This is a genomic window from Haloferax prahovense DSM 18310 (assembly GCF_000336815.1).
GTDB lineage: Archaea > Halobacteriota > Halobacteria > Halobacteriales > Haloferacaceae > Haloferax > Haloferax prahovense.
Genome location: NZ_AOLG01000054.1, coordinates 169,538 through 279,200, shown reverse-complemented (window position 1 = coordinate 279,200; position 109,663 = coordinate 169,538). Strand labels below are relative to the sequence as shown.

Here is a 109,663-nt window from a genome sequence, read left to right as displayed (position 1 = left end):
CGAACTCGTCGAGGAACGCGACACGAGCGTCCTCTACATCACCCACGACCTCGGGGTCGCCCGCGAGGTCAGCGACCGAATCAACGTGATGTACGCGGGCGAAATCGTCGAGCAAGCGCCGACCGCCGACCTGTTTGCGAACCCCCAGCACCCCTACACCCGCGGGCTGTTGGAGAGCATCCCGACGCTCTCGACCGGCATCGGCGACGGCATCGAGGGGCACCTGCCCGACTACACGAACCCGCCGGCCGGCTGTCGGTTCGCCGACCGCTGTCCGCACGCGGAGGCGGCCTGCCACGAGGCGTACCCGTACCCGCGGCAGACCGGTCCCGACCACGCGACCGCGTGTCACCTGTTCGAGGGGCTCCCGGCCCGCGAGCGTCACGAATCGCTCGCCACCGACCCGGTCAACATCGGCACTGCGCCGTGGCTGACCGGCGGCGACGCTCCCGGCGACATCTCCGCCGACGGGGGGACGGACCAATGAACGACTCAGCGTACACGACCGAACCGACGGCGGCGGCACAGCCCGACCGGGACCTCGACGACCCGATGGTCTCGGTCGAGAACCTCAAGAAACACTTCCCGCTGTTCGAGGGCATCTTCCAGAAGAAGGCGGGGGAAGTCCGCGCCGTCGACGGCGTGAGTTTCTCCATCGCGGAGGGCGAGACGTTCGGCCTCGTCGGCGAATCGGGCTCCGGCAAGACGACGACCGGCCGGTCGATGCTCCGCCTGACGGAGCCGACCAGCGGGCGGGTCGAAATCGACGGCCAGAACGTCGTCGACCTCTCCGACGGCGAGCTCAAGCGGTTCCGCCGGAACATGCAAATCGTCCACCAGGACCCGGCGTCGAGCCTCAACCCGCGACACCGCGTCAAGTCGATTATCGAGGCCCCCCTGAAGATTCACGACTACGGCGACTCCGAGGCCCGACTCGAACGGGTCGAGGAACTGCTGGACATGGTGGACCTCCCGCGGGAGTTCATGTACCGCTACCCCGGACAGCTCTCGGGCGGCCAGAAACAGCGCGTCGGCATCGCCCGCGCCGTGGCGCTCAACCCGAAGTTCGTCGTCCTCGACGAGCCGACGAGCGCCCTCGACGTGAGCGTGCAGGCCCGAATCATCAACATCCTCGAGGAGATACAGGAGGAGTTCGGCATCACCTACCTGTTCATCACCCACGACCTCTCGCTCCTGAAGAACGTCGCCGACCGCATCGGCGTCATGTACCTCGGTCGGCTCGTCGAGGTCGGCGACGTGGACTCGGTGTTCGGGTCGCCGCAACACCCCTACAGCCGGGCGCTCCTCTCCGCCATCTCGACCATCAGCGAGGAGGACGAACTGGCGAAGCCCGACCGAATCACGCTCGACGGCGAGGTGCCGGACCCGCGGGAGAAGCCGAGCGGCTGTGCCTTCCGCTCGCGCTGCGCCCACGAGTTCGACGCCTGCGCGGTCGAGGAGCCCGAACTGTACGAGCGCGGCCCGGACCAGGTCGCCCGGTGTTTCCTCCACGACGACCGGTTCGAGGAGGGCGCGGAGTGGGAATGACCGCAGAGCGCGCGGCGCGCCTCGCCGCCCTCCGGCGGGCGCGACGGAACCGCCCGTGGACCGATGAACTCCTCCGATCGTGCGCGTCGGACCCGGCGGCGTTCAAGGCCGCCCAGCCGGCGTGTTCGGCCTGCGACCGGCCGTGCCGCGACGACGAGGTCTGCGCCACGGCGGTGGCGAAGTCCGACGGGCTGTTCGAATCGATGGGTCGCGACCAGACGTATCACCTGCTCGCGGCGGGCATGAAGCGGCTCCGGGCGCGGGGGACCGCGACGCTTCGCAACGCCGACAAACAGCGGCCGAACGCCTTCCTCAGCGTGACGGCCGACGACGCAGACGCCCCCGAGGAACCCCAATGACGACAGACGACACGCGGACACAGACGGACGGAACGCAGAGCGCGCCAAGAGACGACGCACAGCCCGCGCCGACGGACGGGCCCGCGCCGACGGACGGCGAGCGGACGATAACGGCGGAATGGGTCGAAGACGTCGCGGTCGGCGGCGCGGTCCTCGGCGGCGGGGGCGGCGGCTCGCTGGCCAAAGGTATCGAGTTCGGCGAACTCGCCGTGGAGTACGGGCGGCCGACAATCGTCTCGGTCGCCGACCTCGACCCGACGGACGTGGTGTTGACCGTCAGCGGCGTGGGCGCGCCCGCCGCGACCGACAGCCACGTCGACCCCGCGGACTACGTGCGCGCGGTGGAACTGTTGGTGGACAGACTCGCGGCCGACGGGACGACCGTCGGCGCGCTGATGACGAACGAGATGGGCGGGTTCGCCACGGTGAACGGGCTGCTCCAGTCCGCCGTGACGGGCCTCCCGCTCGTCGATGCCGCCTGCAACGGGCGGGCGCATCCGACCGGGCCGATGGGCTCTATCGGGCTGTCGCAGGACTCCGAGTCGGTGCAGGCGGCGGTCGGCGGCGTGCCGGGCACCGCGGCCCGACTGGAGACGGTCGTCGAGGCCGAACTCGGCACGGCGGCGTCGCTCGTCCGGCACGCGGCCGAAGACGCCGGGGGCCTCGTTGCGGTCGCCCGCAACCCGGTTCCCGCGAGCTACGCCGAGGCGAACGCGGCGCTCGACACGTACGACCAGGCCGAAGCGGTCGGTCGCGCGGTCAGGCTCGCTGACGACGGCCGCGACGCCGCCGAACGCGTCGCCGACGCCGTCGGCGGCGAGGTCTCGCTCGTCGGTCCCGTCGAGTCGTTCGCACTCGAAACGACCGGCGGCTTCGACGTGGGCGAGGTCGAAATCGAGGGGCGCGAGCTCACCTTCTGGAACGAGTACATGACGCTCGAACTCGACGGCGAGCGCCTCGCGACGTTTCCGGACCTCATCACGACGCTCGACGCCGAGACGGGGATGCCCGTCTCGACGGCGGAACTCGCGGAGGGCCGGTCGGTTGCGGTCGTCGTCGCGCCCGCGGCGAACCTCTCTCTGGGCGCGGGGATGGCCGACCCGGCGCTCTTCGACCCGGTGGAACAGGCGGTCGGAAAAGCGGTCAAATCACACGTATTCAACTAACGCAACTCATGTTCGACAAGATTCAGCAAGCATACGACATCCTCAGCCGTCCCGACGCGGACGGCGAACTGGTACGCGACGCACTCGAAACGTACGGTCTCGACACGGAAGTGACGACCATCTCGACCGACGAGGGGTCGACCGACTTCGTCAAGACGGTCGTCCCCGGGGCCGACCGGGACGCGCCGACGCTCGGCGTCATCGGTCGCCTCGGCGGGGTCGCCGCCCGGCCGGCCGAACTCGGCCCGGTCTCCGACGCCGACGGGGCCATCGTGGCCCTCGCGGTCGCGCTCCACCTCGGCGAGATGCGCGCCCGCGGCGACGTGCTCGCCGGTGACGTTCGCATCGCCACGCACGTCTGTCCCGACGCGCCGACCTCCCCCCACGACCCGGTGCCGTTCATGGGCAGTCCGGTCGATACGAGCACCATGAACGAACACGAGGTGGACGAGGAGATGGACGCCGTCGTCTCCGTCGACGCCACGAAGGGCAACCGCGTCCACTGCGAGCGCGGCTTCGCCATCACGCCGACCGTCAAGGAGGGGTGGGTGCTGAAGGTGAGCGACAGCCTCCTCGACATCCAAGAGCGGTCGACCGGCCGCCCACCGAGCACGCTCACGCTCACGATGCAGGACATCACCCCCTACGGCAACGACGTGCACCACATCAACAGCATCCTCCAGCCGGCGACGGCGACCGACGCGCCCGTCGTGGGCGTGGCGACGACGAGCGTCTCGCCCGTCCCCGGCTGCGGGACCGGCGCGAACTACCTCACCGACCTGCTCGACGCGACCGGGTTCGTCGTCGAGACGGCCAAGGACTTCCCCCGCGGCCGCGCGTCGTTCTACGACGAGACCGAGTACGACCGACTCACGTCGCTGTACGGCTCGATGGGCCGCCTCCAGACGCTCGGCGAGGGCGTCTGAGATGTCGACGCTCGGACTCGTGACCATCGGACAGGCACCCCGGAGCGACGTGACGCCCGACATCGCGGCGGCTCTCCCGCCCGAGGTGGACATCGTCGAGGTCGGCGCGCTCGACCAATTCGACTCGGCGGCCGAGGTCGAAGCGGCGGTCGGCCCGCAAGAGGGAGAGCCGGTGTACGTCTCCCGGCTCGCCGACGGGACGCCCGTCACCGTCGACCGCGAGTCGGTCGTCGAACTCCTCCGCGAACGTATCCGCGCCCTCGAATCGGAGGTCACGGCCATCGGCGTCCTCTGTACGGGCCACTTCCCGCCGTTCGACGCCGGCGTGCCCGTCTTCGAGCCGAGCGACCTGCTTTCTGCGTGGGTCTCGACCATCCTCGACGGCGGGACCCTCGGCGTCATCATGCCCAAGGAGGAACAGGAGGCCATGACGTTCGAGAAGTGGGCCGACTACGACCTCGTCACCGCCGCGGGGTCGCCGTACGCCGACGAGGACGAGGTGTCCGCGGCCGCCGCCGAAATCGGCACCGACGCCGACCTCATCGTGATGGACTGCATGGGCTACACGCCCGAAATGAAAGCGACCGTCCGCGAGATTACGGACACGAGCGTCCTGCTCGGGCGGTCGGTGCTGGCGAAGACCGCCGAGGAGGTGCTCTGACGTGGCCGACCACCGCGCCGTGGCGAAGCGACTCCTCGCCGAGAATATGAACGCCCATCCCGGGGAGACGCTCCTCGTCGTGACCGACACCGACACGAACCACATCGGGCGGGCGCTGTTCGATGCGGGGGTCGAACTCGGGCTGGAGTCCGGCCTGTTCGAGATTCCGCCGATGGAGCGAAACGGGATGGAGCCGCCCGGGTCGGTCGCCCGCGCGATGGAGTCGGCCGACATCGTGGTCTGTCCGACCAGCGCGTCGCTGACGCACACGCGGGCGCGGGAGGCCGCGACCGAGGCCGGCGCTCGCGTCGCCACGATGCCCGGCATCACGGACCAGATGTTCGGAGAGGGCGCGATTACGGCCGACTACGAGGAGGTCGAGCGCCTGACGGCGGCGCTCACGGAGAAGCTCACCGCGGCCGACGAGGCCCGCATCGAGGCCGACGGCGCGTCGGCGACGATGTCGCTTTCGGGCCGCGACGGCATCCCGAGCGACGGCATCATCGCCGAACCCGGCGACTCCGGCAACCTCCCGTCCGGCGAGAGCTACATCGCGCCGGTCGAGGGAACGGCGACCGGCACGCTCGTCTTCGACGGCGGCCTCGCGGGCGTCGGCGTCCTCGACGAGCCGCTGACGGTCGAACTCGACGAGGGGCGCATCACGGCCGTCGAGGGCGCGGCCGCCGACGAGTTCCTCGACGCGACGAGCGGCGACGACTGCGCCCGGCGAGTGTGCGAACTCGGCCTCGGGACGAACCCGGCGGCGAGCATTATCGGGACCGTCCTCGAAGACGAGAAAGTGTACGGAACCTGCCACGTCGCCTTCGGCGACAACCTCGGCTTCGGCGGGACCATCGACTGCGACTCGCACCTCGACGGCGTCATCCTCGAACCGACGGTCTCGCTCGACGGCGAGGTCGTCGTCGCCGACGGCGAGGTGCTCGTGTGAGCGACCGCACGCCCGCAGCCGGTGACCGTGCAGGCCCGGACCACACGAATCGCACGGACCGGCCCGCGCTCGCCGCGGCGGTCGCCGAGGTGCCGGACCTCGCCCCGTGGCTCGCGCGCCGCGCGACGGTCCGCCAGTTCGACACCGAGGCCGAAATCCCCGACGACGAGGTCCGCGCGATGGTCGACGCCGGGCGGAAGGCCCCGACCAGCGGAACGACCCAGATGTACAGCTTCGTCTGGATACGCGACCCCGACCGCCGCGAGCGGATTCACGAGCTGTGTAGCCGCGGCACCGTGCAGGTCGAGGAGGCGAGCCACTTCCTCCTCGTCTGCATCGACCTCCGCCGGATTCGACTGCTGTTGGAGCACCGCGACCGCGAGTTCCGGACGGCGCCCGCGATGGGGCTGCTGGAGGGAGCGATAGACGCCTCGCTGGCCGCGATGGGCGTGATGCTGGCCGCAGAAAGCCGCGGTTACGGCGTCTGTCCCATCGGCAACATCCTGAACAACCTCACCGCGGTCGCCGCGACGACCGACCTCCCCGCGGGCGTCCTGCCGATTTTCGGGCTCTGTCTCGGCGTCCCGCGCCACGGCGAGGCGACCGAGCACGCCCCGCGGGTTCCGCTCGACGCGGTCCTCCACGAGGGCGGCTACCGCGACGCCACCGACGACCAGCTCGACGCCTGTTACGACGCGATGAACGAGATGTACGGCGACAGCGTCTACGGCGACGACCGCCGCGAGTGGCAGGAGACGCTCGAACGCTACTGGGGGCCGAACGGCTTCATGAACCGCCGCGAGGGCGAACTGCTCGACGCGCTCCGCCAGCAGGGGTTCTTCGAGGCCCGCGGTATCGACGAACCGGCGGATACAGACCCCCGCCGGGACGCCGACCGGAACACCGGAGGAACCGCCTGATGGTCGAACTCGGCGTCCTCCGCGTGCTCACGCTCGACGACCCCGAGGAAGTCGCCCTCCACGGACGGCTCATCGAACGGCACTACCCGCACGTCTCGACGCTGTCGCGGTGTATCCCCGCCCACCCCGACGGGATTCCGAACGCGGCCGCCGAGGCCGACGCCCTCCCGCACATCGAGGCGCTCGGCCGCGAGATGGCGACCGAGGTCGACGCGCTCTGCGTCAGCTGCGCGCTCGACCCCGGCGTGGAGGCGCTCGGCGACGCGCTCGACGTCCCGGTCGTCGGCGCGGGCGCGAGCGTGGCCGCCGTCGCGTCCGCCCGCGGCGAGCGCGTCGGGACGCTCGGCCTCGAAAACGGGGCCGGGTCGAGCATCCGACATCTGCTCGGCGACCGGCTCGCGGCCGAGGAGGTCGTCGAGGGCGCGGCGACGACGAACTACCTCACGACCGACGAGGGTCGGGCGGCGATTCGTGCGGCGGTCGACCGCCTCGTCGACGCCGGCTGCGACGTCGTCGCGCCGAGCTGTACCGGCATCTCCTCTTCGGGCGCGATTCCCGACGTGCGGGCCGACGTTCCGATACCCATCGTCGACCCTGTCGTGGCGATGGGCGCGGTGGCGACGACCGCGGTCGCGCCGCCGCGTCCACTACGGCAGTAGGTTGCCGGACCCGCCCCGATGGCATTCCGCGCCGCTCGCGCCGCGCTCGGGGCGACTCGCGCGAGCGTTTTTCTCGACAGTCGTCGGCCGATTGTAACGGGTCGCAGTAAGGAGTCCCAGGCTTCGAAGGCTTCTATCCCCGTGTTTCGAGTCGCCCACGGCTCCGGAGCCGTCCGCCTCAGTCGGCGGGGTCAGCGTTTTCGAGCCGCCACGTGAATATCGCACGGAGCACCGCGACGAGGCTGTTCGTCTCGCCCACACCCCAAATCGCCGTCTCCGAGCGAGGGTCGGACGGAGTCGCGTCCCTGCCGTTGACGAGCACGCTCGCGAGCGTTTGATTCCCGTCGACCATCATGAGGCGTCCCGCGGGCGTGTCCGACCACATCCAGAGCGTGTCGAACAGCTCCGCGTCGGGGATTTCGTCGCGAATCATCCCCTGAACGTCCGGCGAGATTCCCGCCACCCGAATCGAGACGCCCCGGCGTGCCGCCTCCCCCAGCGCCTCGACGATGTCCTCGGTGAGCAGTCCCTCGACGGTCATGTAGACGATTTCGTCCTCCGCGCCGCCGATAAATTCGAGGACACGGTCCGTGACGGCAGGCTGGCCTTCAACCGTCCAGACGCCACGCTGTTCCTGCTTGCGCTGGGTAGTTCCGAGTTCCTGAAGCGCCGTCGTCAGAAGGGAGGTCCGCTGTCTCATCTCCTGTTCGAACTTCTGGCACGTCGTCTCCGCGGATACCACCCAGAACTTCTTCGGTGAGGACTGTTGGATGTCGACGAGTCCCCGCTCGCGTAACTCGTCGACCGCGTCGTACACCCGAGTTCGTGGGACTTCGGAGACCTTGCTAATCTCCGTTGCCGTGCCGGTACCGAGGCTGGTGAGTGCGACGAAGGTCCGTGCGGCGTACGTGCTGAGGCCGAGTTGTTTCAATTGTTCGATTGCGACAGAACGGAAGTCGTCGCCCGAATCAGTACTCATAATGGGTGCCTCGATGTCTGCGAAACTCAGCCACGACGAGTGGCTGAGGCGGCACGTGTCAGTTGTGGTTGGGACACAGTACTCCACTGTGTGCCGCAGTCGCGATTCGTCCCGGCGCCGTATAGTTGTTTGTGATTATCTGAGTGAATTCATTACGTGTCGATTATCCGCGCGTAACGTACGAAAACTATGGAAAGTTACCCTGTCACTAAGAATATAACAACACCGTGTTCAGAACTACCGTGAAAACACGGTTTTAACCCTGAATTAACTCAGTTGGCTAACCTTGACGAAACGTATTCACTCGAAAAGTAACAATTGTTATCCGTTCGCCGATACAAGCGTTCGTGAGGAGACGGGACGCCTCGGAGTTCGGTTGAGACATATGAGCACGGGAGATTCACAAGAGGACGCTATCGACGTACTTCAGCAACTCGGACTCAAAGAGTACGAGGCAAAGTGTTTCGTCGGTCTCACTCGGGTCTCGACGGGCACGGCGAAGCAACTCAGCGAGATTACCGACGTACCGCGGACTCGCGTGTACGACGCCGTTCGCGTGCTGGAGGCACAGGGGCTCGTCGAAGTCCAGCACTCGAGTCCGCAGCGGTTCCGGGCCGTTCCGCTCGCGGAGGCGACCGAGACGCTCCGTGCGCAGTATCAAAACCGAATCGACCGGCTCACGAACGCGCTGGAGCGGACCGACAGAATCGACTCGGGCGAACAGGGCTCGGTTCAGGAAGTCTGGGCGATGTCCGGGGCCGAGGCCATCGCGAACCGGACGCACAAGCTCATCGACGACGCGGACGACGAAATCGTACTCGTCCTCGGCGACGACTCGCTTCTGACCGACCGGTTCGCCAATGACCTGAACGTCCGAGCCGAGGATGTGGACGTGATCATCGGGGCGGCGACCGAATCCCTGCGACAGCAGGTGCGGGCGGCCGTCCCGAGCGCGACGACGTTCGTTTCCGGTCTCGAATGGCTCCGCGGCGAGAGCGCCGACGAGAACCTCGCTATCGGCCGGCTCTTACTCGTCGACCGCTCGTCGATTCTCGTCAGCACCATCGTTCCAGACACCGGCGAAGAACACGCAATTTTCGGCAGTGGATTCCAGAACGGCCTCATCGTCATCTCGCGTCGGTTGCTGTCTCAGGGATTGCTCGGCCGCGACTCGGATTAATCCGCTAACGACGCTGCCGTTCGTTCGCACGCCGGGTCCCTCGACGGCGCTACAGTACGTCGCCCGGCAGTTCGTTTCGGTGGTCGTCGATGACGCGCAACAGCGGTACGATGTCGTTGAAGCGCGGACCCCTGCGGATATTGTACCAGTTTTCGTTCGGCTCGATGAGGCCCATCCGTTCGAGTTTCGGGAGGTGTACGTGATACATCTGCAGTTTCAGTTCCCGAATGTCGGTTTCGGGTGTGGCGCGGCTGTTGCCGAACGCGGCGTCGTTAGAAGTCGATTTGAGAAGCGCGAGAAGTAGTTGGCGTCGCTCGACGTGCTGTATCGCCGAAAGCTGTGAATCAAACGAGAGGCCGGGAGCTTCGTCGCTCATCGTGCACGACAGTACAACCGGCGCGGGCCTCAATGGTAGACAAATTCATGTCTACAGTCTTTTTGATTATCTGAGTGATCCTCTGGGCGCTCTTCGGTACAGGCCGGTTCGGTCCGACGTTGAACGACCCCGCTTGCGACGTATCCATGTAGTGTTAACAATGGACGTACACGGACGAGCGATACATCGCACGCCGGCCCCAGTTAGATACTCGAATTCGAAATAGAATACTCGCCTCGTGAGCGCCTCCATCGAGAATTATTCATAAAGTAAAAAGATTGCTTTGGCTATAACCAAGACTTAATTCAAAATCAGTCAATTTTATCACCCAAAAGCGGTAACCGGTTGTGTATGAATGGCTCCGACCATGACTGGTGGCCGAACCAGTTGAAACTCGAAATCCTCGACCAGAACGCACAACAGACCGACCCGGTGGGCGAGGAGTTCGACTACGCAGAGGAGTTCCAGAAGCTCGACTACGAGCAGGTGAAAGCCGACCTCGAAGAGCTGATGACCGACTCGCAGGACTGGTGGCCGGCCGACTACGGTCACTACGGGCCGCTTTTCATCCGGATGGCGTGGCACAGCGCCGGCACGTACCGCGCCCACGACGGCCGCGGCGGCGCCTCCGGCGGGCACCAGCGCCTCCCTCCTATCAGCAGTTGGCCGGACAACGTGAACCTCGACAAGGCGCGCCGACTCCTTTGGCCCGTGAAAAAGAAGTACGGGAACCAGCTCTCGTGGGGCGACCTCATCGTCCTCGCCGGAAACGTCGCCCTGGAGTCCATGGGCTTCGAGACGTTCGGCTTCGCGGGCGGCCGCGCCGACGACTACGTCGGCGACAAGGCACCCAGTTGGGGTCCCGAAGAGGAGTGGGAGACGACCTCCCCCGACCGCTTCGACGAGGAGGGTAACCTCAAAGAGCCGCTCGGAAACACCGTGATGGGCCTCATCTACGTCAACCCCGAGGGTCCCAACGGCGAACCCGACCTCGAAGGCTCCGCGAAGAACATCCGCCAGACGTTCAGCGGCATGGCGATGAACGACAAGGAGACCGTCGCGCTCATCGCCGGCGGCCACACCTTCGGGAAGGTCCACGGCGCGGACTCCGGCGACAACCTCGAAGCCGAGCCCGAGGCGGCTCCCATCGAGGAACAGGGTCTCGGCTGGGAGAACGAGTTCGGCTCCGGAAAGGGCCCCGACACCATCACCAGCGGCATCGAAGGGCCGTGGACCAGCGCGCCGACCCAGTGGGACATGGGCTACGTCGCCAACCTGCTCGACTACGAGTGGGAAGCACACAAGGGCCCCGGCGGCGCGTGGCAGTGGCGGCCGGCCGACGAGTCGCCGGCAGACAAGATTCCGGACGCGGCTCCGGACGCACACCTCCCCGACCAGTTCGTCGACCCGATGATGCTCACCACCGACATCGCGCTGAAGAAGGACCCCGACTTCCGCGCGGTGCTCGAGGAGTTCCGAGAGGACCCTGCGGAGTTCCAGGAGTCGTTCGCCAAGGCGTGGTACAAGCTCCTCCACCGCGACATGGGCCCGCCGTCCCGACTCTACGGTCCCGAGGTCCCGGACGAAGCGATGCTGTGGCAGGACCCCATCCCCGACGCCGACTACGACCTCATCGACGAGGACGACGTCGAGGAACTCAAAGCCGAGCTTCTCGACTCGGGCCTCTCTGTCTCTCAGCTGGTCAAGACGGCGTGGGCCTCGGCGTCCACGTACCGCGACAGCGACAAGCGCGGCGGCGCGAACGGCGCGCGCATCCGGCTCGAACCCCAGCGTAGCTGGGACGTCAACGAGCCCGCCCAGCTCGATGACGTGCTCGGCACCCTCGAAGGGATTCAAGAGTCGTTCAACGCCGCGCAGTCCGACGACACCCGCGTCTCGCTCGCGGACCTCATCGTGCTGGGCGGCGCTGCGGCCATCGAGCAGGCGGCGGCCGACGCCGGCTACGACGTCGAAGTACCGTTCGAGCCCGGTCGGACCGATGCGTCGCAGGAACAGACCGACGTCGAGTCGTTCGAGATGCTCAAGCCCGACGCCGACGGCTTCCGGAACTACATCGCGGACGACGTCGACGAGCGCCCCGAAGACCTGCTCGTCGACAAGGCGGACCTCCTCGACCTCTCGGCGCACGAGATGACCGTCCTCGTCGGCGGCATGCGCGCGCTGGGCGCGAACTACCAGGACTCCGACCGCGGCGTCCTCACCGACGAGCCCGAGACGCTCACGAACGACTTCTTCGTGAACCTGCTCGACATGGACTACGAGTGGGAGCCGGTCTCGGACGACCAGTACCTGTACGAAGTGCGCGACCGCGAGACGGGTGACGTCGAGTGGGAGGCCACTCGCTTCGACCTCGTCTTCGGCTCGAACTCCCGTCTGCGCGCCATCGCGGAAGTGTACGGCGGCGACGACGGCGAGGAAGAGTTCGTCGAGGACTTCGTCGAGACGTGGCACAAGATCATGAGCCACGACCGCTTCGACCTCGAATAACCGCGCTCCCCGCCGCTTTCGGTCGCGGTTGAGGCGCGCGAAGTCGGTTTCCGCGGCGGCGTCTGCGGTCGCGGTCGCCGCGGGCTGACTTTTTCGCTCGCGTTCTCTGACTCGTCCTCGAGCGACTGCAGACGCGAGTCGGCGGTCGTTCGTCGGTCTCGACTCGACCCGACTCGACCGGACGCCGTCGGGCGTGACCCGGTTCAGTCGTCGGCCGGAACCTCGCAGTCGAACGTTTCGAGCTGCTCTTGCAGGCCGCCGGTCTGGCCCCTGAGGTCATCGAGTTGCGCTCGAATCTCCGAAATCGTCGCCGCTCTGGACTCGGCTTGGCTCGCCAGCGCGTCGCTCTGTTCTGCGATGTCCCGCGAGTGGTCGGCGATGCCGATAATCGCGTCGACCACTTCTTCGGTCGTCCGCGCGCCGTCGTCGGTCGCCGTGGCGACCTCGTTGACCGACATCTCGACGCTCTCGACGATTTCCGAGACCGCCGCGAACGCCTCGGCGGCGCCGGTCGTCGTCGACCGTCCGGTTTCGAGTTGCGCCCTCGTCCGTTTCATCTCCGCCTGCACGCGCGCCACGTCCTCGACCGTCTCGGTTATCGTCCGCTCGATGGCCGCCGAGTGGTTCTGCGTCTCGTCGGCGAGGGACTTCACCTCGTTCGCGACGACGGCGAACCCCTCGCTGCCGTCCGAGGCGCGGGCGGCCTCGATGTTCGCGTTGAGCGCGAGCGTGTTCGTCTGCTCGGCGATTGACTCGATGAGGTCGGTGCTCTTGGAGACGTCGTCCATGCGGTCGTCGAGCGACTCGACGAGCGACGCGAGCTCGCCGACGCTCTGTTCGACGTTCTCTATCGCCTCGATGGCCGCCGCCGCGGTGCCCGTGCCCTCGTCGGCGGCCGTCGCCGCGTTACTGGCCTCGTCAGAGACCTGGTCGGCGTTCGCGGCGATTTCCTCGATTGTCGCCGAGAGACTGCTCAGTTCGTCGGTTGTGAATTCGAGGTTCTGCGCCTGCTCGCGCACGTCCGTGGCGAACGCCCGCACGTCGGCCGCGAGCTGTCGTTGCGTCCGTTCGAGCGTCTCCGCGTCGTCGTGGGCCGACCGCGTCGTCCGCTCGACGGTCGCCGCGAACGCCCGGAGGTCGACGATGGTCGACGAGAGGTCGCGCTTCATCGCCACGAACGCGTCGCTGATGGCTTCGATAGCCTCGATATCGGTGTTCTCGGGCGGGTTCGCGGTGAAATCCCCCTCCGAGACCGCGTCCATGGCCGCGGCGAGTTCGTCGGCCTGCACCACCAACTGCTCGTTCAGGCGCTCGACTTCGGCCTTCGCCTCCTCGCTGTCTTCGAGGCTCTGCATCTTCTGTCTGGTCTCCTCCCGAGAGCGCTCGACGGAGAACCAGTTCGTGACTAACGCCGACGCGAGCATGAGGATGAACACCGCGTGGACGAGCCCCCACCCCATCGGATTCGCGATGGCCTCCGGGTGGTTGTACACCGCCTCGGGGTGTGCCATGCCGAAGATGCCGTGCTGGATGGCGACGTACAGGATGCCCACGACGAACGGGAGCCAGTCCTCGTACACCGCGAGGACGCCCACGATGACGAAGAAGTGGAAGTGCGCTTCGGTGTAGCCGCCCGAGAAGTAGACGAGCAGGGCCGAACACGTCATCAAGCCGATCGACGCGAACCCGCTCCGAACCCGGCGCGGAAGCCACGGCAACCACGCGAACAGGCCCAATCCCACGACTGCGCCGACGCCGAGCAAGACGTGCTCGGCGGGCGCGGCGGTTAGGGTCGCACCCGTGACGTACGGTTCCGACCCGGTGAAATTCCCGAGGAGGGACAAAAGCGGCGCGTGTGCCACGAGGAAGACGAGGATGTTTCAGTGACGCGCCCGCCACGACTCGCTCGGAATCGAGTCCCCCTGTGGGATGTCCCTCAGTCCATCTCGGAGCCTTCGCCGCCACCGCCCCACACTGCGGTGACGGTTCTGCCCGCCTGCTGTCGACGTTCCCATACCCCCTCCTTCGACTTCGCTGTGAAATGAATTGCCACCCGTTTATTAGGGTCGATTCCCGAAACGGTGCATGTGGCCACTAAAACCCATGTATTGTGGCGTTTTGTGGGATTTTGCCATCCGAATATTCGATTGGCGACGGGTCTTCGTGTGGTTGACGAGTCTCGTCGTTAGATGTCCTCGGCCCGGAGGGGACAGCAAGTTAGTAACGAACGAAGTTGAGTGGGTTCGATGGGGGATTCGGTACGAGACGATGCACCGCTCGTCCAGACGAAACCGCGACAAACTGGACCCGACGGGAGTCACGTGAGCGTCAGCGAGCGTGACTACGTCGGGGGAGTGAGCGAAGCGAACGGACCCGGCGGGAATGCGTCGTAGCGTGTGACGAATCTGTTTTAATCGGGGCGCAGTCTGGCGATTTGCTGCGCAACGACCCAACTCGATAGCTGATGCTGAGCGAGTGGGAGGATTGAAAGAATACCGGGAACATTTTTAATTTTTCCCGTACTACGTGAACCATGTCGAAATCTACGGACGAACGGGGGCGAATCTATCTCCCGAAGGACGTCCGGTCACGGTTCGGCGAACGTTATCGTATCGTCGAACTCCCGAGTCACGTCGCGCTCTTCCCGGTCGACGACGACCCGTTAGAGGGACTTCGTGAGGCAGTTGGCGACGCCTTCGAGGAGACTGACGCAGACGAACTCAAAGAGGAGGCGAGGAGAGCAATCTCCGAAGAAATCGAAGCCGAGGACGAAGAGCGGTCGGGAAATCGCGAGGCCTGATTCGTGTACGTCGAGACTGACTTCTTGATTGCGCTCGTGAAGAACGAAGACTGGTTGCGCGACTCGGCACTCGAAGCGCTCCAAGAACGCGACGACATTCACACGTCGATTCTGGCCTACGCGGAAGTTCTCGTTCTCTTCTACGACCGCGAACAGTCTGAGTACGACATTGACGCCCCACGGGCGATAGCGAACCTCCTCGAACTCGTTCCAATAACGCCGAAAGAACACGAGGATGCAGTTCTCGCGGCGGCGGCGTTCCTCGAAGAGTATCATCTGACACCGTTCGATGCACTTCACGCTGGTGTGATTGCGACGAGTGGCGAGGAAGTTCTCTCCAGTGAACAGGACTACGATACGGTGGGCATCGACCGCACTCCGTTAGAACCCGATAGGGACCAGTGAGAGTTCGCTATCGAGTGTACCGACGACCTCTCGTGTGTTTGAATCCACGAAACCGATAGCTAGCGACAGCCCGTGTCACAGTGCACGACGAAATTGCCCCGGTGGAAAATATGCGGATTCGACGGTTAGAGCACTCGCTCTTTGGTTCTAAAGCGTTCCAGAACTGTACGGACCCGACGGGAGTCACGTGAGCGTCAGCGAGCGTGACTACGTCGGGGGAGTGAGCGAAGCGAACGGACCCGACGGGAATGCGTCGTAGCGTGTGACGAATCTGTTTTAATTGGAGCGTTGTCTGTTGATTTGGTCTACGCCGACCTCAAATGACTCGGACGTCGCCACCATCGTCCATGATGTCGCGGCGGCGGAGCACGAGAATCGTTTCGTCGTACCCCTGTTGTGCTACTGCCCCTTCTATCGCTGCTGCTGCAATCTTGTCGTCAGTGAGAACGACGACTCGTGGATTGCCATCTCGAAGTAACTCGATTGCTAAGCCGGCGAACACGGTGTCGGCTTTCTCGACTTCGTGTTCGTTCTTGCCGGACTTCCGGGCTATCTCTCGTCGAACGTAGTCCATCGCCGCGACCGCATCGGAATCGGTCGGCGATGGTGGATTAATTTTGGTCGCCCACCCTTCTTCGATGGCTGTTTCTACCCGGTCCGCGACGTGCATCGTGCTCAGTTCCTCGACAACACGTTGGGGAACTTGCAAGGTTATCTGATGCCGTGCTGCGAACTTCCGGAGTTTCTGGAACTTCGGATTCTCCGGGCCACCCACGGCGACGAAGAGGTTCGTGTCGGCGAGTACGAAGTCGTCCGAGTGGAGGTCACTACTCCCCATCGAACTCCAATTCGTCAGGGTCTGACGAGATGAGTTGTTCGAAGTACGGGTCGTGCTCCCGACCAGCCTCCAAGACGGGCCGAACTGCATAGATGATGGCCATTCCCTCGACTGGCTGGACGTCCATCTCCTCGGCCGCCATCCGTTGAGTGAGCTTCCCGGCATAGTACGCTGCTGCTGCTCGAACTGCTCTCACGAGGCGTCCTACGCCGTACCGATTGTGGAAGTACTCGGCATCGTCGTCGAACTCTGTGAGAGCGACTGCGTGGAGCAGTGTCGGGGTAATTGCGACTTCGCGACCGTCGACGAACGCGAACGGTTCCGCGGTAAGTTGGTGGGGGCGCGTGCTCTCGTCGCGGTCGACGACGCCGAGTCGTTCGAGTCGCTCGACGTCGTCGTAGGCCGTTGCACGAGCGATGTCCAGTTCCTCGATGAGGTCCTGGATGGTTGCTGGCCCGTAGTAGCAGAGGTAGACGTACTCGCGGGCGAGGCGTGGGTTCTGCAGCAACGTCGTGGCTGCCAACAGCCCATCGAAATCGTCGAACGACTGTGGTGGCGCGTCGTCGATTGGTGGTGCGTCGCCACGGTCAGTAAGGGTGGGCATACGTGAAGTACGAAATCTATGTATTTTAGATTTGTGCTGGTAGTACTAGTCCTCCGGAGTGTAAGTCCGTCACGGTGCGTGACGAAATCGGTTGGTGGGAAAATATGCGGATTCGACGGTTAGAGCACTCGCTCTTTGGTTCTAAAGCGTTCCAGAACTGTACGGACCCGACGGGAGTCACGTGAGCGTCAGCGAGCGTGACTACGTCGGGGGAGTGAGCGAAGCGAACGGACCCGACGGGATTTGAACCCGCGACATCTTGGTCCGGAACCAAGCACTCTGTCCACTGAGCTACGGGCCCTCAGCGGAGAGAGCTACACGGCACCGACGTAAAACCGTTGTGGAACCCACGCCGGCGGCCGATTACGTTCCGGTCGCGTCGGCGTCGACGACGCTGTGTTTCCACGTGCCGCGGGTGAACCACGCCGTGGCCGCAATCGCGCCGAGAATCTGTCCCACGGCCATCCCGAGCCAGATGCCCGTCTCGGCGAACCCGAACTGGAACGAAAGCAGGTAGACGATTGGCACGCGGCCCAACCAGAGCGCGAACAGCGAGAAGCCGAGGGCGGTCTTCGTGTTCCCCGCGCCGCGGTACGCGCCGAGGACGACTTGGAGGACGCCGATGAAACCGAATTCGAACGCCCGGATGCGGATGTACTCGACGCCGAGGTCGATGGTCTGGGCGGCCGACGCGGTCCCGGTTTGGAGGAAGAACGCGACGACGGGTTCGGCGAAGACGTAGGCGAGCACGCCGGTGACGAGCATGACGCTCGCGCCGACCTTGGCGGCGAGCCAGACGGCGCTCTCGGCGCGGTCGGGTTTCTGTGCGCCGAGGTTCTGGCCGACGATGGTGTTCGTCGCTCGTCCGAGGCCGAGCGCCGGGAGGAACACCAGCGACGTGAGGCGGTTGCCGAGGCCGAACGCGGCGACGACTTCGGGGTTGAACGTGACGACCATCGCGGTGAGTGTGATGAAGCCGAGGGCGGTGGCGGACTGCTCGATGGCGCTCGGGACGCCGATATCGACGATTTTCTTGATGTACTCGAACTGCGGGCGGAAGTCGCCGAGCTGCACGTCGGGGCCGGCGCTCGTCCCGAAGATGACGTAGATGCCGATGATGGTGGCGACGGCGCGCGAGAGAACCGTCGCGTACGCCGCGCCGGCGACTTTGAACCCATCAAAGCCCGTGGCGGTGAAGAGGCTCGCCTGAAGGCCCTCTAATCCGAGCATCGAAAACAGCGGATTGGCGTCGAAGCCGAAGATGAACACGGGGTCGATGACGATGTTGATGACGACGCTGATGAACATCACGACCATCGGGGCGCGGGTGTTGCCGTAGCCGCGCATGAGCGCGGAGAAGACGAAGAAGCCGAAGAGGAACGGCAGGCCGAGGAAGAACACGCGCATGTAGTCGCCGGCGAGGGGGATGACCTGCCCGGCGGTCGCCTCCGAGCTCGGGAGGACGCCGAGCATCGCGTCGGTGGCGAAAAAGCCGATGACGCCGACGACGACGGCGATGACGGTGATGAACGTGAGCGTCTGCCCGGCGACGGTCCCGGCGGAGCCCTCGCTTTTCGCGCCGGTGTACTGCGCGACGAGCGTGCTCCCGGCGACGGTGAAGCCGCCACCGACGGAGATGAGCAGGAAGATGAGGGGAAATGCGAGGCTGATGGCGGCGACGGCGTCTGTCGAGAGCCGACCGAGCCAGACGGTGTCGGCGAGGTTGTACGCCACCTGGAGGAGTTCGGTGACGATAATGGGCCACGCCAGTTCGAACATCGGCCGTTTGAGGTCGCCTTCGGTGAGGGAACCTCCTTCGGGGAGGGACACTGAACAGGTGAGACACGCGGAGACCGTTTGAAAGCGTCGATAGGCGTCTTCACCCCTCGAATTCACCTCGCCGACAAGCGGGAGCGACCGGGAGCGACAGCCGCGAACCGTGAACCGCGAACCGCGACCCTCGGTGCCGAACGGGACGGGCGCGGCTCACCGAAACGGGTGGCGTCGAGAGAAACGGTGGGTGGTTGCGGTTCGTCGCGTTACGGCGCTTCGCCGGTCTCGATGGCGAAGTCGGCCTTCGGGTAGGCGACGCAGGTGAGCGTGTAGCCGTTGTCCATCTCCTCGTCGGAGAGGGTCTCCTGCGTGTGGTGCGTGATGTACTCCTCTGCCGGGCCGTCGGTAATCTTCGCGGCACAGGAGACACAGGAACCCTGCCGGCACGCATAGGGGAGGTCCATTCCGGCGTCTTCACCCTGGTCGAGCACCGTCTCGTTGCTCGCCAGTTCGATGGTCTCGCCCTGCTTGACGAACTCGACTTCGAAGTACTCGACTTCGTCTTCGGGCATGTCGGCGGGGCTCGGCTCTTCTTCCGCCTCCTCGCCTTCGAGTTCGGCGCCCTCTTCGCCGCCCGCGACCGCGGCGACGCCGCCGCCCCCGCCGATGGAACGGTTCATCGGCTCGGGGAAGTCGGTCTCTGCGACGGTCGCCGCGCGGCGTTCGAGGACTTCCTGTGTGATGTCGGCGGTCGGCTCCCAGCCGGTGCCCTTCGAGTAGTGCAGGGCGACGGCGAGGAGTACCAGGACCAATCCGGCCCCGACACCCACCAGACTGATGACTGCCATACCGGCGGATATGGAGGGAGGGGTTAAGGAAATTGTGATTGTGGCGGCACCCGCGGGCGGTCGATTTCACCGCCGAGACGCGGGTCTCACGCGGATTCCCACAATATCGAGGCCGCCCCCGGTATCGCGGTCGCGCCGACGGGGGCCGGCGTCAGACCCCGTCAGTCGTCCTTCCGCGCGACCTCGTGGCGGCCGAAGCCGTACCGGAGCCGGTTGGCGAGGCGACGGGAGAAGCGGTCGTCGGCGCGGGAGCCGAACCGCTCGGCGAGCGACTGGTAGATGAGCGGGACCGGGACCTCCTGTTCGAGCGCCTCTTGGACCGTCCACGTGCCCGTCGAGCCGCCCGCGACGTGGTCGTCCACGTCGCCGAGGTCGCTTCCCTCCTCGCGGAACGCCTCCTCGCAGAGTTCGAGGAGCCACGAGCGGATGACCGCGCCGTTGTTCCACGTCTGCGCGACCGATTCGAGGTCGAGGTCGTACCGGCCCTCGGCGAGCAGTTCGAAGCCCTCGCCGTACGCCTGCATCAGCGCGTACTCGACGCCGTTGTGGACCATCTTCACGTAGTGGCCGGAGCCCGACTCGCCCATGTGGCCGTGGCCGGCGGGGCCGGTCGCCACTGCGTCGAAGACGGGAGACAACTCGTCGTAGGCCCACTGCGGGCCGCCGACCATGAGCGAAAAGCCGAGTTCGGCACCGGCGGGGCCGCCGGAGGTGCCGCAGTCGAGGTAGGCCGCCGAGCACGCCTCGGCGCGTCGCACGGACTCCTCGAAGTGGGAGTTGCCGCCGTCGACGACTACGTCGTCCCCGTCGAGATGCGGGTCGAGGTCGTCGAGGGTCGCGTCCACCGCGTCGCCCGCGGGGACCATGAGCCAGATTCGCTTGTCGTCGCCGAGCCGGTCGGCGAGGTCGGCGACGCTGTCCGCGGGTTCGGCACCCGCGTCGGCGGCCGCCGCGACGGCTTCCGCCGAGAGGTCGAAGGCCACGACCTCGTGCCCGGCATCGAGCACTCGGTCGACTACGATGCGCCCCATCCGGCCGAGGCCGATGACGCCTAGTTGCATGCGTCGGCATCGTCCGCGGGGGGTGGTAGTGGTTGTGGTTTGGCGCGTGCGCGGTCGCCGTCGAGACCGACCGCTCCGCCGTCGGTCCCGACCGCTCCGCCGTCGGTCCCGACCGCTCAGAGCCGCGCCAACAGCGCCTCGGCCAATCGGTCGCCGGCGTCGTCGTCGGTTCGGAAGAACAGTTCGGGCTCGATGAGTTCGACTTCGAGGAGGAGGAAATCGTCGCCGCGCTCCACGCCGTCGACGCGGGCGTACAGCGGCGGGTCGCCCCCGAGGTGGGCCGAGACGGCGTCGACGACGCGCCGGGCATTGTCGAGCAGCGTCTCGCTCGGCTCCTCGACGTGGACGCTCCCGCCGTGTTTCTCTTGGACGCGGTAGTCGCCGGGCTCGGGGCGCTTGACCACCGCGTGGCTGAACTCGTCGCCGAAGAAGACGAGCGACCACTCGCCGTCTTCGATGTCCGGCGCGAACTCCTGAACCAACACGTCCTTTTCGGCGACGAGGTCGTCCACCCACGGCTGGGCGTCGGCGGCCTCCGCGCGGCTCAACTGTCTCGTCTCGAACGCGCCCGCGCTCACGGCGGGCTTGACGACGAGCTCGTCCCACCCTCGCGTCTCGAAGACGGCTTCGAGGGACACGTCGCCGCCGCGCTCGACGTACTCGGTCGGCAGCGTCGAGACGCCGGCGTCGGCGAGGTCCCGCAGGTAGAACTTGTGGCTGTTCCAGTCGAGCGTCGTCGGCGGGTTCCACACCGCGCAGTCGGCGTCGGAGAGGCGGTCGACCCACGCGGCGTAGGCCCTCGGATGCCGGTAGTAGTCCCAAATCGACCGGACGACCACGGCGTCGAAGCCGTCCCAGTCGACCGACTCGTCGGACCAGACGACCGGCTCCGCCGCCACGTCACGCTCCCGGAGCGCCGCGAGGAACGAGGCGTCGTCGTCGACGAGTCCGGGGAGGTCCTCGGAGGTGGCAAGTGCGATGGAAGTCACGGGGGTGGATGGCAGACATCGGGCGATAAGCGTTCTGTAACGCTCGGTCCGTTCGCCGCAATCACCGCTTTCGGGACCGCGGTCGGGCGGCTTCGCGGCCGCAGACGCCGACGTTTTTACCGCCCCGCGCGAGGCTCGGGTATGGACGAACGCATCCACGAGCACGCCGCGGTGCTCGTCGACTGGAGCGCGCGAATCGAGGCCGGCGACGACGTGGTCGTCTCCGTCGGTGAGGGAGCTCACGACCTCGCGGTCGCCGTCGCCGACGCCCTCGGCGAGCGCGGCGCGAGCGTCGTCACGACCTACGCCTCCGAGGAGGTCCAGCGGGCGTACCTCCGCGCGCACGACGGCGACTTCGACCTCCCCGAACACGAACTCGCCCTCTACGAGACCGCCGACTCGGTGCTCTTCCTCGGCGGCACTCGCAACACGGCGGCGACCGCCGACGTGCCGACCGAGACGCGGCAGGCCTACGGCCGCGCCACGAGCGAGGTCAAAGAGGCGCGCATGGACACCGACTGGGTCTCGACGGTCCACCCCACCCGCGCGGCGGCCCAGCAGGCGGGCATGCCGTTCGAGGAGTACGCCGACTTCGTCTACGACGCGATTCTCCGCGACTGGTCGGAACTCGCCGACGAGATGGCGAACATGAAAGACGTGCTCGACGCCGGCTCGGAGGTGCGCATCGTCAAGGCGGACACCGACCTCACGATGTCAATCGAGGGCCGCACCGCGGTCAACTCCGCGGCCTCCGTCGCCTACGACTCCCACAACCTCCCGTCGGGCGAGGTGTTCACCGCACCCGTCGAGGACGCGGTCGAGGGCGAGGTGTTCTTCGACGTGCCGATGACGCTGGAGGGCCAGCGCGTCGAGAACGTCCACCTGACGTTCGAGGGCGGCGAAGTGGTCGACTTCTCCGCGGGCGCGGGCGAGGACGCGCTCGCCGGCATCCTCGACACAGACGAGGGCGCGCGCCGCCTCGGCGAACTCGGCATCGGGATGAACCGCGGTATCGACCGCTTTACCGACAGCATCCTCTTCGACGAGAAGATGGGCGACACCATCCACCTCGCGGTCGGGCGGGCGTACGGCGCGTGCCTCCCCGAGGGCGAAGACGGCAACCAGTCCGCAGTCCACGTGGACATGATAACCGACATGAGTGAGGACTCGCGCATCGAGGTCGACGGCGAGGTCGTCCAACGAAACGGCACGTTCCGCTGGGAAGACGGGTTCTGAGCCCTCACACCGACGGTTTCTGAACTCGCCGTCTGCTGGGGTTGAGACGGTTAAGATACCATGTTCAACGGTAACTTTGCGCTTACTAAAACCGTCTGAGGACGTAGCTGTCGGCTATGGCGCGATTCGGCCGAACGAGGCGGCGGTTCCTCGAACTGGTGGGGAGTGGTGCGGTAGTGGGTGTCGCTGGCTGCCTCGGTGGTGGCGGCGAACAGGAGACGGAGACGACAACGACAGCAGAGGAGACGGACGACGACCACGACGAGGAACGTCCCGAGGGCGTCTCCGCGGAGGAGTTCGAACACGGCCCGGTTCCGGAGGCCTACCGGACGGCGCTCTCGCAGGCGAACGAGCAGCGGGACCCTGAGAACCTGTTCACGAAGGAGGCGGTCAAGTTCCAGGAGGCGGACGACGCCGTCGAGGCGGGCCTCACCGAGGCCGGACGAGACTGCGGCAACTGCGCCGAGTACATCCCCGACAAGAACGGCGACGGCTTCGGTGCCTGCGCGAAAGTCGAGGGCTACGTCGACCCCGCAGACTGGTGTTCGCTCTGGGAGTCTATCGAGGAAGCCGAAGGCGAGACGGGCGGAGACGAGACCGCATCCGTCGCGTGAGGCTCACTCCTGAGCCACGCCGATGTTCTTCAGCGACCCGCCGCACCGCGGACAGACCTGCTCGTAGACGCCGTGTCCCGAGCGGTGGCCGCAGGCGGTACACTCGTACCACGAGCGCTCGACGAGCGTCGTCGGCTCCGCCTCGACTAACATCTCCGTCCGGCGTTCGACGAGCGCATCGGTCCGGCGCTCGACCAACTCCGTCGGGGGCCGTTCGACGAGGTCTGTCGGCTCGGGACCGACCAGCGCCCTGGATTTGGCTTTGACGAGGTCTGCAGGCTCACGAGTGGTGATATCGTTGCTCATGAGACGATATACGCAGTGTCGGATGTTAACTCTTGCCAGCACCTGTCGTTCCTCCCTGACGCCGCCGAATTCGGCCGTTTCGCCCCGATTCGGCGGGTACGGTCCCGAGACGCGCTTTCGACGTACTTTTTATCCGCGACCGTTTTCATCCGCGCATGGCAGAATTCATGGTCGTCGTCGCCGACCCCGACACCGGTGCGACCTACCAAGTCGACGTCGAAGGACAGGACGCAAACCGATTCCTCGGCCGCGACCTCGGTGACGAGGTCGACGGCGCGGCCGTCGGTCTCGACGGCTTCACGCTCGAACTGACGGGCGGTTCGGACAAGGCCGGCCGACCGATGCACCCCGACGTGCCCGGCGGCGCGCTCAAGGAAATCCTCGCCAAAGACGGCATCGGCTACAAGCCGTCCCGCGACGGCGAGCGCAAGCGCGTCACCGTCCGTGGCCGCGAGGTCTCCGGCGAGACCGTCCAGATCAACGCGAAGGTCGTCTCCGGTGAGGGTGACGTCGCCGCCGCCTTCGGCGAGGGCGACGACGAAGAAGCGGACGAATAACGCCGTCTCACTCCTCTCTTTCCCGTGCCAGAGCAACTGCCCTCCGACCATCCGTCGGTCCAGACGTTCCGCGCGAACATCGCCCGGAGCGGCGGTACCCGTCGCCCCTGTCTGCGCGTCCCCGACGACGTGACCGCCGAAGACGGCGATTTCGTTCGGCTCCACCTCGACGGCACCGCCTATCACGCCCGCCTCTCGGCCGACGCCTCGGGGCTCGTGATTCGCGGCGCGTACGACAACAAGCGCCTCGCGCGCACCCCGAACAACGGCGAGAATCGGCTCGTCGAGTGGTGCCGAGAACACGACCGGGCCGACGGCGACGCCGTCGAACTCGACGAACTGGACGACGGCTACCAGTACGGCCTCCGCGTGCCGGGCGTCCGGCAGGTGTACCGCGTCACCGAGCGGCCGAACGACTCGCTTTCGAGCATCGCCGAGAAGTTCGGCCTGTCCGACGAGTGACCGGTCGCACTCCGAGACACGCCGCTTTTACGCGCCGACCGCTCTAGGCGGGGTATGAGCAAGGTAACGGAGTACCTCGCAGGCGAGCGCCTCGACGACGTGGCGCTCTATCTCACCCACGAGTACCTCGACAGCCAGGGCAAGCTCCCGAACATGGGCGTCGAAGTCGAAAACGGCTACGTCCTCGTCGTCCCCGGCGACGACGGCCGCCGGGCCTTCGCGGCCGGCACGGGCATGGACGCCATGGAGTTCGCCCAGACCGCCATGGGCAACGACGGCGACATCGACGACGACCTCAGCGGCGGCACCTGCCCCGAGGCGGCCTCCGAGGAGAACCACGAGGTGAAGTTCATCTTCTCGTTCGCCGAGGCGCAAAACGAGGAGGTCGGCGGCATCTACGAGGAGGGCGACGTGGTCCACGCCTACGCCAAGTGTACCTGCGGAACGACGTACTCCGACCGCTGGGTCGTCGACGACGCGTAATCGACCTCCGTTTTTCCACGCCGCGTTTCGAGTTCGGCTTCGACGTTAGCGCTCGGTCTCGACGCCTTCGTCGTCCGCCTCGTCCGCGTCGTCGGTTTCGGCTTCCGCTTTCTCGACCGCGTCGGCGACCTGCTCGAACGCCCGGAGGATGACGCGCTTCGTCGTCGCGCCCTGCGTCGTCCAGTGGTGGGCGTAGTCGAGCATGTCGTCGTAGATGTCGGGCTTACAGCCGGCGGCCTTCGGGTGGCCGCCGCCGTTGACGAGGTCGGCGACCTCGTGACAGCGCTCGAAGTCGTCGGAGCCGCGGATGCTGGCGCTCCCGGCGGGCTTGACGACGACCGCCGCGTCCGCGCCCGCCTCGCGGAGGGCGTCGGCGACCTCGTTCTGGGAGCATCGTCCGTAGGTAACGCCGACCGTCCAGTCGCCGACGGTCTTCAGTTCGGCGCGGTCGACGGCGGCTTGGATGAGGTTCTCCTTTTCGACGCGGCGGTGGGCGATGTACTCCTCGACGACCGGCGGGAGGTCCGCGCCGTACGCGCCGACGACGGCGACGTACTCCTCTTTCGAGGTCCAGTAGGCGTAGTCCGCGAGGTCCTGACTCCGCTCGTCTTCGTTCAGCCAGAGGTCGTGGTCGCGGGTGACGGCCGCGAGTTCCGAAAAGCGCTCGTCGAACTCGTAGTCGAGTTCGCGGAGCGTCACGTCGGTCGAACACTCCTCGTCGGACTCACCGACGACGAGGTCGACGCCGGCATCGCGGACCGCCTCGGCCACCTCGGGCTTCCACTGGTGGTGGTCGTACCAGTGAATCTCGCCGGCGGTCTCGACGAGCGCGGCCAGTTCCTCCTCGACGTACTCGAACTTGTCCGGACAGAGGTCGCAGACGTACACCTCGACGCCCTCGGGGGCGTAGTCGGCGACGCGCTGGAGGTCGTCTTCGAGCGAGTACGGGCTCGACCCCATCAGCGCGACCGGCGATTTCGGTCGCTCTTCTTCCTCCTCGTCTTCCTCGGCGAGGGTGGGTTCCTCGTCGTCTTCGTCTTCGTCCTCGTCGCTGAGTTTCTCCTCGATTCGCGCTTCGAAGTCGGCCACGTCGAGGGCCGCATCGTAGGCTTCCCGGAGGAGGGCGACGCAGCCGAGTCCGTCGGCGTCGGTGTCGGTGACGACCGCGACCGACGCGTCTTCGAGTTTCTCCTTGGCGCGCTCTTCGGCGCGTTCCTCGTCGAACGAGTCGGGGTAGAAGAATCCGGCTCCGGGGAGCACGGACTTGCGGGGGAGCGAGAGCTGAGAACTGTCGATGAGCTCGTCTTCCATACGCCGAACTCGGGCGCGACGGGGAAAACTCCTCCCGATTCCGTCGGCGGCGACCACATCGAGCGTCTCGCGGCCCGCGACCGAACCGAGTCCCGCAGCCCACTCAGGCGGCCTCGTCGCTCAGTAAGGAGTCCGTCGTCCCCTCTTCCAACTGGCGGACCGTCAGCACCGGCACCGGACAGGTCCGGACGACGCGCTCGGCGACGCTCCCGATGAGAAAGCGGTTCTCGCCGTGGCGGCCGCGGGTGCCCATGGCGACCGCGTCGGCGTCCACCTCGCGGGCGTAGTTCGAAATCTCGGCGGCGGGGCGGCCCTCTCGAACCGCGAGGGTCACGTCGCGGTCGGTCGCGGCCTCGACCTCGGCGAGCGCCTCCTCGCCGCGCTCGGTGAGCGCGTCGCGCATCTCGTCGCGGAGTCGCTCCGGCGCGGTCTCCACGTCGCCGGCGTCGACGACGTACAGCGCGTGGACCGACGCGTCGAACCGCTCTGCGAGGTCGACCGCGACGCGGACCCCCCGGCGGACGCTCGCCGAGCCGTCGGTGGCGATGACGATGGTGTCGAACATGCCTACGGGTTCACAGTGGGGCGGCATAAAACCAGTCTGGGACGACCGACCGTCGGGACCGTGGGGTGAGTTTTTTGTCGTCGCCCGACGCAGGTGGGGACATGTCACCGCGCCCGCTCTCTATCGACCTCGTTCTCGTGCCGGTCGACCAAAGCGACGAGGCGACGCGCGCGGCGGAGTACGCCGCCGCCGTCGCGGCCGAGTACGACGCCGCGGTCCACGCCGTCCACGTCCTCGGCGAGGACGTCGTCCGCGCCATAGAGCAGGGCGTCGTCGACGAGGACGCCGTCGCCGAGGACAGCAAGGCCGTCACCGACACGGTCTCGGCCCTCGCCGACGAGGCCGACGTCCCGGTCACCTCGTCGGTCGCCTACGGCTTCTCGCGAACGAGCAAGCTCCGCCACCCCGGAAGCGTCGTCCTCGACACCGCAGAAGAGCTGAACGCGGACTTCATCGTCGTGCCCCGAGAGCCGGTCTCGGGCGACCCCGGCGAAGTGCTCGCCAAGGCCGCCGAGTACGTTCTCCTGTACGCCAGCCAGCCCGTCCTCTCGGTCTGAACCGCAGGTCGTTGTCGCCGTGACTCGCCGTCGCCCTCAACCTCCCTCGTCGTCCGGGGGTTCGGCGAGTCGGATGGTCATCTCCAGCTCGAAGCTCTCTGCGTCGCTCGTTTCGAAGCCGACGGTCTGGTAGAGGCCGACCGCCGCGCGGTTCCAGCGCTCGACCGTGAGCCACACCTTCTCGACGCCGGACACCCGGCCGTAGCCGAGCAGCGCCTTGATGAGCCGCGTGCCGATACCGGCGCGCTGGTACGTCTGGTGGACGAAGATGGCGAGTTCGTAGGCGTCACCGTCGGGGACGAGCGTCGCGTGACCGGCCACCTCGCCGCCGTCCCACGCGATGACGTTCAGGCAGTCCTCGTCGAGGATGTTCTCCAGCCAGTCGCGGATGCGGTCCTCGCGCCCCGGCGGGATGCCCTGCGCCCGGTCCGAGGGGTCGAACGCGTCGTACATCTCGACGAGCGCCTCCATCTCCTCGTCTGAGCCGTCGTAGGCGCGCACCTCGATGGTGCGGTCTTCCCTGTCGGTGAACGACAGTGGCGGCGCGTCGTACGGGTCGGCGACGGCGTCGGAGAACGTTCGGTCGCTCATCGTACTAGGGTGACGGTCACGTGGGAGTTCAGCAGGACGAACTCCGCGATGCTACCGATCTGTATCTTCCCCATCGGACTCGTCTCGCCGCCGCCGAGCACTAGTTGGTCGAACCCCTCGTTCTCGGCGAGGTCCACGAGGGCGCTCCCCGCGTCGCCGTCGAGCAGACGGACGGTCGCTTCGACGCCCCGTTCGTCGAGCAGTTCCGTCACCCGCGTTTCGATGTCCTCGCGCGAGCGCTCGACCGACGGGTTGTCGACGATGGCGACCGTGAGGTCGTCGTCCACGTTGGCCGTCCGTTCGACCGTCTTTTCGAGCGCTCGGATGGAATCGTCGCTGCCACCGATTCCGAGCAGTACCTTCATGATTCCCAATCTCGCGGTCGCGATAGAAAACCCTTGCCCGGAATCGGGGGGCGACACCCCCGCCGGCGGGGGGACCGCACGTCGCGGAACCCTTTTCGGCCGTGCCGCGGTAGCCCGCGGTATGACAGACGAGTCCGACGAGTTCGAGACGGGCGCGAGCGACGCCGAGGAGGGGGCTCGCCCCGATGCGGACACGCGAGCGGAGGCGGACGAAGCGGCGGCAGACGCGGCGGCGGCAACTGCGGAGTCCGCCGCCGGTACCGAGAGCGCTCCGGCCGACGATGACGCGACCGACTCCGAGGCCGACGAGGTCGCGACCGACTCCGAGGCCGACGCCGCCGGAGCGGGTTCCGACGCTGAAGGTACTGAGGACGCCGAAGACGCCGTTCCGGAGGACGTACAAAAGTACGCCCGGTTCAAGAAAGTCGACGGCGCGCAGTACGACCGCGTCAACGACTTCCTCCGCCAGCGGACCTACGTGACGGCCCGCGAGTGGGCCATCGCGCGGCTCTGCGCCGACTTCCGAACCGAGACGGGCGTCGAGATGACGAAAATCGGGAACAACCTCCCCGAGCTCGTCCCCTTCATGACCGACACCTACACCCCGCAGGCGGTCAATCAGGCTCGCTCGGCGTTCCGAGACAAGGTCCGGAAGTCGGGAGCGACGTTCCTCTACGGCGCGATGTCGGGATTCTTCACGGCCGAGGAACTCGACGAGATGATGTACGAGGTGACGGAAATCGCCAAGTTCCTGCTCGAAGTCGAGGGCGTCGACCTCTCGGTCGAAGAGGAACTCGAAGCCGAAGAGCGCATCTCCAGCGTCATGCGCGAGGTCCGCGAGGCGAGCACGGAACTGCGACAAGAAGAGCTGTCGGACGAGGAGTGAGCCCTCGCGGCCGGGGTCGGTTCGGAGCCAACTCCGCGCCGACTCGGGGTCAGGGGAAAAGCGGGTCCGGTTCCGACTGGACTAACTCGACGCGTCGGTCCGCCTCGACCGGCCGGACGTAGAGGCGCAGTTCGCCCTGTTCTCGCGCCTTCGTCGCCATCGCGTCCACTCTGTCCAGCCCGTAGTACAGCGGGACGACGACGGCCTTCGACGCCGCGGCGTCCTGGACGACTGAGACGACGAACACGGTGTCGTCCTCGCGGGCGCGGTACACGTCGTAGCGGTCGAAGGCGGCCGATTCGACCCACGTCGACAGCGACTCGAACTCGCTTCCGGGGACGAGCACGTCGAAGCCGACGCGCTCCGTCGCCTCGGGGAGGGTCGCCGGCGGCAGCACCGTCACATCGCCGGGATGGAGCACGAGCGTCTCCCAGCCCTCGTCTTCGTACTCGGCCGCGGTCGCCTCGGCGTCCTCCACGACCGTCTCCCAGAACGACAACAGTCCCGTGAGTGCGTGCGGTTCGTCCGCGTTCGGGTCACGACCTCGGGGAGGCGTCTGCTCGTCGGTCATGCGTGTCACTCCCTCGGGGTGTCGGACGGGAAAAGGATTCGCTTGCATCGGGGTCGTCCGACTCCCGGCCGACGCCCCGGCCGCGACGGAACTGCTATCTGTCTCCCCGCAGACAGTCGGCCCGATGCGATGGTCGCTCCGCGCGGTCCTCGGCTCGCTCCAACTCCCCGTCGCCGGTGTCGGGGCCGCGCTCCTCGCGTTCGTCTGGCGGACCGCCGTCACGATGCCTCCGCCGCCGCCCGGAAGCGACGGCTTCGCCCACGGGCTCGCGGGCTTTTTCCTCCTCGTGTTCGGGCTCGTCGGCTTCGTCCTCCTCGCGGGCGGCCTGCTCATCCCGCCGGGACCGGGCTACGGCGTCGAGTTCACTCGCAACCAGCGCTGGCTGTTCGCCTACGCGCTGGTCTCGCCGGCCCTCGCCGTGGGCGGCTTCCTCGCGACCGTCGTCGCGTCGTCAGCGCTCGGCGGACTCGGCGGTCTCGCCGGGTCGGCCGTCTCGCTCGTCGTCCTGACAGCGCCGCTCGCGGTGCTCGTCGGCGTCGGCTGGAAAGGCGCGCAGGTCGCGGCTGCGCGGTTCTGACGGGCCGGCCCTCGGTCGGTTTCCGCCTCCGGTCAGTCGCGGACGTTCTCGCCTGCGACTTCGCCGAACCCGTCGCCGCCCCAGACGAACTCGCCGCGGAGCATCGTCCACTCGGGGAACACGCCGGTGTGGCCCTCGAACGGGGTCCAGTCGCACTTCGAGTGGAGGTCCGCGCCGCGAATCTCGCGGGCGGCGTCGAGGTCGTACAGCGCGAGGTCGGCGTCGGCGCCCGCCTCGATGCGGCCCTTGCGCGGCAGGTCGAACACCTCGGCGGGGTTCGCGGCGACCACGTCGCGGACTCGTTCGACGGTGAGGTCGCCCTCGACGACCGCGCCCAGAAGCAGGGGCACCATCGTCTCGACGCCGGGGACGCCGCTCGGGGCGTCGAGAAGCGACTGTTCTTTCTCCTCGCGAGTGTGGGGCGCGTGGTCCGTGGCGACCATGTCGATGCGGCCGTCGGCGAGGCGCTCGAACATGGCCTCGCGGCGCTCTTCGGAGCGCAGCGGCGGATTCATCCGACCGTAGGTGCCCAGTTCGGCGAGGTCGTCGCGGGACAGAAACAGGTGGTGCGGCGTCGCCTCGCAGGTCGCGCCGCCGTCGCGGGCGGCGTCGACGCCCTCGGGCGTGCTCGTGTGGGCGACGTGAATCTGCGCGCCGGTCTCGCCGCCGACGCGGACGGCGCGCTCGACGGCGGCTTCTTCGGCCTCGGCGGTGCGGTAGGCGCTCCACGCGTCGGCGTCGGCGTCGCGGCCGACCCCGCCGAGGTCGCCCTCGATGGCGGACTCGTCGAACAGGTCGGCGTCCTCGGCGTGGACCGTGACTGGCACGCCCGCCTCGCCGGCGCGTTCTGCGGCCTCGGAAAACAGGTCGGCCTCGATGCCCATGTCGCCGGTCGAGTCGGCGAGGAACACCTCGCCGAGGGCGAAAAGCGGGCGGTCGAGGAGGCTGTCGGGGTCCCAGTCGGCGGTGACGCCGCCGTTGATGCCGTAGTCGATACACGACTTCGCGGCGCGCTCGGCCTTCGCGTCGAAGCCCGCGCCGTCGGTCGTCGTCGGGTCGGTGTTCGGTTGGTCGGCGACGGTCGTCACGCCCCCCGCGGCGGCGCTCCGCGCGCCCGTCTCCCACGTCTCTTTGTGTTCGAATCCCGGTTCGCGGAAGTGGACGTGCACGTCGATAGCGCCCGGTAGAAGCAGGTTCTCTTCGGCGTCGACGGTCTCTTCGTCGGCGACGGGGTCGAGGTCGCCGACCGCCTCGACGGTCCCGTCCTCGACGCGGACATCGACCACGCGGCCGTCGGCCAGCGTCGCGTTCTCGATTCGCATACGAGGGGGTGCGACGCGCCGGGTGCTAAGTCCGGCGGTTCGGGTAGTGACCGCGGTTCGGAGAGCGGCCGCGGCCGGCCGCGTCGGCGCGTCGTCGGTTACGCCCGGAGTCGCTCACGCGATGTCGACCGCGTCCTCGACTCGGGTCGCCGGGTCGCCGACGAAGACGGCTTCGAGGGCGTCGCAGACTGCGTCCGAACTCGCCGGGCCGCCGGCGTCGGCGACGCTGCCCACCGAACCCGGGTCGAAGGGGACCTCGATGGCCTCGTAGACGGGCGCGAGCACGTCGGCAATCTCGTCGCGGTCGGCGACGACGACCACGCCGGAGACGAGCGCGCTCTCTTTTCGGACCCGCTGGGCGATACCGCAGAGCTTCCCGCCCGCTTGGACCGAGTGGTCGCCGGGGCAGTACGAGTTCGCTGGCTCGCCCCGCCGTGCGGGCACGCCGAGCGTTCGCAGGGCGCGGACGACGGCGGTCGTTCCGGCCTCGTACCGCGCGTCGAGTCCGCTTCGGGCGTCGTCGAGCGGGAGCGCGTGAGCGAACGCGACGGTGGTTCCCGTGTAGGCCACGGCCCGGCCGCCGACGGAGCGCTCGATTGCCGGAAACCCGCGCTCCTCGGCGGCGGCGACGGCCTCGTCGTACCGCGGGGCGCGGGTGTCGCGCCTGCCGAACGCGAGCTGTCGGTGCGGCGTCCACGCCCGGAAGGCCGGTTCGCCCGTTTCGCCCGCCTCGCGGAGCATGGCCGCGGTGACCGCCCGGTCTGCGTCTCGGTCGGGCCCGCGGCCGCGGATGACGCGCATGCCCGAAGGAAGCACCCCGACGTACCTAAGCACACCCGTCCCGTCCCGACGACCATGCTGCGACTGCCGCGGTCGGTCCTCTCGCACTTCGAGCGCTTCTCGCTCTACAACTCGCCGTACCCCGCCCACGACAGCGGCTGTGCCGTCGACCTCTACGTCGCGGACGACGACCCGGTGGCCCGCTCGCCCGTCGCGGGCGTCGTCCGCGAGACGCGGACCGTCCGCGCGCCCGACAAGCCCTACGCCCACGACGACGAGTACCTCGTGCTCGTCGACGTCGACGCCGAGGCCACCGGGCTGGACTGGCTCGGCGACGCCGGTGACGACCCCCGCGACGGACTGGTGGCGCGAATCCTCCACGTCCGACCTGACGTCGCCGCGGGCGACGAGGTCGCGGTCGGCGACTCACTGGGACGACTCGTCCGCTCCGGCTTCTTCGCCCCGTGGGTCGCGAACCACGTCCACCTCGGCTTCCGCCCCGCGGACGCGAATCAGCACCGCGCCCGGGGGTCGCTCCCGGTTTCGACCGACGTGACCGTCTCGCCGCTCGACTGGGACGGGACGGGAACCGTCGTCGAGACGGCCGAGACGTTCGTCGTCCTCGACGCCCCGACGCGCGCCGATGCGGACGTCGGACCGGACGAGTTCGTCGGCCTCGCCAGCGACGAGGGCGTCGTCCTCGACGGGGGCCTCGCCCACTACGGGTTCGGTGGCACGCTCTCACCCGTCGCGGACGGGCAATCCCTGTCGCTCCTCGGCGAGCGAGTCGGTCGGACCGCCGGCCGGGACGTTCCGTGGGCCGACTTCGACGTGCTCGTCGACGGACTTCGTATGACTGGGTTGTCATTATTCGCGTCCCGAATCGACTTCGGGACCAAGGTCGTCTGTCCCGGCCACGACCTCGCCGTCGGCGACGAGGTGTCGGTCGCGATTCGCCCCAGTGACGACCCGGTGCGCCTCGATTGATTCGACAGAAATGATTTAATACTAACACGAACGCGCCGCCCGGTGCCGACCGACCGACTCCCTCCATTTTGGGGTTAGTTTTTAAATGCCTTTACTATGAAAGGCCGAGCCTCCGCAAAAAATATCCTTCGCTCGTCCGTATTTTTCTCTGTTTGTGAGACTCGATATACGAACGTGCACCGTCGTTTCGGTCTTCGACGCCGCCGTCTCCGTGCCGCGATGACCGACGACCGCGACACCGGGTACGAGGTCGAACTCGGTCACCCGCTGGCCGGCGTGTCTCCCGATGCGACGCTCGAAGACCCCGAATTCGAACTCACGTTCGTCGGCGGTATCCCGGTGTCGGGCGAGCCGGTTCCCTACTTCGTCGCCCGCGGGAGAGACCGCGAGGAGCTCGACGACTTCCTCGACGACCACGTGAACATCGAGTGTTTCGAGCCGGTCTCCGACGGCCCCGAGGGACGGCTCTACCGCTGTGAGTGGGCGACTCACGAGGGCGGCATCATCTCGGCGATTCGCGACTGCGACGGCATCGTCCGGCAGATGGTCGGCACGAGGTACGGCTGGTCGCTGTCGGTGTACTTCGCGTCGAACGAGCTGACCACCCGGTTCCACGACGCGTGTCTCTCCCGCGACATCGATATCGACGTGCGCCGGGTCGAACCGGCCCGCCTCGACGAGCGCCACCCGCCCGACAGCGACCTCTCGGAAAAGCAACTCGCGGCGCTTCGGCTCGCCTTCGAACGGGGTTACTTCGAGACGCCGAAAGAGACTGGCCTCGACGAGATCGCGAGCCGACTGGGCATCAGCGAACAGGCGCTCTCACAGCGACTCCGGCGAGCGCTCCGACACCTCGTCGGCTCGGCGATAGACGATATCGACGATATCGACGACATCGACCGCGACTCGCGGTCCGAGTGAAGAGCCGACGACGCGTCAGAACGGGACCGTGGTGGGGATGTGGCAACCGGGCGCGGATTGCCACGGTGGTGTCGAGAGTGAACCGCGACGGAGGCGACCTGCGGTCTCTCCGGCGGTGCGCCCGTGTGGGGGGGGCCACCGACGCATATCGGTACGCTGATTCTAGTAATATATCTGACCCTTGTGTGGACAATCGGTATTTAAGCGGCGTCGAAGTAATCGAGGTACTCCGAGGCGAACGCACGGACCTCGTCGTACGTCGGCGGCGACCCGTTTCGGACGAAGTGTCCCGCGACGGCGTTGCCGACGACGAGGGACTCCGCGCGGCCGAGGTCGAGGACGTGCGCGAGCGCGAGTCCGGCGTTGAAGTGGTCGCCGGAACTCGTCGTCAACACCGGGTCGTCCGTCCGGGGAACGCCGACGGTCGCGGCCCCCTCGTCGTCGATGAGGTGGGCCGCTTCGATGCCGTGGCCCGCGAAGCGGCTGACGCCGAGGTGGTCGAACGCCGCCTGCGACTCGCGGCCGAAGTCGTCGCTCTCGACGCCCGCCAACCGCGCGAGATAGCGCGTCTCGTAGCGGTTCGCCGACGCGACGACGCGCACCGCGTCGTCCAGCGCGGACACCTGTTCGACGCCCGCGGCGACCACCTCGGGCTCCCGCTTTCTGAGGTCGCCGGGGTCCAAAAGCAGCGTCTCCGGCGGGTCCGACAGCGTCGGCCACAACTCCTCGCGGAGGCCGCGGGCCACGTCCGGTAGCTCGGGCATCTCCGACCAGTAGCCCATCCCGACGAGTTCGGTCCCGTCGACCAACTCGGCCAGTCGGTCGAGGCCGACCCGCGACTCGATTCCGGCCCAGTCGAGCGTCATCAGCGCGCCGATTTCGGTGAGCATCAGCTTCCCGTCGTCGAACTCGACGGCGTCGGTGTAGCCGGGCGACCCGAGCGTCTCCAGCGGGAGGTGGCCGAACTCCTCGACGAACGGCTCTTCGACCGGGTCGCCGAGACAGCCGACGACCCCGGGCTCGAACTCCAGTCGGTCGAACGCGCGGGCGAGGTGACTCACGTGCCCGCCGGTTCGGACGTTCGACTGAATCCACTCGAAAGAGAGCGAACTCTCGGCTTCGACCGAGTCGTTCACGCGGTCGGCGAACGCTTCGAGCGTCGGCACCCGCTCGTAGGCGTCGGCCGACTGCCGCTCGGAGACGAACTCCCGAACGCGGTCGATGTAGCCGTCGAACCCGAACAGCACCCGCCCGCCGTCGACGGTCTCGGGGAGCGACTCCCGGCAGGATTCGACCGCGCGGACCGTCGTCTCGTCTGGGGTTTCCATGGCGCCCCGTTCGGACGACCCCCAATTAGTGTTGCCGCCGGCGGCGACACTCTCGCGGCGTCAGCGGTCGTTTTCGGAGGCCGTCAGCGGTCGCTCTCCGTCGTGATTTCGAACCGCGCGCCGCCGGCGTCGCTCTCGACGAACCAGACGCTCCAGCCGTGGGCGTTCACGACGCTCATGACGACGCTGAGTCCGAAGCCGGTCCCCTCCGAACTCGTGGTGTAGCCCGCCTCGAAGATTCGGGGGCGGTCGTCCGGCGGAATCCCCGGGCCGTCGTCTTCGACGTAGAACCCGTCGCGGTCGCCGAGGGGGCCGACGCTGACGGTCACGTCGTCGCCGCCGTGACGGATGGCGTTCGAAAAGAGGTTTTCGAGGAGCTGTCTGAGCCGCCCGCGGTGGGCGTCGACCGCGACGTCGCCGTCGACGGTGAGCGTCGCTTCCGGCGCGTCGCTCGCGGCGGTCGTCCACGCTTCCTCGGCGACGGAACCGAGCGACAGCCGTTCGGCCTGCTCGACCGTCTGGCCGTTTCGCGCGAGCGCCAGCACGTCCTCGACGATGCCGGCCATCCGCTCGTGGGCGTCGGCGACGCGGTCCAACTCGTCGCCGTCGTCCCGCTCGCGAGCGAGTTCGAGGTAGCCCATCGCCGCGTTCAGCGGGTTCTTGAGGTCGTGGGAGACGACCGACGCGAACGATTCGAGCTGCTCGTTCTGGCTGGCGAGTTCGCGCTCGCGCCGCCGCAGGAGCTGTTCGCGCTCGACCCGGTCCAAGACCGCGCGGGTGTTGGCGGCCAGCACCTTCGCCAGCGCGATGCGCTGGTCGGCCAGCGAGCCCTCGTCGAGGGAGGCGACGAAGAACACGCCGTGGTCGTGAATCGGAACGATGAGCTCCTCTCTGACCCCGGCGTCGAGGATGAACCGCTTCGGGTTCGACTCCACGTCCCGGTAGAGGTTGTGCTCGCCGCGCTCGAACACCTCCCACGTCAGGCCGGTCCCCCGCGGAATCGGCGGCACGTCGCCGAATACCTCCCACGCCTCGTCGGTGAACGCCGCGGGGACGAGCGCGTCAAGCGACTCGTCGTACAGGAGGACGCCGCTAATCGCGTAGTCGAGGACCTCGGTGGCGGCCTCGCGGACGATTTCGGCGACCTCCTCGCGGCTCGTCGCGCCCGTCAGCCGCCGGGTCGAGGCGTGGAGCGCGTTGAGCCGCCGTTCGTACCGCTTTCGCGCCGTGACGTCCGTCGAGATACCCACCGCGCCTTCGACAGCGCCGTCGTCGCCGACGATGGGCGAGACGGTGAACTCGACCACGTAGTTCCTCGCCGGAAGCGACAGCTCGATTTCGAACCGCTCGCGGTCGCTCTCGCCGTCGAGGATGGCGTCGAGGGCGGCCTGGGCGCGTTCGTACTGGTCGGCGGCCAGATACCCGGCGTCGCGGAGCGCAGAGATGTGCCGGCCGACGAACGCCGACATGGGGATGGTCGTCCGCGACAGCGCGGTCTCGTTGATGAACTGGACGACGCCTTCGCCGTCGACCACGTACGCGCCCTGCCCGATGCTCTCGACGATGGTTTCGTACCGTTTGAGCCGCTGTTCGTAGCTCCGCTGCTCGGTCACGTTCCGCGAGGTGACGACGAACCCGCCCACCGAGGTGTCCGCCTGGTTGCTTCCGACGGATTCGAGCCACGTCCACGACCCCTCGGCGTTCCGGTGGCGGTACCGGACGGGGTCGGTCCCGTCGGCCCCCGTCTGGAGCGCGTGGTCGAAGACGGCCTCGACGCGCTCCCAGTCGTCGGGGTGAATCACGTCTGAGACGCGTCTTCCGACCAGTTCGCCGGGGTCGAAGCCCAGTACGTCGGCGGCGGAGGGGCTCTGGTACTTGATTCGCCCGTCGGTCCCGACGAGGGTCACGAGGTCGCGCGCCAGCTCCACGAGGCCGCGGAACTGCGCCTCCGTCGCCCGCTGTTCGGTCACGTCGCGCATGGAGACGAGGACGCCGTACGAGCCGTGGTACTCGATGTCCTTGACGTTCGCCGCACACTCGCGGACGTCGCCGGCGGCGTCGACGAGGCGGACCTCGTAGCTCACGGGCGCGTCGCCGCCCCGCCGTCGCGTCTCGGAGATGCGCCTGACTTTCTCCCGGTCGTCGGGGTGGATGACGTCCAGGAGCGCGGTCTCGGCGAGTTCGTCGTCGCTCCGGCCGGTGAGTTCGGTCAGCCGGCGGTTCCAAAAGCGGAAGTCGCCGTCCTGCGCGATGAAGATGGCGTCGTGGCTCTGCTCGACGACAGTCCGGTACAGCGAGTTCGAGTCGCGCCCGCTCGACGCCCACCGTGAGAACTCGATGGTGCGCTCGATTCGCGCGGCGACTGCGGCGGCCGCCTTCCGCGTCTTCGGCAGGCTGACGACGATAGCCCCGCTTCCGTGGGCCGACCCGCCGGCGGCCGCGGTCCCGCGGGTGACGAGGAAAAAGACGGGGACGACGCCGACTCGGTCGCGGACGCGGGAGACGAACTCGGTGTCCACGTCGCCGCAGAGGACGACGCCGCCGACCCCGTCGTCGAGGGCGTCGAACACCGCGTCCGGTCCCGCGCAGGTCTCGGTCGTGAAACCGCGTCGCTCGACGGCCTCGACGAGGTCGACGGGGCACTCGTCGACGAGGACGACGCGGGAATCGCTCATACCCGTACCAGTCCGGGAAACTGTATATATCTCACGTGATACCGACCTGACGAGTGTCCGACGAGACCGCCTCCGACCGTCGGTTACATGCCATTTGACACACTCGTTCGTGACATGACCGAGGACTTTCCCGCCGAGGCCGCGGCAATCGTCCAGCGGCACATCGAGGACGAACACGGCTACCTGTCGTGGCTCAACACCCGCGTCGACGCCATCGAGCGCGGCCGCATCGTGATGACCATCCCGTACGACGAGAAGCTCACTAACACCGTGTCGCCGCCGACCATCCACGGCGGCATCGCGGCGACGCTCATCGACACCGCGGGCGGCATCGCCCTCCGAACGATGCTCGACGACCCGCTCGCCGGCGGCGTCGCCACCATCAACCTCAACGTGAACTACCTGCGGCGGGCGTCGGGCGACCTGACCGCGGTCGCCGAGGTCGTCCGCGCCGGTGGGTCGGTCGGCGTGAGCACCATCACCGTCGTCAGCACCGACCCCGAGGAGGACTCGGACGTGGCCGCCCGGCAGTCGCCGTCGAGCGACTGGAACGACGCCGTCGCCACCGGACAGGGCGCGTACCGGCTCTTTCGGGAGTGAGGAGCGGCTACGGTCGCAGCCGCGGCCGCAGTCGTGCCCAGCGGGGCCGTCGACCTACTCGAACGCCACGTCCGCGAGGGTCGCCGTCTCGCCGAACAGCCAGTCGGCGTGGTCGACGGCGTACTCCTTGTGCCCCGCCTCGATGTAGCCGAGCGCGTCGGTGACGAGAATCGGCCGGTAGTCCCGCAGGCCGGCGCTCCCGGCGGTGTGGAGGACGCAGACGTTCGCCAGCGTGCCGCAGACGAGCAGGTCGTCCACGCCGTGGCTGTCGAGCCACCCCTCCAGTTGCGTCCGGTAGAACGCGTCGTAGGTGTGCTTCTCGACGACGAGGTCCTCGTCGCGGACGTCGAGGTCGCCGTGGAGGTCGGCGTCCCACGTCCCCTCGACGACGTGTTCGCCCCAGCGCTCGAACTCGTCGTAGTAGTGGTTGCCGTCGAACTGTTCCGGCGGGTGGACGTCGCGGGTGTAGACGACGTGCGCGCCGGCGTCGCGGGCGGCGTCGACGAGGTCCGTGACGGGTTCGATTGCGGATTCGCTCCCCGGCGCGAACAGGCTCCCGTCGGGGTGACAAAAGCCGTTCTGCATGTCGACGACGACCACCGCGGTTCGGTTCGGGTCGAGTGCCATACGCGTCGGTTGCGCCGGGACGACCAAAACAGTACGCGCCGCCCCGATTCGACGCTCGAACCCGACAAGGTACTTCACTCCGGAGTCCAAGGGTACGATATGCGAACGACCGGTCTCCGCGCCGTTTTCGCCGCCCTACTCTTGGTTCTCGCCGGCTGTGCCGCCCCCACGGCCGCGCCCGGCGGTGACGCGCCGCCCGCGACGCCCGACCCGGACAGAGACGGATTCGCCGACCCCGACCGGGACGTGCTCGGCTGGGAGGACGGCTACTGGTACGACGAGGCCATCGACGTCGACCAGTCCGACGGCCTCAACGAGTCCGAGATGGAGGCGTACGTCGCCCGCGGGATGGCCCGCGTCGAGCACATCCGACAGTTGGAGTTCGACGAACGCGTCCCCGTGGACGTCATCTCCCGCGCCGACTACCGCAGCGGCAACGCCGGTGGCTCCGGCTCGGCCGACTCCGAGTTCAACCGCTGGAACGACCAGGTGTGGGAGGCGCTCTTTATCACCGGCGAGTCGACCGGGAGCGCGAGCGCCATCTCCGAGACGACCGGGAGCTCGGTCCTCGGCTTCTACTCGCCGTCCGACGACGAAATCAAAATCGTCACCGACTCGACCGACGAGCCGACCATCGACAACGCCACGCTCATCCACGAACTGGTTCACGCCCTGCAGGACCAGCACTTCGACCTGACCGACGCCCGCTTCCGCGGCGAGACGCAGGACGGTGATCTCGCCATCGACGGCATCGTCGAGGGCGACGCCAAGTACGTCGAACGGCAGTACGTCGAGCAGTGCGACGCCGGCGCGTGGGACTGCGTCGTCACGCCCGCCGCGGGCGGCTCCGGCGGCGGGTCGGGCGGTGGCGGTCCAAACCTCGGCATTCTGCTCACTATCTACCAGCCGTACTCCGACGGCCCGGTCTACGTCCACGACCTGTACGAACAGGGCGGTTGGGAGGCCGTCAACGACGCCCTGCGCAACCCGCCGGCGTCCACCGAACAGACAATCCACGTGACCGACGAGTCGCCCCGCCCCATCTCCTTCGCCGACGAGGGGACGAACGGCTGGACCACCTTCCCCGAACAAGGCGTCGAGGGCTCCGACACGGTCGGCGAGGCGTCGATGTTCTCGATGTTCTGGTATCAGGCCCGCACGTCCGGCGCGCAGACCGTCCGCGTCCAGTCCATCCTCGACACGAACTCGCGGTACGACACGTACAACTACGACGCCGCGCCGTCGAACGGCTGGGCGAACGACCGCCTGTTCCCCTACCGCAACGAGGCCGGCGCTGAGACCGAGTACGGCTACGTCTGGGTGACCGAGTGGGACACCGACGGCGACGCACAGGAGTTCCACGACGCCTACCTGAACATCCTCAGCGCCAACGACGCCAGCCAGCGGGACGACGGCATCTACGTCATCGAGGACGGCTCGTTCAACGACGCCTTCCGGGTCGTCCGCACCGGCGACCGCGTCGTCATCGTCAACGGCCCGGCACCCGCCGACGTGGACGAGATTCGACCGGGGCTCGCGTCGTAACCCCCGCGTCGAGACGCTTTTTCGTCTCCCGCCCCTGCACTCGCTATGAATCGCCGCCGCCTCGCCGCAGTTCTCTCAGCCCTTCTCCTCGTCGTCGCCGGCTGTGCCGCCCCCGTCGCCGACCCGGACGCCGCGGGAGACGCGCCCAACGACGCGGACGGGACCGCGGACCCGGCCGACGACTGGTCGTGGCCCGACGACCCGCCGACCGACCGACTGGGCTGGGAAGCCGGCTACTGGCACAACGAGTCCATCGCGGTCAACCAGTCCGACGGCCTGAACGCGACGGAGCGCGAGGCGTTCGTCGCCCGCACGATGGCCCGCGTCGAGGTCGTCCGCGAACTGGAGTTCGAAGAGTCCGTGCCGGTCGAGGTCATCTCGCGCGCCGAGTACCGGAATCAGTCCGAGGAGCCCGCCGACCCGGTCCACAGCGACTGGAACGACCAGGTGTGGGAGGCGCTCCTGTTGGTCGGCGAGGACCGAACTATCGACGAGGTGTTCGACGAGCTGTACGGCGGCGCGGTGCTCGGCTACTACTCGCCCTCGGAGGACCGCATCGTCATCGTGAGCGACGACGACCAGCCGACCATCGACCGCCGGACGCTCGCCCACGAACTCCACCACGCCCTGCAGGACCAGCACTTCGGACTCGACGAGTCGCCGTCGACGCAGGACGCCCAACTCGCCGAAAACGGGCTGGTCGAAGGCGACGCCCGCTACGTCGACCGGCTGTACGAGGAGCGCTGTGAGACCGAGTGGGAGTGCGTCCCCCGGCCGCCGGCGAGCGGTTCGGGAAGCGGCTCGTACGACTACCCGGTCTTCCTGACCATCTACGCGCCCTACAGCGAGGGTGCGACGTTCGTCTCGGACCTGCGCGAGCGCGGCGGCTGGGCCGCTGTCGACGACGCCTACGCCGACCGTCCGGCCTCGACCGAACAGATTCTCCACCCGAAGCGGTACCCCGACGAGCGCCCGGTCGAAGTGACGGTCGAAGACCGGTCGTCGGCGGCGTGGACGCGCTACGACACCGACCCCGTCGCCGACACGGTCGGCGAGGCGTCCATCTTCGCCACGTTCTGGAAGCACCGCGCAATCGACCGGGCGCGGCTTCAACAGGACACCGGCGCGTACTCGCCGTACAACTACACGGCCGGTCCCTCCGAGGGCTGGGCCGGCGACGCGGTGGTTCCCTACCGGCCGGCGTCGGACGAGACCTACGAGACGAACCCCCACGAGCGCGGCTACGTCTGGCAGACGGTCTGGGATACCGAGGCGGACGCCGAGCAGTTCGAGCGGGCCTACGTGACCTACACGCTGAAGCTCCGCCTCGGCGGGTCGTACGCGGGCGAGGACACCTACCGCGTCGACGACGGCCCCTTCGCGGACGCCTATCGGGTGACGAGAGAGGGGAACACCGTCACCATCGTCAACGCACCGACGGTGGAGCAGTTAGACGAGGTTCACCGTCGGGAGTGAACCCAGCGGCCCGGAACCGTGGTGGAGCTGTCGCTCCGATTCGTCGAAGAAAATTCCTCTTCGACGCACGTGACCGATTATACACCTTTTTCATCGGCCGGGTGGAATCCGCGCCAATGAGTGACTTCGATATCGTCGGTCCCGAGGCCATCCGCGGCGGCGTCGCGACCGACGCCTACTTCGAGCGGACCGAGGCGACCCTCCGACACGCGGGCAAGAACCCCCGCGTCGTCGCCGAGGTGACGGCCGACCAGTTCCCCGACGGCGACTTCGAGCTGTTCGCCGGCGTGAAAGACGCCGCAGAACTGCTCTCCGGCCGCGATATCGACGTCGACGCCATGCCCGAGGGCCTGCTGTTCGACGGCGGCCCCGTGATGCGAATCGAGGGTGACTACCTCGACTTCGCCCGGCTCGAAACCTCGCTTCTCGGCTTCCTCTCGCACGCGTCTGGCTGTGCGACGGCCGCCCTCGAAGCCCGCGCGGCGGCCCCCGACTCGACCGTCCTCTCGTTCGGCGCGCGGCACGTCCACCCCTCCATCGCCGCGATGGTCGAGCGGAGCGCCCTCGTCGCCGGCCTCGACGGCTTCTCGCACGTCGCCGCCGGCGAGATTCTCGGGAAGGAGGCGTCGGGGACGATGCCCCACGCGCTTCTCATCGCCTTCGGCCGCGGCAATCAGGCGGAGGCGTTCCGCGCCTTCGACGAGGCCGTCGACGAGGACGTGCCGCGAGTCGCTCTCTGCGACACCTACGGCGACGAGACCGAAGAGGTGCTGCAGGCGGTCGAGACGCTCGGCGACGACCTCGACAGCGTCCGCCTCGACACCACGTCCTCGCGCCGCGGCGACTTCCGCCACATCGTCCGGGAGGTCCGCTGGGAACTCGACGCCCGCGGCCACGAGGACGTGGGCATCTTCGTGAGCGGCGGCCTCGGGCCGGCGGAACTCCGGCACCTCCGGGACGTGGTCGAGGGATTCGGCGTCGGCGGCTACATCTCGAACGCCAACCCGGTTGACTTCGCGCTCGACATTGTCGAAGTCGACGGCGAACCCACGGCCAAGCGGGGCAAGCTCTCCGGCGTGAAGGAGGTCTACCGCACGGCTGACGGCGGCCACCACGTCGCCCTCCGCGGGCGGCCCGGCCCGACCGACGGCGAGGCGCTCCTCGAACCGCTCATCCGCGACGGCGAGGTCGTCTCGGAGTTCGACTGCGACATCGACGCGGCCGCGACGCGGGCCAGAGAAGACGCCGAGTTGGTCGGCTTCGGCGACGAGTAAGACGCGTTCTCGTTTTGCGGCGACGCTCGGTGCCGTCGCTCGCCAGTTTGGTTCTCCCCCCAAGGAGTCGAGTCGTCGCCGCGACGACTTACAGCGCTTCGACGCTCCCGCCGTCGTCGCGCTCGCGGAAGACCTGCCCTTCGAACAGGGTAATCATGGTGTCGTCGTCCTGCCACGCCAGCGGCGACAGGCCGGCCTTGCGGCAGGCGTTCGTGAGGAACTCCTCTTTCGACCAGCCGAGCTCGATGGGCAGGGTCGGGTACATCCAGCCGTGGGTGCCGCCGGCGTCGATGGCGACCCCGTGCGTGCCGAGTTCGATGTCGGCGACTGGGTCGTTAGTCAGCGTGTAATTGTTGACGATACAAACAGAGATGTTCAGATTCGGGAGTTCGGGTGCTTCGATTTCGGTTTGGCACGAGTCGCCCGACGCGGCCTTGATGGCCGCGTCGACGATGGCGTGACCGAGCTGGTCTTTCCCCCGATATGCGCCCGCACAGCCCCGCAGCCGACCGCGCCCACGTGTCGACTTGATGCGGACGAACGCCCCGGTTCGGGCGTAAAACGCGTCGCGCATGCTGCCCGGTTGCTCTCTCTGTCCGTGAAGAACGTACGATTCGACCGATTCCCGCGCTAGTTCGACCGCCCGCGCCCCATCCTCGTAGGTGAGGTGTACGGTCTGCGCCTCGGACATATTATCATTCAAGTTCTGTGGTGACTTCAACGCTTCCCTCGAATGTTATCGGGTTGTTATGTAGAATCGGTGCCACATAACGGGCGACTAAACCCGCGTATGACCCCGTTAATCGAACCGCTTATCCGACCGACCGGACTAGGGTAGGTCGGCAGAGAGAGCCCAGTTCCCGTGCCCGAGACGGGCATGAGGAAAGTCCCCCCACCGTCCGAACGGGTGACCGGGCGCAAGCCCGGAGTCGGAGACGGCTGGCGCTGGAACAGAAACGAGACCGCTCGACTTGACCGATGATGCGCGCGCGACGGCTCCGCCGTCGCCGGCGCGGACGGTTCTCCCGTCCGCGTGCGAACCGACCCGTAAGGGAAGGGAGTTAACCCGCAGAGGGAGTGAGATGGCGTCGCCATCTCTGATGGTCGAGAACGGATGGAACGGCGAATCCTCACCGGTGCAAGTCCGCGCCGCGAAGGTAGTTCGGACGGCGCGTCGGGTTCGCCCGTCGCGCCCTCGGGGCTCGCCCCGAGAAGGACGCGGACGCTGAGCCGAATGCTGGGACGAACAGAAGGGGGCTTACTCCTCTCAGCCGCTTTCGAACGCTGAGCGGCCGCTTTACCGGCCGAATCGCGGTGTCTGGCTCCGACAACCGAGCGACTGAACCGCCCCGGGGCCGTCGGGAAACGCTCTTGACCGTTCGCCGCCGCAGTCTCGGTATGCGCGGTTCGACCCTCCTCGTCGCGGTGCTCGTCGTCCTCGCCGGCTGTGCCGCACCGGTGTCGACCGGAAACGACGCGACGACTGCGACGACTTCGACGACTTCGACGACCGCTCCGGCCGCGACGACCACCGAAACGCCGTCGACCGCAGTCTCGACTACTGCTCCGCCAGCGACCGCGACTGCAACGCCGACCGCGTCGCCGACGCCCGAGCCGACAGAGACGTTCACGCCCGCCTCCGGCTACGGCCCGTGGGGCTCCGAGCCGGTCGTCGTCGCCGTCGAGGCCGCCGCCGCCGACCGCGACTACACCGCGCTCGTGAGCGAGGCGACGACGTTCTGGGAGGCGAACGACGCGCGGTACCTCGGCTACGAGGTCGACTACGAGGTCGACGCCGACGCCCGCGACCCGGACATGGTGGTCCGCTTTTCCGACACCATCCCCGAGTGTAGCGGACAGGCCGACGCGGTCGGCTGCGCTCCCTACATCACCCGCGCTCGGCAGATAGACCGCCCCGAAACGGTCTACATTCGGACCGGCTTCGGCGACGAGTCGACGGTCGAAATCATCGAACACGAACTCGGCCACACCCTCGGACTCGCCCACGGCGACGAGCCGGCCGACCTAATGAACGCCACGGGTATCCTCTATACGCTCCCGCGGACGAACGCGACCGAGAAGGCGTTCCCGTGGGACGACCCGAACTTCACGGTTTACGTGGACGACGCGAACGCCTCGGACCCCGACGCGGCCCGCGAGCAGGTCCGTCACGCCCTCGATTACTTCGCCGACGGCGCGCCGGGGATGCCCGACAACCTCACCTACTCCTACGTGGACGACCCGGCGGACGCCGAGGTTCGCATCTCCTTTGCGGACTCCTCGCCGTGCGCCGCGGGCGCGGTCTCCTGTGCCGCCGCCAGCGGCTACGACCCGGACGGGGACGGCGCGTTAGAGACGTATGGTAGCTACCGGGTCATCCTCGTCGACCTCGACACCGAGGCCGTCGGCTGGCACGTCGGCTACTGGACCGCACACTACCTCGGCGCGGAGGCCGACGACGAAAAGCCAGAGCCGTTCCGGAACGCGACGTACAACGAGCGCCGGAGCGAGTGGTGGACGTAGTGCCGTCGCCGCGTCGCCCGCGCCGGCGCGTTTCGCGCCGAAAACGGCGGTGCTCGTCCGGTCGAATCGGCCGAGTCCTTCTTTGGGACGGCCCCCGTAGGAGCAGTCGTGATTCCCACCGACAGGCACGGTGACGCCCACGCCGCCTTCGACGAGGAGTCGTTCCGCGACGCGCTCGCCGAGTTCGGGGGCACCGATGCGGAGCGTCGGGTCGTCGCGCGCCAGGCCCGCGACCTCGCCGACTCGGGGCAGGCCGAAGCCGACCGCGGCGCGGCGCTCACGGGCGACGAAATCGTGCGGAACATGCGCGACGCGCCAGAGGGCGGCCCCGCGACGCGCTGGAACTGGTGGCTCGGGGCGCTCGAAGCCGCCTACGGCGGCTACCGCGAGTTCCAAGTCCGCCGCATCCCGAAAGCCTGAACGTCGTCTTCCCTGCCGTTCCGTGGCTCCATGTCCGTTCTTTCGCTTCTAGCGACAGCGATACGCCACTTTCTCGTCGCTGTCGTCGCGTCCGAGTGTCGTCTCGGCCGGGTGCGGCCCGACCGGACACCCCCGTATTTCCGACCGTTCAAAACCAAAGCAGATTACACGCTTGTTACAGAAAGGGTGTGTAACGCGTACGACCAACCCTACCGGTGATGCCTACTCTACAATGACAGACAACTACGACGTGATTATCGCAGGCGCGGGCCCTGCAGGTGGACAGGCGGCACGAGACCTCGCCGCCCGAGGCTACGACGTGTGCGTCCTCGAAACCGAGTCCGAAGACGAGTTCCCCTCCAGAAGCAACAAGTCGACCGCCGGGACGTTCCCGTCGACGATGGCCTCGTTCAACATCCCCGACGAGGTCGTGATGAACTTCACCGACGATGTCGTCTTGGAGTCCCCGAACCACCACTACCACCGGCACCAGCCCGGTGCGGTCCTCGAGTTCGCGGACTTCAAGAACTGGCTCGTCGACGAGGCGGAAGCCGACGGCGCGGAGTACCACTTCGACGCGCGCGTCTCCAAGCCGATCATGGAGGGCGGCGAAATCGTCGGCGTCCGGTACAACGGCGACAAGGAAGTGTACGCCGACATCGTCATCGACGCGACCGGACCGAGCGCGCCGCTCGCCAAGGCCCTCGACGTGTGCGACCTCAATCGCCAGAAGCAGGCTATCGGCATCGAGTTCGAGTTCGAGGGCATGGACCTCGCGCCCGAGGGCTACGGCGACCTCACCGACGCGATGATGCTTCGGCTCGACCACGACATCGCGCCCGGCGGCTACTCGTGGATATTCCACACCGGCGGCGACACCGCGAAGGTCGGCGTCTGCTACATCCAAAACGAGGGACACCGCCACAACGCCAAGTCGGGCTACACCATCGACGACTACCTCCAGTACTGGCTTGACACCGACCCGCGCTTCGCGAACGCGGAGCGCATCGCGGGCAAACAGCACCGCGGTTCCGCGCACATCCAGCTTCCGGGCCGCATGAGCACGGACAACTTCATGGCTATCGGCGACACGGTGCCGACCGTCGACCCGCTGTGGGGCGAGGGCATCGACAAATGCATGCGCTCGGGCCGGGCCGCGGCCGCGACCGCCGACCGCGCGCTCACGAACTCCGACCGCGACACCTCGGCGTCCGAACTCGCCATCTACGACCAACTGTGGCACGAGCGCGTCGCGCCGAAGGTCAAAAACCGCCTGTTCATGACGGAGATGCTCTACCGCGCCTCCAACGAGCGCTACGACAAACTGCTCGAAGACCTCCATCGCCTCCCCAACGAGCAGTTGGACGCCGCCAACGGCGGCAGTCCCCTCGCCATGTTCCGCATGCTCAAGTTCGAAGACCTCTCTATCCTCGCCTCGACCGCGAGGGACTGGTTCTCGAACTGAGCGCCGGACGGAACGGGCATCTCTCTCGGTCCCCGCGGTTCTCGTCTCTCGTCTCGATGCGGTCTCTCTTCTCTCCGCCGCTCACTCGCTTTCGTCGCGCTCGTCGCGCTCCCCGCCGCCGTCGCCGAGCGTCGCCAGCGCGTCGGCCAGTGCCGCCCGCGCCGACGCGACGTGTTCGTCCGCCGCCTCGTCTTCGGTTTCGCCGACGTTCGACAGCAGGTGTTCGACGTGGCCGAGTCGCCTCCGAACCACGTCGTCGTCCGGGAGCGGGCCGACCGCGAGGTCGCCCGCGACGGCCTCCGCCTCGCCGAGCCACCGGCTCGCCTCCTCGCGGACGGGTCGGGTTGCCGTCGCGGCGAGTCGGTCGTGGAGCGTCGTCACCAGTCGGTCGAGGTCGTCGCCACCGCGGTGGGATTCGGGGTCGGAGCCGGTCACACCTCCGAAGACGGCGGCCGGCGTGAAAAGCGTCGAGTGCGGCGGGACCGACGAGCAAAAGCCCCTCCGGTCGGTACTGCCGGCAATGAAACTCCAGTTCCTCGGCGGGGCCGAGGAGGTCGGGCGCAGCGCGATTCTCGTCAACGAGTCGCTGCTGCTCGATTACGGGATGCTGACCGGGAACCCCCCGCAGTTCCCCGTCGGCTCCGTCGAGCCCGACGCCGTCGTCGTCTCGCACGGCCACCTCGACCACGTCGGGACGGTCCCCTCGCTCCTCTCGGGCGACGACTGGCCGGCGGTCCATTGGACGCCGCCGACCGACGAACTCGCCCGGACCCTCGCGCGCGACACGCTCAAACTCCACGGCGGGAGCTACAACTGCCCGTTCACCGAGACGCACGTCCGACGGATGACCCAGCAGTCGGAACATCACGACTACGGCGAGACGTTCGCGGCCGCCGGCCACGAGGTCACGTTCTACAACGCGGGGCACATCCCCGGCAGCGCCCACGTCCTCGTCGACGACGGGGAGACGCGCCTGCTATACACCGCCGACTTCCACACCGACGACCAGCGGTTGGTCTCGGGCACGACCGACCGCCCGGACGCCGACGTGGTCATCTGCGAGTCCACCTACTCCGACGTGGAACACGACGACCGCGCGACCGTCGAAGAGCGGTTCGTCGAGTCGGTGCGGACGACCGTCTGGGAGGGCGGCACCGTCGTCGTCCCCGCGTTCGCCATCGGCCGGACGCAGGAGCTTCTCATGGTGCTCGACGCCCACGACATCGACTGCTACGTCGACGGCATGGGGACGCGCGTGCTGCGGATGCTCCGGAACCACCCCGACTACGTCCGCGACGCGGCGGCGCTCAAGCGGGCGAAGTCGAACGCCCGAATCGTCTCGGGTCGAGACGGTCAGCGAAAGCGCATCGCCCGGCAGAACTCGGTCATCGTGACGACGAGCGGGATGCTCTCGGGCGGCCCGGCGATGACGTACATCCCCGAGATTCGGCGAGACCCGACGAACAAAATCTGTCTCACCGGCTATCAGGTCGAGGGGACACCGGGCAGAGAACTGGTCGAACGCGGCCGGTGCGAACTCAACGGCGGGGTCGTCCCCGTGGCCGCTCGCGCCGAGATGTACGACTTCTCCGCCCACGCCGACCGGCACGGGCTCCTGTCGTTTCTCGACGACTACCGCGGCGCGCCGGTGTTCGTGAACCACGGCGACCGCTGTGCGACGTTCGCCGAGGAACTCCGCGCCGACGGCTACGAGGCCGCGGCTCCAGAAATCGGAACGACGGTCGAGGTCTGAGGCGCGCGGCGGCCAGCGCGGAGCGACCCGACGTCTCCGGTCTCCGGCGCTCAGTCGCGCTCGTCGTCCGTTTCCGGGACCTCTATCGACCGGCTCGCGGCGACGCACGCGGACACGCGAAGTCGCGTTCGCCGCGACCGAAAGCGACCGAGGAACGAGTCGAACGCCCCATCGGATGAATCCGAACTCATGATTTTAGGTTGGCCTAAATAATATTAGTCGTTGCGGTCGGCGTGCGCACTCTCTCCGACGGAGTCGGCCGTGCACCGACTCCCCGCGACCGCCTTTCGCCGACCGCTACCTGGCCGGAACCCCTTCGTTTCGCCTGCAACGCGACGACCGTCCCGAGTTCCGACGCGTCAGTCGCGTTCGAGTCGCTCGCGGCGGCGGTCGAACTCCTCGTCGTCGATGTCACCGCGGGCGTAGGCCCGGCGGAGTTCGTCGAGCGCGTCGTCGCCTCCGTCGCCCCCGTCGCGCAGGGCGCGGAACAGGAGGACGCCCCCGCCGACGACGACTGCGAGGACGAGCAGTTGGCCGAACAGTCCCATCCCCCACATCCACCACGGGACGGTCCCGCCGGTTCCGCCGTGCATCCACGTGTCGTGCATCCAGCCGCCGCCCCACCCCATCGGCATGCCGCCGCCGAGGCCGGCCATCCCGAAGAGGACGGGGAGCGCGAACAGCGCGGCCAGCGCGAGCAGGACGATGCCCGCGAGTCGCGTCGAGTCGTTTGTTGTCGTCATAGTGTTCACCGGAGCGGTGGTGTCCGCCCCACAGGTGTCAGTACGCGCTCCACGTTTAGGTCGATTGTCGCTTCGAGCCTTCGGCTCCGCCGTCGGCAAAGCTTCTATTCCGCCGCTTTGCGTCGCCCTGACTTTGGAATCTTCGACGCGGGTGGGCGCAGCGTTCGCTCCCCGCCAGTCGTGATTCTTCGCCGACAGCTGTCGGTTCATACTTGAACCTCGCTGTCCTCTCGCCGGTATGCCTGGTCGGTTGAACGTCCTCGTCGTCAGCGGGGACGCCGCCGTTCGCGAGCGTCTCGCGACCGAACTTCCCGATTCGGTCGGCGACGCCACGACCGACGTCCGCGTCTCGACTGCCGACAGCCTCGACGCGGTTCACGCGGTGCTCGAACGAAGTCGTATCGACTGTCTCGTCGTCTCGACCGAGGTCACCGACTCGGAGGGGCGACCGCTCGTCTCGAAACTCCGCGTCGACGGTGTGCCGCTCGTCTCGTTCGAGCGGCCGACCCCCGACGAGCACGACCTCGACAACCTCGGGCACGTCGTCTACGACGCCGCCCGCAACACCGTCGGCTCGCTCGACCACCGCGCGCTCTTCGAGGCCGTCAACGTCGGTCTCGCGGTTCGCAACCTCGAAACGCTCGAACTCGCCGACATCAACCAACACTATCTGGACATCCTCGGCATCGACCGCGCGTCGGTCATCGACACGACCCCCGCTCACGTCACCGCGGACGTTCCCGGTTACGACGCCGAACGCGCCCTCGACGAGGTCGAGACCGCCCGCGAGGAGGGCGAACACGTCTTCACGTGGCCCATCGAGAACGCATCGGGTGACACCGTCTGGATTCGCGTCAGCCTCACCGTCGCCGAGATATCGGGACGAGACCGACTCATCTCGACGGTCGAGGACGTGACCGAAGAGCGCCAGCGCGAACGCGACCTCGAGGCGTTCAAGGGCGCGGTCGACGCCGTCGACGCCGGCGTCACCATCACCGAGAACGACCGGCACACGTACGTCAACGAGACCGCGGCCGACATCTGCGGCTACTCGGACCCCGAGTCGATGCTCGGGACGGGCTGGGGCCACCTCCACGACGAGTCGGAGCTCGAACGGCTCAGAGAGACGATTCCGCCCGCACTCGAAGCCGACGGCAAGTGGCAAGGCGAGGTGGCGATTCGCCGGCCCGACGACGAGCTCGTCCCGGTTCGGTTCTCCATCACGTCCCTCGAAGGCGACCGCAACGTCATGGTCTTCCAGAGCCTCTCCGAGCAGAAGGCGCGCGAGGACGAACTCGAACGGAGCCGCGACTTCCTCGAACGCACCCAGCGCATCTCGAAGGTCGGCGGCTGGGAACTCGACCTCACGGCCGACACGCTGGCGTGGACCGACCAGACCAAGCGCATCCACGAGGTGCCGCTCGACTACGAGCCGAACGTCGACGACGCCATCGAGTTCTACGCCGCCGAGGACCGCGACCGGGTCCGCGAGCTGTTGGACCGCTGTCGGTCCGAGGGCATCCCGTGGGAAGACGAGTACCGACTGGTGACCGCAGAGGGGTCGGAGCTGTGGGTCCGTACCCGGGGCGAACCGGTCATCCGCGACGGCCGGGTGGCGGCGCTCAGAGGGACGATTCAGGACGTGACCGCCCGCCGCACCCGCGAGCGCGAACTCGAGCGGACGAACGCCGAACTGGAGGCGCTCAACCGAATCGTCCGCCACGACATCCGAAACGACATGGCCGTCGTCGTCGGCTGGGCGGAGCTACTCCGGGAACACGTCGACGGAGCGGGCGCGGACATCCTCTCGCGCATCCTCTCGACGGGTCGCCACACCATCGAGATAACCGAGGTCGCCCGCGACCTGATGGAGACGATGAGCGGCGGCGGCGTCGAGACGCGCCCGATGTCGCTCGTGAACGCCGTCGAGCGCGAACTCGCGGTCCGCCGCGAGGCGTTCCCGCACGCGACGTTCGAGGTCGACGGCGAGATACCCGACGTGGCGGTGCGCGCGAACCCGCTCATCGCGTCAGTGCTTGGCAACCTCTTCAACAACGCCGTCCAGCACAACGACGGCAGCGCCGTCGTCACCGTCTCGGCGACCGTGGACGACGACGCCGACATGGCGGTCATCCGCATCGCCGACGACGGTTCGGGTATCCCCGACGCGCGGAAGTCGGTCGTCTTCGGTAAGGGCGAAAAGGGACTGGAGAGTACCGGAACCGGCCTCGGGCTCTACCTCGTCCACCAACTGGTCGACTCGTTCGGCGGCGAGATTCACTTCGAGGACAACGAACCCGCGGGCACGGTCGTCGTCGTCTCGCTCCCGCTCGCGTCGGCGGACTGAGCCGAGCGCAACGCTCTCAGACCGTGTCGGTCGGCTCGTGCGACTCGGCCATCTCGGTCGCGGCGGCCGCGTACGCCGCTTTCGTCTCCTCGTCGGAGACGCGGCCCAGTTCGTCCTCGGGCACGTCGACGGCGGCGTAGGTGTCGCGCACGTCGGACTCGAAACTCGTCAGCGAGCGCTCTTTGCGGTGGTAGCGCGTCCCGTCGGTGGTCGCGTACACGAGGATGATGATGTTCTGTTCGTCGTCCGAGTAGGTCCGTTCGACCAGCCACGTTCGCACGTCGTTCGACATGGTCGATAGTACGCGACGAACCGTGATACGTCCCCGGCCGATTCTCAGTCCTCGATGCCGAGCTCGTCGAGGAGCGTCTCCAGCGTGTAGCTCTGGAGCGCCCGGTGGCTGTCGCGCATCGCGGAGATGACGAACGTCGAGTTCGTCCGCTCGACCTCCGGCGTCGCCTCGAAGTCGCTGATGAGACGCTCCACGCGGTCGGAGTCCGCGAGGTGGGCGACGACGATGAAGTCCGTCTCGCCCATGGTGAAGTAGAGCTGCGTGACGCCCTCTATCTCCAGCAGTTTGTTCCCGACTTCCTCGTACGACCCGCTGTAGTCCGCCAGCACCTCCACGACCACGGTGACGCCGAGTCCGAACGCCTCTAGGTCGATGTCGTAGAGGTCGTTCTCGATGACGCCGTCGTCCTTCAGGTTGTTCAGGCGGTAGTGGATGGTCGACACAGGGATGTCTGTCGCTTCGTGTAGCTTCTCGGGACTGCCCGTCCCGAGGTCCGCGATGGCCTTCAACAGGCGCACGTCGCGTTCGTCCATACCCTCTCGTTGCGGTCGGTGACGTAAGTCCTTGTTCTGTCCGCCGTTTTCGCCACCTCTCTCTCGCTCTCGAACTATCACGAATTATAGAAACTTTAGAACAGCAAAACCCAGAATTCTTCCTCTAAAATTCAATTCAAAACAAATCTCTTGTAGAAGGATTTAACAAGACGCGTCTCTGAGAACTGAAACAGATTCGACCATGACGCGAACCACTTGGAGAAACATTCCGACGACGCCCCTGCTTTTCGTCGCGCTCGCGGCGATGTGGGGCACCTCGTTCGTCGCTATCGAGGTCGGCTTGGAGTTCTTCCCGACGCTCTCTTTCGCCGCGCTCCGCTACGAACTCGCGGGGCTCGTGATGCTGGCGTACGCCTGCTACTCCACCGACCGCTGGCGACCCGAGGCCAGAGACGAACTGCTCGCGACGGCCATCGGCGCGGTGTTCATCATCGCCGCCTACCACGGCCTGCTCTACCTCGGACAGGAACACGTCCCCGGCGCGGTGGCCTCTATCATCATCAGCCTCTCGCCCATCCTGACTGCGGTCTTCGCCTCCGTTATCCTCACCGAGGGGTCGCTGGGAAAGACCGGGACGCTCGGGCTGCTCGCCGGGTTCGCCGGTGCCGTGCTCGTGGCTGACCCGGTCTCGGCGTTCTCGGGGTCGTCCGGGTCGGCGCAGGGACTCGGCATCGTCCTCATCTTCCTCGCGGCGGTGTCGTTCGCGCTCGGTGCGGTCCTCACCCGCCCGCTCCGGAGCGACCTCCCGGTCCAGTCGATGCAGGCGTGGTCGATGCTCCTCGGTGGCGTCCTGCTCCACGGCTGGGCGCTCGCCCGCGGCGAGTCGCTTTCGACTATCGAGTTCGCCCCCGCCGGTATCGCGTCGTTCCTCTACCTGACGCTCGTCTCCGGCGCGGTGGCGTTCCTCCTCTACTTCGAACTCTTAGACCGCCTCGGGCCGACCGAACTCAACCTCATCGGCTACGTCGAACCCGTGGTCGCGGCGCTCATGAGTTGGGCGCTCCTCGGACACGTCATCGACACGACGGCGCTCGTCGGCTTCGGAGCCATCTTCTTCGGCTTCGCCGCGATGAAAAAGGAGATGTTGGTGTCGGTCGCCGTCGCGGTCCGGCGACGGGTCGCCGCGTAGGTTCGGCTTCGTTCTGCTGTCTCTGTTTTCTGGGTCTGTTGAAATGCGTAGAACCTGAAAGAAGTCGTACGATACAGACAGAGGGTGGGTCGGTCAGTACGTTACGTGTACGATATTCCTTGATCAGTCATTTCCACATACAGGCCATAGTATGTATTATCTCGTTTGAGAAAGACCATCGTACCTTCCTGACGTCCCTTGTGTTCTCGTACACGGTTGACGAATTTGCCAAACGAGTCCGGGAAATCACACGTCGCATACCCGCCCTTCTCGGTTACCGTGCGGAGAATTTGCTTCTCACCCTCTGTGAGGTCTGAAAATTTGATCGGAGCATAATCACCACTGAGTGAGTTCTTGACTTGCTCGACTTTGATTACACTATCGTACATCTCGTCAAGGTCGTCTCGTTCGCCAGTCGTTATGCAGTCAGTAGACCGCTCCCAGTCGGTGAGGTCTGCTTCGTTGACAGTCCCGACAGGAGTCGAGGTGGCTGTCGACTGCTGGTTCAGTCCCGTTGATGAGTTACTTAGACACCCTGCTCCAAGTCCGGTGAGGATTCCACAGAGTGTACCGAGGATAGCTCTTCGTTCAAATGTGATTGCCATTATTCACTTATTGTCGCTCTCGACAATAGTGGCGGTGAAATGTCAAATAACCATTGTACTCATCTCGGACACTCTACTGATACAGGTGCGCCCTCTATTCAGCACACCGTCAGCAAACTCCCAGCGACCGAGAAATTCAAAGAGCCGGTTTGCTCACTCCGCTTCCGCGGGGATGCTTCCCCTGAGTCCGACAACCCGGGCCACGCTGTCGCGCTGGACCAAGATGAACCCCGAGAGGATGACCCCGAAGCCGAGGACGGTCGCCGGCGAGACGGACTCGCCGAGGAACGCCCACCCGGTGACGGTGGCGACGACAGGCATCGCGTAGGCGACGAGGTTGCCGCGGACCGGGCCGGCCTCCGCGAGGAGCGCGAAGTAGACCGGGTAGGCCGCGGCGGTTGCGGGCATGCCGACGTAGAGAATCGCGGCGACGAGTTCCGGCGACCACGCGACCTGCGTGACGGACTCGCCGAGACCGAGGCTGGCGGCGTGGATGCCGACGGCGGCGGCCGCCATCGCCCACGCGGTCTGCGGGAGCGTCCCGATGGACGGCCCGACGCGCTTGAGCAGGACGGTCCCGAAGGCGACCGACAGCGCCGAACAGACGATGAGCGCCTGTCCGACGCTCCCGCCGCCGAGGACGCTCTCGGGGCCGACGATGACGACGACGCCGACGAGTCCGAGCAGGATGCCGGCGGCGTCGACCGCGGAGATGCGCGCGTCGTCGAGGAGCAAGACGGCGAACACCGGGGAGGCCACGGGCATGATGCTGTACATGACGGCCGCCGCGCCCGTCGTCGCGTGCTGCTGGCCGAGGAACAGGAACACGTTGTTCGCCCCGAGGACGAACGCGGCGCTGGCGAGGATGCCGAGCGCGTCCGCGCGGGTCCGCGGGAGCCAGTAGCCGCCGCGGACGGCGACGAGCGTCAGGAGGACGACGGCGGCGACGTCGACGCGGAAGGCCGCAAAGAGCACCGGCGGGACCGAGCCGATGGCGGCCTTGATGCCGACGAAGGAGGTGCCGAACAGCACCGCGGCCGCGACGAAGAGGACGAGGGTCCGGTGACGGCTCACGCCACCACCCCCCGCGCTGTGGCCGGCGTTCGATTCGCCGGGTGGGCGCGGGAGGTGGAGTGCGGTCGACGCTCGGTGCGTGGACGGCGTAAGGGCGTCGTCTGTATCACAACACATCCTGCGACTTCCGAAGGCATATGTCTAACGATTGGGCTTGTTGCAACACAATTCGAGCATTCGAGACACAGATTCACACGATTCGTTGACTAAATCAGGATAGAAGTTCTCATGGGTGGTGTTGCCACGAACCGTCGGGGTCGCGCAGACGGTCGCGCCGCTCGGGGCGTCGAACGCTCGTCGAAAATCGGGGGGCTGCGGTCAGTCGCGCTGTTCGGCTTCGACGCGGTCGGCGTGCTTTTCGAGGTCGGCCGCGAGGCTTCGAGCCTCCTCGGGCGACAGCGTCAGTTTGTCGGCGTGCGGCGGGAGCGCGTCGAGCTGCGTCCAGTCGAGTTCGAGTTCGAGGGTAATCTCGTCGGGGTGCTTCCGCGGCGAGGTGACGTTGCACACCGCGAACGCCGACTCCTCGAAGTCGTGACCCGTCGCCGACGCGTCGACGAGGTCCAGCGTCGTGTAGGCGTTGACCTTCAGGATTCGGTCTGGCATCTGTGATTGAGTATCGGCGTCGTCGTAAATAGGTAGCGCGGCGGCGAGTCGTCACCGACGCGGATCGGTCCCGAGACAGGTCCGCTCAGTCGTCGCTCGCGATGGGCGTGCCGTCACCGTGGGTCGGTGCGGGACTCGCGTCCATCGAGTCGTCTTCCGCGTAGGGGTACCACGTGCGCTTCGTGTTGTGCATCATCGGGTCCTCGTAGCTGGTCTCTTCGGGTTCGACCAGTTCGGCGAGGTCCTCCTCGTCCGTCCGGGCGACGAACTCGCGGAACGTCTCGTCGCCCTCGCGGCGCTCTTCGAAGTTCGCGAGCAGGTTCTTGATGGCACCCGGCACCTCGTCGACGGGGACGCGCTGGGTGACCCACTCGGCGAAGTTGGGGTTCTCGCCGAGGCCGCCGCCGAGGCCGATGTCGAGCGCCTCGACCGGCTCGCCGTCCTTGCGGGTCTTCATGCCGCGGAGGCTGATGTCCGCAATCTGCGGCTGGGCGCAGGAGGCCGTACAGCCCGAGAGGTGGATGTGGAAGTCCTCGACGCCCGCGGGGAGTTCGACGTTCTCCTTGAGCCAGCGGGCGTAGCGGACCTGCCGGTTCTTCGTCTCCACGATGGAGAGCGAACAGAACTCGGTGCCCGTACAGGCGATGGAGCCGCGCATGAACGGGTGCGGGTCGGGCGAGTAGTGGTCGAGGAGTTCCTCGTCCTGCAGCGCGTCGAGCTTCTCTTCGGGAACGTCGGTGATGATGACGTTCTGGCGCTGCGTGACGCGAACCTCGCCGGAGCCGTACTCGTCGGCGACGCGGGCGAGCTCCTTCGTGTCGTCGACGCCCATGCGGCCGACGAGGACGTCGAGTCCGACGTAGTAGTTGCCGTCGGCCTGCTCGTGGATGCCGACGTGGTCCGCGTGGCCGCCGTTGGCGTAGCCGGAGTTGTAGGAGTACTCCGAACGCAGGTCTTCGCCGGCGGTCTCCAGTTCGAAGTCGACGAACTCCTCCTGGAGGACGTTGCGGAACTTCTCCGCGCCCCACTCGTCCATCAGGAACTTGATGCGGGCGTTGTAGCGGTTGTCGCGGTCGCCGTTCTCGCGGAACAGCGCGGAGATGGCTCCCGAGACCTCGGCTGCCTGCTCGGGAGTCACGAACACGTCGATGTCGCGGGCGAGCCGCGGCTCGTTCCGCGAGAGGCCGCCGCCGATGCGGATGTTGAAGCCCCTCGTCTCCTCGCCGTCTATCTCCTTGGTCGCGGGTTCGAGCGCGAGGTCGTTGATGTCGCCCTGTCCGCAGCCCTCGCGGCAGCCGGTGACGGAGACCTTCCACTTCCGCGGGAGGTTCGAGTGGTCGTCGTTGCCTTTGAACGTCTCGTTGAGCTCCATCGCGACGGGGAGCGCGTCGACGTGCTCGTGTTTGTCCTTGCCGGCGACGGGGCAGCCGACGATGTTCCGCCACGAGTCACCACAGGCCTGCTGCGTCGAGAGACCGACCGATTCGAGTTTCTCGAAGATTTCCGGGATGTCCTCCAGTTTGATCCAGTGGAGCTGAATCGACTGGCGGGTCGTCCAGTCGACGTACCCGTTGCCGAAGATGGGGTTCTCGGCCGGGCCGCGAGCGTACTCGTCGGCGACTTCCGCGACGACTTCGGTCTGGCCGGGCGTCAGCACGCCGTTCGGCGTCCCGATGCGCATCATGAAGTAGCTCTCTTGGCCGTTGCGCTGGTGGTACAGCCCCCACCATTTGAAGCGCTCGAACCAGGCGTCTCGCTCGTCTTCCGGGATGGTGTCCCAGCCCTGCTCGGCGAATTCGAGCAGGTGCTCTCGTATCTCGTTACCGTAGACCTCCGACTTCCAGCGTTCGACGTCCGTGGGCATTCGTATGAATGTCCATATACGTGCCCACGTAAGGCCCCGAGCGTACCGTCAACCCTTCCCGGTGCTGCCCAAAAGCGGAGAATGTTGCCTATTCACTGTCGTCGCCGCGTCGAACCGGGAGGACGACCCGCTCGCGGTCGATATCGACGAATTCGCCCTCGCGGAGCCTCCCGACCGGAACCCAGCCGGGCACGCCCGCGTGGCCGCAGGCGATGCACTGGCCGTACACCTTCGCGGAGACGGTTCTGCCGTCCGCGCCGACGTCGAGGACGTTCTCGACGACGAAGTCGGGAAGCTCGCACCCACAGAATGACGGGTCGTCGAGCCGCCAGAGTTCGCTCACGCTCACTTCTCTGGCGTCGTTCACGGAGACCCACGCCCCGTCGTCGAGGACGCGCAGGGAGACGCTCATGGCTCACCCTCCGCGCTCCGGCTACCTATGCGGGGCGGCGCCCGCAATCCCCGCGGGGGAGCGCGACGCGCGTTCCGGCGGTCGTTCCGCCGTAGTCGTGCGATTGTGGCCGAAATCGGCCGTCAGAGGTAGGGGCAACCCGTTCCGGTAGCCGGGAGTGGGGGTACACATTACAGGTGCGGATTCCCTTATGCGGGTCCGCCCGGTACGTGGTGGTGATGAGTGACCACCGCACCGCCGTCCGACAACACGCCTCCGCCGACGTCGCCCCAGAGCTGTTCGAACCGTCACGGGAGGGCGACGCATGACCGGCGAGGCAGAACTCGAACCCGAACGCGACCGCGAGGCCGACGCCGAGGTCGAGTCGTCGACCGAGGCGGAGGAAGAAGACCCCACGGCTCACCTCAAAGACCTCGAAGACGGTGCGGGCTGTACCGAAATCTGGTCGCACCTCTCGGAGTCCCGCGAGGAGTAACCGCCCGCCGACCGGCCGCTGACCGCCCGCAATCGGTCGCTGTCGGCGTATCCCCGCCTCGGCCGTCCCTCGTTTGCCGGCCTCCAGCCACTCGCCCGTATTCCGCCCAGCGACCGTCCGCGCGCGAATCTCGCCTCTCGGGGGGACGTTTTTAAGCCAGAACGCGTTACCGATTCGTAGATGACGAACGACGAACGCCGACGAACGACTGAGGTCCCGGCCGACCGACGGGAACCGGTCGGTGAACCGGTCGTCCGCGGCGACCCCGCCGTCACGGGCGACCGCGCCCGCGAGGCCGTCGGCTTCGACCCCACCGACCCCGACAGCCTCGCCGAGGCCGCCAGAACGGTCCGCTCGTTTTCGGAGTCCACCGCCGGCGACGACGACCACGTGTTCATGCTCCGCGGCGCGGCCGCCTGCGCCGCGCTCGTCCGCGGTGTCGGTTCCTACAAGCGCGCCGCCGAGCGCGCCGGCGGCGACGTATCCGTCTCCTTCATCCGCAAGTGGGCCCGCGTCCACGACCTCCCGCAGTCCGTCCGCCGACACGTCGCCCGCGGTAGAATCGCTCCCACGGCCGCAAAACACATCGCCCGCGTCTCCGGCGACGCCAGACTCCACCTCGCGTGGGCCACGCTCGACGCCGGCCTGACCGTCCGCGAGGTCCGTCGCCTCGCCAGCGAGGTCAACGACGGCACGCCCGTTGTGGACGCGCTCTCGGCCCACGGCGTCGATATCGGCACGCTCGAGGTGACGCTCCCCGCCGACGTCTATCTCGAACTCCGCCGTCGTGCCTCGCTCGAAGACGCCGCTCCCGGCGACGTGGTCGCGGACGCCCTCGACGACTACCTCGACTGAAGAAAGCGCGTCGCAGTCTCCCGAATCACGTCCCGCGCGACCCCGACTTCTTCCCACTCGACGGTCTCGTCAGGGAAGTGCGCCTGGTCGATGTCGCCCGGTCCGAACAGCACCGTCGGGATACCCGCTTCGACGTAGTGCCGCGAGTCCGCCCCGTAGGTCACGCCGACCGGCTCGTCGTCGCGGCCGTCCGCCCGCAGCGCCCCGCGCAACGACTCCACGACCGGTTCGTCGGCGTCGATTTCGGCCGGCTCGAACTGCACCGAAAAGCGCTCGAACACCGGCGGGTGCGCCGAGAGCCACTCGTCGTCGGCGACGACGCGCGCCAGCCGTTCTTCGAACGCCGATTCGACCGCTGCGACCGTCTCCCCCGGCGCGACGCCGAGTCGCCACTCCGCGGTGAGCGTCCCCGCGACGCTCGACGCCCACGTCCCCGCCTCGACGCGGCCGACGCAGACGGGCCACGGAATCGGGTAGTCGAAAAGCGGGTGGGTGACCGCGTCGGTCCGCTCCGATTCGAGGTCGAAGAACGCTCCGCGAATCGCCTCGAACTTCTCGATGACGTCCACTCCGCGCCACCGCGAGGCCGCGTGTGCCGTCCGCCCGGTCAACCGGAGCCGCTTCATCACCGAGCCCTCGGTGGCGACGACCGGCTTGAGCCGCGTCGGTTCGGCGACGAGCGCGGCGTCTCGCTCGAACGGATAGGGGGTGTCGAGCGCGGCCGCCGCGGCCCCGATGCCGCCTTCCTCCTCGCCGACGACGCTCTCGACGACCACCCGCCCGTCGAGGTCGAGATGGCCCGCCTCGACGGCGTCTCGGAGGTCGAGCGCGGCGAAGACGCACGCCGCGAGTCCCGCTTTCATGTCGGCCGCGCCGCGGGCGCTGACGGTGCCCGCGTCGTCGTCCCAGTCGGGTACAAACGGGTCGTGGGTCCACAGTTCCCTGTCGGCGGGCACCACGTCGACGTGGCCGTTGAGGACGAGCGTCCGGCCCGCGTCGGGGTCGCCGAACTCGACCACGCCGGCGACGCTCGGGCGGTTCGCCGCGTCGATGTCGTCGGGGTCGTCGGGAAACGACGGGTGTTCGGCCAGGCGTGCCGGGTCGGCGGTCCACTCGTGGGTGTCGAAGCCGAAGTCGTGTAGCCGGTTTTTGACCCACTGCTGAGCCGGGGCCTCGGCGCGGGCGACGCTCTCGAACCGGAGCAGCGTGTCCACGAAGTCGCGCAGGTCCATATTATGGGGGACGTGAACGGGGTACAAAGCAGGAGGGGGCGGCGAAAATAAACGCTTATCAGTATCCCCACTTAAAGAAAATCCGAGGGCTGGTAGCTCAGTTAGGCAGAGCGTCTGGCTTTTAACCAGACGGTCGGGGGTTCAAGTCCCTCCCAGCCCGTTTCTGCGACGGACTTCGTGCGGAGTGCAACGGCTCTGGAGTCGTCGAATCTGGGGGCGAGTCGCGCGGAACGTAAGCTACGCTTCGCCGTCCTCACCGGCCGCGTCGTCTTCTCGCTGCCTGATTTCCGCCTCCACCGGCGGCTCGAGACTGATGAGCTCGTAGAACTCCCCGTCTTTTCGAAAGCCGAGCACCACCTCGTCGACCCCCGTCGCCTCGTCCAACGTTAGCGTTAGATACTCTTCTGCCACGTCTGGTAGCCCTCCGAAACGTGTTACTCATCCAATCACACAACTGTTCTGGCAGACCCACAGTTCCGTGCGAAATTCGGACACGGCCGGTAACCGCCGCCCCGTGTTCATGCGAGAATCCTCGGAACTCGCGAATAGGACGTGTAGTCCGCCCACACTTCTGACGCATTCCCACGCGGGCGACACTGTGCGCTCACGTCGTCGGCTCAGTCGGTAGCAGTCCGGAAGCGGCAAACACCCTCCGCCCCGTGGCCACCGCCGACGGGTGGCAGGGGGCGACCGAGCGCCCGAAGACGTTCGCAACTGCACCGGTGAGTCCGACGCCCGCACCGACAGCGCGTCCGGGCAGGCCAAACTCGTTCAGGTCGGCTGAGCCCGCCCGGCGATTTTCGGTTATTCGAGGTCGAGGAGCGTCGCGGCCTCGTCGAGGAACTCCGCGTAGACCGACATCGCGTCCTCGATGGGTTCGGGCTCGGTCATGTCGACGCCGGCGGTTCGGAGCACGTCGAGTGGGTACTCGCTGCCGCCGAGCGCGAGCGCCTCGCGGTAGTCCGCCGCGGCGGCCTCGCCCTCCTCGCGGATGCGCTCGACGATGGCCGCCGCCGCGGAGATACCCGTCGCGTACTGGTAGACGTAGTAGTTGTAGTAGAAGTGCGGAATGCGCATCCACTCGCGGGCGATGCGGTCGTCGGTCGCCGCGGGCTCGTAGTACGCCGCCTTCAGGTCGCCGTACAGCTCGTCGAAGCGGTCGGGCGTGAGCGCGCCGTCGTCCTCGATTATCTCGTGAATCTGGAGCTCGAAGTCGGCGAACATCGTCTGGCGGAACAGCGTCGAGCGGAACCGCTCGAGGTACTCGTCGAGGACGTGCGTCCGGAGCTCGTCGTCGTCGACGTTCTCCAGGAGGTACTCGGTCAGGAGCGTCTCGTTGACCGTGGAGGCGACCTCGGCGGTGAAAATCTCGTAGCTCGCGTCGTGCCACGGCTGGGCGTCGTTGGCGAGTTCGGAGTGCATCGAGTGACCCAGTTCGTGGGCGAGCGTGAACATCGAGGCCGCGTCGTCCTGGTAGTTCATCATGATGAACGGCTGGGTGTCGTAGGTGCCCGCGGAGTACGCCCCGGAGCGCTTACCGCGGTTCTCGTACACGTCGACCCAGCGGTCCTCGAGGCCCTCGGCCATCCGTTCTTGATACGCCTCGCCGAGCGGTTCGACGGCCTCGACGATGTACTCCTTCGCCTGCTCGTACGGAATCTCGGGGCCGTGGTCGCCGGTGAGCGACACGTACAGGTCCCACATCCGGAGTTCGTCCGCGCCGATGGCCTCGCGCTTCAACTCGGCGTGGCGGTGGAGGTGCCCGAGGTTGTCGCGGACGGTGTCGAGCAGGTTGTCGTACACCTCGACCGGGACGTTGGGGCCGTCGAGGGCGGCCTCGCGGGCGGTCTCGTAATCGCGGATGCGCGCGGTCTTCACGTCCTTCTTGACGCTGTTTTTCAGCGAGGTGCCGACGGCGTTGCGCACGTCGGCCCAGCGGTCGTAGAACTCCTCGTGGACGGTCCGGCGGAACTCGCGGTCGGGGTGCTTCTGGAGCTTCGTGAAGTTGCCCTGCGTGATTTCGACCGACGTCCCGTCGGGCTTTTCGACGGTCGGGAACTCGAGGTCGGCGTTGGCCAGCATGGAGTAGATGTCGCTGGACGCGCCGGTCACCTCCGAGAGGTCGGCGAGAACCTCTTCGACCTCCGCGGAGCGGGTGTGTTCTTTCGTCCGGAGCACGTCGTCGAAGTAGTGCTCGTAGGCGTCGAGTTCGGGCTCCTTTTCGACGAACTCGGCGACGCCGTCGCGGCCGAGTTCCTGCAGTTCGGGGTCGAGGTAGCTGACCGCGCTACGGGCCTTCGACGCCAGCGCCTCGGCGCGACCGGCCTGCGCCTGGTACTCCTGGTTCCGGGTGTCTTGGCTGCTGCGGAGGTTCGCGTAGGAGACGACCATCGACACCTCGCGGAGCACCGACTCCATCGTCTCGAAGAGTTCGAGGAGCGTCTCGGGGTCCTCGGTGGCGCGGCCCTCGTAGCTCGCCAGTTCGGGAACGCGCTCTGCGACGTCCTCGTACGCCGCCTCCCACTCCTCGTCGGAGGCGTAGATGCTGTCGAGGTCCCACTTGTACTCCTCGTCGATGTCGCTCCGCTCGGGAACCGAACTCATGTCGGGTGATTCGACGCACGCGCGGGTGGTAAGCCTTATCAATCGACGGGCGAAGCGGGGTCGAGGAGGGCGGTCGCGTCGCGGTTAGTGTCGGGTCGCTCTCGCTTCTCGGACCTGCGAGCCGTCCCGGACTAAATCCTCGCAGTGCGGACAGACGCGGGGGGCGTCCATGCCCTCCGGGGCGAACACCCTGACGTAGCCTTCCGTGACGAAAGAATTGCAGTTCTGACATGTAGGCATGGCGGTCGTGCGTACCACGTCAACTGAGTTAGATGTTATGGGCGATTTTCGGCAGCCGACACCGGCATCGGATGCGGGGCTCGCCCGGGCCGACCCACCGGCGCAAACCACTTTGACCGGCGGGTGTGTGGAAGCCCCATGGACGACCTCTCCCCCGCAGTCCGCGAGGCGTTCGCCCGGACCTGGGTCGACGACCGCCCGTGGGCGTTCCTCACCGATCTGACCGCCATCGGCGACCGGATGGCCGGCGGGCCGGGCGACCGTCGGGCGAGTACGCTCGTCGCCGACGCTTTCACCGACGCGGGCGTCAGGCGCGTCGAGTTCGACCCCTTCGAGATGGCCCGGTGGACCCGCGGCGACACGACGCTCGACCTCACCGCGCCCGACGAGCGGCGCTTCGAGGCCGTCGCGCTCCCGTACGCCCCGCCGGCGGCCGTCTCCGGCCCGCTCGTGGATGTCGGCTACGGCACGCCCAGCGAAATCGACGCCGCCGACGTGGACGGCGCGCTCGCCGTCGCCAGCACGACGACCCCCGCCGGCGGCCGGTTCGTCCACCGGATGGAGAAGTTCAACTACGCAATCGACGCCGGTGCGGTCGGCTTCGTCTTCGTCAACCACGTCCCCGGGCAACTCCCGCCGACCGGGTCGCTCCGCTACGACGAGGAGGCCGCCGCCCCCGCGGTCGGCGTGAGCGCCGAAACCGGGTCGTGGCTGACCGACTACGCGGCCCGCGGCGGCGAGGCGACCCTCGCCGTCGACGCCGAAACGACGCTCGGCGAGAGCCGGAACGTCGAAGGTCGCGTCGGCCCCGACACCGACCGCGAACTCATCTTGTGCGCCCACTTCGACGCCCACGACATCGCCGAGGGCGCGCTCGACAACGGCTGCGGCATCGCGGTCGTCGTCACCGCGGCGCGGCTCCTCGCCGAGATGGACCTCGACCTCGGCGTCCGCGTCGTCGGCGTCGGCGCGGAAGAACTCGGGCTGACCGGCTCCGAACACCTCGCCGACCGCCTCGACCTCGACCGCGTCGCCGCCGTCGTCAACGTCGACGGTGCGGGGCGGTTCCGCGACCTCGTCGCCCACAGCCACACCTCCGAGGCGACCGCCGAGGTGGCCACCCGGGTCGGGAACGAGACGCGCCACCCGGTCGAAATCGAACCCGAGCCGCACCCCTTCAGCGACCAGTGGCCGTTCGTCCGCGCCGGCGTCCCGGCGCTCCAACTCAGGAGCGAAAGCGGCGAGCGCGGCCGCGGGTGGGGCCACACCCACGCCGACACCCGCGACAAGGTCGACGACAGAAACGTCCGCGAACACGGGATGCTGACCGCGCTCGTCGTCCGCGAACTCGCGGCGGCGGCCGCCGACGGGGAGATTCAGCGGCTCGACGACGACGAACTCGTCGCGGCGTTCCGCGACGCCGACTTCGAGACGGGGATGAAGGCCGCGGGTATCTGGCCCGACGGCTGGGAGTGAGAACCGCGGTCAGTCGCCTGCGGACGGGTCGGAGCCTCCGTCGCGGTCGACGCCCGAGTCGTCGCGCCCGTTTGCCTCGCTGTCGACGACTTCGACCGTCAGGTCCGCGGCCGACAGCGCGCTTTTTGTCGCGGCCTCGACGACTATCCCGGCCCCGATGACGACGTAGTACATCCCGTAGACGAACGTCGGGACGGCGACGAGGAGGTAGAGCGCGAGGCCGGCGATGCCCGTCGTGCTGGCGAGGAAGCCGCCGACGGCGTTGCCGACGCCGATGATAAACAGGCCGAAGACGATGCGGAGGGTGGCGTCCCACGCGGCGGACCGGTCCATGCCTGAGCCGACGGCGAGCCGCGTGATGTGTCTACTGGTCGATACGCGGTGCGGACCCGCGGAAAGTCAGTCTCCCGCGCGTCAGCACACCGCGAGGAGTTCGTCCAGCGAGTCGAGTTCGTAGGTCGGTTCGGCGGCTAGCTGGTAGCCGTCGCGGTGGGGTCGGCGGATGAACGCCGAGTCGATGCCGGCGCGGTCGGCCGCGACCACGTCGACGTTGCTGTCGCCGACGTAGAGCGCCGAGCCGACGCCGAGTTCGCCCATCGCGCGCTCGATGTAGTGGGGGTCCGGCTTCTTCACCCGAGCGCCCTCGACGGTCGGGTCGCGGCCGTAGGCCACCTCGAAGCGGTCGTCGATGTCGAACACGTCGAGGATGTGTTCGATGGTCGCGTGCTGGTTGTTGCTCACGACCGCCAGCGGGTGGTCGATGTCGTCGAGGGCGACCACGTCGTCGTACAGCGGCTTCGTCCCGTTTTCCAGACACGCCCGCTGGGTCGCCGCGGCGTGACTCTCGTGGTGCGACCAGAAGTCGTCGACCGGCACGTCGTGGACCGCACAGATGCGGCGCAGGCGCGTGAGTCCGCCGTTGATGACGCCGTCGACCGTCTCGGTCGTCGGCTCGACGTCGAACTCGGCGAACGCCCGTCTGACCGCCTCCCGTTGGACTTCGAGGAGCGTCGGCTTCGTCAGCACGCCGTCGTTGTCGAAGATGACAGCGTCGTAGCACATGGTCGGGGTTTCGCACCCGGGCCAGGATAACGTTACTATGTGCGACCCCAACCGCTCCGGAGAGCTATTGACTCCTTGCGTCTCCGCGGCTCCTCCCGACGCCGCCGTTTTCGCCGGCGGCGTCGGCGTTCCCGTCGCTGAGGTCGCCCGCCCGCTCGACCCCGTTGCGGATGCGCGAGCCGACGCGCCAGCCGATGCGGTCCGCGAGGGCCTGTTCGCCGAAAGCCGCGGCGGTGCTCTCGGCGGCCATCGAGTCCACGTCGAACTCGACGTTCGGGTAGTCGACCGCCGTGAGAAGCAGGGGGGTCGGCGGCGCGGCCGGGACGCCCTCGGGGCCAGCGAGGTGGCTGGGACCGAGCACGTCGTCCACCTTCGACGGCGGGGCCGCGCCCGACCCCACGGCGCGGACGAGCGAGACGAGTCTGCGGACGAGTTCGCGGGCGAAGCCGCCGGCCTCGACGCGGACGAGGAGGAAGTCGCCGTCGCGGGTCAGGTCGCCGTCGATGGCCCGGGCCGTCCCGTGGGTGTCGGGGGTGAGGTTGTGGAAGTCGTGTTCGCCGCGGCAGGCGTCGAAGGCGTCTCGCGCCCGGTCGTCGTCGAATCCGTCGCTCGGGGCGTGGAGGTCGTAGACGTACTCGCGGCGGGTCGGTCGGTGCCGGGCGTGGAAGTCGTCGGGGGCGTCGGCGGCGGCCCACGCTCGGACCGTTCCCGGTAGCTCCGAGTTCAGCGCCCGCGGCGTACACCAGTCGGGACACTCGAATGCGACGGTCTGGGCGAGCGCGGAGACGCCGGCGTCGGTCCGCCCGGCGGCGGCGTAGTCGGTCGGCTCCTCGTCGTCGTCGCAGACGCCGAGCGCGCGGCAGGCGTCGAAGAGGGCGTCTTCGACGGTCGGCACGTCCGGCTGTCGCTGGAACCCGTGGTACGGGCGTCCGTCGTAGGCGACGCGGAAGGCGCGCATGCCGGCTGCTTTCCCGGCGGACTACTTAACCGACTCCACCCGGTTCGACGGCTCCGACCCCGCGGTCATCCTGCGGTCGCCGCGCGCTCATCCGCGAGTCACTCCTCTTCGACCGGGGAGTCCTCGCTTCGGATGGTGAGCACCGGCACGTCGGCCATCCGGAGCACGCGCTCCGTGACGCTCCCGAGCAGGTAGCGCTCGATGCCCCGGCGGCCGTGGGTCCCCATCACGATGAGGTCCGCGTCGACCTCCTCGGCGTACCGGAGAATCGCCCGGTGCGGCGAGCCGTGTTCGACGGCCGTGACGACCTCGACGCCGACCGGTTCGGCCGCCTCCACGGCTTCGGAGACGATGCGCTCGCCTTCCTCCTCGTAGGCGCGGACGAGGCCGCCGGCGTCGAGTTGGGTCGCATGGAGGACGCGTTCGTCGACGACGTAGAGTGCGTACACCGTCGCGTCCGCCGTCGCGGCGAGGTCGATGGCGCGGTCGAGCGCCTCGTCGGCGGGGGCGCTCCCGTCGAGCGGGACGAGAATCCTGTCGTACATGTCACTCGTCTGTACGACGGGCGGGAACAAAAGGGCGTGCGCCGGTTCCGGGGCGCGGGAACGCGGCGGGAGTCTGCCGGTACGAGGACCGGGTTTCCCGGTGCGAGCCGGCGTTCGCTACTCGTAGTCCTCGTAGGTCGGCGCGTCGCGGTCGCCGGGGAAGTCGTCGACGGGGACGGTGGTCTGGTCGCCGCTCGCCATGTCCTTGACCGTCACCTCGCCGTTTTCGAGGTCGCGTTCACCGACGATGACGACCGTGTCGGCGTTGACGGAGTCGGCGTAGGACATCTGCGCGCCGAAGCTCCGGCCGGACACGTCGACCTCGACGACGTTGCCCGCGGTGCGGAGGTCGCGGGCGATGTCGGAGGCGACCGCGCGGGTGTCGCCGACGGTGAGGAGGTAGTAGTCGGTCGCCAGTTCCTCCTCGGGCCAGACGCCGGCGCGCTGGCAGAGCAGTTGGAGCGTCGCGCCGCCGATGCCGACGCCGACGGCGGGGGTCGGCTGGCCGCCGAACGACTCGATGAGGTCGTCGTAGCGGCCGCCGCCGAAGGTCGCCCGCGACACGTCGCCCGTGGAGTCGAAGCACTCGAAGACGACGCCGGTGTAGTAGTCCAGCCCGCGGGCGGTCGAAAGCGACACCTCGCAGAACTCGCCCGCGCCGAAGTCGTCGGCGGCGGCGAGGACGTTCCGGAGGTTCTCGACCGCGGCTTCGACGTCGTCGCCGCCGAATTCGGCGATTTCGTCGAGGTCGCCGCGCTCGATGAGGTCGGCGAACTCGCCGGCCTGGTCGTACGAGAGCCCGGCGTCCGAAAGCAGGCCGAGGTACTCTTCGCGTTCGACCTTCTCGGACTTGTCGACGGCGCGGACCGCGTCGGCCACGTCCACGTCGGCGTCGAACGACCGAAGCAGGCCGCCGAGGATGTCGCGGTGGGAGACGCGGAACTCGAAGTCGTCGGCGGTGAGGCCGAGGTCGGTCAGCGCGTCGGCGCAAAAGGCCAGAATCTCGGCGTCGGCCTCCGGCTCCGAGGAGCCGAAGATGTCGGCGTTGGTCTGGTAGAACTCGCGGAAACGGCCCTGTTGGACCTGTTCGTAGCGCCAGAAGGGTCGCGTCGAGACCCACTTGATGGGCTTCGACAGCGCCTGCTGTTTGGCGACGACCATCCGGGCAACCGTCGGCGTCAGCTCGGGCGTGAGGGTGACCTCGCGGCCGCCCTTGTCCTCGAAGGCGTACAGCTCCTCGACGATTTCTTCGCCGGACTTGTCGACGTACATCTGGGTCCGTTCGAGGTGGGGCGTCCCGATTTCGCGGAAGCCGTAGCGGGCGGCGGCGGTCTCGACGGTGTCGACGACCTCGCGCCGGGCCGACATCTCGCCGGGATAGAAGTCACGAAATCCCTTGAGTCGGTCGTACATGCGCGTTGGTTGGCGAAGGTCGCGCTTGAAACCTGTTGTTCGGGTCGGCGGGCGGTCGTCTGTTCGCTGTCGGTTCGCCGTCGAGTCGCCGGCGCGGCGCGGTTCGTCGGGCCGCGCCCGACTACCCGACCAGCGCCGCGAGCGCCGAGAGGTCGCCGAGGGCGATGAGCGAGACGCCCGCGACCGCGAGGACGGCCGCGGCGAGGCGGAGCCCGAACTGGGACTCCTTGAGGACGACCCCGCCGAGGACGACGGCGACGATGGCCTGCGTGTTGACGATGGGGGAGGCGATGCTCGCCGGCACCAGTCCGAAGGCGGTCGAGGTGACGTGCTCGCCGACGGCGACCAGCGCGCCCGCCGCGACGAACTTCGGAACGTCGCCGCGGATGCTCGTCCAGTTGCGGGCCGCGACGGGCAGAACGGCGAGCGCCGCGCCGGTGAACAGCACCGGGACGAACACGCTCGTTGGGATGCCGAGTTCCTGCAGGGCGACGCGCTTTCCCACGTCGCTGGCGGCGTAACAGGCCGCGCTCGCCAGCGCGAGTTGGGCGGGCCGCGAGCGGACCGCGCGCCGAAGCGGGTCGAGGAACGCCCCGCCCTCGTAGTTCGCGACGTAGACGGCGACGGTGGCGACCGCGACGCCGAGAACCTGTAGCCCGGTCAGAAACTGGTTCAGAAACAGGATTTCGATGGGGAGGACGAACACCGGGACGAGCTTGTTGATGGGCGCGACGTAGGACACGTCGCCGGCGGCGAGCGCGTCGACGAACAGGATGAACGCGACGCCGACCAGAACAGCCGTGCCGGCGACGATGAGGACTCCCATCGCACCGAGCTCGGCCAGCGAGGGCACGGCCGCGGGGTCGTACGTCACCGCCGTGACCGGGAGGTACAGGAGGACGGCGAAGGCGTTGACGACGACCGTGATGACCGCGCCGGAGTACCCCGGAAAGTACCGCTTCAGGGCGAAGATGTAGACGCCCCAGACGAACGCGGCGAGAACGGAGTAGGCGATGCCGGGGTCCATGATTCATCCGGCGCGCGGCGGGGTGAAAAACGACGCGGTACGGACCGAGCCGGCGGTTACCGGACAGCGGCGTCCTCAGCGTCGACCGTGGACGTAGCTCTGGATGTGGTCCGGGAACACCTCGTCGACCGCCGCCTGCCCGTGTTCGGCGGCGATGAGTTGGCGGAGTTCGCCCTCGTAGTCGGCCTTCGGAATCTCCTCGGACGGACCGGTTTCCACGTCGAGATGCGACTCCACGAGGCGGTCGACCGCGCCGCGGCCGAAGCCCGAAAGCGGCGAGAGATAATCGACGCCGTGGCGGTCTTCGAGGCTCTGGGCCTGCGCCCGGGAGATGGACGGGACGCGGTCGTCGCGGCGGGTGCCGTCGGCGACGGCGTCGAAGTCGAGGCCGCAGACCGCCTCGAGGGCGTGTTCGTGAACGCGCTGGATGCCGCCGCGGGGGTAGCCGTCTTCGACCATGCGGACGGTCGCCTCTTGTGCGACCTCGCGGTCGAGTTCCAGCGTCTCGAAGGCGTAGCCGAGTTCGGCCGCCGCGTCGCGGGCGTGCGTCCAGTCTTCCGTGACCCCGAAGTGGGCGGTCACGAGCGTCACGTCGTAGAAGGTATCGAGAAGCAGCGCGGCGAGCGAGGAGTCCTTGCCGCCGCTGTAGAGGAGCGCGAGTTCCACGTGTTACCGGCGTCGGATGTTGAAGCTCTTCGACTCGGGCTGCAGCTCTTTCAGGAGCGCCTTCATCTTGTCGTCGTCGATGCGGCCCTGGATGCGTCCGCTCTGGGCGAGGGCGACGATTTGGCGCTCGACCTGCTCTGCGAAGTCCGGCTTGGACATCTGCACCGCGTTGAGGCGCTGGCGGGCCTCGTCGGTCAGATGCTGTTTGAGAAGCGCCTGTTTCTGCTGTTCGGCGCGCTGTTGGGCGGCCTCCTCGGCCTGTTGTTGCTCGGCGGAGCCCTGTCCGCCGCCGCCCCGCTGTTCTTGGAGTTCCTGCATCTTCTTCTTTCGAAGCTCCTCCAGTCGCTCATCGTCGGGACTGCCACTCATACCCTAGCGCACGGTCCGATGTCTGAAAACCATTACGGACCCGCATACAGACGGCTCTCGGGGAATCCGCCGTCGAAGAAGAACTCTCGGTGTGTGTCGGCGGCTCTACGCGTAGCGTTCGAGTTCCGGGCGGTCGAGGTCGGAGAGCACGTCGGACGCGGCGTTGTCGAGGAAGCTCGTCCCCTCGGCGGTGATGCGGCGGCCCTCGCCCTTGGCGGTCTCGACGAGGCCTTCCTCTTCGAGCTGCTGGAGGAGCGTGCGGATGATGTTCTTGCTGCCGGCGTCGCTGTGCGCACCGGAGACGCTGTAGCGGTTGGAGCCGCGCTTGAGGCCGCCGTACTCGGTGGAGAGGCGGTCGACACCGACGGGGCCGTTCATGGCGACCTTGCGGAGCAGGCTCGCGCCGCGGACGAACCAGAAGTTGTCCTGCTGGGGCGGGAGTTCGCGGGTCTGGCCGCTCTTCGCGAAGGCCATCCAGTCGGGTTGCTCGATACGGTCCTCGAGTCGTCCGGCGACCTCTTCGATGAGGGCGTCCGCCGGGACGTCATAGATGGTTACCATGGCTATTGGTTCATAATCGCGGCGTTTAAAGGCATCGTATTCGCCCGATACGGGCGGTTGGAGGCTCCTGCGCCCCGACCGGCGTCTGCCGGGCCGACAGCCCGCGTCCGCGCCGTCAGGACCGCCACCCGCGCGCGCTCTCCGTGCTCATCACGAGGCCGCCGAGGACGACGGGCACCCAGTAGACGAACCCCCGGAAGACGACGACGCCGGCGGTCGCCACGTCGAACGAGACGGCGGAGCTCGCGGCGGCGACGAGGATGGCGAGCGTCCACTCGATGCCGCCCGCGCCGCCGGGGAGCGGCGTCACACCGGCTATCGCCCCAATAGGGACGACGAACAGCGCGATGGAGAAGGCGATGGGCGCGCCGATGGCGTGAAACGCCACCCAGAGCGCGACCATCTGGCAGAACCAGCCGAACCCCGACAGGCCGAGCGCGACCGCCAGCCCCCGCGGGTTCCGGCCGACGCGTTCGATAGAGCGGAAGAAGCCGTTGATGCGGCGCTCGATGCCGTCGTTCGTGGGCACCGACACCCGCGGGACGTATCGCGCGATGGTTCGGATGAACGGCGTCAGGGCACCGATGAGCCGGCGTTCGAGGCCGTAGCGGCGCTTCCACGCGGTGTAGACGGCCGCCGGAACGCCGACGGCGAGGGCGATGACGGCGACGAGCGCGATTTCGAGGTTGCGGCCGAGCGTCACTTCGGTGGCGTAGTAGCCCGCGCCGATGAGCGCGATGGTGATCGAGGGGACGAAGTTGATGGTGTCGACGCTGGCGATGGCCGCCAGCCCGGTCTCGTACTCGGTGTCGGTGCTCCGGGAGATGAGAAGCGCCGTCACGGGCTCGCCGCCCGCCTGTCCGAACGGGGTGATGTTGTTCGAGAACGTCGCGCCCGTGAAGATGAGAAACGAGCGGACTGTCGAGACGTTCACGCCGAGCACGCCGAGGACGGTCTTCAGCGACGCGCCCCACGCGACGAGCCAGACGAGCGTGATGGCGAGGATGGCGACCAGGTAGGTCGGCTCGGCCATCGTCACCCGGTCGACGAGTTCGTCCACGCCCGCGAAGTAGAACAGGACGGCGAAGACGACGACCGCCGCTGCGAAACCGAGCACCGTCGCGCGGAGGTTCTCGCGGGCCATTTGCTGGGGATGCGTCTACGACGGGCATTAAGTCACCGGATTCGACGGCCGAGTAACAGGTCCCGCGTCGCCGCCGTCGCGGATTCGGTCGCGTTCCCCCGGTCGGCGACACCGCCGCTCACTTTCGGATAGATGGACATTTCCGCTCCGCCCGACACGTCCCCATATGGACGAGCGTGCCGCCCTCAGACTGCTCGCCGCGGACCTGCCGGACGCCGGCGACGACGCCGCCGTCGTCGACGACCTCGTCGTCACGACCGACATGCTCCACGAGACGACGGACTTCCCCGCGGGGACGACCCGCTACACCGCCGGCTGGCGCGCCGTCGGCGCGTCCCTCTCTGACGTGGCCGCGATGGGCGCGAGCGCCACCTGTGCCGTCGCCGCCTACGCCGCCGTCGAACTCGACGAGACGGAACTCGGCGACTTCGTCCGGGGCGCGCGGGACGTGTGCGAGGCGGTCGGCGCGGAGTACGTCGGCGGCGACCTCGACACCCACCGGGAGTTCACGACGGCGACGACGGCCATCGGACACACCGACGACCCGGTCCGGCGCTCGGGCGCGGAGCCGGGGGACCTGCTCTGCGTCACGGGCGAACTCGGCCGGTCTGCCGCCGCCGTCCGCCTGTTCGAGGCGGGCGAGACCGACCGCGCCAACGACCTCTTTCGGTTCACGCCCCGCGTCGCCGCCGGCGTCGCCCTCCGCGGGTCGGCCACGGCGATGATGGATTCGAGCGACGGCCTCGCCCGCTCGGTCCACCAGCTCGCGGAGGCCAGCGACTGCGGCTTCGAACTCGACTTCGACGCGCTCCCCGTCCACGACGCGGTCGAGGAGGTCGCGGCCGACGCCGACGACAGACGCGACCTCGCGGCGTTCTTCGGCGAGGACTTCGAACTCGTGTTCACGCTCCCCGAGTCGGCGCTTGCGGACGCCCGAGCCGCGACTGACGTGCCGCTCACGGTCGTCGGAAGCGTTGTCGAGGAATCCGCCGACGCCGCCGTCGTCGCCGACGGCGAGCCCGTACCGGACCGCGGTTACACCCACGGCGACGAATAGCGTCGCCGTTTTCTCCGCCGTCGCGCCTCAGCCCGGAATGACCTGAACCGGCACGAGAAGGAAACACGCCGCGCCGAGGGCGAACGTGAACAGGCCGACGGCCATCCGAGCCGGTCCGAGCGGCGTCTCGTCTATCGGCTTCGCCGAGCCGTTGTAGGCGATGAACGTCGACATCAGCCCCCAGAAGAACCACAGGCCGACGGACTGGTTGAGGCCGAGGCCGCGAACGTAGTGGAGGTAGCCGGCGATGCCGAACAGGACGAGCGGCACGGCCGCCGCGAGCGACTCCTGGCGCTCGCCGAGCATCGCCCGGACCATGTGGCCCCCGTCGAGTTGGCCGACGGGGAGCAGGTTGAGGACGGTGAAGAACATCCCGACCCAGCCGCCGATGACGACCGGGTGCACGACGGTCCGGGGGTCGGCGTACTCCGTCGGCTGACCCAGCACGGCCGCAATGGCGTCGAGGAGCGGCGGGTTGTTGAACACGATGACGTCGCCCGACCCCGCGAGAACCCGGCTCGGGACGGTCATCGGTTCGAGCGAGAGGCCGATGACGGTGACGACGACGGTCGCCGCGAGCCCGGCGAGCGGGCCGGCGACGCCGATGTCGAACAGCGTCTTTCGGTCGGGCATCTGGCCGCGCATGCGGATGATGGCACCGAGCGTGCCGAACGGGAAGATAAACGGGATGAGGTAGGGCAGCGAGACGTTGACGCCGTGGTATCGGCCGACCGCGTAGTGGCCGAGCTCGTGGACCGAGAGGACGCCGAGGACGGCGGCGGTGAAGGGCCACGCCTGAAGCAACACCAGCGGGTTCGCGGTGATGTCGGACAGGGGGATGTAGTACCACGCGTACGCGCCGACGAAAAGCGTCGAGAGGACCGTCAGCGCGAACAGTGTGATGTTCTTCCACGGGATGCCCTCGACGCCCTGCGAGGCCGGCTCGACGATGACCACGTCAGTCTGCCCGAGTTCCGAGACCTGCGCTTGCACGTCGTAGCCGGCCTGCCGGAACGACGGCCAGATTTCGCGGACGAGCATCCGCTCGGGGACGAGCGACTCGCCGTAGTAGATTCGTCGGCGACCGTCTGACCGCACTTCGTGAACGTCGAAGACGGCGCGAAGTGCTTCCACCGGCGGTCCGTCCGCCGATTCGGACTGTTCCATCGACGGCAGGTAGGCGCGGGACGTTCATAAACCCCGTGACGGACCCGTCTCTGAGCCGACGGCGGCGACCGAGACGGCTCTCGTTCGGGTCGTCTGCGACTAACTTGAGAATCCGGAGCGTCGGCGAAAACGTGCGGTCGTCGCCGCGGAGCGGGTGGGCCGTCACCGGGGGAGTGTGGTGGAGGCCGTTCCAGCGGGCTTACGCGGGGGTTCGGTTACGCTGCGCCGTGGGAGGGACATCGGTTCGTCGGCGTCACGAACCGAGCGGGGCAGTCGGGCAGTCGAGTCACGTCTCGGCTTGGGTTCCGAGCGCACTCGGTGTGGGCTGTGGGGCTGTGGGTCGCTTCGGGGTCGCGTTCAGTTCGTCCGGGGACCGTCCGGGCGGTGCGCGGTGTTGGCGCTGGCGTCGGTCGGGGCCGGGGCGGGCAATGCGGGTTTCAGGCGGTCTCGACACGCCACGTGGTCGCGCTCGTGTACGACCACTTCTCGATGGTCAGGTCCGTCGCGGAGTCGCGGAGCTTGACCATCAGTGCGCCGATTTCCTTGGGAGACAGGCCGACGTCGTCGGCGATGAATTTGCTCTTGAAGTACATCTCGCCGTCTTTCGCACGGTCGAGCAGGTACTGCTTGAGGCGGTCTTCCTTGGAGCCACTGTCGGTGGAGGGGGATACTGTTGCGCTCATCTGGTACACCTCACTTCCACCTAATGGCCTATCACCTGTTATAAAGGAAGGACCGTTGGAATTAGTTCGGCCGCTTTCAGTCTGAATCGACCCAAATGGTACATTTTAGGAATCTTCGAAACCAGCTTAGATTTTTTATAACTGATTTTGAGAGATTCTTTCTATTAAAATTATTTTGAATATATGGGGGCAAATACGCCCCGTTTTGCGCCGTCAGACGCCACATTTTGCGGCAACAACTTCCGCAATATCGGTCGATTTTCGCGCCTTCGCGACTATCCGCGTATTCTGAATAATCCGCCCCACCTCAGCGGTCGTGGACCCAGAACTCTTCGTCGGTGGTCGTCTCCTTCTTGAATATCGGCACCTCGTCTTTCAGCCGGTCGATGCCGTCTTCGACCGTTCTGAACGCCTCTCGCCGGTGGCCGGCGAGGACGACGACGAACACGATGTCCTCGCCGTCGCCGACGACGCCCACCCGGTGGTGCATGAGGACGCGGAGGACGCCGTCGCGAGCCTCCAATTCCTCCGAAATCGCGGCCATCTTCGACTCCGCGACGCCGTCGTACTTCTCGAATTCGAGGCTGAGCGTCGGGTCGTCGCCCTCGGACTCCTTCGCGCGCACCCGCCCGGTGAACGTCGCAATCGCTCCGGCGTACACTTCGAGCGGGTCCGCCTTCGCGCGCTCGACCAGCGTTTCGAGCGTGACGTGCGGTTCGTGCGAGTCGACTTCGGCGGCGAGCGCTTCGACGTCGGCCAAGTCAGTTTCGACCTCCGCAACGACGTTCACCGCGTCGGCACCCGCGAGCGCGACGGTCGGGACGCGCGCGTCGGGGAATCCCGAGAGGAGCGCGTAGTCGTACTCCGCCGAGAGGCCGTCGAGGAGGCCGTCGAGGTCGCGGTCGTCGCCGGTTCCGACCCAGTTGCCGTCCGGCGAGAGCCCGTACGCGGCGGCGGCACCGTCTGTCGACTTCGGTTCGGTCGCGCTCTCGGGGAGCGATTCGACGGTGGCGACGCGGCCGTCCAACTGCGCGGCGAGTCGGTCGCAGAGCGTCGTCGCGCCCGCGCCGACGATTCCGAGGACGTGCATACCCGAAGGACGGCCCGCGGCGGTTTAAGATTGCTCCGTGCCGGTCTCGTCAGACTCGGCCGGCGGCTCCGTCTCGTCCATCTCTGGGCGCGGGCGGGTCCGATAGAGGTGGACGGCGAGGGCCACGCCGGCCAGACTGAGGAGCGTCGCCAGCCACGGGGCCGCCGCGCCGACGGGCGTGTCTGCCGTCGCGGGCAGCGTGTCGAACTGCCAGAGCGCCCAGCCGACCGAAAAACAGGCCACCAACGCCCAGTTGAAGACGGTCCGCCGGTCGAACTCGCCGCGCCGGTGGCGGGCGAGAATCGCCCCGAGGGCGAGCACCCAGCCGACGACGATGAGCGTGACCGTCTCCACGGTGACGAGTCGCATACCGGTAGTCGCCGCGAGAGTGGTTTAAACCCCCCGACACGGGCGTCTCGCACTTGATAACCCTTAAGATGCGCTCACGGATATCCGTGTGCAATGAGAGTCGTCATCTCCATCGGCGGAAGCGTGCTCGCGCCGGACCTCGACGCCCGACGCGTGGAGGGTCACGCCTCCGTCGTCGAAACGCTCGCGCGAGACGGGTGCGAAATCGGTGCGGTCGTCGGCGGCGGCGGCGTCGCCCGCGACTACATCGGTGCCGCCCGCGACCTCGGCGCGAACGAGGTTCAACTCGACCAGATCGGCATCGACGTGACCAGAATCAACGCCCGCCTGCTCATCGCGGCGCTCGGCTCGCAGGTCGACCCCAAAGTCGCCCACGACTACGAGGACGCCGGCGACGCCATCCGGCGCGGCGATATCTCGGTGATGGGCGGCGTCATGCCCGGCCAGACCACCGACGCCGTCGCGGCCGCGCTCGCCGAGTACGTCGACGCCGACCTGCTCGTCTACGCGACCAGCGTCGACGGCGTCTTCAGCGCCGACCCGAACACCGACCCCGACGCGACGAAGTTCGAGGAGATGACCGCCGCGGAACTCGTCGACGTCATCGGCGACATCGAGATGAACGCCGGCTCGTCCGCCCCGGTCGACCTCCTCGCCGCGAAGCTCATCGAGCGCGCGAAGATGCGCACCATCGTCCTCGACGGCACGGACCCCGACCGCATCACGCCGGCGGTCCTCCGCGGCGAGCACACGGGCACCGACATCATCCCCGAGGGCGGCGACGAACCGACCTACTGGGCTCCCTGAGATGACGACCGACGACCCCTTCCGCGGCGACGCCTCCGCCGCGGACGCGACCGACGGCGACGGCGACGCGGCCGCCAACCACCACGGCTTCTGGGCCGACGAGGTCGCCGACGAAATCGAGGCCCGCGACCCCGACGAGCCGGTCGTAATCAAGGGCGGCGTCTCGCCGTCCGGCGTGGCCCACCTCGGCAACTTCAACGAGATTATGCGCGGCTACTTCGTCGCCGAGGTGCTCCGCGAGCGCGGCCACGAGGTCCGGCAGGTGTTCACCAGCGACGACAAGGACCCGCTCCGAAAGCTCCCGCGGAAGCTCGCTGACGCCGACGGCAACATCGTCGGTCTCGGCGAGGTCGACGCCGGCGCGCTCGGCCGCAACCTCGGCAAGCCGTACACGTCGATTCCGGACCCGTTCGGCGAGGCCGAGTCGTACGCGGCGCACTTCGCGGCGCTCCTGAAGGCCGACGCCGACCGCCTCGGCGTCCCGGTGGAGATGATTTCCAACACCGAACTGTACGAAAACGGCGACTTCGACCCCGTGGTCGAACACGTCCTCGAACACGCCGACACCGCCCGCGAGGTGCTGGGCGAGTACCAGTCAAAGGTCGACGAGGACTACGTCCCCTTCAACCCCGTCTGTGCCGAGTGCGGCAAAATCACCGAGACGGTCACGGACATCGACCTCGACGCCGGTACTGTCGACTACGTCTGTACCGACATGACCGTCGGCGACAACACCATCGACGGCTGCGGCCACGAGGGGACCGCGACGTTCCGCGAGGGGAAGCTCCCGTGGCGCTTCGAGTGGCCCGGCCAGTGGCAGGTCCTCGGCGTCGACTTCGAGCCGTTCGGAAAGGACCACGCCGAGGGCTCGTGGCCCTCCGGCAAGGACATCGCCGAGAACGTCCTCGGCATCGAACCGCCGGTGCCGATGGTGTACGAGTGGTTCACGCTCAACGGCGAGGCGCTGTCGTCGTCCGCCGGCAACATCGTCACCGTCGCGGAGATGCTCGACCTGCTCGAACCCGAGGTGCTCCGGTACTTCTTCGCGCTCAACCCGCGGAAGGCCCGCGACCTCGACCTCACGCGGCTCGACCAGCTCGTCGACGACTTCGACCGCTTCGAGCGCGCCTACTTCGGCGAGGTCGACGACGAGAGTCTGACTCGCTTCGCCGAGCGCGCCTACCCGTTCGTCGTCGACGAGGTCCGCGAGGACCGGGTTCGGCTCCCGTACACGTTCGCGGCCGTCCTCGGCATGACCGACGACGAGGACCTGCGCGTCAAGATGGCCCGCAACGAGGGCTTCTTCGACGAGGACACGCCCGACGAGGTGGTCGAAGAGGCGCTCGCTCGGGTCGAACGCGCCCGCCGCTGGGCCGAGAAGATGGACAACCAGTACAACTACCGCCTGCAGGTCGAGCTCCCAGAGTTCGACTTCGAGCCCGCGGTCGAGGCAGCCCTCGACGACCTCGCGGACTTCGTCGCCGAGGGCCACGACGGCGAGGCGATTCAGGGCGAAATCTACGAGACGGCGCGCCGCCACGACATCGAGATGGGCGACTTCTTCGCCGCCGGCTACCGCCTGTTCTTCGACGCCGAACAGGGGCCGCGGCTCGGCGAGTTCCTCGGCGAGCTAGAGCGCGACTTCGTCGTCACGCGGCTCCGCCGCGAGGACTGACCTCGCCCGAACCGCGGTTCGCTGTTTGCGGTTCTATTCTCACGCTCGACGACCCGCGAGCAACGCCACCGCGCCGAGCCCCGCGACCGCGAGTGCGCCGAGCCCCGCGCCGAAGCCGGGGATTCCGGTGTCGGTCGTCTCATCGGTGGCGGTCGTCGACGCTGCGTCCTCGACGACGACGCCCTCGGCTTCCGCGAGCGCGTTCGACTCGTTACGGACCGAGACGGAGAACGTCGAGCCCGGCGGAATCTCCGAGAAGTCGAGGGTCGCCGAGAAGTTCCCGTCCTCGCCGACGGTGGCCTCGCTCGTCTTGAGGAACCGCGGGCTCGTGTCGCCGGCGGACTGGACGCGGACCGAGAGCGTCGTCCCCGCTTCGAGGTCGCTCGTCCCCCGAATCGTCGCGTCTTCGGCCTGCGTGACGGTCACGTTCCCGCCGGTCGTCGCGAGCGACACCGACGAGGCGTTCTGTGCTGCGGCCGCGGTCGTCCCGCCGACGAGCGCGGCGCAGACGACGGCGGCGACGACGAACCAACGGAGTCGGATTCGTTCGAACATGCCATCCGACACTACTCGAATCCGCGAAAAATAGTTACCCGAATGTCAAATAGCTCTTTGAGTTACCGGCGGCGCGCGGGCGATGACTCGTCCGGTTTCAGTTTTCCTCGATGGCGTCTATCACGACCGCACCGACGACGGCGAGTCGCGGGTCGATACGCTCGCGGTCCACGTCGATAGTGTACTTGTCCCGGAGAGAGAACTGCTCGCTCACCGCGCCGACCGGTTCGCCGGCCGCGTCCTCGATGCGGTACGAGAAGGGAATGAGCGTCGTGAGGAGCCGTCTCGCGACCGCCATCGGGACGTTGTCCTCGACGATTCGTCCCACGACGGAGCCGTCGGGGCCGAGCAGTTGGTAGGTGTGTTTGGCGAACGAGAACGCGCCGCGTTTGACCGCACCGACGCGCTCGCCGGTCCGACTGTCGACGATGTCGTAGGCGGCCGACACGTCGAGGACGCTGTCGGCCTTGACGCGGAAGCGCTCCTCACCGGTGTCGTGGTCGTTCAGCCGGAAGTCCTCTTTCAGCTTGAACTTCTTTTGCTTCGCCGAGAGGATGGGGTCGTCGCCCTCGTAGACGACGTACTTGTTGCTGATGGACACCTTCTGTCGGACCTCGTAGCGGGAACTGTCGAACACGACTCTCGATGGTCGCCGGGGTGGCTAAAACCCTTCTGGGGGACGACTTATGTCCCCGACGCGCGTACGGACGGACGGGCTCGTTCCCCCGCGAACGACGCCTACCGCGGCCTCGCCGCACCACACTTCACATGTCTCTCATCGACTTCATCCGGTCCGTGGAGGAATCGCAAGACGAATTCGACGTCGAACTGGAGGAGTTCGACGCCGACTCCGAACAGGAAGCCGTCGACGACGAGTCCTCGGGCGGTCGCTCGTACGGCCGGCTGTTCCTCGTCGCCTTGCTCCTCGTGGGCGTCGCCTACGCCGTCTCCCGGCTTCGCTCGTCGTCCGGCGACTCCTTTACCGACATCGCGCTCGCCGCCGACGACGCCGAGAGCGAGGTGGTGACCGACGACGACGCGGCCGACGACGAAGACGCCACGGTCACCGTCGAACACGACCCCGAAGACGAGACGGAAGACGCGGCGTCCGCCGACGAAACTGACGAGGCCGACGGCGACGAAGCGGCCGACGCGGACGACGACGGCGCGGTCGAAGTCGAAATCGAGTCGCCCGGCGACGACGGCGACGAAGACGAGTAACGCGACACGCTCGTCGCGGGTCGGGTTCGGTTGCGGTCGTCGCTCGCGGCAACCGACGCCCGCCCGCGGTCGTCGAACGCGGCACCGTGACCCGAACGGTGGTACCGTAACCCGAACGCCTTTTGGCGCGCGCCGCTTCCCTTCGGGCGATGAACACGCTGCTTTGGGTTCTCGCTGGCTTCATCGCCTACTCTCTCCTTGCGGCGCTGTTGCGTGCTCGCGGGATTCTCCCCGAGTACGTCCGCGTCCAAGGTCCGCTCACGACGGTCCACACCCGTCGCGGCCGCGAACTCCTCGACAGGCTCGCCGCCCCCAAGCGGTTCTGGCGGGCGTGGAGCAACGTCGGCCTCGGCATCGCCCTCGTCATCATGGCGGGGACGTTCGTCCTCCTCGTCTACCAGGCGGTCGTCATCCTCCAGAACCCGCCCGCGCCGACACAGGTGAACCAGCCGCAGAACTTCCTCGTCATCCCCGGCGTCAACGACTTCCTCCCGCTTTCGGTCGCGCCCGAGATTCTCTTCGGCCTCCTCGTCGGCCTCGTCGTCCACGAGGGCGGCCACGGTATCCTCAGCCGCGTCGAGGGTATCGACGTGGAGTCGATGGGCATCGTCCTCCTGACGATACTCCCCATCGGGGCGTTCGTCGAACCCTCCGAGGAGAGCCAGCGCCGCGCCGACCGCGGCGGCAAGTCGCGGATGTTCGCCGCCGGCGTGACGAACAACTTCGCCGTCACGCTCGTCGCGTTCGCCCTGCTTTTCGGCCCGGTCATCGGCTCTATCACCGTCGCGCCGGGAGTCGCCGTCTCCGGCGCGTACGCCGGCTCACCGGCCGACGTGGCGGGCATCTCGGGCGGCGACCGCGTGACCGCCATCGAGGGCACGCCGGTCAACACGACGCAGGAACTCGACGCCGCGCTCCTCGCGACCGACGCGGGAACGGTGTCGGTCGAGCTCGACGGCGAACGGACCGTCTCGGTCACGCGCGAACTCGTCGTCGCCGGCTCCGTCGAAGGCAACCCCGCGAACCTCACCGTCGAGTCCGGGAGCGACCCGATTCGCGTGACCGCAGTCAACGGGACCGCCGTCTCGACGCGCGCCGGCTTCGAGTCGGCCGTCGGCGACTCGCGGTTCGCCCGGCTCGACACCTCCGCCGGCGAGCGCACCATCCCGGTCGGTGCCTACATCACGAACGTCGCAGAAGACGGTCCGCTGTACAACGCCACGGGGACGACGCAACCCCTCATCGTCTCGTCGTTCAACGGCGAGCGAATCACCTCCTCGACGGAGTTGCAGGAGGCGCTCGACCGGACCGACCCCGACCAGACCGTCGCCGTCGAAGTCTACCGCGACGGCGGCTTCGAGACGGTGCAGGTGACGCTCGGCGAGAACCCGCAGGACGGAAACGGGTTCCTCGGCGTCAACATCTTCCAGGGGACGAGCGGCCTGCTCCTGACGGACTTCGGCACGCAGGAGTACCCCGCGGGGACGTACCTCTCGCTTCTCGGCGGTGACGGCGGCGACGGCGGCGGCCTCGGCAGCGCCTTCGCCGGGTCGCCCCTCCAGCTCGTCTACGTATCGCTCCTGTTGCCCCTCGCGTCGGTCGTCCTCGGGATTCCGAACTTCCCCGGCTTCACCGGCGAGGTCATCAACTTCTACCAGGTCGGCGGCCCGCTCGGCTTCCTCGGCGGCGGCGTCTTCATCTTCGCCAACGTCCTGTTCTGGACGGCGTGGATAAACCTCCAGCTGGGGCTTTTCAACTGCATCCCCGGCTACCCGCTCGACGGCGGTCGCATCCTCCGGACCTCGACCGAGGCCGTGGTCTCGCGGCTCCCGGTCGACGACCCCCACACCGTCGTCCGGACCATCACGACCTCAATCGGGCTCACGATGCTCGCGTCGCTCGTGCTCATGATATTCGGGCCGACGCTCCTCGGCTGAGCGCCTCGGCCACCCCGGGTCGGGGCCGACTCGCCTCCCTTCGACGGTTCCCGAACCGCGAAAACGACTCGCAACTTCAATACCGGATGACTCCCTAGGCCCCCGTATGGTAGAGGCCCCACAGACCGACGAGGGCTGGTTCGCGCTGCACGACTTCCGAACCGTCGACTGGGACGCGTGGCGTGACGCGCCCGACCGCGAGCGCCGCCGCGCAATCGAGGAGGGCGTCGCGTACCTCGACGCCCACGAGGCGGTCGAGGACGCCGAGGCGGGCGCGTCCGCCGTCTTCTCCGTGCTCGGCCACAAGGCGGACTTCGTGGTCGTCCACTTCCGGCCGACGCTCGACGACATCTCCCGCGCCGAACGGCAGTTCGAGCGGACCGCGCTCGCGGCCTTCACCGAGCAGCCGACCTCCTACGTCTCCGTCACCGAGGTGTCCGGTTACGTCTCGGACGACTACTTCGAGGGTAACGAGGAGGACATCGACACCGGGCTGCTCCGCTACATCGAGGGCAAGCTCAAGCCCGACATCCCGGAGGACACCTACATGTCCTTCTACCCGATGTCGAAGCGCCGCGGCGAGGAGCACAACTGGTACGACCTCTCGTTCGACGAGCGCCGCGACCTGATGTCCACCCACGGCGACACCGGCCGGAAGTACGCCGGGAAAATCAAACAGGTCATCGCCTCCTCGGTCGGCTTCGACGACTACGAGTGGGGCGTCACGCTCTTCGGCGACGACCCGACCGACATCAAGGACATCGTCTACGAGATGCGCTTCGACGAGGTTTCCTCGAAGTACGGTGAGTTCGGCCAGTTCTACGTCGGCCGGCGCTTCCCACCGTCGGACCTCGGCGCGTTCCTCGCGGGCGACGGCGTCCCGACCAGCGAGTTCGAAGACGAGTCCCACCACGACGCGCACGCGCACGACGAGGGTGGCCACCACCACGGCGGCGACGGCCACCATCACGGTGAGGGTGGCGACGGTCACCACCACGGCGAAGGCGACGACGGCGGCGACGAAGCCGACGACGAGGACATTCGCGGTCAGCTCGAAGACCTGAACATCTACGCCGGCAAGCCCCACGGCGAGGACGTGTACGCGACGGTCCTCTACTCTGAGGCCGACGCCGACGAGCTGTTCGACGAGGTCGAGGGCCTCCGCGGCAACTTCGACCACTACCCGACGCACGTCAAGACGGCCGTCTACGAGGCAAACGAGCGCGGTCGGGTCGCCGTCGTCTCCATCTGGGAGACGGCGTCGGCCGCCGAGACCGCCGCGGGCTTCCTCTCGGAGCTTCCCGGCATCGTCGAGCGCGCTGGCGAGGAGTCCGGCTTCGGCACGATGGGGATGTTCTACACCGTCAAGTCCGAACACCGCGGCGACTTCGTCGAGAAGTTCGGCACCGTCGGTGGCCTCCTCGAAGAGATGGACGGCCACTTCGACACGGACCTGATGGTCAACGTCGAGGACGAAGACGACATGTTCATCGCCAGCCAGTGGCGCTCGCAGGACGACGCCATGGAGTTCTTCCGCTCCGACGCGTTCCGCGACACGGTCCAGTGGGGCCGCGACGTGCTCGCGGACCGCCCGCGACACGTGTTCTTAGCGTAACTCCGCGACCATCGGGAGCGGGGTGAGGAACCCCCATCGGGGGTGACGAACCTTTTCGTCCAGGTTTTGCCAGCGAGCGGAGCGAGCGCAGGAAAAGGTGGCGTGTACGTGCTCGCGGACCGCCCGCGACACGTCTTCCTCGCCTAACGCGGCCGAAAACCAGACGCGGCTTTTTTCACGCGAGCGCGGCGCGAACGTCCCGGAACTTCGGGCGGACCTTGTCGGTACCGACGTTGTACGCGAAGTACAGCGCCACCGCGCCCATCACGACCGCCCACGCGGCGATTTCGACGTTGCCCTGTTCGAAGGTGACGAGCGCGAAGCGCTCGATGTACGCGCCGGCGAGCGAAAGCCCCGCACTCCCGAGACTGAAGACGAGAAGTTCGAGGAGCTCCGGAAGCAGGTCGACGAGTGAACTACGCATGGTCGTCCAGGACTCGGTCGAGTGTTGTGTCTCTTTTGGTCCCGGCACACGGGGTCGCCGGCGAGGCGCGCTCCGACTCCGACTCGGTCACCGGTCGCCGCGGCCGTCCCGGAGTCCGGCCAACCACCGGCCCGTCAGTTCCGCTCGAAGGCCCGCTCTCTCGCGTTTCCGGAGGGCGACTGCGACCCGGCGACGTAGCTCTCGGTCTCGACCAGTTTGTCGAGGCGGCGCTCGAACTCCTCGTCGGAGAGGTCGCCGGCCGCGTAGCGCTCTCGCAGGCGCTCGATAGCAGATTCGTCGTCAACGGGGTCGTAGGCGGCTCCGTCGGCCGTCTGAGTCCATTCGTCTTCGCCGCCGGAGTCGTCACGGAAGCGACGCAGGACGCGCCGCCCGCCGTAGGCCACTACCGCCGTCGACGGGGCGACGGCGAGGAACCAGACGACCGCGAGATGCGCTTCGAGCCCCGCCATCAGCGCGATGAGCAGTATCCACACGCCGGTGACCACGCCCAAGAGCGGTGGACTTCGGGCGACGACGCGGGCCTCGCGGGAGAGTGCCGAACCGAATCGTTCGAGGACCATCGGTCGAAGGTGTCTCTCGAAATACAAAAAACTGCGTGAGCGGGGCGGGTTAGTTTCCGTTGCCGTTGCCGTCACTGCGTCCCGGATTGTCGTCGTTGTCGTTTCCGCCGCTCCCGCGGCTGGGACCGCCGGTACCGTTCCCCGGGTTATCGGCGTCGTCGCCGTCGGGGTCGTTCCCGTGGCCGCGGTCGTCGTCCTCGGGCGTGTAGACGTACAGGCAGTCGTTCTTGTACGAGCGGCCGAACTGGTCGGCGTCCTCGCAACAGAGCACGCGGCCGTCGTCCATCACGGCGAGGTTGTCGACGTTGATGAGCGCGTCGTCGGCGACGGCGGCGGGGTCGCTCGCGTCGGGGCCGACGATGACGGGTTCGAGCGTCGAGACGTTGTAGTCGGACTCCAGTTCCGCGCGGTAGACGACGCCGCCGTCGACCCGCTGGAGCTGGAGTTCGCCGGTGGCGTTCGACATGTCGTCGTTGAGTTCGGAGATGCCGAAGTAGACGTCGTCGCCGGGTTCCGCGCCGTCGACGCTGTCGATGCCCTCGGCCTTGTTGAACTCGATGGTCGCGCCGATTTCCTTCGCGGCCGCCCGGGTTTCGAGGAACGGGACGTGCCGGAGGTCGTCGTCCACGCCGTCGGGACCGTACCACTCGTACTGCTTGCCCCACTCCACGATTTCCTCGTCGGTGACGTAGTCGCGGTTGCCGTTCTCGACGACCTCCCTGTCGGCCGCTTCGAGGAGGTCGGCGGTCACCTCGTCGCCTTCGGACCAGTCGGTGTGAGTTCCGAGGTAGTCGGCCTGTGTGACGTCGTCGTACTCCGCAATCCACGCCGCGACCTCGTTGTTGGTGGCGTGACCGAGCTTCAGCCACTCGAATTCGAGGTCTACGTCGGCCGGGGGCGCGGCCTCGGCCTCGTCGTCGTTCGTCACGAGCGGGGCGTAGAGCGTCCCGGCGAGGCCCATCGGGTCGTCGTAGCTCGGAATCGGCTCGTCGGCGACGAACTTGTAGACGCCCTTGCTGTCGCCGTCGGAGGCGAGGTAGACCGTCCGCTCGTCGGACTGCACGTCCGGACACTCCCAGGCGGCCCGGCCCATGACGTAGTACTTGACGGGTTCGGGGGTCTCGGCGGCCGGTTCGCGGAAGTCGACGATGTAGCCGTAGCGGTACGGGTTCGGGTACACGTCGCCGATGGGCGTCAGGTCGTTGCCGTCGGCGGATTGGTCGACCGGCTCTGCGCCGAGGTAGTACGCGAGGAGTTCGACGCCGGCGACCGCCCAGTAGCTCTGGACGAACCACGAATCGTCATCGTAGTAGTCGTCGACCGCGGACTGAATCTCGGTCGGGTTCGGTCGGTTCCAGAACTCGTGTGCGCCGCGGAGTCCCTCGCCGGTGCCCTTCTCGACGATGTCGCTCACGGTCGCGGTCAGCGAGACGCGCGGGTGGGCGTAGTTCTCCTCGGCCGACAGCATCGTGTTCCACGGGCTCAGGTCGCCGTAGCAGTTGATTCGCGTCCCGCCGAGTTCGCGGAGCGCCTCGGTGTTCGCGAGGTTCAGCGCGTTTTTGAGGTCGGCCTCCCACGAGCCGTCGTCGTCCTGACTGAGCGGAATCCGCGAGACGTTGCCCGGACTCGCCTCCCAGTTGGTAAACAGATAGCCCTCGGTTCCCTCGTCGTTCGTGGCGACGAACTGGTTGCAGTCGGGGGTGTAGCCGGCGTCGGCGTACTTCGACCCGCTGAACTGGCCGCTCGTGATGTTCGTCCCGTCGGGGGTCTGTGGGACGCCGAGGAGCTCCGACCCGCCGTTGATGGCGTCGCCTTCGCGGGCCAGCATCTCGTAGTCGCCGGCGGCGGACCGGACCGCGCGCCGCTCTTCGTTCGTCTCGGGCGTCGATAGCTCGTCGAAGTCGCTCTCACCGTCGAACGAGAACTGGAAGCCGGAGAAGTAGCCGATGGCCGCCTTGTCGTAGGGCGCGGGGTTCTCGCGGTCGGGGTGCTGGAGGCTGTAGAGGAGCGACCCGTCGTCGAAGACGAACGGCCCCGTCACCTCGGCCCCGAACGCCGTCGTCGAAAAGCGCTTGAGCTCCCCCCGCACGAGCGGTGCCCGCGGCGTGTTCGGGTCGTCGGGTTCCGCCGCCTGACCGACGCCTGCCACGCTCGCTCCCAGCGCGGCGGCGACGGACGATGCCATGAGAGTTCGTCGAGTGAAGTCGACCATGCGACCGAAGAAGCGAAACCAGCCCCCGTGTAGGTTTATATGACAACAGGGTTGCAATACTGTCCGGAAGAGAGCGGTCTGTTGATTATATATCGGTCCTGACTTGACACCCGACCGACGCGTCGTCCGCGACGGAGTTCCCCTCGCGTTCGAGCGCCTCGACCCCCTCCCGAATCTCCTCGGCCCGTCGTCGGACGGCCGCGGCGTAGCGCTCGATTCGCGCCCGTTTTTTGCCGTAGAACGACGCCACCCAGTCGGCGTCGGCGTAGGGTTGCGTCAGAAAGTACGCCGCGAGCGTATCGCGGCCCGCTTGGATGACTTCGGGCGGCACGCCGCGGTCGCCCGTTCCGGCCTCGACGAACCCGTTCACGTCGAAGTACACGTCGGCGTAGAGCGCGGCGGTGTCAGGGTCGTCGAACTCGCGGCCCGCGTGGTCGGGGGCGCGGAAGCCGTACCGGCGACCGTCTCCGTCCGGGTCGTCGTACTCGACGATGCGGACGCCCAACGGGTGGGTTCTGTACGCGCGCTCCGACTGCCTCTCGGTGGGATGGGATGCTGAATTCGACATGTTCGAGCGGGTCGGCCCGGCGCGAGCGCGCCGCGGCGACCGTACCGGTCGAGTTCGGCGGCGGCGGTGTAGTAGGCTGCTAAGTGCGATATATATCGAAAGGGAGCCCTCGTGAGCGTCAGAAGTGAGTCGCGACAGAACGGAACGTCACCGAGGTCGACCGCGGACGCGCCGTTAGCGCCCGTTTCGGACGTAGTCCACAGCGCCGACGACGCCGGTGAGGAGCGTCAGCGCTATCCAGCGACCGGCGTCGTCGCCGCGCTTCTTGGCGTCGAGGCTGACCAGCCACGCGAGCGCGACGTGGGCGACCGCGGTGACGCCGAGGAGGGTTTTCAGGCGACCCATCAGGCTTCGTTGCGCGCGCCTTTCGCGACGCGCTTGTCGAGGCCGGCCGCGCGGATGTCGTCCCCGTCGACCGACGAGCGGAGCGCGTCCATGCCGTCGAAGCGGTCGATGCCGAAGTTGTCCGCGTACAGTTCCTCGACGCGGGTTAGCTCCTCGTCGGTGAGCTTCGGCACGTCGGAGGCCTTCGCCCACTCGTCGATGTCGTCTTTCGTGCGGAACGTCGGCGTGACGGCCGCGGTCTCGTCGTAGCCGAGGAGGTAGGCGATGGACGCCTGCGCCATGGTCCGCTCGCCGTCGCGTTCGAGGAAGCGGAGTTGTTCGAGCTTCTCCCAGCCCGTCTCGTACCACTCGTCGGGGCGGAAGCCGCGGTGGTCGCCGGAGCCGAGTTCGGTCTCCGGGCGGACCTGCTCGTTCAGGAGGCCCGAGGAGTGCGGCACGCGGGCGATGAGGCTCGTCGAGGAACCGGTCTCGCGGATGGTGTCGAGGAAGTGGTTGCCCACGTCCTGTTCGAAGGCGTTCCAGACGATTTGGAGCGCGTCGAACTCCTCTTCGATGGCCATGTCGCCTTCGGCCAGCCAGCCGATGGAGGGGCCGAGCGCCCAGCCGGTGGCCTTGATGAGGCCCTCCTCTTTGAGTTCGTCGAGGGCTTCGAGCACGTCGGGCGTGACTTCGTCGACGTTCGCGTTGTGGAGTTGCAGGAGGTCCACGTACTCCATGTCGAGGCGTTCGAGGCTCTTTTCGGTCGCCTCGCGGACCCACTCGCCGGTTATCTCCTTGGGGAGTTCGCCGTGACCGGCCTGCGGGTTGTTGTAGAAGTCGTAGCCGATTTTGGTGGCGACGGTGACCTCGTCGCGGTAGTCGGCGAGCGCTTCGCCGACGACCTCCTCGGAGTGGCCGTGGCCGTACACGTCGCCCGTGTCGAAGAAGTCGATGCCCCGGTCGATGGCGTGATGGAGCATCTCGATGGAGTCTTCGTCCGAGCGGTCGCCCCACCAGTCGGTCCCGACGACCCACGCACCGAAGCCGACCTCGCTGACTTCGATTCCGGAGGTGCCGAGTTCGCGGTAGTGCATGGCCGGCCCTACGGATTGGGGCGACTTATTGGGTGTGTTTTGTTTCCGTCTCGTGGGAATCCCCGGCGTGGGCGGCGCTCGCGTCCCGCGCTCGGCCTCCGGGCGCTGTGTGAATTTGCTCGACACCGAGTGAATCCGCAGATTCATGCACGGTGATGCCGAACCACGCCAGCAATGGACGTGATCCCGGTTCGAGTCGGATTTCTCTTCGCGACCGAACTCACGGAGGAACAGCGAGTGGCGTTCGAGTGGGCCGAGTCGATAGCGAGCGTCGAAACAATCTCCCTCGACGCCGTCGCAACCGGGGAGACCGACCTTTCCGAGTTCGACGTGCTGTGGTGGCACTCTGACCGCCACGTCGACGCCGACGTGCGTGCCCTCGCGGCCGAGTGTGTGCCCGCACTGGACGCGTACCTCGCCGACGGCGGCGGACTCCTCCTGACGCTCAACGCCCTCTCGGCGGTCGACGCGCTGGGAATCGACCCCGTCGCGCCCGACGCGGTCGGGACCGAGAACTCGCCGCACCCGACCGGACTGCTGACGAAGTCCATCCACGCGGACCACCCGCTGTTCGACGGGTTCGATACGCTGGGCGTCCACCTCCAACCACCCGAAGCGCCGCGCCCCTTCGCCCGGTACGAACACGTCCTCCCCGAGAACGGGCAGGTCCTCGCCAGCACGCTCCACGGCGACGACTTCCTCGTCGCGCTCAAGTCCGTCGTCGCGTGGGACCGCGGCGCGGGCGCGGTCTACGGTATCGGTGCCGAAGTCGCCTTTCTCACCCACCACGGCAACGACTTCGAGACGATGGGCGCGAACGAACACCTCCTCCGCAACGCGCTCGCGGTCCTCGGCGGCCCCGCCCACCGCAGACCGGCGTTCACCGACCGCCCCGCCGACGCCGAGGGGTTCGCCGCGATGCGCGAGCGACTCGGCGACGACCATCTCCGACCCCGGTACCACCTCGCCGGCCCCGCAAACTGGCTGAACGACCCGAACGGCGTCATCCAGCACGACGGGACCTACCACCTGTTCTACCAGTACAACCCCGGCGGACCGTTCCACGGGTCGATTCACTGGGGCCACGCGACCAGCGAGGACCTCCTGCACTGGACGGACCGACCGGTCGCGCTCGCGCCGGACCCGGACGGTCCGGACCGCGACGGCTGTTGGTCCGGGTGCGCCGTCGTCGACGGCGAGGGCGTGCCGACGATTATCTACACGGGCGGCCGCGACCACCACCAGCTTCCCTGTCTGGCGACGACGAGCGACCCGCTGCTCCGGTCGTGGGACAAAGCGCCCGACAATCCCGTCATCGAGACGCCCCCGGACGACCTCGACATCCTCGGGACCGACGACTGGGCCGCGGAGTTCCGCGACCACGCCGTCTGGAGGGTCGGCGACGACTGGTACCAGCTCATCGGCTCCGCAATCGCGGCGGTCGGCGGCGTCGCGCTCCTCTACCGCTCGCCCGACTTGCGCGAGTGGGAGTACGTCGGCCCGCTCCACTCCGGTAGCGAGGGTCACGGAACCGTCTGGGAGTGTCCGGAACTCCTCGACTTCGGCGACCACCAACTGCTGCACGTCTCGAACTACGAGGACGTGCGCTACTTCGTCGGCACCGCCGACCTCGACGCCCCGGAGTTCGCGGTCGAACGCGAGGGCCTGCTCGACTACGGCGACTTCTACGCCCCGCAGTCGACCGTCGTCGACGACGGCCGGACGCTCGCGTGGGGGTGGGTCAAAGAGACCCGCGGCGTCGACGCGCAGTGGCACGCCGGCTGGTCCGGGTTGCTCTCGCTCCCGCGCGAGCTTTCGGTGAACGCCGACGGCGAGTTCCGACAGCGACCCGCCGGAGAACTCGCCACCCTCCGCGGCCGTCACGTCGAACTCGACAGGCACGCACTCGACGCCGACGAGCACGCGTCGCTCGACCTCTCGGGCAACGCCTACGAACTCGCCGTCGACGTCGCGGTCGACGGCGACGGGGCGTTCGAACTCGGGCTGTTCGAGTCGCCGGCGCTGGGCGAGCGGACCGTCCTCCGGTACGACGGCGACCGCGTCACGGTCGACCGCGAGCGGAGCACCCGAGCCCACGACGCGGACCGAGAGCCCCGCTCGATGCCCGTCGAAGGCGAGTCGGTGTCGCTCCGCGTGTTCGTCGACTGTTCGGTCGTCGAGGTGTTCGCCGACGAGCAGCGCTGTCTGACGACTCGGGTCTACCCGACGCGCGCGGACGCCGACGGCGTCTCGGTCACGGTCCGACGCGGCGAGGGCGGCGGTCGGGTCGACGTCCGCTCGCTCGACGCGTGGGAACTCGACGCGACGTTCGAGGCGCGAAAACGAGAGTGACCGCCGCGTTCGTTCAGTAGTCGCCGCCGCGAGTGGCGTCCCCGTCTCGCTCCCACCACGGCGTCGGGAGCGTTTCGCGGGGGAGCGGCAGGTGCCCGTGGCCGAGCGTCCCGAGGACATCCGTCTCGTCGCCGTCGAGAGCGACCCGGACGGTCGGCGCGAGCGTGCCGCCGAACCGGCGCTGCTGTTCTTCGGGTGGGAGGAGTCCCACGTCGTCGAGGCTCGGTCGGTCGTAGTCGAAGTAGTTGAAGAACGACGAGACGAGGAGGTCGTCGCCGTGGTCGTAGACGAGCCACGAGTACGCCTGGAAGGGCGCGCCTTTCGGGTTCGTGAGAACCATCCCGTGGCCGTTCAGGGGTTCGTAGTCGCCCGCGAGGTCGTCGGCGACGAACCCGTAGAGGGCATCGTAGCCCGTCAGGCCGGGCGCGAACGTGTGGACGTGGCTGGAGACGAACAGGTGGTACGTCCCGTCGCGGACGACGAGGTGCGGGCGCTCCAGTTCCTGATTGACGCAGACGGCGTCGAGAAGCGGCGGCCGGAGTTCGAAGTCGGTCGGGTCGCCCGTCGGCGAGTGGGCGATGCCGACGCTCCCGTTGAACTCCTCCCAGACGGGGTCGTCGCACTCGCCGGCACCCTCGGGGACGGGCGTGTTCGCCTCGAAGAGGAGGTACGTCTCGCCCGACGCGGGGTCCTCGAAGAACCACGGGTCGCGGAAGGTGTATATCATCCCGCGCGACTGGTCCTCGCGCTCGTACCAGTCGCCGTCCGGCGTGAGGATGATTCGGTGGTCCCACGACCCCTCGATGCTGAATCCGGCGTCGTCGGTGCGGACGGTCCCCCCGGTGGCGACTGCGATGCGCTGGGTGTAGGTCAGTTCCTCGGCGCCGTCCTCTCCGGCCGCGGTGTAGTAGAGATAGACGTCGCCGCCGTCGCCGTCCGGGTCGTACATCGCCGACCCGGCCCACTGACGCTGGCCGAGCGCGCCGCCGTCGAAGACGACGCCGCCGGTGGTCCACTCCTCGCCGTCCCGGGAGTAGAAGTAGCGAATCGTCGCCACGTCGTGGCGCTTGCCGGGGAGGAGGTCCGACGACGACGTCAGCGAGAAGACGACGCGGTAGCCGTCGATTTCGGCGACGGAGCCGTCGCGGTTCCGGAGGAACCACGTGTCCCAGATGTGCAGGTCGTCGTCCAGTCGCTCGTCCGGGGGGTAGATGACCGGCGCGACGTTCGAGTCGTCGCGGCGGAGGCTTTCGGCGTGTTCCCGCGTCCACGCCGGAATCCCTTCTCTGAATTTTTCACTCATTATCGTGTAAACTCGGGCAACTGTGATAGGTTTCACCATTCGTATCACCCATCGGAGAGACGCCCCACTCGGTCCGTTTCGGGTTCCGTTCGCCACTAGCGACGGGCCGAACCTGTCTCATCAGACACGCACCAGACGCCCGAAACCAGCTAATATTGCCCGGAGGAGGCCTGACGCGGGGTTCGCACAACCGAATCCCTTTGAATCTCGACGGCTTACGACGGTGCAATGACGAAGGTCCACGTTTCGCTTCCGGCGGACGCCGAGGAAGGCCTCCAGGCGTTCATCGACGAGGTCGACGGCCGCCTCGCCTCGGACGAAGACACCTGCACGGTCGTTCGGGACACCCTCGTCGACCTGTTCGGCGACCGCGAGGCGTGGGAGCGCTGGCAGAACGGCAAGCCTGTCTCGCCCGCGACGCGGGTCCGACTGCAGGGGTACGACCCTTGCAACGCGACGCTCGAAGCCGAGTACTACGCCGAGAAGGACGACGAGAAGTTCAAGCGCTCGAAGCACCTCCAGTGGCTCTGGCGGCAGTTCGACGCGACGCCGATGGCCGACAACGTCGCCTTCGCCCTCCGATTCCGACAGATGCTCGCCAACCACCTCTTCGAGGAGGCCGGAGACAGCCTCCGCATCTTCAAGGGCGTCACCTTTTCGTACGGCCACAACATCTCCGTCGGCGACAACACGGTCATCCACGACGACGTGCACCTCGACGACCGCGGGAAACTCACCATCGGCGACCGCGTCTCCATCTCCGACAGCGTCCACATCTACAGCCACTCCCACGACACCGTCGACCAGACCGAGGTCAGAAACTACCACACGACCGTCGGCGACGACGCGCGCATCACCTACGACGCGATGGTGAACGCCGGCGTTTCGGTCGGCGAGAACGCCATCGTCGGGGCCCGGTCGGTCGTGCAGGGTGACGTGCCCGCCCACCACATCGCGGTCGGCTCGCCCGCCAAGAGCGTGAAAGTAAAGCCCGGCTTCGAGGACGCGGCCGAACCGCTCGACGTCGGCGGCGAGCGCCGCGCCGACGAGCGCGAGATTCCCTACGAGCTCCCCGACGACCTCGACGCCTTCGACGAGTTCGACCGCGACCTCGACGGACCGGTGGATTCTCACCGACGCGAGTAACTCCTTTTTCAGTGCGAGACCGCCGCGCCGGCATCGCCCGCGACCACCGTCGAGAGCGTCAGCAGACCCGTTCGACCGAAGAACCGATATAGCATGCTAACGTAAGTCAATGTGTGATGGACATCTGGGGTTGGATCGTCGTCTACGCCCTCGGGTTGACCCTGCTCCAGCTCCTGGTCTATCGGTACCTCGTCAACGGCGGTGAGCCGACGATGGGCGAGGGGGCCGGTCGGGACTCCGCCCGGACGGACCGCTACGCCCACCCCGAAATCGCGGCGTCGTTCGACGACGGCTCGCAGGCCGGCGTGCAGACGACGCCGACGGGCGAGCGCATCTGCCCGAACTGCGGGGTCGAAAACGAGGCCGACACCACCTTCGACCTCTGCTGGAACTGCACCCGACGGCTCCGGTGACGACTCGCGGCCGAGCCCGTTTTACCAGCCCTCGACTAACTACGCGTATCATGGCCGACGACGACGAACTCCACGGCGAAATCGACGCGCTGGCCCGCGACATCGAGCGGGCGATTCTCGAATTCGACTCGGCCCTCGAACGCCACGCGATGCTTCGGCAGACCGCCCGTGAGCCAGTGTTTCGCTCCGAATCGCCGGAGCTCGACGACGTGCAGAACCTGTTTTTCTGAGCCGGTGAGGCGGGTTACTGTTCGAAGAAAGTGAGCAGCAACGCGACGGCGATGTAGACGCCCGCACCGAGCAGCGCGAGCGGGGCCGGCTGACCGGTCCAGCCGACTGCGTCGGTGTACATCTGGAACGTGAGTAACAGCGCGAGCACCATCAGCCAGCGCCGAATCGACAGGAGGGCCGCTTCGATTTCCATGTCGTTCCGTTCGAACAACTGTCAGTAAAACCGGCTGTTCGCCGACCGGGACTGAGCAAACCGAAGGTTTGCGAAGGTCGGTCGGCAAACGACCGCAGGGAGTACCGTGAGTGAAACGAACGGTACGTCGGTGAGACTCTGTCTCACCGGAAATGCGCCGACCGGGAATTGAACCTGAGCCAGACGTTCCTCCTCGCGTTGCTCGTCGGCTGCGACTGGCAGGGTTCAGATTCCCTGCGAATTTCGTCTCACTACGTTCGACAGAAATGCGCCGACCGGGAATTGAACCTCACTCGCAACGCTCCGCGTTGCTCGCTGCTNTCCCTGCGAATTTCGTCTCACTACGTTCGACAGAAATGCGCCGACCGGGAATTGAACCTCACTCGCAACGCTCCGCGTTGCTCGCTGCTTCAATTCCCTCGGGGCGTATCTCTTCACGCCACGGGACTCGGAGCCGTTCGGCTCCTCGTCTGGTTCCGTTCAGAAGATGCGCCGACCGGGAATTGAACCCGGGCTCCGAGCTTGGGAAGCTCGTGTCCTACCACTGGACCATCGGCGCGCTTCGCTTGCGCCCCTGACTCGACCTCGCTCCGCTCGGTCGACCATCGGCGCTCATTGCATTCGCCCCGTGGCTGACTTCACTTCGTTCAGTCACCCATCGGCGCTCACATTCTTCGCCCCGCGCGTTGTCTCACTCCGTTCGACAACACATCGGCGCGCTTCGCTTTGAACCGCTTTCCGAAGCAAAAATCCGTAGATTGCGGGGGCACTTGAACGTAGCGCTTCACCCCATCACAGCCCCGCGAAAACTGGACGGCCGTCCATTGTTTTCGCGTGACACGTGACTATTTGGGCCCCCGGTCCCAACCGGCGCTCATGACATCCGTCGACGTTCTCTCGGAGGACGCCCCGTTCGACCTCCTGTTCTCCGAAGCGGAACTCGAAGCGCACCGCGAACACATCACGACCTTCATCGAAGACACCGTCGAGGCCGCCGGAGCCGACGGGGCCGTCCTCGGCCTGTCCGGGGGCATCGACTCGACGCTCACCGCCTTCCTCGCCGTCGAGGCGCTCGGAAAGGAGAATCTCCACGGGCTCGTCATGCCGAGCGTGGCGAACGCCGAGGACATGATGAGCGACGCCGAGGGGGTCGCCGAGATGCTGGGAATCGAGTACGACGTGGTCGAGATTCAGCCCATCGCCGAGACGTTCTTCGACACGTTCCCCGAGGCGGCCGACGACCGCATGGCCGCCGGGAACGTCTACGTCCGCACGCGGGCGGTGCTCAACTACTTCGTCGCCAACCACGAGAACCGCATCGTGCTCGGGACGGGCAACCGCGCCGAGGCGATGACCGGCTACTTCACGAAGTACGGCGACCAGGCGGTCGACTGCAACCCCATCGGGAACCTCTACAAACAGCAGGTCCGCCAGCTGGCCGCCCACGTCGGCGTGCCGGAGGAACTCGTGTTACAGACGCCCTCGGCCGAGATGTGGTCCGGCCAGACCGACGAGGGCGAACTGGGGCTCACCTACGACGCGCTCGACGCGATTCTCGCGCTCCACGTGGACGGCCCGCTCTCGAAGTCCGCGACGGTCCGCCACCTCGGCGTGACCGAAGCACAGGTCGACCGCGTGGTCGACCTCGTCGCGGGGAGCGCCCACAAGCGGTCGATGCCGCCCGCGCCGTCGGCGCTCGACGTGTAACCAGCCGTCGAATCGCTCCGTTCGCAGCACTCACTTTTCGCGCGACGCCGCGATGTCGTCGACGTTCGCCCGGTGAAGCTCGGCGAAGCCGGCGGCTTCGCGTTCGAGTCGCGCCTCCCGCCCGTCGCGGTCGCGCAGTCGTTCCTTGATGATTCGGAGCGACCGATGGTCGTTGTCGGCCATCGAGGCCGCGACCGCGCGCGGGTCGTCGACGATTCGGGAGACGAGGCCCATTCGGAGCGCCTCGTCGGCGTCGACGACGCGACCCGAAAGCGAGAATTCGAGGGCGTGACCCTCGCCGACGACCCGCGGGAGGCGGACGGTCCCGCCCCACGCGCCGAACAGCCCGAGTCGGACGCCCGGTTCGCCGAGGGTCGCCCGCGGGGTGGCCACCCGCACGTCGCAGGCGAGCGCGAGTTCGACGCCGCCGCCGCGGGCCGCGCCGTCGATGCCGGCGACGACGACCGATTCGGCGGCTTCGATGGCGTCGGCGACTCGTTGGCCCCGTTTTGCGAACGCCTCGGGGTCGTCGAGGTCGGCGACGCTGTCGAGGTCCGCGCCGGCGCAGAACGCCGGGCCGCTCCCCCGGAGGAGGACCACCGGCGCGTCGGCCTCGACGACCGCGGTTTCGAGGGCGTCGAGGTCGGTCGGTCTGAGCGCGTTCCGCCGCGCCGGGCGGTCGATGGTCACGACCCGGAGGTCGCCGTCGTCCGTCGTCCGTATCATACGCCCGTTGTGCCGTGGTTTTCCAAAGGTCTTTGCCCTCCCAACCGTAAGTCTCGGCCGATGGACGACGCCGTGCGAGCCCGCGAGGCCGCGCGCGAGGCCCTCTCCGATATCGAGCCCGAGGCCCTCCGTGCGGCGCTGGACGAACGCCTCGACGCCGCCTCCCTGACGCCGGCAGTGCTCACGTTCGTGAGCGCGCGGGCCGTCGAACCGAAGGTCGACCTGAACGGGATGGCCTCCCGCGCGGCCGGAGTGCAACTCATCTACGAGGGCCTCCGGCTCACCCGGTCGCTCGCCCACGACGAGCCGTGGACGCATCTCGAGAGCCCCGAGGAGGACACCGACGCCGACCTCGACATCCTCGCGGCGGACGTGCTCGTCTCGCGCGGCTTCTACCTCCTCGCCCGAACCGAGGCCGCCGACCACGCCGTCGAGACGGTTCGCGCCTTCGGCCGCGACCAGACTCGCCGCCGCTCGGCAGACGAAGCGGCACGCCCGAAGCTCGACGGCGAACTCGAAGTGAACATCTGCACGCTCGCTGTCGTCGCCGGCACCACGGCCGTCGGCTCGGCCCCGCCGACCGCCCTCGTGGAGTACGCCGCCGGGCTGGCCGATACCCACGACGGCGACTTCCCCCCGGCCGACGAGACCGTCTCCGAGGGGACCGTCGAGCGCATCGCGGCCCTCTACCGAGGCGGCGGTGGCGACGACGCGGTTACCTCCGCGGCGGACCGCTAATCGACATACGCTACCACGGTTCCGGGTCGGTTCGAATCGAAACCCCTAAAGAGTAACCCGGACAACCAAGGAATGCCTGCCTGGGTAGCTTAGCGGTAAAGCGCGTCCTTGGTAAGGACGAGACCCCGGGTTCAAATCCCGGCCTAGGCTCTTCTCGAAATCCAACTGTTGAGAGAGGCGTCTCGTCGCCGAGCAGTTGTTGGATTCCAGTTGAGACTGACACGTCTCACTCGCATGCTCATTCCTCCCAGTCCCACCACTCCCCACCACTCGCGGAACCCAACACATTCGCCTTCGAATACTGCGCAGCCTCGTCTTCGGTCAACGCCGTCGCCCACGACACCCGCTCGCCCTCCGCACCCGGTCCTCGACTGTCGTACTCCGCGTATTCGACCGTCTCCTCGGCTTCCGGGCGCGACCAGTTGTGCCACCCGTTGGGGAGCACGTGCGAGTCCATCCACGTGCGAATAAACGCGGTTCGGGCGTGGTTCCGCCACGGCCGGCCGAGATACACCTCGGAAACGTCGGGGTCGGCGGTCAGTTCGCAGTCGAGAAAGACGAAGCCGAAGGGCTCGTCCGCCGGCGTCGAGGCCGCCGTCGCGTACGAGTCGGCTTTCGAGTGGACGCGGCAGTCCTCGAAGACGGCGGTCGCACCGCCGAAAATGAAGTCGGTCGTCCCCTCGACGTAGCAGTCCGAGAAGTACTGGCACGCCCCCTCGCCGGCGGCGTAGATGGTGTCTTGGTGGCCGAGGAAGCGACAGTTCTCGAAGACTGCCCGGTCGGCATCCACGTGGAGCGAAACGGCCTGTCCGACCGGGCCGGCGCCGTTCTCGACGGTCAGGTCGCGGGCACGGAAGTCGTTGCCACGGACCTCCAGCGTGTAGGTGAAGAAGGTGCTGTTGCGCCCGCGGTCGATTTTCTCGAAGTGGTCGTCGTGGGTGATGACCGTCCCCTCGGCGCTCTCGCCGACGAGGGTGATGTCGGGGTTCCACGCGTGAACTTCGACCTTCTCGTCGTACACGCCGTCCCGGACGAGGATTCGGATTCGCTCCGGCGGGAACGACTTCGCACCGTCGATGGCGGCCTGAATCGTCTCGTAGTCGCCGGTGCCGTCCTTCGCGACGACGTAGTCGTACTCGTCGGGGTCGTCGGCCTCGGCGAGCGTACCGAGCAGTCCGACGGCGACGCCGAGCGAAATCAACGCGAGGATGAGAGGCGCGAGCATGGCACGTACGTAACGTGCCGCCGATATACGCTTGGGGGATAGCGGAGGAACTCACGGTCGGGCTGGGAACGGGAACGGGAACGGGAACGGGCCACCGCTTACCCGCAGCACCCCACACGAATGTTCACGATAGACATTTACACGCACGCGATGTCGCACTGAGTCATGAGACGGCTTTCGCGGTTCGGACCGACCCGCGTCCGGTGGGCGCTCTGGGCGCTCCTGACGACGGGCTTTCTCCTCGTCAGCTTTCATCGCGTCACCTCGGCGGTCCTCGCCGACGACCTCGCGCGGACGTTCGACACGACCGGCGCGGAGCTCGGCATGCTCCACGCCTCCTTTTTCTACATCTACGCCGGCCTGCAGCTCCCGGCGGGCATCCTCGTGGACCGCGCGGGGTCGCGCCGAGTCGCCGCCGGTGGACTCGCCGTGATGGCGCTCGGCGTCTTCGGCTTCGCGCTCGCGCCGACCTACGGGGTGGCGTTCGCCTCGCGGGCGCTCCTCGGCCTCGGCGGGAGCGTCCTCTACACGGCGACGCTTCGATTCCTCGCCAACTGGTACCGGCCGAACGAGTTCGCCACGATGACCGGGTGGACCGTCGCCGCGGCGGGCATGGGCGGCGTGCTGGCGACGACGCCGCTCGCGGTCGCAATCGACTCGGTCGGCTGGCGTTCGGTCCTCCTCGGGGTCGGCGTCGGCGGCGTCGGCCTCGCCGTCGTGACGTACCTCGCGGTCCGCGACCGGCCGCGAGACGCCGGATTCGAGCCCCTCGACGGCGTCCGCCCGCCCGCGTCGTCGGTCGAACTCGGGACGGTCGTCGAGAACACGAGGCGCGTCCTCCGCGAGGGCGAGACGTGGCTGATGGGGACGATGCTGTTTCTGGTCTTGGGCACGAACTTCACCGTCACCGGCCTGTGGGGCGTGCCCTACATCGCCGACCTCTACGACGTGTCGGTCCGGACGGCGTCGCTTTTCGTCTTCGTCGGTAACGTCGGCTTCCTCCTCGGGTCGCCCGTCCTCGGGACGCTCTCGGACCGCATCGGCTACCGCACCGAACTCATCGTCGCCTCCTGTGTCGTCTTCACCCTCGCGTACGGACTCGTGTTCCTCCTCGTGACGCCGCCGCTCCTCGTGGTCGGCGTCCTGCTGTTCTCGGCGCTGTTCGTCATGGGCGGGGCCGTCATCGCCTTCACGGTCGCCAAGGAGCGCCACGACGCCACCGCGAGCGCGACGGTCACGGGCGCGATAAACAGCATGGGATACTTCGGCGCGGCGCTGTTTCCGGCGGTGATGGGTCTCGCCCTCGACGCCTACTGGACGGGCGAGACGGTGGCCGGCGCGCGGGTCTACACGCCGACCGGCTACCGCGTCGCGTTCGGCATCGCCACCGCCGCGGGCGTCGTCGCGGTGTGCTGTGCGTACCTGCTCCATCGGCGGGAGTCCCGTGCCGATGCGGCCCCGTCGCCGACCGCGAAACCGACCGACTGAGCCGCGCGTTCGCCGAGAACATAGCCACCTCAGCCGTCGTACCGCGCTAACACGAACGGGTACTGGCTCCCCAGCTCGTCGTCCACGACGAACTCCGCTTCGACCGCGAACCCGGTCGAATCGAGCGTCTCGTAGGTCTCGTCGATGTCGGGGAAGCTCCAGCGCATCTCGACGCCGCTGTCGAGCCAGTCGGGGTTCGACCCGGTCCACGCCTCGCCGCCGACGGTCGAAAGCAGGGTGCCGCCGGGCCGGAGGACGCGGGCGAACTCCGCGAACACCCGCTCGTGTTCGGCCACCGGAACGTGGATGACGGAGTAGAACGCGCAGACGGCGTCGAAGGAGTCCGACCGGACCGGAAGCGCGGTCATGTCTCCCTGTGCGAACCGCGCCGCCGGCACGTCTCGGCGGGCGCGGCGCAGTTGCTCGCGGGAGAAGTCGACGCCGACCACGTCGAAGTCGGCCGCGAGGGCGTCCGTCACGGGCGTTCCCTGCCCGCAGCCGGCGTCGAGCACCCGCGCGTCCGGGTCGAGGGCGTCGGCAAGTTCGTCGAGCACCGCGGGCGCGTCGTCGCTCCGCTGGTCGAGGTAGTCGTCGGCAAGGCGGTCGTACGCATCTCTGACGGCGCATCGTTGGTCTGTCATTCTGGAACTCGGGTGAGTTCGACCGCGCGGCCGTCAGATAAGTGTCTTGTCCCGGTCGGCCCTCTCGCGGGCTGTCGGGTCGAGACGCAAGCGACGCTGAAAAAACGGAGAATCGGCGGTCGAGACGCCTCGAAAACGGGAGTCGCTTACCGGAGGTCGCGGACGAACCGCTCCGGCACGTAGTCGACGACGTGGTCGGGTATCGCCGCGACGGCGGTCTCCGCGATGGCGACCATCGGTTTCCGGAGCAGGACGTAGACGCCGGAGACGGCGACCGCGGCGATGACGAGCGTCTCCGCGAGGCCGTCGAAGGCGAGGACCGGCGGGACGGCAAAGGCGAGCGTCAGCGCGAGGTCCTCGGGCGCGCCGTCGTAGCGAATCAGGCGCTTCGGAGCGAGCCACCGGCCGTTCCAGTGGTCGTAGACGGCGCGCTCGGAGGTGCCGAGCCACGGCTTGAGTTCGAGGCCGCCGCCGAGCACGTCGGACGCGGAGTGGAGCGCGGCCGCCGCGAGGAACAGCGCGACGGCGAGCGTCGTGGTCGTCGGGTTCAGCGCGGCGACCGCTACCGCGGGCACGGCGAGCGCGCTGAAGTACACGGGGAAGTGGAGGGTCTTCCGGTGGCCCGCGTACAGATCGAAGTCGGGGAACAGGCCGCCGAGTGCGGCCGCGAGCACCGGGAGCATCCCGGCCTCGGGGACCAGCGCCCACACGGCGGTGCCGAGGACGACACCCGCGAGGGCGTGAGTGGTGGCCATCATCGATGGGGCGTATGCAATCTGGAGGAAAAACGATGTCGGTGGTCGTGCTAGCTAGACTCACGGTCGAATTTAGGCTGCTCAGGTCGTAGCACACCGCGATGGTCCCCAGTCGAATCGAGCGACTCGCGGGGCGGGCGATTCAGGCCATCATCGTGTGTATCTTCCTCGTCGGTCTCTACACGCGGAACCTGAGCGTCACCGTCAACGCCGTGCTCGCGCTGGCGGCGACGTTCCTCCCCGCGGTGCTCCGCCGCGACTGGCAGATTCGACTCCACCCGCTTCTCGGCCTCTGGCTGGCGTTGGCGGTGTTGTTCCACGCCATCGGCATGCTCGGCCCGTACCACTACATCGACTGGTGGGACCACGTCACCCACACGCTCTCGGCGACCGTGGTCGCGGCGGTCGGCTACGTCACCGCGCGGGCCGTCGACGAGTACACCGAGACCGTCTACCTCCCCGACCGCTTCATGTTCGTCTACATCCTGCTTTTCACGCTCGCGGCCGGCGTGTTCTGGGAGGTACTTGAGTTCGGTGCGCGACTCGCCGCCGACGCCGTCGGCTCGGAGGCCGTCCTCGTTCAGTACGGTCTCGACGACACTATCGTCGACCTCGTCTTCGATACGGTCGGCGCGGTGCTCGTCGCCCTCTTCGGGACGCCGTCACTCGCGGACACCATCGATTCGGTCACGGAGCGACTCGAACGGACTCGACCCTGACGGGGGCCATCTTTTAGCCATCCGGTGTGCATACTACTACCATGAAATTCGTTATCGTTGGCTACGGCCGCGTGGGCTCGCGGACCGCCCGCGTGCTCCGGGAGGAGGGCCACGACGTGACGGTCGTCGACAACAACGACAAGAAAGTCGACCGCGCCCGCGACGAGGGCTTCGAGGCGGTTCTCGGCGACGGCGGGACCGAAAGCGTCCTGCGGGAAGCGGGCGTCGAGGGCGCAGACGCCGTCGGCGGGCTGACCGGCGACCCGAACATCAACTTCGCGGCCTGCATGCTCGGAAAAGAGTACGACTGCCGGACGGTCATGCGCATCAGCGAGGACTACCGCCAGGAGATTTACGAGCGCTACGCCGACGACGTGGACGAGATTATCTACCCCGAACGCCTCGGCGCGGCCGGCGCGAAGACGGCGCTCCTCGGCGGCGACTTCAACGCCATCGGCGACCTCACCGACCAGCTCCGACTGACGACGGTAACCGTCCCCGACGGCGCACCCATCGTCGGCGACCACGTCGCCAACATCGACCTCGGCGCGGACGGTCGCGTCTACGCCCACGGCCGGGAGCGCGAGCCGATGACGATTCCGCTTCCGGGGACCGTCGTCGAACCCGGCGACCAACTCGCGCTGCTCACGGAGCGAAACGCGTTGGAACGGGTTCGGTCGAAACTACTCGGCTGACGCCGCGCCGACGTTCGCGGGTCGAAAGGCTTCTCTGCGGTGTAATTTGTTTCGGAAAACAGCGCCGTGGTGGCGGCGCCGCATGTCGTACCGGGGGAACCAGAACGACGATGGTGGTGGTGGTTTTCGTGCCGGGCGCGCCGGTGGGAGGATGGGAACTGAGGCCGAGTGCGCGCCCCATACTCGGGTACGTACGGGGAACCTTAAATCTGCGTCAGACAGGGGTCACACGCTATCTACGTGCAATATCTGCTGTTATACCGCGGTCGTTGCGCCCCGCCAATCGCCCCGCACTCAGTAGACGAGTTTCCCCTCGACGAACTGGCGGACCCGGTCGTCGTCCGGCGACCCGAACACCTCGTCGGTTGGTCCCGATTCGATACACGTCCCGCCGAGGATGACGGCCGTCCGGTCTGACACCCGCCGGGCCTGTTGCATGTCGTGAGTCGCGAGTGCGACGGCGATGCCGCGGTCCCGTGCCGCCCGCATCGCAGACTCGATGGCGGCGGTGTTCCGCGGGTCGAGGTTCGAGGTCGGTTCGTCCAGCAGTAACACGTCCGGGTCGGGTGCGAGCGCCCGCGCGATGGCGACGCGCTGGGCCTCGCCCGCCGACAGCGACCCGGCGTCACGGTCGACCTTGTCGAACATCCCGACGGTCCGAAGCGCCTTTTCGACCGTGTCCGACGGCTCGTCGCGGCCGAACAGCCCTTCGACCGCGTCGCGGATGCGAGCCGACCACGACCGGCGGACTCGGAGGCCGTAAGAGACGTTCTCTTCGACCGTCGTCGAGAAGAGACTCCGCGTCTGGAACGCCATCCCGATTCGCCGTCTGACCGCCAGTCGGCGCGCTTCGGGGAGGTCCCATACGTCGTCGCCGCCGACTTCGACCGCCCCCTCGTCGGGACGCTCGAACATGGCGAGCAGTCGGAAGAGCGTCGTCTTGCCCGTCCCCGAGGGGCCGACGACGGCGAGAATCTCGCCCGGTTCGACGGCCAGCGAGATATCTTCCAGCACCGCGCCGTTGCCGAAGCCGTGGCCGAGGTCGTGAGCCGCGAGTCGGGTCCCGCCGCGCCCCGCCCCGTTCGACGCCGGGTCGGACGCGGCTGGTTCGTCGGCCCCGCCGACACCGGACCCGTCGGTGCCGGGTCTCTCGGCCGTCATCGCCCCCTCCCGTTCCGTCCGGGGGTCCGGTCGCGGAAGCGCGCGCCGAGGGCGTTCACGCCGAGGACGAGCGCGAGCAGGATGGCTCCGAGCGCGATGCCCGTCTCGATGTTCCCCTTCCGCGCCTCGACGGTGATGGCCGTCGTGAGCGTCCGGGTGAACGACGTGCTGTCCGAGAAGACGATGTTGCCGCCGACGATGAGGACGGAGCCAACCTCGCTGATGGCGCGGCCGTAGGCGGCCAGAAGCGCCGTGACGATGCCGTAGCGCGCCTCGCGGACGACCAACAGGGCGACGTCCGTCGAGGTGCCGCCGGCGGCGAAGGCGGCGTCTCTGAGGTCCTGTGGAACCGACTGGACCGCCGACAGCGAGACGCTCACGAGGACGGGGAGCGCGAGGATGGTCTGCGAGAGAATCATCGCCTCGGGCGTAAACAGCAGGTCGAACGTCCCGAGCGGTCCCGAGCGGGACAGCGCCAAGAGGACGACGAGGCCGACGACGACGCTCGGAAAGCCCATCCCCGTCGAGATGACGGAGGTGACGACCGACTTCCCGTAGAAGTCGCGGAACCCGACCGCCAGCGAGATTGGGAGGCCGAGCGCGGCGCTCAGCGCGACCGCCGCGGTGCTCACGTACAGCGAGACGGCCGTGATGCTGACGAGGTAGGTGAGGTTCAGGTCGCCGAGGGCGAACACGGGCGGTGGTGGGGTCCGACCGGACTAAAAGTCCTCGGGGACGTGCTGTGTCACCCACGACTCGAACTGCGCGTCGGAGACCGACGCCGACGACGAGGCGTTCTCCCCGCCGTCGTAGTTCTCGGGGACGTACTGGCCGAACTGCGGCCCCTCCGAGAGCGCGTTGGGGAAGAACAACTGCGACCCGTTAGCCGTGTAGTTGCTGATTATCTCTTGGCCCTCGGGGCTCGTGAGGAAGCCGGCGTACGCCATCGCCAGCGAGTAGTTCACGTCGGGGGACTTCGCGGGGTTGACCGGGATGACGCCGTAGGGGTTCTTCAGGATGGTCGGGCCGCCCTTGAGCGGGCCCTGGACCTGGATTTCGAGGTCGATGTTGTCCTGCGTCGCGAGGAACGTTCCGCGGTCGGAGAGCGTGTACGCGCCCGACTGGTCGGCCTGCACGAGCGTGTCGCCCATGCCTTTGCCGATTTCGCGGTACCACGTCCCCGACGGCTCGACGCCGGCGGCCTCCCAGATGAGCAGTTCCTTCTTGTTCGTCCCGGAGTCGTCGCCGCGGGAGACGAACGTCGCCTCGGCGTCCGCAATAGTCGCGAACGCGTCGGCCGCGCTCTCCATCCCCGAGCTGCCCGCGGGGTCGTCCGCCGGCCCGACGACGACGAAGTCGTTGAACATCACGTCGCGGCGGTTGACGCCGTAGCCCTCTCGGAGGAACTCGTCTTCCGCGCCGCGGGCGTGGACGAGAATCACGTCGGCGTCGCCGTTCCGCGCCGTCTCGATGGCCGCGCCGGTTCCCTGCGAGATGGTCTTCACGCGGGCGTTGAACTTCTCTTCGAACACCGGGTTCAGGGCGTCGAGCAGTCCCGTGTCGTACGTGCTCGTCGTCGTCGCCAGCGTCAGTTCCTGGGTCGCGCCGCTCCCGCTTTGGCTCTCTTCGGTTCCTTCCGCACCCCCGCCGTTCGCCTGCGGAGGGCTCGTGTCGCCCGTGCATCCACTCAGTCCGAGAATCGCGCCGACACCGGCCGCCTGTAAGAAACGCCGTCGCTCTATCGCCATGCATTGTGGTTTGCCGAACGCGGATTAACTGTTTCCCACGCAACGTAATCACAAATCATTTCAATATCCATGAATCGTAACGATTCGAGTCCGAAACCGGTTGCGTCGGATTCTTTTCGACCCGTCCCGTGGTGACGGACATGAGTTGGGAGTCGCTTTTCGCTCGCGCCGCCGCCTACGAGACGACCGAGGCCGACATCACCGAGGCGCTTCGCGCCCGCCGAGGTGACGATGCCTGAGACGGAACTCTCGCCCGCGCGGGTCGTCGCCGACGCCGACGTGCTCGCGGCCGACCTCCTCGCCGACGGCCCCGCCAGAGCGGCGCTCGACCACCTCCGCCGGCACTCGTGGACGACGCTCGTCGCCAGCGACCCGCTTCTCGACGACGCCGAGGCGGTCGTCTCGTCGCTCGCGGACGCCGACCTCGCGGCTGACTGGCGCGAGAAGGTCGAGTCGTGGGTCGAACT

At 67.6% G+C, this 109,663-nt stretch carries 118 protein-coding genes, 4 tRNA genes and 1 other RNA gene (2 of these 123 cut by a window edge); 55 read left to right on the top strand and 68 right to left on the bottom strand.

Going from position 1 to position 109,663, the window contains the following annotated elements:
* The 9 genes in view from C457_RS17255 to C457_RS17215 are tightly spaced (at most 8 nt apart) and all read left to right on the top strand, a layout consistent with a single transcriptional unit that may run on beyond the window.
* Nucleotides 1-487, top strand: the 3' portion of a protein-coding gene (locus C457_RS17255; RefSeq protein ID WP_008096663.1) for an ABC transporter ATP-binding protein. The gene continues 638 nt to the left of window position 1, outside the view; only the last 487 of its 1,125 coding nucleotides appear in the window; its start codon lies off the left edge, out of view; its stop codon occupies nt 485-487.
* The gene (locus tag C457_RS17250) at nt 484-1,548 is read left to right on the top strand and encodes an ABC transporter ATP-binding protein (protein WP_008096661.1); all 1,065 of its coding nucleotides are present in this window, start codon (nt 484-486) and stop codon (nt 1,546-1,548) included. Before C457_RS17255 ends, C457_RS17250 begins: the two co-directional genes overlap by 4 nt.
* Complete coding sequence (locus C457_RS17245) at nt 1,545-1,907, top strand: hypothetical protein (protein WP_008096659.1); 363 nt, start codon at nt 1,545-1,547, stop codon at nt 1,905-1,907. The genes C457_RS17250 and C457_RS17245 overlap by 4 nt, the downstream gene beginning before the upstream one ends.
* Nucleotides 1,904-3,073 carry a DUF917 domain-containing protein gene (locus tag C457_RS17240; protein WP_008096658.1) on the top strand — a complete coding sequence of 390 codons (1,170 nt, stop codon included), beginning with the start codon at nt 1,904-1,906 and terminating at the stop codon, nt 3,071-3,073. Before C457_RS17245 ends, C457_RS17240 begins: the two co-directional genes overlap by 4 nt.
* Before the next feature lie 8 nt (nt 3,074-3,081).
* The gene (locus C457_RS17235) at nt 3,082-3,999 is read left to right on the top strand and encodes a DUF1177 domain-containing protein (protein ID WP_008096657.1); all 918 of its coding nucleotides are present in this window, start codon (nt 3,082-3,084) and stop codon (nt 3,997-3,999) included.
* A 1-nt stretch (nt 4,000) separates the two neighbouring features.
* Entirely contained in the window at nt 4,001-4,660 is a 660-nt protein-coding gene (locus tag C457_RS17230) for an AroM family protein (RefSeq protein WP_008096656.1), read from the top strand.
* A gap of 1 nt (nt 4,661) precedes the next feature.
* Nucleotides 4,662-5,609, top strand: coding sequence for an aminopeptidase (locus C457_RS17225; protein WP_008096655.1), 948 nt, complete (start codon nt 4,662-4,664; stop codon nt 5,607-5,609).
* Nucleotides 5,606-6,529: a nitroreductase family protein gene (locus tag C457_RS17220; RefSeq protein WP_008096654.1), complete on the top strand. Its 924-nt coding sequence runs from the start codon at nt 5,606-5,608 to the stop codon at nt 6,527-6,529. The genes C457_RS17225 and C457_RS17220 overlap by 4 nt, the downstream gene beginning before the upstream one ends.
* Nucleotides 6,529-7,188, top strand: a complete 660-nt coding sequence (locus tag C457_RS17215; RefSeq protein ID WP_008096653.1) for an aspartate/glutamate racemase family protein — start codon at nt 6,529-6,531, stop codon at nt 7,186-7,188. Before C457_RS17220 ends, C457_RS17215 begins: the two co-directional genes overlap by 1 nt.
* A gap of 178 nt (nt 7,189-7,366) precedes the next feature.
* On the opposite strand, the gene C457_RS17210 is transcribed toward C457_RS17215, so the two are convergent.
* Nucleotides 7,367-8,167 (bottom strand): TrmB family transcriptional regulator, encoded by an 801-nt coding sequence (locus tag C457_RS17210; protein ID WP_008096652.1) that lies wholly within the window; start codon nt 8,165-8,167, stop codon nt 7,367-7,369.
* Nucleotides 8,168-8,552: 385 nt separating this feature from the next.
* Between C457_RS17210 and C457_RS17205 the strand changes: the two genes are divergently transcribed.
* Nucleotides 8,553-9,347: a TrmB family transcriptional regulator gene (locus C457_RS17205; protein ID WP_008096651.1), complete on the top strand. Its 795-nt coding sequence runs from the start codon at nt 8,553-8,555 to the stop codon at nt 9,345-9,347.
* Nucleotides 9,348-9,396: 49 nt separating this feature from the next.
* Here the strand turns inward: C457_RS17205 and C457_RS20460 are convergent, their stop codons facing one another.
* A complete protein-coding gene (locus C457_RS20460) occupies nt 9,397-9,723 on the bottom strand; it encodes a hypothetical protein (protein ID WP_008096649.1) in 327 nt (108 codons plus the stop codon).
* A 351-nt stretch (nt 9,724-10,074) separates the two neighbouring features.
* Here C457_RS20460 and katG point away from each other — a divergent pair, with 351 nt between their 5' ends.
* Complete coding sequence (katG, locus tag C457_RS17195; protein ID WP_008096648.1) at nt 10,075-12,231, top strand: catalase/peroxidase HPI; 2,157 nt, start codon at nt 10,075-10,077, stop codon at nt 12,229-12,231.
* A gap of 203 nt (nt 12,232-12,434) precedes the next feature.
* Here katG and C457_RS17190 read toward each other — a convergent pair whose 3' ends face one another.
* Entirely contained in the window at nt 12,435-14,093 is a 1,659-nt protein-coding gene (locus tag C457_RS17190; protein WP_239640772.1) for a methyl-accepting chemotaxis protein, read from the bottom strand.
* A gap of 671 nt (nt 14,094-14,764) precedes the next feature.
* On the opposite strand from C457_RS17190, the gene C457_RS17185 reads away from it, so the two are divergent.
* Both C457_RS17185 and C457_RS17180 read left to right on the top strand, forming a co-directional pair.
* The gene (locus C457_RS17185) at nt 14,765-15,031 is read left to right on the top strand and encodes a hypothetical protein (RefSeq protein ID WP_008096646.1); all 267 of its coding nucleotides are present in this window, start codon (nt 14,765-14,767) and stop codon (nt 15,029-15,031) included.
* 3 nt (nt 15,032-15,034) lie between these two features.
* The gene (locus tag C457_RS17180) at nt 15,035-15,436 is read left to right on the top strand and encodes a PIN domain-containing protein (RefSeq protein WP_008096645.1); all 402 of its coding nucleotides are present in this window, start codon (nt 15,035-15,037) and stop codon (nt 15,434-15,436) included.
* A gap of 316 nt (nt 15,437-15,752) precedes the next feature.
* Here the strand turns inward: C457_RS17180 and C457_RS17175 are convergent, their stop codons facing one another.
* The 7 genes from C457_RS17175 to C457_RS17145 all read right to left on the bottom strand — a co-directional run bounded on the left by C457_RS17175 (nt 15,753) and on the right by C457_RS17145 (nt 21,549).
* Nucleotides 15,753-16,274, bottom strand: coding sequence for a hypothetical protein (locus tag C457_RS17175; protein ID WP_008096644.1), 522 nt, complete (start codon nt 16,272-16,274; stop codon nt 15,753-15,755).
* Nucleotides 16,264-16,878, bottom strand: a complete 615-nt coding sequence (locus C457_RS17170; protein ID WP_008096643.1) for a DUF7437 domain-containing protein — start codon at nt 16,876-16,878, stop codon at nt 16,264-16,266. Before C457_RS17170 ends, C457_RS17175 begins: the two co-directional genes overlap by 11 nt.
* A 228-nt stretch (nt 16,879-17,106) precedes the next feature.
* Nucleotides 17,107-17,179: transfer RNA gene (locus C457_RS17165), tRNA-Arg, on the bottom strand.
* 62 nt (nt 17,180-17,241) lie between these two features.
* Nucleotides 17,242-18,708, bottom strand: coding sequence for an MATE family efflux transporter (locus tag C457_RS17160; protein WP_304999687.1), 1,467 nt, complete (start codon nt 18,706-18,708; stop codon nt 17,242-17,244).
* Nucleotides 18,709-18,917: 209 nt separating this feature from the next.
* Entirely contained in the window at nt 18,918-19,499 is a 582-nt protein-coding gene (locus C457_RS17155; protein WP_049913683.1) for a 2Fe-2S iron-sulfur cluster-binding protein, read from the bottom strand.
* 161 nt (nt 19,500-19,660) lie between these two features.
* A complete protein-coding gene (gene gnd, locus C457_RS17150) occupies nt 19,661-20,560 on the bottom strand; it encodes a phosphogluconate dehydrogenase (NAD(+)-dependent, decarboxylating) (protein WP_008096639.1) in 900 nt (299 codons plus the stop codon).
* 116 nt (nt 20,561-20,676) lie between these two features.
* Nucleotides 20,677-21,549 (bottom strand): ATP-grasp domain-containing protein, encoded by an 873-nt coding sequence (locus tag C457_RS17145; protein ID WP_008096637.1) that lies wholly within the window; start codon nt 21,547-21,549, stop codon nt 20,677-20,679.
* Between the two features lie 141 nt (nt 21,550-21,690).
* Here C457_RS17145 and C457_RS17140 point away from each other — a divergent pair, with 141 nt between their 5' ends.
* Both C457_RS17140 and C457_RS17135 read left to right on the top strand, forming a co-directional pair.
* The gene (locus C457_RS17140; protein ID WP_008096635.1) at nt 21,691-22,785 is read left to right on the top strand and encodes an aminopeptidase; all 1,095 of its coding nucleotides are present in this window, start codon (nt 21,691-21,693) and stop codon (nt 22,783-22,785) included.
* A gap of 116 nt (nt 22,786-22,901) precedes the next feature.
* A complete protein-coding gene (locus C457_RS17135) occupies nt 22,902-23,399 on the top strand; it encodes a high-potential iron-sulfur protein (protein ID WP_049913682.1) in 498 nt (165 codons plus the stop codon).
* Between the two features lie 3 nt (nt 23,400-23,402).
* Here the strand turns inward: C457_RS17135 and C457_RS17130 are convergent, their stop codons facing one another.
* Nucleotides 23,403-23,705, bottom strand: coding sequence for a rubrerythrin-like domain-containing protein (locus C457_RS17130; protein ID WP_004976476.1), 303 nt, complete (start codon nt 23,703-23,705; stop codon nt 23,403-23,405).
* Nucleotides 23,706-23,860: 155 nt separating this feature from the next.
* Between C457_RS17130 and C457_RS17125 the strand changes: the two genes are divergently transcribed.
* The 3 genes from C457_RS17125 to C457_RS17115 are packed head-to-tail and all read left to right on the top strand — an operon-like array spanning nt 23,861 to nt 25,207.
* Nucleotides 23,861-24,262 (top strand): 30S ribosomal protein S6e, encoded by a 402-nt coding sequence (locus tag C457_RS17125; RefSeq protein WP_004976475.1) that lies wholly within the window; start codon nt 23,861-23,863, stop codon nt 24,260-24,262.
* Between the two features lie 24 nt (nt 24,263-24,286).
* Nucleotides 24,287-24,724, top strand: a complete 438-nt coding sequence (locus C457_RS17120; RefSeq protein ID WP_008096630.1) for a DUF7112 family protein — start codon at nt 24,287-24,289, stop codon at nt 24,722-24,724.
* Between the two features lie 54 nt (nt 24,725-24,778).
* Nucleotides 24,779-25,207, top strand: coding sequence for a DUF5807 family protein (locus C457_RS17115; protein WP_008096628.1), 429 nt, complete (start codon nt 24,779-24,781; stop codon nt 25,205-25,207).
* Between the two features lie 45 nt (nt 25,208-25,252).
* Here the strand turns inward: C457_RS17115 and C457_RS17110 are convergent, their stop codons facing one another.
* Together C457_RS17110 and C457_RS17105 are read right to left on the bottom strand one after the other, a co-directional pair.
* Nucleotides 25,253-26,518, bottom strand: a complete 1,266-nt coding sequence (locus tag C457_RS17110; RefSeq protein WP_008096626.1) for a DHH family phosphoesterase — start codon at nt 26,516-26,518, stop codon at nt 25,253-25,255.
* Nucleotides 26,519-26,621: 103 nt separating this feature from the next.
* Nucleotides 26,622-27,083: a universal stress protein gene (locus C457_RS17105; RefSeq protein WP_004976471.1), complete on the bottom strand. Its 462-nt coding sequence runs from the start codon at nt 27,081-27,083 to the stop codon at nt 26,622-26,624.
* A gap of 101 nt (nt 27,084-27,184) precedes the next feature.
* Between C457_RS17105 and C457_RS17100 the strand changes: the two genes are divergently transcribed.
* Nucleotides 27,185-27,640 (top strand): universal stress protein, encoded by a 456-nt coding sequence (locus tag C457_RS17100; protein WP_004976470.1) that lies wholly within the window; start codon nt 27,185-27,187, stop codon nt 27,638-27,640.
* Nucleotides 27,641-27,676: 36 nt separating this feature from the next.
* On the opposite strand, the gene C457_RS17095 is transcribed toward C457_RS17100, so the two are convergent.
* Nucleotides 27,677-28,231: a GNAT family N-acetyltransferase gene (locus C457_RS17095; RefSeq protein WP_008096624.1), complete on the bottom strand. Its 555-nt coding sequence runs from the start codon at nt 28,229-28,231 to the stop codon at nt 27,677-27,679.
* Nucleotides 28,228-28,596 (bottom strand): universal stress protein, encoded by a 369-nt coding sequence (locus C457_RS17090; RefSeq protein ID WP_004976468.1) that lies wholly within the window; start codon nt 28,594-28,596, stop codon nt 28,228-28,230. The genes C457_RS17095 and C457_RS17090 overlap by 4 nt, the downstream gene beginning before the upstream one ends.
* 121 nt (nt 28,597-28,717) lie before the next feature.
* Here C457_RS17090 and C457_RS17085 point away from each other — a divergent pair, with 121 nt between their 5' ends.
* Nucleotides 28,718-29,482 (top strand): DUF5806 family protein, encoded by a 765-nt coding sequence (locus tag C457_RS17085; protein ID WP_008096620.1) that lies wholly within the window; start codon nt 28,718-28,720, stop codon nt 29,480-29,482.
* Nucleotides 29,483-29,531: 49 nt separating this feature from the next.
* Here the strand turns inward: C457_RS17085 and C457_RS17080 are convergent, their stop codons facing one another.
* Nucleotides 29,532-30,053: a DUF7529 family protein gene (locus tag C457_RS17080; RefSeq protein WP_008096618.1), complete on the bottom strand. Its 522-nt coding sequence runs from the start codon at nt 30,051-30,053 to the stop codon at nt 29,532-29,534.
* A 124-nt stretch (nt 30,054-30,177) separates the two neighbouring features.
* On the opposite strand from C457_RS17080, the gene C457_RS17075 reads away from it, so the two are divergent.
* Entirely contained in the window at nt 30,178-30,630 is a 453-nt protein-coding gene (locus C457_RS17075; protein ID WP_008096615.1) for a hypothetical protein, read from the top strand.
* A gap of 32 nt (nt 30,631-30,662) precedes the next feature.
* Here the strand turns inward: C457_RS17075 and C457_RS17070 are convergent, their stop codons facing one another.
* Nucleotides 30,663-31,952: a dihydroorotase gene (locus C457_RS17070; RefSeq protein ID WP_008096613.1), complete on the bottom strand. Its 1,290-nt coding sequence runs from the start codon at nt 31,950-31,952 to the stop codon at nt 30,663-30,665.
* Between the two features lie 114 nt (nt 31,953-32,066).
* Nucleotides 32,067-32,753 (bottom strand): lipoate--protein ligase family protein, encoded by a 687-nt coding sequence (locus C457_RS17065; RefSeq protein ID WP_008096611.1) that lies wholly within the window; start codon nt 32,751-32,753, stop codon nt 32,067-32,069.
* Nucleotides 32,754-32,807: 54 nt separating this feature from the next.
* Here C457_RS17065 and C457_RS17060 point away from each other — a divergent pair, with 54 nt between their 5' ends.
* Both C457_RS17060 and C457_RS17055 read left to right on the top strand, forming a co-directional pair.
* Complete coding sequence (locus tag C457_RS17060; RefSeq protein WP_008096609.1) at nt 32,808-33,719, top strand: hypothetical protein; 912 nt, start codon at nt 32,808-32,810, stop codon at nt 33,717-33,719.
* 219 nt (nt 33,720-33,938) lie between these two features.
* Nucleotides 33,939-34,640 (top strand): helix-turn-helix domain-containing protein, encoded by a 702-nt coding sequence (locus C457_RS17055; protein WP_008096607.1) that lies wholly within the window; start codon nt 33,939-33,941, stop codon nt 34,638-34,640.
* A gap of 200 nt (nt 34,641-34,840) precedes the next feature.
* Here the strand turns inward: C457_RS17055 and C457_RS17050 are convergent, their stop codons facing one another.
* Both C457_RS17050 and C457_RS17045 read right to left on the bottom strand, forming a co-directional pair.
* On the bottom strand, nt 34,841-35,968 hold the full coding sequence (locus C457_RS17050) for a hypothetical protein (RefSeq protein ID WP_008096605.1): 1,128 nt from the start codon (nt 35,966-35,968) through the stop codon (nt 34,841-34,843).
* A gap of 83 nt (nt 35,969-36,051) precedes the next feature.
* Complete coding sequence (locus tag C457_RS17045; protein ID WP_008096603.1) at nt 36,052-38,643, bottom strand: PAS domain S-box protein; 2,592 nt, start codon at nt 38,641-38,643, stop codon at nt 36,052-36,054.
* Between the two features lie 114 nt (nt 38,644-38,757).
* Here C457_RS17045 and C457_RS17040 point away from each other — a divergent pair, with 114 nt between their 5' ends.
* Nucleotides 38,758-39,243, top strand: coding sequence for a PaaI family thioesterase (locus tag C457_RS17040; protein ID WP_008096600.1), 486 nt, complete (start codon nt 38,758-38,760; stop codon nt 39,241-39,243).
* Nucleotides 39,244-39,297: 54 nt separating this feature from the next.
* Here the strand turns inward: C457_RS17040 and C457_RS17035 are convergent, their stop codons facing one another.
* Nucleotides 39,298-39,870: a cysteine hydrolase family protein gene (locus tag C457_RS17035; protein WP_008096598.1), complete on the bottom strand. Its 573-nt coding sequence runs from the start codon at nt 39,868-39,870 to the stop codon at nt 39,298-39,300.
* A 99-nt stretch (nt 39,871-39,969) separates the two neighbouring features.
* Between C457_RS17035 and C457_RS17030 the strand changes: the two genes are divergently transcribed.
* The 3 genes from C457_RS17030 (at nt 39,970) to C457_RS17020 (ending at nt 44,165) form a co-directional block, all read left to right on the top strand.
* Nucleotides 39,970-41,415 (top strand): Hvo_1808 family surface protein, encoded by a 1,446-nt coding sequence (locus tag C457_RS17030; RefSeq protein WP_049913680.1) that lies wholly within the window; start codon nt 39,970-39,972, stop codon nt 41,413-41,415.
* 45 nt (nt 41,416-41,460) lie between these two features.
* Nucleotides 41,461-42,891 (top strand): Hvo_1808 family surface protein, encoded by a 1,431-nt coding sequence (locus C457_RS17025; protein WP_008096596.1) that lies wholly within the window; start codon nt 41,461-41,463, stop codon nt 42,889-42,891.
* Between the two features lie 116 nt (nt 42,892-43,007).
* Nucleotides 43,008-44,165 carry a nicotinate phosphoribosyltransferase gene (locus C457_RS17020; RefSeq protein ID WP_008096595.1) on the top strand — a complete coding sequence of 386 codons (1,158 nt, stop codon included), beginning with the start codon at nt 43,008-43,010 and terminating at the stop codon, nt 44,163-44,165.
* 88 nt (nt 44,166-44,253) lie between these two features.
* On the opposite strand, the gene C457_RS17015 is transcribed toward C457_RS17020, so the two are convergent.
* Nucleotides 44,254-44,856 (bottom strand): TIGR00296 family protein, encoded by a 603-nt coding sequence (locus C457_RS17015; RefSeq protein ID WP_004976452.1) that lies wholly within the window; start codon nt 44,854-44,856, stop codon nt 44,254-44,256.
* Between the two features lie 150 nt (nt 44,857-45,006).
* Between C457_RS17015 and rnpB the strand changes: the two genes are divergently transcribed.
* The 4 genes from rnpB to C457_RS17000 all read left to right on the top strand — a co-directional run bounded on the left by rnpB (nt 45,007) and on the right by C457_RS17000 (nt 48,573).
* Nucleotides 45,007-45,438: RNase P RNA component (gene rnpB / locus C457_RS17390), an RNA gene on the top strand.
* A 125-nt stretch (nt 45,439-45,563) separates the two neighbouring features.
* Nucleotides 45,564-46,688 (top strand): hypothetical protein, encoded by a 1,125-nt coding sequence (locus C457_RS17010; protein ID WP_008096594.1) that lies wholly within the window; start codon nt 45,564-45,566, stop codon nt 46,686-46,688.
* Between the two features lie 108 nt (nt 46,689-46,796).
* A complete protein-coding gene (locus tag C457_RS17005; RefSeq protein ID WP_004976450.1) occupies nt 46,797-47,108 on the top strand; it encodes a hypothetical protein in 312 nt (103 codons plus the stop codon).
* 232 nt (nt 47,109-47,340) lie between these two features.
* A complete protein-coding gene (locus C457_RS17000) occupies nt 47,341-48,573 on the top strand; it encodes a digeranylgeranylglycerophospholipid reductase (RefSeq protein ID WP_008096593.1) in 1,233 nt (410 codons plus the stop codon).
* An 81-nt stretch (nt 48,574-48,654) separates the two neighbouring features.
* On the opposite strand, the gene C457_RS16995 is transcribed toward C457_RS17000, so the two are convergent.
* Nucleotides 48,655-49,008 (bottom strand): hypothetical protein, encoded by a 354-nt coding sequence (locus C457_RS16995; protein WP_008096592.1) that lies wholly within the window; start codon nt 49,006-49,008, stop codon nt 48,655-48,657.
* An 85-nt stretch (nt 49,009-49,093) separates the two neighbouring features.
* Here C457_RS16995 and C457_RS16990 point away from each other — a divergent pair, with 85 nt between their 5' ends.
* Complete coding sequence (locus C457_RS16990) at nt 49,094-50,326, top strand: MBL fold metallo-hydrolase (protein WP_008096591.1); 1,233 nt, start codon at nt 49,094-49,096, stop codon at nt 50,324-50,326.
* 50 nt (nt 50,327-50,376) lie between these two features.
* Here C457_RS16990 and C457_RS20725 read toward each other — a convergent pair whose 3' ends face one another.
* Both C457_RS20725 and C457_RS16985 read right to left on the bottom strand, forming a co-directional pair.
* The gene (locus C457_RS20725) at nt 50,377-50,517 is read right to left on the bottom strand and encodes a hypothetical protein (protein WP_008096589.1); all 141 of its coding nucleotides are present in this window, start codon (nt 50,515-50,517) and stop codon (nt 50,377-50,379) included.
* A gap of 168 nt (nt 50,518-50,685) precedes the next feature.
* Nucleotides 50,686-51,069: an SHOCT domain-containing protein gene (locus tag C457_RS16985; protein WP_008096587.1), complete on the bottom strand. Its 384-nt coding sequence runs from the start codon at nt 51,067-51,069 to the stop codon at nt 50,686-50,688.
* A 238-nt stretch (nt 51,070-51,307) separates the two neighbouring features.
* Between C457_RS16985 and C457_RS16980 the strand changes: the two genes are divergently transcribed.
* Nucleotides 51,308-53,416, top strand: a complete 2,109-nt coding sequence (locus C457_RS16980; protein WP_049913679.1) for a sensor histidine kinase — start codon at nt 51,308-51,310, stop codon at nt 53,414-53,416.
* Nucleotides 53,417-53,432: 16 nt separating this feature from the next.
* Here the strand turns inward: C457_RS16980 and C457_RS16975 are convergent, their stop codons facing one another.
* Entirely contained in the window at nt 53,433-53,708 is a 276-nt protein-coding gene (locus tag C457_RS16975; protein ID WP_008096583.1) for a hypothetical protein, read from the bottom strand.
* 44 nt (nt 53,709-53,752) lie between these two features.
* Entirely contained in the window at nt 53,753-54,241 is a 489-nt protein-coding gene (locus C457_RS16970; RefSeq protein WP_004976442.1) for an Lrp/AsnC family transcriptional regulator, read from the bottom strand.
* A 202-nt stretch (nt 54,242-54,443) separates the two neighbouring features.
* On the opposite strand from C457_RS16970, the gene C457_RS16965 reads away from it, so the two are divergent.
* Nucleotides 54,444-55,391: a DMT family transporter gene (locus C457_RS16965; RefSeq protein ID WP_008096581.1), complete on the top strand. Its 948-nt coding sequence runs from the start codon at nt 54,444-54,446 to the stop codon at nt 55,389-55,391.
* Nucleotides 55,392-55,492: 101 nt separating this feature from the next.
* Here C457_RS16965 and C457_RS20235 read toward each other — a convergent pair whose 3' ends face one another.
* The 5 genes from C457_RS20235 to C457_RS16945 all read right to left on the bottom strand — a co-directional run bounded on the left by C457_RS20235 (nt 55,493) and on the right by C457_RS16945 (nt 59,949).
* Nucleotides 55,493-55,996 (bottom strand): hypothetical protein, encoded by a 504-nt coding sequence (locus tag C457_RS20235; protein WP_152420040.1) that lies wholly within the window; start codon nt 55,994-55,996, stop codon nt 55,493-55,495.
* 153 nt (nt 55,997-56,149) lie between these two features.
* On the bottom strand, nt 56,150-57,070 hold the full coding sequence (locus C457_RS16960; RefSeq protein ID WP_008096579.1) for a DMT family transporter: 921 nt from the start codon (nt 57,068-57,070) through the stop codon (nt 56,150-56,152).
* 318 nt (nt 57,071-57,388) lie between these two features.
* Nucleotides 57,389-57,673 carry a DUF6360 family protein gene (locus C457_RS16955; protein ID WP_008096578.1) on the bottom strand — a complete coding sequence of 95 codons (285 nt, stop codon included), beginning with the start codon at nt 57,671-57,673 and terminating at the stop codon, nt 57,389-57,391.
* An 85-nt stretch (nt 57,674-57,758) separates the two neighbouring features.
* Nucleotides 57,759-59,537 (bottom strand): nitrite/sulfite reductase, encoded by a 1,779-nt coding sequence (locus C457_RS16950; protein WP_008096577.1) that lies wholly within the window; start codon nt 59,535-59,537, stop codon nt 57,759-57,761.
* Nucleotides 59,538-59,625: 88 nt separating this feature from the next.
* Nucleotides 59,626-59,949, bottom strand: coding sequence for a hypothetical protein (locus C457_RS16945; protein ID WP_008096576.1), 324 nt, complete (start codon nt 59,947-59,949; stop codon nt 59,626-59,628).
* Nucleotides 59,950-60,253: 304 nt separating this feature from the next.
* Between C457_RS16945 and C457_RS20720 the strand changes: the two genes are divergently transcribed.
* Nucleotides 60,254-60,424 carry a hypothetical protein gene (locus C457_RS20720; RefSeq protein WP_008096575.1) on the top strand — a complete coding sequence of 57 codons (171 nt, stop codon included), beginning with the start codon at nt 60,254-60,256 and terminating at the stop codon, nt 60,422-60,424.
* Between the two features lie 180 nt (nt 60,425-60,604).
* Nucleotides 60,605-61,279, top strand: a complete 675-nt coding sequence (locus C457_RS16940; RefSeq protein WP_004976434.1) for a DUF7119 family protein — start codon at nt 60,605-60,607, stop codon at nt 61,277-61,279.
* Here C457_RS16940 and C457_RS16935 read toward each other — a convergent pair.
* On the bottom strand, nt 61,267-62,511 hold the full coding sequence (locus C457_RS16935) for a M20/M25/M40 family metallo-hydrolase (protein ID WP_008096573.1): 1,245 nt from the start codon (nt 62,509-62,511) through the stop codon (nt 61,267-61,269). The genes C457_RS16940 and C457_RS16935 overlap by 13 nt on opposite strands.
* An 86-nt stretch (nt 62,512-62,597) precedes the next feature.
* Between C457_RS16935 and C457_RS16930 the strand changes: the two genes are divergently transcribed.
* Nucleotides 62,598-62,671, top strand: a tRNA-Lys gene (locus C457_RS16930).
* 77 nt (nt 62,672-62,748) lie between these two features.
* Here C457_RS16930 and C457_RS20410 read toward each other — a convergent pair.
* The 3 genes from C457_RS20410 to C457_RS21255 form a co-directional block, all read right to left on the bottom strand.
* Nucleotides 62,749-62,922: a hypothetical protein gene (locus C457_RS20410; protein WP_156037871.1), complete on the bottom strand. Its 174-nt coding sequence runs from the start codon at nt 62,920-62,922 to the stop codon at nt 62,749-62,751.
* 393 nt (nt 62,923-63,315) lie between these two features.
* The gene (gene pepF, locus C457_RS16925; RefSeq protein WP_008096571.1) at nt 63,316-65,115 is read right to left on the bottom strand and encodes an oligoendopeptidase F; all 1,800 of its coding nucleotides are present in this window, start codon (nt 65,113-65,115) and stop codon (nt 63,316-63,318) included.
* A gap of 84 nt (nt 65,116-65,199) precedes the next feature.
* Nucleotides 65,200-65,355 carry a DUF7563 family protein gene (locus C457_RS21255; protein WP_013035426.1) on the bottom strand — a complete coding sequence of 52 codons (156 nt, stop codon included), beginning with the start codon at nt 65,353-65,355 and terminating at the stop codon, nt 65,200-65,202.
* Between the two features lie 138 nt (nt 65,356-65,493).
* On the opposite strand from C457_RS21255, the gene C457_RS16920 reads away from it, so the two are divergent.
* On the top strand, nt 65,494-66,831 hold the full coding sequence (locus C457_RS16920; RefSeq protein ID WP_008096570.1) for a M28 family metallopeptidase: 1,338 nt from the start codon (nt 65,494-65,496) through the stop codon (nt 66,829-66,831).
* 9 nt (nt 66,832-66,840) lie between these two features.
* Here C457_RS16920 and C457_RS16915 read toward each other — a convergent pair whose 3' ends face one another.
* From C457_RS16915 to C457_RS16870, 10 genes are all read right to left on the bottom strand, one after another.
* Nucleotides 66,841-67,164, bottom strand: coding sequence for a hypothetical protein (locus tag C457_RS16915; RefSeq protein ID WP_008096569.1), 324 nt, complete (start codon nt 67,162-67,164; stop codon nt 66,841-66,843).
* A gap of 81 nt (nt 67,165-67,245) precedes the next feature.
* Nucleotides 67,246-67,893 carry an HAD family hydrolase gene (locus C457_RS16910; RefSeq protein WP_008096568.1) on the bottom strand — a complete coding sequence of 216 codons (648 nt, stop codon included), beginning with the start codon at nt 67,891-67,893 and terminating at the stop codon, nt 67,246-67,248.
* Between the two features lie 64 nt (nt 67,894-67,957).
* A complete protein-coding gene (gene truA, locus C457_RS16905; RefSeq protein WP_008096567.1) occupies nt 67,958-68,851 on the bottom strand; it encodes a tRNA pseudouridine(38-40) synthase TruA in 894 nt (297 codons plus the stop codon).
* A 98-nt stretch (nt 68,852-68,949) separates the two neighbouring features.
* Nucleotides 68,950-69,396, bottom strand: coding sequence for a universal stress protein (locus C457_RS16900; protein WP_008096566.1), 447 nt, complete (start codon nt 69,394-69,396; stop codon nt 68,950-68,952).
* Nucleotides 69,397-69,513: 117 nt separating this feature from the next.
* Nucleotides 69,514-70,809 (bottom strand): histidine--tRNA ligase, encoded by a 1,296-nt coding sequence (gene hisS, locus C457_RS16895; protein ID WP_008096565.1) that lies wholly within the window; start codon nt 70,807-70,809, stop codon nt 69,514-69,516.
* Between the two features lie 121 nt (nt 70,810-70,930).
* Complete coding sequence (locus C457_RS16890; protein ID WP_008096564.1) at nt 70,931-71,836, bottom strand: EamA family transporter; 906 nt, start codon at nt 71,834-71,836, stop codon at nt 70,931-70,933.
* Between the two features lie 75 nt (nt 71,837-71,911).
* A complete protein-coding gene (locus C457_RS16885) occupies nt 71,912-72,502 on the bottom strand; it encodes a DUF7411 family protein (protein ID WP_008096562.1) in 591 nt (196 codons plus the stop codon).
* Between the two features lie 3 nt (nt 72,503-72,505).
* Nucleotides 72,506-72,871 (bottom strand): DNA-binding protein, encoded by a 366-nt coding sequence (locus tag C457_RS16880; protein WP_004976420.1) that lies wholly within the window; start codon nt 72,869-72,871, stop codon nt 72,506-72,508.
* 105 nt (nt 72,872-72,976) lie between these two features.
* A complete protein-coding gene (locus tag C457_RS16875; RefSeq protein ID WP_004976418.1) occupies nt 72,977-73,432 on the bottom strand; it encodes a 30S ribosomal protein S19e in 456 nt (151 codons plus the stop codon).
* A gap of 115 nt (nt 73,433-73,547) precedes the next feature.
* Nucleotides 73,548-74,576: a lysylphosphatidylglycerol synthase transmembrane domain-containing protein gene (locus C457_RS16870; protein ID WP_008096559.1), complete on the bottom strand. Its 1,029-nt coding sequence runs from the start codon at nt 74,574-74,576 to the stop codon at nt 73,548-73,550.
* Between the two features lie 166 nt (nt 74,577-74,742).
* On the opposite strand from C457_RS16870, the gene thiL reads away from it, so the two are divergent.
* The gene (gene thiL / locus C457_RS16865; protein ID WP_008096555.1) at nt 74,743-75,633 is read left to right on the top strand and encodes a thiamine-phosphate kinase; all 891 of its coding nucleotides are present in this window, start codon (nt 74,743-74,745) and stop codon (nt 75,631-75,633) included.
* 27 nt (nt 75,634-75,660) lie between these two features.
* Here the strand turns inward: thiL and C457_RS16860 are convergent, their stop codons facing one another.
* From C457_RS16860 to C457_RS16845, 4 genes are all read right to left on the bottom strand, one after another.
* Complete coding sequence (locus C457_RS16860) at nt 75,661-76,800, bottom strand: site-2 protease family protein (protein WP_008096553.1); 1,140 nt, start codon at nt 76,798-76,800, stop codon at nt 75,661-75,663.
* A 437-nt stretch (nt 76,801-77,237) separates the two neighbouring features.
* Nucleotides 77,238-77,483 (bottom strand): DUF7123 family protein, encoded by a 246-nt coding sequence (locus tag C457_RS16855; protein WP_008096551.1) that lies wholly within the window; start codon nt 77,481-77,483, stop codon nt 77,238-77,240.
* A gap of 307 nt (nt 77,484-77,790) precedes the next feature.
* Nucleotides 77,791-78,573 carry a molybdopterin synthase gene (locus C457_RS16850; protein WP_008096549.1) on the bottom strand — a complete coding sequence of 261 codons (783 nt, stop codon included), beginning with the start codon at nt 78,571-78,573 and terminating at the stop codon, nt 77,791-77,793.
* Between the two features lie 24 nt (nt 78,574-78,597).
* On the bottom strand, nt 78,598-78,942 hold the full coding sequence (locus C457_RS16845) for a hypothetical protein (RefSeq protein ID WP_008096547.1): 345 nt from the start codon (nt 78,940-78,942) through the stop codon (nt 78,598-78,600).
* Between the two features lie 93 nt (nt 78,943-79,035).
* Between C457_RS16845 and pyrH the strand changes: the two genes are divergently transcribed.
* Entirely contained in the window at nt 79,036-79,749 is a 714-nt protein-coding gene (pyrH, locus tag C457_RS16840) for a UMP kinase (protein WP_004976409.1), read from the top strand.
* A gap of 1 nt (nt 79,750) precedes the next feature.
* Nucleotides 79,751-81,424 carry a lysine--tRNA ligase gene (gene lysS, locus C457_RS16835; RefSeq protein ID WP_008096544.1) on the top strand — a complete coding sequence of 558 codons (1,674 nt, stop codon included), beginning with the start codon at nt 79,751-79,753 and terminating at the stop codon, nt 81,422-81,424.
* A 39-nt stretch (nt 81,425-81,463) separates the two neighbouring features.
* Here the strand turns inward: lysS and C457_RS16830 are convergent, their stop codons facing one another.
* Both C457_RS16830 and C457_RS16825 read right to left on the bottom strand, forming a co-directional pair.
* Nucleotides 81,464-81,979 carry a BGTF surface domain-containing protein gene (locus tag C457_RS16830; RefSeq protein ID WP_008096542.1) on the bottom strand — a complete coding sequence of 172 codons (516 nt, stop codon included), beginning with the start codon at nt 81,977-81,979 and terminating at the stop codon, nt 81,464-81,466.
* A gap of 97 nt (nt 81,980-82,076) precedes the next feature.
* Nucleotides 82,077-82,616, bottom strand: a complete 540-nt coding sequence (locus C457_RS16825; RefSeq protein WP_008096540.1) for a hypothetical protein — start codon at nt 82,614-82,616, stop codon at nt 82,077-82,079.
* Between the two features lie 131 nt (nt 82,617-82,747).
* Between C457_RS16825 and C457_RS16820 the strand changes: the two genes are divergently transcribed.
* From C457_RS16820 to C457_RS16810, 3 genes are all read left to right on the top strand, one after another.
* Nucleotides 82,748-83,200, top strand: a complete 453-nt coding sequence (locus tag C457_RS16820) for a hypothetical protein (protein ID WP_008096538.1) — start codon at nt 82,748-82,750, stop codon at nt 83,198-83,200.
* Between the two features lie 149 nt (nt 83,201-83,349).
* The gene (locus C457_RS16815) at nt 83,350-85,137 is read left to right on the top strand and encodes a site-2 protease family protein (protein WP_008096536.1); all 1,788 of its coding nucleotides are present in this window, start codon (nt 83,350-83,352) and stop codon (nt 85,135-85,137) included.
* A gap of 106 nt (nt 85,138-85,243) precedes the next feature.
* Nucleotides 85,244-86,752, top strand: a complete 1,509-nt coding sequence (locus C457_RS16810) for a heme-binding protein (RefSeq protein WP_008096534.1) — start codon at nt 85,244-85,246, stop codon at nt 86,750-86,752.
* Nucleotides 86,753-86,927: 175 nt separating this feature from the next.
* Here the strand turns inward: C457_RS16810 and C457_RS16805 are convergent, their stop codons facing one another.
* From C457_RS16805 to C457_RS16785, 6 genes are all read right to left on the bottom strand, one after another.
* Nucleotides 86,928-87,176 carry a hypothetical protein gene (locus C457_RS16805; protein ID WP_008096533.1) on the bottom strand — a complete coding sequence of 83 codons (249 nt, stop codon included), beginning with the start codon at nt 87,174-87,176 and terminating at the stop codon, nt 86,928-86,930.
* A 134-nt stretch (nt 87,177-87,310) separates the two neighbouring features.
* Nucleotides 87,311-87,757 (bottom strand): SHOCT domain-containing protein, encoded by a 447-nt coding sequence (locus tag C457_RS16800; protein ID WP_008096532.1) that lies wholly within the window; start codon nt 87,755-87,757, stop codon nt 87,311-87,313.
* Between the two features lie 49 nt (nt 87,758-87,806).
* Nucleotides 87,807-89,969 carry an alkaline phosphatase PhoX gene (locus C457_RS16795; protein WP_049913678.1) on the bottom strand — a complete coding sequence of 721 codons (2,163 nt, stop codon included), beginning with the start codon at nt 89,967-89,969 and terminating at the stop codon, nt 87,807-87,809.
* 85 nt (nt 89,970-90,054) lie between these two features.
* Nucleotides 90,055-90,537 carry a hypothetical protein gene (locus tag C457_RS16790; protein ID WP_049913677.1) on the bottom strand — a complete coding sequence of 161 codons (483 nt, stop codon included), beginning with the start codon at nt 90,535-90,537 and terminating at the stop codon, nt 90,055-90,057.
* Nucleotides 90,538-90,711: 174 nt separating this feature from the next.
* A complete protein-coding gene (locus tag C457_RS20715) occupies nt 90,712-90,882 on the bottom strand; it encodes a hypothetical protein (protein ID WP_004976399.1) in 171 nt (56 codons plus the stop codon).
* Nucleotides 90,882-91,955: an aldo/keto reductase gene (locus C457_RS16785; protein WP_008096529.1), complete on the bottom strand. Its 1,074-nt coding sequence runs from the start codon at nt 91,953-91,955 to the stop codon at nt 90,882-90,884. The genes C457_RS20715 and C457_RS16785 overlap by 1 nt, the downstream gene beginning before the upstream one ends.
* 174 nt (nt 91,956-92,129) lie before the next feature.
* On the opposite strand from C457_RS16785, the gene C457_RS16780 reads away from it, so the two are divergent.
* Nucleotides 92,130-94,307 (top strand): GH32 C-terminal domain-containing protein, encoded by a 2,178-nt coding sequence (locus tag C457_RS16780; RefSeq protein ID WP_008096528.1) that lies wholly within the window; start codon nt 92,130-92,132, stop codon nt 94,305-94,307.
* Nucleotides 94,308-94,320: 13 nt separating this feature from the next.
* Here the strand turns inward: C457_RS16780 and C457_RS16775 are convergent, their stop codons facing one another.
* Complete coding sequence (locus tag C457_RS16775) at nt 94,321-95,610, bottom strand: glycoside hydrolase family 68 protein (RefSeq protein WP_008096527.1); 1,290 nt, start codon at nt 95,608-95,610, stop codon at nt 94,321-94,323.
* Between the two features lie 228 nt (nt 95,611-95,838).
* Between C457_RS16775 and C457_RS16770 the strand changes: the two genes are divergently transcribed.
* The 3 genes from C457_RS16770 (at nt 95,839) to C457_RS16760 (ending at nt 97,399) form a co-directional block, all read left to right on the top strand.
* On the top strand, nt 95,839-96,756 hold the full coding sequence (locus tag C457_RS16770; RefSeq protein WP_008096526.1) for an acyltransferase: 918 nt from the start codon (nt 95,839-95,841) through the stop codon (nt 96,754-96,756).
* 116 nt (nt 96,757-96,872) lie between these two features.
* Nucleotides 96,873-97,169, top strand: coding sequence for a DUF7577 domain-containing protein (locus tag C457_RS16765; protein ID WP_008096524.1), 297 nt, complete (start codon nt 96,873-96,875; stop codon nt 97,167-97,169).
* Between the two features lie 50 nt (nt 97,170-97,219).
* The gene (locus C457_RS16760) at nt 97,220-97,399 is read left to right on the top strand and encodes a hypothetical protein (RefSeq protein ID WP_004976393.1); all 180 of its coding nucleotides are present in this window, start codon (nt 97,220-97,222) and stop codon (nt 97,397-97,399) included.
* A 14-nt stretch (nt 97,400-97,413) separates the two neighbouring features.
* On the opposite strand, the gene C457_RS16755 is transcribed toward C457_RS16760, so the two are convergent.
* Together C457_RS16755 and C457_RS16750 are read right to left on the bottom strand one after the other, a co-directional pair.
* A complete protein-coding gene (locus C457_RS16755; protein WP_049913676.1) occupies nt 97,414-97,593 on the bottom strand; it encodes a hypothetical protein in 180 nt (59 codons plus the stop codon).
* Nucleotides 97,594-98,081: 488 nt separating this feature from the next.
* A tRNA-Gly gene (locus C457_RS16750) sits at nt 98,082-98,152 on the bottom strand.
* A 317-nt stretch (nt 98,153-98,469) separates the two neighbouring features.
* Here C457_RS16750 and C457_RS16745 point away from each other — a divergent pair.
* On the top strand, nt 98,470-99,300 hold the full coding sequence (locus C457_RS16745) for an NAD+ synthase (RefSeq protein ID WP_008096520.1): 831 nt from the start codon (nt 98,470-98,472) through the stop codon (nt 99,298-99,300).
* 30 nt (nt 99,301-99,330) lie between these two features.
* On the opposite strand, the gene C457_RS16740 is transcribed toward C457_RS16745, so the two are convergent.
* Nucleotides 99,331-100,026: an enoyl-CoA hydratase/isomerase family protein gene (locus C457_RS16740; RefSeq protein ID WP_008096518.1), complete on the bottom strand. Its 696-nt coding sequence runs from the start codon at nt 100,024-100,026 to the stop codon at nt 99,331-99,333.
* Between the two features lie 60 nt (nt 100,027-100,086).
* Here C457_RS16740 and C457_RS16735 point away from each other — a divergent pair, with 60 nt between their 5' ends.
* Both C457_RS16735 and C457_RS16730 read left to right on the top strand, forming a co-directional pair.
* The gene (locus C457_RS16735) at nt 100,087-100,764 is read left to right on the top strand and encodes a DUF7114 family protein (protein ID WP_004041762.1); all 678 of its coding nucleotides are present in this window, start codon (nt 100,087-100,089) and stop codon (nt 100,762-100,764) included.
* Between the two features lie 78 nt (nt 100,765-100,842).
* Nucleotides 100,843-100,914: transfer RNA gene (locus C457_RS16730), tRNA-Thr, on the top strand.
* Between the two features lie 88 nt (nt 100,915-101,002).
* On the opposite strand, the gene C457_RS16725 is transcribed toward C457_RS16730, so the two are convergent.
* On the bottom strand, nt 101,003-101,989 hold the full coding sequence (locus C457_RS16725; protein ID WP_008096517.1) for a pectinesterase family protein: 987 nt from the start codon (nt 101,987-101,989) through the stop codon (nt 101,003-101,005).
* Nucleotides 101,990-102,154: 165 nt separating this feature from the next.
* Here C457_RS16725 and C457_RS16720 point away from each other — a divergent pair, with 165 nt between their 5' ends.
* The gene (locus C457_RS16720) at nt 102,155-103,477 is read left to right on the top strand and encodes an MFS transporter (protein WP_008096516.1); all 1,323 of its coding nucleotides are present in this window, start codon (nt 102,155-102,157) and stop codon (nt 103,475-103,477) included.
* 29 nt (nt 103,478-103,506) lie between these two features.
* Here the strand turns inward: C457_RS16720 and C457_RS16715 are convergent, their stop codons facing one another.
* The gene (locus C457_RS16715) at nt 103,507-104,118 is read right to left on the bottom strand and encodes a class I SAM-dependent methyltransferase (RefSeq protein ID WP_008096515.1); all 612 of its coding nucleotides are present in this window, start codon (nt 104,116-104,118) and stop codon (nt 103,507-103,509) included.
* Between the two features lie 146 nt (nt 104,119-104,264).
* Nucleotides 104,265-104,876: a metal-dependent hydrolase gene (locus C457_RS16710; protein WP_172795736.1), complete on the bottom strand. Its 612-nt coding sequence runs from the start codon at nt 104,874-104,876 to the stop codon at nt 104,265-104,267.
* 98 nt (nt 104,877-104,974) lie between these two features.
* Here C457_RS16710 and C457_RS16705 point away from each other — a divergent pair, with 98 nt between their 5' ends.
* Nucleotides 104,975-105,592, top strand: coding sequence for a hypothetical protein (locus tag C457_RS16705; RefSeq protein WP_008096514.1), 618 nt, complete (start codon nt 104,975-104,977; stop codon nt 105,590-105,592).
* Nucleotides 105,593-105,633: 41 nt separating this feature from the next.
* On the top strand, nt 105,634-106,287 hold the full coding sequence (locus tag C457_RS16700) for a potassium channel family protein (protein ID WP_008096513.1): 654 nt from the start codon (nt 105,634-105,636) through the stop codon (nt 106,285-106,287).
* Nucleotides 106,288-106,581: 294 nt separating this feature from the next.
* Here the strand turns inward: C457_RS16700 and C457_RS16695 are convergent, their stop codons facing one another.
* From C457_RS16695 to C457_RS16685, 3 genes are read right to left on the bottom strand one after another with little or no spacing between them, the layout of a single operon-like run.
* Nucleotides 106,582-107,448 (bottom strand): ABC transporter ATP-binding protein, encoded by an 867-nt coding sequence (locus C457_RS16695; protein WP_008096511.1) that lies wholly within the window; start codon nt 107,446-107,448, stop codon nt 106,582-106,584.
* The gene (locus C457_RS16690; RefSeq protein WP_004976378.1) at nt 107,445-108,143 is read right to left on the bottom strand and encodes an ABC transporter permease; all 699 of its coding nucleotides are present in this window, start codon (nt 108,141-108,143) and stop codon (nt 107,445-107,447) included. Before C457_RS16690 ends, C457_RS16695 begins: the two co-directional genes overlap by 4 nt.
* Nucleotides 108,144-108,167: 24 nt before the next feature.
* Nucleotides 108,168-109,196 carry a substrate-binding domain-containing protein gene (locus tag C457_RS16685; RefSeq protein ID WP_008096509.1) on the bottom strand — a complete coding sequence of 343 codons (1,029 nt, stop codon included), beginning with the start codon at nt 109,194-109,196 and terminating at the stop codon, nt 108,168-108,170.
* A gap of 231 nt (nt 109,197-109,427) precedes the next feature.
* Between C457_RS16685 and C457_RS16680 the strand changes: the two genes are divergently transcribed.
* Nucleotides 109,428-109,663 carry the 5' end (the start) of a PIN domain-containing protein gene (locus C457_RS16680; protein WP_008096507.1) on the top strand. Its footprint extends 241 nt past the window's final position, so 236 of the gene's 477 nt are visible here — the first part of the coding sequence; it begins with the start codon at nt 109,428-109,430; the stop codon falls past the right edge of the window.

Bases quoted from the DNA above. Each gene is read 5' to 3' on its own strand.
- C457_RS17250 (WP_008096661.1), top strand. From the start codon at position 484: ATGAACGACTCAGCGTACACGACCGAACCGACGGCGGCGGCACAGCCC.
- C457_RS17245 (WP_008096659.1), top strand. From the start codon at position 1,545: ATGACCGCAGAGCGCGCGGCGCGCCTCGCCGCCCTCCGGCGGGCGCGA.
- C457_RS17240 (WP_008096658.1), top strand. From the start codon at position 1,904: ATGACGACAGACGACACGCGGACACAGACGGACGGAACGCAGAGCGCG.
- C457_RS17235 (WP_008096657.1), top strand. From the start codon at position 3,082: ATGTTCGACAAGATTCAGCAAGCATACGACATCCTCAGCCGTCCCGAC.
- C457_RS17230 (WP_008096656.1), top strand. From the start codon at position 4,001: ATGTCGACGCTCGGACTCGTGACCATCGGACAGGCACCCCGGAGCGAC.
- C457_RS17215 (WP_008096653.1), top strand. From the start codon at position 6,529: ATGGTCGAACTCGGCGTCCTCCGCGTGCTCACGCTCGACGACCCCGAG.
- C457_RS17210 (WP_008096652.1), bottom strand. From the start codon at position 8,167: ATGAGTACTGATTCGGGCGACGACTTCCGTTCTGTCGCAATCGAACAA.
- C457_RS17205 (WP_008096651.1), top strand. From the start codon at position 8,553: ATGAGCACGGGAGATTCACAAGAGGACGCTATCGACGTACTTCAGCAA.
- C457_RS20460 (WP_008096649.1), bottom strand. From the start codon at position 9,723: ATGAGCGACGAAGCTCCCGGCCTCTCGTTTGATTCACAGCTTTCGGCG.
- katG (WP_008096648.1), top strand. From the start codon at position 10,075: ATGAATGGCTCCGACCATGACTGGTGGCCGAACCAGTTGAAACTCGAA.
- C457_RS17185 (WP_008096646.1), top strand. From the start codon at position 14,765: ATGTCGAAATCTACGGACGAACGGGGGCGAATCTATCTCCCGAAGGAC.
- C457_RS17175 (WP_008096644.1), bottom strand. From the start codon at position 16,274: ATGGGGAGTAGTGACCTCCACTCGGACGACTTCGTACTCGCCGACACG.
- C457_RS17170 (WP_008096643.1), bottom strand. From the start codon at position 16,878: ATGCCCACCCTTACTGACCGTGGCGACGCACCACCAATCGACGACGCG.
- C457_RS17155 (WP_049913683.1), bottom strand. From the start codon at position 19,499: ATGGCAGTCATCAGTCTGGTGGGTGTCGGGGCCGGATTGGTCCTGGTA.
- gnd (WP_008096639.1), bottom strand. From the start codon at position 20,560: ATGCAACTAGGCGTCATCGGCCTCGGCCGGATGGGGCGCATCGTAGTC.
- C457_RS17140 (WP_008096635.1), top strand. From the start codon at position 21,691: ATGGACGAACGCATCCACGAGCACGCCGCGGTGCTCGTCGACTGGAGC.
- C457_RS17135 (WP_049913682.1), top strand. From the start codon at position 22,902: ATGGCGCGATTCGGCCGAACGAGGCGGCGGTTCCTCGAACTGGTGGGG.
- C457_RS17130 (WP_004976476.1), bottom strand. From the start codon at position 23,705: ATGAGCAACGATATCACCACTCGTGAGCCTGCAGACCTCGTCAAAGCC.
- C457_RS17125 (WP_004976475.1), top strand. From the start codon at position 23,861: ATGGCAGAATTCATGGTCGTCGTCGCCGACCCCGACACCGGTGCGACC.
- C457_RS17115 (WP_008096628.1), top strand. From the start codon at position 24,779: ATGAGCAAGGTAACGGAGTACCTCGCAGGCGAGCGCCTCGACGACGTG.
- C457_RS17110 (WP_008096626.1), bottom strand. From the start codon at position 26,518: ATGGAAGACGAGCTCATCGACAGTTCTCAGCTCTCGCTCCCCCGCAAG.
- C457_RS17105 (WP_004976471.1), bottom strand. From the start codon at position 27,083: ATGTTCGACACCATCGTCATCGCCACCGACGGCTCGGCGAGCGTCCGC.
- C457_RS17100 (WP_004976470.1), top strand. From the start codon at position 27,185: ATGTCACCGCGCCCGCTCTCTATCGACCTCGTTCTCGTGCCGGTCGAC.
- C457_RS17095 (WP_008096624.1), bottom strand. From the start codon at position 28,231: ATGAGCGACCGAACGTTCTCCGACGCCGTCGCCGACCCGTACGACGCG.
- C457_RS17090 (WP_004976468.1), bottom strand. From the start codon at position 28,596: ATGAAGGTACTGCTCGGAATCGGTGGCAGCGACGATTCCATCCGAGCG.
- C457_RS17085 (WP_008096620.1), top strand. From the start codon at position 28,718: ATGACAGACGAGTCCGACGAGTTCGAGACGGGCGCGAGCGACGCCGAG.
- C457_RS17080 (WP_008096618.1), bottom strand. From the start codon at position 30,053: ATGACCGACGAGCAGACGCCTCCCCGAGGTCGTGACCCGAACGCGGAC.
- C457_RS17075 (WP_008096615.1), top strand. From the start codon at position 30,178: ATGCGATGGTCGCTCCGCGCGGTCCTCGGCTCGCTCCAACTCCCCGTC.
- C457_RS17070 (WP_008096613.1), bottom strand. From the start codon at position 31,952: ATGCGAATCGAGAACGCGACGCTGGCCGACGGCCGCGTGGTCGATGTC.
- C457_RS17065 (WP_008096611.1), bottom strand. From the start codon at position 32,753: ATGCGCGTCATCCGCGGCCGCGGGCCCGACCGAGACGCAGACCGGGCG.
- C457_RS17060 (WP_008096609.1), top strand. From the start codon at position 32,808: ATGCTGCGACTGCCGCGGTCGGTCCTCTCGCACTTCGAGCGCTTCTCG.
- C457_RS17055 (WP_008096607.1), top strand. From the start codon at position 33,939: ATGACCGACGACCGCGACACCGGGTACGAGGTCGAACTCGGTCACCCG.
- C457_RS17050 (WP_008096605.1), bottom strand. From the start codon at position 35,968: ATGGAAACCCCAGACGAGACGACGGTCCGCGCGGTCGAATCCTGCCGG.
- C457_RS17045 (WP_008096603.1), bottom strand. From the start codon at position 38,643: ATGAGCGATTCCCGCGTCGTCCTCGTCGACGAGTGCCCCGTCGACCTC.
- C457_RS17040 (WP_008096600.1), top strand. From the start codon at position 38,758: ATGACCGAGGACTTTCCCGCCGAGGCCGCGGCAATCGTCCAGCGGCAC.
- C457_RS17035 (WP_008096598.1), bottom strand. From the start codon at position 39,870: ATGGCACTCGACCCGAACCGAACCGCGGTGGTCGTCGTCGACATGCAG.
- C457_RS17030 (WP_049913680.1), top strand. From the start codon at position 39,970: ATGCGAACGACCGGTCTCCGCGCCGTTTTCGCCGCCCTACTCTTGGTT.
- C457_RS17025 (WP_008096596.1), top strand. From the start codon at position 41,461: ATGAATCGCCGCCGCCTCGCCGCAGTTCTCTCAGCCCTTCTCCTCGTC.
- C457_RS17020 (WP_008096595.1), top strand. From the start codon at position 43,008: ATGAGTGACTTCGATATCGTCGGTCCCGAGGCCATCCGCGGCGGCGTC.
- C457_RS17015 (WP_004976452.1), bottom strand. From the start codon at position 44,856: ATGTCCGAGGCGCAGACCGTACACCTCACCTACGAGGATGGGGCGCGG.
- C457_RS17010 (WP_008096594.1), top strand. From the start codon at position 45,564: ATGCGCGGTTCGACCCTCCTCGTCGCGGTGCTCGTCGTCCTCGCCGGC.
- C457_RS17000 (WP_008096593.1), top strand. From the start codon at position 47,341: ATGACAGACAACTACGACGTGATTATCGCAGGCGCGGGCCCTGCAGGT.
- C457_RS16990 (WP_008096591.1), top strand. From the start codon at position 49,094: ATGAAACTCCAGTTCCTCGGCGGGGCCGAGGAGGTCGGGCGCAGCGCG.
- C457_RS20725 (WP_008096589.1), bottom strand. From the start codon at position 50,517: ATGAGTTCGGATTCATCCGATGGGGCGTTCGACTCGTTCCTCGGTCGC.
- C457_RS16985 (WP_008096587.1), bottom strand. From the start codon at position 51,069: ATGACGACAACAAACGACTCGACGCGACTCGCGGGCATCGTCCTGCTC.
- C457_RS16980 (WP_049913679.1), top strand. From the start codon at position 51,308: ATGCCTGGTCGGTTGAACGTCCTCGTCGTCAGCGGGGACGCCGCCGTT.
- C457_RS16975 (WP_008096583.1), bottom strand. From the start codon at position 53,708: ATGTCGAACGACGTGCGAACGTGGCTGGTCGAACGGACCTACTCGGAC.
- C457_RS16970 (WP_004976442.1), bottom strand. From the start codon at position 54,241: ATGGACGAACGCGACGTGCGCCTGTTGAAGGCCATCGCGGACCTCGGG.
- C457_RS16965 (WP_008096581.1), top strand. From the start codon at position 54,444: ATGACGCGAACCACTTGGAGAAACATTCCGACGACGCCCCTGCTTTTC.
- C457_RS20235 (WP_152420040.1), bottom strand. From the start codon at position 55,996: ATGGCAATCACATTTGAACGAAGAGCTATCCTCGGTACACTCTGTGGA.
- C457_RS16955 (WP_008096578.1), bottom strand. From the start codon at position 57,673: ATGCCAGACCGAATCCTGAAGGTCAACGCCTACACGACGCTGGACCTC.
- C457_RS16950 (WP_008096577.1), bottom strand. From the start codon at position 59,537: ATGCCCACGGACGTCGAACGCTGGAAGTCGGAGGTCTACGGTAACGAG.
- C457_RS16945 (WP_008096576.1), bottom strand. From the start codon at position 59,949: ATGAGCGTCTCCCTGCGCGTCCTCGACGACGGGGCGTGGGTCTCCGTG.
- C457_RS20720 (WP_008096575.1), top strand. From the start codon at position 60,254: ATGACCGGCGAGGCAGAACTCGAACCCGAACGCGACCGCGAGGCCGAC.
- C457_RS16940 (WP_004976434.1), top strand. From the start codon at position 60,605: ATGACGAACGACGAACGCCGACGAACGACTGAGGTCCCGGCCGACCGA.
- C457_RS16935 (WP_008096573.1), bottom strand. From the start codon at position 62,511: ATGGACCTGCGCGACTTCGTGGACACGCTGCTCCGGTTCGAGAGCGTC.
- pepF (WP_008096571.1), bottom strand. From the start codon at position 65,115: ATGAGTTCGGTTCCCGAGCGGAGCGACATCGACGAGGAGTACAAGTGG.
- C457_RS21255 (WP_013035426.1), bottom strand. From the start codon at position 65,355: ATGCCTACATGTCAGAACTGCAATTCTTTCGTCACGGAAGGCTACGTC.
- C457_RS16920 (WP_008096570.1), top strand. From the start codon at position 65,494: ATGGACGACCTCTCCCCCGCAGTCCGCGAGGCGTTCGCCCGGACCTGG.
- C457_RS16915 (WP_008096569.1), bottom strand. From the start codon at position 67,164: ATGGACCGGTCCGCCGCGTGGGACGCCACCCTCCGCATCGTCTTCGGC.
- C457_RS16910 (WP_008096568.1), bottom strand. From the start codon at position 67,893: ATGTGCTACGACGCTGTCATCTTCGACAACGACGGCGTGCTGACGAAG.
- truA (WP_008096567.1), bottom strand. From the start codon at position 68,851: ATGCGCGCCTTCCGCGTCGCCTACGACGGACGCCCGTACCACGGGTTC.
- C457_RS16900 (WP_008096566.1), bottom strand. From the start codon at position 69,396: ATGTACGACAGGATTCTCGTCCCGCTCGACGGGAGCGCCCCCGCCGAC.
- hisS (WP_008096565.1), bottom strand. From the start codon at position 70,809: ATGTACGACCGACTCAAGGGATTTCGTGACTTCTATCCCGGCGAGATG.
- C457_RS16890 (WP_008096564.1), bottom strand. From the start codon at position 71,836: ATGGACCCCGGCATCGCCTACTCCGTTCTCGCCGCGTTCGTCTGGGGC.
- C457_RS16880 (WP_004976420.1), bottom strand. From the start codon at position 72,871: ATGAGTGGCAGTCCCGACGATGAGCGACTGGAGGAGCTTCGAAAGAAG.
- C457_RS16875 (WP_004976418.1), bottom strand. From the start codon at position 73,432: ATGGTAACCATCTATGACGTCCCGGCGGACGCCCTCATCGAAGAGGTC.
- C457_RS16870 (WP_008096559.1), bottom strand. From the start codon at position 74,576: ATGGCCCGCGAGAACCTCCGCGCGACGGTGCTCGGTTTCGCAGCGGCG.
- thiL (WP_008096555.1), top strand. From the start codon at position 74,743: ATGGACGAGCGTGCCGCCCTCAGACTGCTCGCCGCGGACCTGCCGGAC.
- C457_RS16860 (WP_008096553.1), bottom strand. From the start codon at position 76,800: ATGGAACAGTCCGAATCGGCGGACGGACCGCCGGTGGAAGCACTTCGC.
- C457_RS16855 (WP_008096551.1), bottom strand. From the start codon at position 77,483: ATGAGCGCAACAGTATCCCCCTCCACCGACAGTGGCTCCAAGGAAGAC.
- C457_RS16850 (WP_008096549.1), bottom strand. From the start codon at position 78,573: ATGCACGTCCTCGGAATCGTCGGCGCGGGCGCGACGACGCTCTGCGAC.
- C457_RS16845 (WP_008096547.1), bottom strand. From the start codon at position 78,942: ATGCGACTCGTCACCGTGGAGACGGTCACGCTCATCGTCGTCGGCTGG.
- pyrH (WP_004976409.1), top strand. From the start codon at position 79,036: ATGAGAGTCGTCATCTCCATCGGCGGAAGCGTGCTCGCGCCGGACCTC.
- lysS (WP_008096544.1), top strand. From the start codon at position 79,751: ATGACGACCGACGACCCCTTCCGCGGCGACGCCTCCGCCGCGGACGCG.
- C457_RS16830 (WP_008096542.1), bottom strand. From the start codon at position 81,979: ATGTTCGAACGAATCCGACTCCGTTGGTTCGTCGTCGCCGCCGTCGTC.
- C457_RS16820 (WP_008096538.1), top strand. From the start codon at position 82,748: ATGTCTCTCATCGACTTCATCCGGTCCGTGGAGGAATCGCAAGACGAA.
- C457_RS16815 (WP_008096536.1), top strand. From the start codon at position 83,350: ATGAACACGCTGCTTTGGGTTCTCGCTGGCTTCATCGCCTACTCTCTC.
- C457_RS16810 (WP_008096534.1), top strand. From the start codon at position 85,244: ATGGTAGAGGCCCCACAGACCGACGAGGGCTGGTTCGCGCTGCACGAC.
- C457_RS16805 (WP_008096533.1), bottom strand. From the start codon at position 87,176: ATGCGTAGTTCACTCGTCGACCTGCTTCCGGAGCTCCTCGAACTTCTC.
- C457_RS16800 (WP_008096532.1), bottom strand. From the start codon at position 87,757: ATGGTCCTCGAACGATTCGGTTCGGCACTCTCCCGCGAGGCCCGCGTC.
- C457_RS16795 (WP_049913678.1), bottom strand. From the start codon at position 89,969: ATGGTCGACTTCACTCGACGAACTCTCATGGCATCGTCCGTCGCCGCC.
- C457_RS16790 (WP_049913677.1), bottom strand. From the start codon at position 90,537: ATGTCGAATTCAGCATCCCATCCCACCGAGAGGCAGTCGGAGCGCGCG.
- C457_RS20715 (WP_004976399.1), bottom strand. From the start codon at position 90,882: ATGGGTCGCCTGAAAACCCTCCTCGGCGTCACCGCGGTCGCCCACGTC.
- C457_RS16785 (WP_008096529.1), bottom strand. From the start codon at position 91,955: ATGCACTACCGCGAACTCGGCACCTCCGGAATCGAAGTCAGCGAGGTC.
- C457_RS16780 (WP_008096528.1), top strand. From the start codon at position 92,130: ATGGACGTGATCCCGGTTCGAGTCGGATTTCTCTTCGCGACCGAACTC.
- C457_RS16775 (WP_008096527.1), bottom strand. From the start codon at position 95,610: ATGAGTGAAAAATTCAGAGAAGGGATTCCGGCGTGGACGCGGGAACAC.
- C457_RS16770 (WP_008096526.1), top strand. From the start codon at position 95,839: ATGACGAAGGTCCACGTTTCGCTTCCGGCGGACGCCGAGGAAGGCCTC.
- C457_RS16765 (WP_008096524.1), top strand. From the start codon at position 96,873: ATGGACATCTGGGGTTGGATCGTCGTCTACGCCCTCGGGTTGACCCTG.
- C457_RS16760 (WP_004976393.1), top strand. From the start codon at position 97,220: ATGGCCGACGACGACGAACTCCACGGCGAAATCGACGCGCTGGCCCGC.
- C457_RS16755 (WP_049913676.1), bottom strand. From the start codon at position 97,593: ATGGAAATCGAAGCGGCCCTCCTGTCGATTCGGCGCTGGCTGATGGTG.
- C457_RS16745 (WP_008096520.1), top strand. From the start codon at position 98,470: ATGACATCCGTCGACGTTCTCTCGGAGGACGCCCCGTTCGACCTCCTG.
- C457_RS16740 (WP_008096518.1), bottom strand. From the start codon at position 100,026: ATGATACGGACGACGGACGACGGCGACCTCCGGGTCGTGACCATCGAC.
- C457_RS16735 (WP_004041762.1), top strand. From the start codon at position 100,087: ATGGACGACGCCGTGCGAGCCCGCGAGGCCGCGCGCGAGGCCCTCTCC.
- C457_RS16725 (WP_008096517.1), bottom strand. From the start codon at position 101,989: ATGCTCGCGCCTCTCATCCTCGCGTTGATTTCGCTCGGCGTCGCCGTC.
- C457_RS16720 (WP_008096516.1), top strand. From the start codon at position 102,155: ATGAGACGGCTTTCGCGGTTCGGACCGACCCGCGTCCGGTGGGCGCTC.
- C457_RS16715 (WP_008096515.1), bottom strand. From the start codon at position 104,118: ATGACAGACCAACGATGCGCCGTCAGAGATGCGTACGACCGCCTTGCC.
- C457_RS16710 (WP_172795736.1), bottom strand. From the start codon at position 104,876: ATGATGGCCACCACTCACGCCCTCGCGGGTGTCGTCCTCGGCACCGCC.
- C457_RS16705 (WP_008096514.1), top strand. From the start codon at position 104,975: ATGGTCCCCAGTCGAATCGAGCGACTCGCGGGGCGGGCGATTCAGGCC.
- C457_RS16700 (WP_008096513.1), top strand. From the start codon at position 105,634: ATGAAATTCGTTATCGTTGGCTACGGCCGCGTGGGCTCGCGGACCGCC.
- C457_RS16695 (WP_008096511.1), bottom strand. From the start codon at position 107,448: ATGACGGCCGAGAGACCCGGCACCGACGGGTCCGGTGTCGGCGGGGCC.
- C457_RS16685 (WP_008096509.1), bottom strand. From the start codon at position 109,196: ATGGCGATAGAGCGACGGCGTTTCTTACAGGCGGCCGGTGTCGGCGCG.